Source organism: Methylomonas rapida, from assembly GCF_024360925.2.
GTDB classification, from domain to species: domain Bacteria; phylum Pseudomonadota; class Gammaproteobacteria; order Methylococcales; family Methylomonadaceae; genus Methylomonas; species Methylomonas rapida.
In genome coordinates, this window is sequence record NZ_CP113517.1 from 3,163,913 (window position 1) to 3,279,255 (window position 115,343).

Sequence of the window (115,343 nt, forward strand, 5' to 3'; positions counted from 1 at the left end):
CTGGAGGCATTGTCCAGCCAGTTGGCCGTGCAACAGCCTTTGGCGGCGGAGCAACGCCAGGCAATCGAAGCGCAAAAACAAACGGTGGAACGGGCCTTGGCCGGCGACCAGCAGCGACAAGCGGAGATCGAGCAACATTTGCAATGGCATCGGCAATACCAGGTGCTGCAAACCGCCGAGCAACAGGCGCAGCATAGGGTCGAGCAAGCGCAAGCGGCGCAGGCTCAGGCCGAACCGCGCCGGGCTCATGTTGCCTTGGTCGAGTCCTTGCAGGAAGCGCGGCCGCTGCTGACGGAATGCGATCGATTGCAGGCGGAATGCCAGCGGCAACAGAGTCAGTTCGACGCCGCCCAATCTGGCTTGGCCGATGCTATCAGCCGGCAACAGACCGCCCAGCAAGCCCAGCAAACGGCGCAACAACGCTGGGACCAAGCCGAACGCGACCGCGTGCAAATTTTAGATGACATCGGCAAGGCCAAAACCTTGGATGCGGAAATCGCGCTGTTGTTGCCGCGCCATCGGCAATTGCAACATAACGCCGAGCAAGCCAGACAAGCACTGGCGGCATTGGACGACGAGCTGACGCAAAAACGGCAGAGCCGCGATATAGCAAGCCAAGAATTATCCGACTGCGAAGCCTGGTTGCAAAATCATGCTTCGCTGGAAATGCTGAGCCAGCAATGGCCGCGCTGGGAAGTGTTGTTCAAACAGGCGCAAACCGCTGCGAGTCAACGCGATACGGCTAGTCTGGAATTGACGGGTTTGGAAAAGCGCGTGCTGCAAGCACAGACCGATTTGCAGGCGGCGCAAACGCTGGTCGAAAGCCAACGATGCGAGTTCGAGAGCGCCGAACGGGCTTGTAAACAAGCGGAACTGGCGGCCGGACAATTCGATGCCGCCGCCTTGACCTCTGCCCATGGCCGTCATCAACTTCGGTTGGAACAACTGCGGCAGGCAAAAGGCAGCTGGGAAGCGCTGGGGCAATTGAGCGCCACGGATCATGCTCATGCCGGCAAGCTCGAATCGCTGGCTGAACAGCAGCAAGATCGGCTGGAAAATCTGGCGACCGTTCGGCAAAAGCTGCCAGCCTTGCAGGCCGCGCACGCCCAAGCCGCTAAAATGCTGGATTTGGTCAAGCTAGCCAGCCACGAGAGCGTGGAAAAACTGCGCGCCCAATTACAGGACGGCTGCGAGTGCCCGGTCTGCGGCTCCAAGCAGCATCCGTTTGCCCACGGCCAGCAACCATTGTTGCCGGAGCTAAATGACTTGGAAGCGGAAGTGGCCGAATGCCTGTTGCAATGTAAACAGGCGGAACAACTGGATGGGCGTTTGAGCCTGGAGCTTGAGCAACTGGACAAGCAGATCGGCGAATTGCAAACGGCGCGGCAAACCTTGCAAACGCAGATGACAGAACTGCAAACCCGCTGGCAATCCCACGCGCAGGCGTGTGCATTGCCTGTCATCGAGTCGGCCGAAATCGAAGCCTGGCTGAGTCAGCAGCTAGCCGATGCCGAGGCGGCATTGCTCCAGGTCGGACAAGATCTGAATGCAATGAGCGACGCTCTGGCCCGGCGCGACCTTACTCATAAGGTGTTGGCCGCCATCGAGCAAAAACGGCAATTGGCTCGGCAGCAAGCCGAGTTGGCTCAAGCCGGCCTCAACGAGAGTCAGATGGGAGTCGATCAGGCCGCCGAAAAGTTGCGGGCTTTGCAGAGCCAATTATCTCAATGGCTCGACGAATTGGATGGCGCATTCGAAAACGGAAGCTGGCGGCAGGATTGGCAAGCGGACGGTGAAAGCTTTTTCCAGAGTTGCCGCCGGCAAGCGCGGTTTTACTTGGAACAACAAACATTGCGCGAACAATTGCTCAAGCAAATCGCGATTCTGGATACCGAGTTGGAGGCTTTGGTTAGCCGCCGACTGCAAGCCGAGCGGCAAGCGGCGGCGGCTTTGGCCGATTTTAGCGCGATCGATGTCGAAGTGGCGGGCAAAGGCCGTCAACGCCAAGGTTTTTTGGCAGGCCGTTCAGTAACCGAGGCCGAGGCCGAGTTGGAACGACGCCTGGCCGCGGTCAAGGCAGAGCTGGATCAGGCCGTTGCTGCTGCCCATGCCGGCGCCACCGGGTTGGCGACGGCTCGACAGGCGGAAATGCAAGCGCAAACCTTGCTGAACGAAAACCAGGCGCGCCGGGCGACTGCGGAAGATGCGCTGGCGAAATGGCTGACAACCTTCCGGCAACGGCATAGGGCGATCGAAGAGCTGGATCAGCCCCAATTGCGCGCCCTGCTGCAGCACGACCATCTTTGGTTGAGCCAGGAACGGCAAGCCTTGCAGGCGATCGATAAAGCGCTGGCGCAAGCCTTGGCCGTACTCGATGAGCGGCGCCAGCAATGCGAGCAGCATTGGGCTCGCCGAGCATCTCTGGAATCCTTGGCAGATCTGGAAACAGCGCACAGTGAATTGACAACACGGTTGACCGGATTACGACATCAACATACCGAACTGGTGCTGCAATTGAGAGCGGATGACCAGCGTTTGGCGATCAGCGCGGAACTGCTGGACAAGCGGGCGGCACAAGCGGCAGTTCACGATACTTGGAGCAAATTGAATGCCTTGATCGGCTCGGCCGACGGCAAGAAATTCCGGAACATTGCCCAGCAACTGACGCTGGATGTGTTATTCGGCTATGCCAATCAGCACCTGAAAGATCTGAGTCGACGCTATCGTTTGGAGCGCGTCAAGGATACGTTGGCCTTGCAAGTGGTCGACCAGGACATGGGCGATGAAATACGCTCTGTGCACTCCTTGTCGGGTGGCGAGTCGTTTTTGCTGTCGTTGGCTTTGGCGTTGGGTTTGGCTTCCTTGTCTTCCAACCGGGTGAAGGTGGAGTCGTTGTTCATCGACGAAGGCTTTGGCAGCTTGGATGCCGAAACCCTGCGCGTGGCGATGGATGCCTTGGACAGCCTGCAAGCTTTGGGGCGCAAGGTCGGCGTGATTTCGCACGTGCAGGAGATGACCGAGCGCATAGGCACGCGTATCGAAATCAAGCGCATCGGCAACGGCTTGAGCCGGCTGAATGTGGGTTAGAACTTGGATAGTGACTCTTCGGTGTGGGTTAAATAACCCTCCCGATGTCCAGTCGTCCTAATATGGAATACCATGCAGAGCATGGTAATCAAATCAAAGATCGGATTTTGTGGGAGCGACGCTTCGTCGCGACTTGAAAGCTTTACAGTGCGACGAAGCGTCGCTCCCACACACAATGTCAGATGCCGCCAACATGTAATGATCAAGAGGGTTTACCATGGCGCATGGCGCTTGTTTTCGCGCGCCAAGTGGCCAACAATAGCCGGCAATCACAGAAAACCGATGGAGCTCGCCATGGCACTGGATAAACCATACGAAAACGACTATTTGAGCGAAGAAGAGTATCTGGCCACGGAACCCGCTGCCGATCTGAAACGCGAATATATCGACGGACGGGTTTATGCGATGGCCGGGGCCGGCTACAACCATAATTGCATCGCCGCCAATATGTTGGGTGAATTCAGGAATCATCTGAAAGGCACGCCCTGCGCAACCTTCATGGCCGACATCAAGGTCAAACTGGGCAAGGATTACGTTTACCCGGATGTGCTGGTCGATTGCAGCAAGATGAGCGGCAGCGACGTTTTTTCGACCTCGCCGGTCATCATCGTCGAGGTATTGTCCCGTTCTACCCGTAAAACCGATACCACGACCAAATTGATTCGCTATATCAACCTGCCTTCCCTGCAGGAATATGTATTGATAGAGCCCGACATCGTGTCTGTGCAGGTGCTGCGCCGCAGCAAAAACTGGCTGCCCGACTATTTCTTTTTGGGCGATGAGGTTACCTTTGAGTCGATTGGCCTGACTTTGCCGGTCGAAGACATCTACGACCGGGTGGACAATCCGGACATCAACGAATTCAAGGCCGCAAAGCCGATCTAGGCCATTGCTGATCGAATCGATCACCAATTTGACGGCTGTCTGTGCGATGCGGTCTTCGGGACGGCCCCCATCCCCAGCGGACGACATCGAGTTCGCCCCCGATGCGTCTTAAAATATCGCCATCAGGTACAATGACGCCTTTTGAATCCCTGGGCGTGGCGTCTAAGTATGCATGAGCTATGGTTGGCTAAGGAATATGTGAGCAATAAGCTAGGCAATGGTAGGTGCGAATTCATTCGCACTGTGTGGATAAATCCGCACCTACCCCGAATACTTGCATAGGTTACTTCATGTTCATTCCTAAATATTCCGCATGGTGGCTGCCGGTGTTATCCGGTATTTTGATCGGCACCAGTTATATCCCTTTTCCGCCCTGGGCCTCGCTGTTCTGTTTCGTGCCATTGTGGCTGTTTTGGCAACAACAGCAAAAGCTGAAAGCCGTTTTGCTCGGCGGCCTGCTGACCAGCTTCATCTATACCTTGATCGGCTTCAACTGGGTGACTTACACCTTGCATGAATTCGCCAAGGTGAATTGGTTTCTGGCCGGCATCGGCATGCTGCTGTTTGCCTTGTTTGGGCATTTGTTCGTGCCGGTGGCCGGGATGCTGTGGTTCTGGGGACGCAAACTCTGCGCGACCAAGACTTGGTTGTCGTTTGCGTTGATGGCGATCGTTACTGCCCTGGCCGAACTGTACGTGCCCATGCTGTTCAAATGGAATTTCGGTTATAGCTGGTATGGCGCCGGGCTGCCGATTTACCAATGGGCCGAGATCGTCGGTTTTACCGGCCTGAGCATGTTGTCGATCTTGGCCAACCTGCTGGTTTTGTTGGCCTGGCGTGCCAGAGCGACAAGAGCCGGTCAAGCCGGCTTCGCCGCCATCGTGTTGATATTTTTAGGCCTCAATGCAGGCGGCATCTGGCTGAAAAACCGCTTGCCGGAGCCGGACGCTTCCGTCAATGCCTTGCTGGTGCAAGCCAATATCGGCAATATGGAAAAACAGGCCATGGAGCATGGCAAGGGCTTTCAAGCCGAAATTCTAAAAAAATATCTGCGGATCAGCGCGGAAGGCTTGGCCAAGCATCCGGAGACTGATTTCGTGATGTGGTCGGAAACCGCTTTCCCGGCAATGCTGGGCGGTGATTACAACTATTCTATTTTCGCGCAATCGGTGCAGGATTTTTTACGCTCGCATCAGGTTGGCCTGATTACGGGGGCTTATGGCAAGGACTCGCAATCCGGTCTGATCACCAACTCGCTGTTTGCCATCGACCAACAAGGCACGATCACGGAACCGCATTACAGCAAGACCATTCTGCTGGCCTTGGGCGAATACATTCCCGGTGAAGAAAGCTTTCCGTGGCTCAGAGAGCTGTTGCCGATGGTGAGTCATTTCGGCCGTGGTCCTGGTCCGACCGTCTTGCTGAGGTTCAACGGTTATGCAATGGGGCCGCAAGTTTGCTACGAGAGCCTGTTTCCAACGTTTTCCAAGGGTCTGGCCGATCTGGGCGCGCAATTCATCGTCAACGTGACCAATGATTCCTGGTACGGCACCTGGCAGGAACCTTATCAGCATTTGTATATGACCCTGGCGCGCGGGGTTGAATTCCGGCGCCCGGTATTGCGAGTCACGAACACCGGCATATCCACCGTGTCGCTGGCGAATGGCGAGGTGCTGGCCTTGTCGCCGATGGATACCAGCTGGTCGGGCGCTTACCGGGTTGGCTATAGAACCCAGCCGCAAGCCACCTTTTATCAGCGCCATATCGACCTGATGCCGGGCTTGTTATGGCTTGCGCTGGTTCTGTTGCTTGGTTACGCCGCGATGCATTCGAGAGACAAGCGGGCGTGAAGAAGGTTCAGGCTGCTCCCCTCCCCTCGCGGAAAAGGGCGGGGTGCGGGAAATCAATGCAAACACCTGATTCATCCCCCCTCATCCTGACCTTATCCCGACGGGAGAAGGAAACTATGTCGACTTTTACGACAGCCCTTGGTGAAGGAGAACCCCTCACCAAAGGGCCATTACGTTATTTTTTGGCTTTGAATTTACCGAACAAGCCGGTTATTTTGCCGGTACTTTTAGCGGGCTTTTTGTCGCCTTCGATCGGGTTCGATTCTGCCACAGGCTCAGGTGCGGCCACGGTTTCCTGAGGTTTTTCGACGGCCGCCGCGGACTGCGATTTTTTGAAACCGCCCAATAATCCGCCCATTTTCTTGCCAATGCCGGCGGACTCTTTTTGCTCCTGACTTGGTGCTGTTGCCTGCGGCTGCGGGCTCTCCACTTGCGGAGCTTCTACCTCTTTTGCAGCTTCGACTACGGGCACTTCTTCCGCTTGAGCCTCTGCTTTGGCCTGAAAGCCCAGCTTCTCGTCCATCTTGGCAAATTTTTCGATCGTGCGGCCGAAAAAGCCCTTACCCTTACTTGGCTCGGCCGCTTTTGGCTTTTTGGTGTCGGCCGGTGGCGTGGGTGCTTTCTCGACCGGTTTTTCACTGACGGGCGCTTGGCTGACCACAGGCTCGGGCTTGGCGGGTGCTTCCACGATAAGCGGAGCTCCTTGCACGATTTGTTCCACGATTTCGGGCTGTTTTACCGGCTCTAGCACCGGCTTTTCGACAGGAGGTGGTGGCGGTGTGTGTTTTTCGGCTTGGCGTTGGGTTTCCAGCGCCGCCAATCTCGCAGCTTCGGCTTGCTGTCTTGCCATGGCTTCGGCCAGTTGCCGTTCTTTGTCGGCTTCCAGCTGGCGTTGAGCCGCTTCGTATTGCTCGACCGCCATCTCCAATTTGGCCAATTGTTGGGTCTGGGTATCCAGCCGATTTTGCAGGCTGCTGACCAGCATTTCTTTTTCGGCGACTTTTGCCGCTTCGGTGTGCAAAGTCAGTTGCAATTGGGTTTTAGCCTGTTGCTCGTTTTGAAAACGCTCGCCGATCCGGGCAATGATCGCATCGTATTCGGCCAACAAATTGTCGGCGTTGGCGGCCGGCAGGGTCTGCAAATTGAGTTCGAAACGTTCCACCAGATGGGCCGAGCTATCGGCTAATTTCTGGTTGCTCGCTTGCAGGCGCTGCTCCAGGGTATTTGCACGCTCGGATTCCGACTCGGCCTTTTGCACGGCGGTCTGCATCTGCTCGGTGGTTTCATTCAGCTGTTGCTGCAAAGTCTGCAATTGTTCTTGCGCGGTATTCAGATTGGCCTGAATGGCATTGCCGGCGGCCGTGATGCGCGCGATCTGTCTTTTGGCAAAGCCGAGGCGAATACTGTAAAAAATGGCGGTCAACAGCCAGGCGGAAACGACCAACACGGCGGCATAATCGGCATTGTCCAAGGTAAGCTGATACCAGCGCGGCCACAAGTCTTGGAGTAGAGGCAGGAGTTTTTGCAGGGTTTCCATAACGGGTTCCTTATCAAATTATTATTTTAGTTTGGCCAAATCAGAAAACCTTCAGCCGACATCAAGCTGCTATTGTATAACGCCCGTTTTAGATTTCGTTAAGCAACGATAATTCGGCCGGATGCGGCGTCATATAAAACGACTCGGCGATGAACGCGTCGGGTTGTTTTCTAAAATGATGGCGCAGTAAGGTCAATGGCACGATCAACGGCACCAGGCCCAGACGATAGCTTTCGATGGTCTCGACCAGCTCTTGTTTGTCATCGCTGTTCAGCTTAGTTTTTAAATAGCCTTGAATGTGCTGCAACACGTTGACATGATTGCCGCGAGTGGCGGGGATTTTAAGGCAGGCCATCAACTCGATGATATAGCGTTCGGCGATTTCCTGGATGTTATCGGGTCGCGCTTCGGCCAACAGCCGTCCGAGCTCCCGAGCCCTGTTTTGCTCATGGCTCATCGCGATCAGCTTGTGCCTGCTGTGAAAACGCGTCAAGGCATGCGCGGTCAGTGGCTGTTTGCACAGTTGTTGCCAGCGATGCCTGATGAAGACGCGCTGAATGAAATTCTCGCGCAATACCGGGTCGCCCAAACGGCCCTCTTCCTCGATGGGCAGCGTTGGAAAATGTTCGGCCAAATAGCCTGCAAACACCCCTACTCCATGGCGGACCGGGATGTCGTTTTTATAAATCTTGACCCGTTCCATACCGCAGCTCGGCGAATCTTTTTTCAGGATATAACCGCATAAATCCTGCAACCACGCGTGCTGGCGTTCCCCCACCTGTTCCAGGGATTCGGTAACGTCCAGAGCGTGGTCCTTGACGCCAACCACCCGGATTTGGCCGGCCACATCCCGCAACTGCACCGCCGGTCTTGGAACACCCAAGCCCGCTTCGACTTCCGGACAAAAGGCGCGAAACTGAAAATATTGCCCCAAGGTGCGCTCTATATAACTATGATATTTATGCGCGCCGTCGTAGCGTACCTGATGCCCCAACAAACAACTGCTGATGCCGACTAAGATGCTGTCCATATCAATGCTCGGGTTGTAGATAAATCAAATCCTGGGTCGGAAAGCCCAAGGCTCTGGCTTGTTCGACCAGCCGGGTCAAAACGTTTTGCGGCAACGTCGGCGTGCGCGCCAGTATCCATAAATAATCCTTGCTGTTGCCGGCAATCATCACGTATTGATAGTTTTCCTTGTCCAATTCTATGATGTTGTAAGCGCCATAAAACGGCCCAAAAAAGGATACCTTCAGGCGGCCTATATCCGGTGTCTCGACGAAATAGGCTTTTCCCTCGGCGGATCGGCGCTGTTTTTCCTCGTTGTCGTAACCACTATTGATCACCTTGACGCCGCCATCGTCGCGCAGACTATATTCGGCGGTCACCTCGCTCAAACCGCGCTCGAAGCTGTGATCCAAACGGGCGATTTCATGCCAGGTACCCAAATATCGATCTAGCTCAAAACCACTGATTGGCCGCACGCCTTCCGGTATCCCGGTACATGCCGTCAAACAGGAACAAATGCAAATCAATAAAACTCGCCACATGAATCTCTCCTTTAGGTTGCCGTTGCCTGCTGAAATAATGCCTTGGTTTGCTGGCTACGCAAACCATGCTCGACCATGGGCGCAGGATAATCGCACGCCAGGGGCTGCTTGTGCCAATTATGAATCACCGCCGCGGAATAAGGCCTTAGTTCCGGTATCCATTGCTTGATGTAGAAACAATCGGCATCGAATTTTTTTTGCTGCAACCATGGATTGAAAATCCTGAAATACGGTTGCGCATCGCAACCCGTCGATGCCGCCCACTGCCAGTTGCCGTTGTTGACACTGGGATCGTAATCCAGAAGCTGCCGAGCAAAATAACGTTCACCCCAGCGCCAGCTGATTTGTAAATCCTTGACCAGGAAGGACGCGGCTATCATGCGGACGCGGTTGTGCATAGCGCCGGTTTGGTTCAATTGCCGCATGCCGGCATCGACTATCGGAAAGCCGGTGCGCCCCTCCGCCCAGGCGTTGAATTCATCGGAATCGTTACGCCAGGCGATCGCATCGTAACGGCGGTGAAAAGCATGCCCAAACACATGCGGAAAATGAAAGCCGATATGGGTAAAAAAATCCCGCCAATAAAACTGGCGCAACAAGGGGTGTTCGGCGCCCAGTTTTTCCACCACCGCATAATAAGCCTCCCGTATCGAGCAACAACCAAACTTCAGATAGGCCGACAAATCGCTGGTCGCGGCCATGGCCGGGAAATCGCGTTGCTGGCCGTAGTGTTGACAAGCCCCTAGCGAGTCCAATTTGGCTAAAGCAACCTGCCGACCTCCGGGCAAAGCATGGGTATGTGGTTTCTTGAAGCGCTCGATAAATGGTAAATCATCCGAGCCATCGCTATGAAAACGCCCTTCGGCCAATGCTTCTGGCAAGGCTACGGGTATTTGCCGGGATCGGTTGTAGAAGGCGGTAAAAACCTGATAGGCCGTACCATCGGCTTTTAGCACGTCTTCCGGTTCGTTGAGCAAGGCATCGGCGCAAGCATGAAACGGCATTTGCAGTTGTTCGCACAATTGTTGCAGTGCATGGTCTCGCTGACGGCTGAACGGCGTGTAATCGCGATTGACATAAACCGCCTGGATGGACAGGCGCTGCTGCAATTGACGCACCACCGCTTCGGGCTGGTCGTGGAAAAAATGCAGCCTCGCGCCGCTGGCCTGGAATTGCCGTTGCAAATCTTCCAGGGCTTCCAGCATGAATTGCAGGCCAGGTTGGCTTTGATAGGGATGGGGCTCGATTTGTCTGGGATCGAAAATAAAGCACGCCAGCACCTGTTCGGATTGGCGCAACGCTTCATTCAATGCCGTGTTGTCGAACAGACGTAAATCGCGCCGAAAAATGAACAGCGATGTCGAATAAGGTTTGTTCATCGGTGTCAGATACGATTGAAACAGTCGCCCCAATGAATGACCATCTCCTGACAGTTGAACAGAATGTTCGGATAATCCTGGTAAATCACCCAGCGCAACGCGAAATCGGCATAGGCCGCCACCGTGGTCCAGCGGGCCGCCGTCTGCCAGATTCTGCTGGAGCAATTTTTAGAACAACGCCAAACGGCGCCGGTCCAATAAATCAATGGCATGGCCACGATGACATGCATGGTGACCCAACTGGCCACGGTGAAGGTGCCTTCATCGATGCGGTAATCGATGTACAGCAACACCGCATTGAACAAGATGAAAAAAGGCCAGAAGGCGTCTTTCAACTTCAGATAACCCAGCCAGCTCCATTGCAAATACAGGTAGAGCGACGGCGGCGTGCGTTCTTCTCTTTCCAAGGAGGGCACTGGCGTAAGCAGATAAATCAGCGTGGCAAGCACTACCGAGACGGCAAGCGCTTCATACCAGCTAATGAAGGAGGTAAAGGCAAAGAGCAAAGTCAGGGTATTGATCAACATGGATTAGGGTCGGTTTCGATTCAAAATGTCGCTCAAGGCCACGCCGAGGTCGGTAAATTGAAATTGAAAGTTTCGCGCCTGCAAGCGCTCGGGCACCACCCGCTGACTCCCCAACACCAAAGCCGCCATTTCACCCAACAAGGCTCTGAGCATTGCCGCCGGTAGAGGCAACAACATCGGGCGCCGCAGAACAGAGGCTAAACTGATACTGAAATCCCGATTGGTCACGGGATTTGGCGCGGTGGCATTGTAAGGCCCGCGCATATCTACGTTATCGATCATCGCTTGCACGATGGCCAGCCAGTCTTTTAGATGTATCCAGGACATCCATTGCCGGCCATCGCCCATGCGCCCGCCCAAGCCAAAGCGAAACGGCAGCAGCATGCGCTGCAATATGCCGCCGCCCTGCCCCAAGACCAGGCCTGTTCGTATCAGGCAAACACGCGCGCCAAAAACTTCAGCCTTTAGCGCGGCGGCCTCCCAATCCGCGCATAGCTGTTGGGCGAAATCCGCGTTGGGCGGACTTTGCTCGGTCAAAATCCGCTCGCCTTGATCGCCGTAAACGCCGATCGCCGAACCGCTGATGAACACATCCGGGGCTTGGGCTGAAGCACCAATCCAGTCCACGAGTTGCGTCGTGAGTTTGATGCGACTCTCTCGCAATTCCTGTTTGCGGCTCTCACTCCAACGCCTGTCGAAAATGCCGGCGCCAGCCAGATTGATCAACGCCTTGAAATGACCGGCGTCGGGCAAATCCTCAATACGGGTGACGGCACTCACTTGGCTACCAAAGACACGCGCCACTTTTTCCCGGCTACGGCTCAGCACGGTCACCGCATATCCTTTATGCAATAAAACCTGCGTCAAGGCACTACCTAGAAAGCCGGTACCGCCTGTAATCAAAATGGATTGCTTTGCCATATACACGCTCCGAATTACCGATGAAATACACTGAAAAGCCCTCACAGAGCAAAAAGCCTTGCTGAAAAAAGCTAAAGCTTTTTCACTCCCGTCGAAACTCGGGAGCGCAATAGCTTTAACTGTTGCCGCACGGTGCCAGCACTTTTACCTTTTACGACCGTCTCCTTTTGAAATAAGCTCGACACTGGTAGGTGCTAATTCATTCGCCCTGTGCGGATAAATCCGCACCTGCACCGAATACTTGCATAGGTTATTTCATGTTCATTCCTTAGCTCGCAGCTTAACGATCATTCACGGCGCTTTTTCGCCCCCTTGGAATCATCAATTTATGCAACTGCCGATTCTTGAACCATACCGCGACCCGGAAACCCAGTAGAAAAGCGATGATAGTGAGGTAAAACAAGGGCTGGAACAGATTGCCCTTGAGTTGCCAAAAATAATGAATGATCGCGGCGGCGGCGGCGTAATAGATGAATCGATGCAGTTTCTTCCAGTTTTTGCCTAGCCTTTTTTTCGCGTAAGTCGGCGAAGTGATGGCCAGCAACAACACGATGATATAAGCCACCACCCCGAACCAGACATAGGGGCTTTGCACGATGTCATTGACTATCGCCGCCCAGACGCCGCCATGATCGACGAACACATAACCCAGCACATGCAAAGTGGCATAAAAAAAGGCGTACAGCCCGAACATCTGCCGGTAATCTGTCATGCCGCGCCATTTGGTGACGGTTTGAATCGGCGTGATGGCCAGCGTGATGCATAAAAAACGCAGCGCCCAATCGCCGGTTCGAATATGTATCGCTTCTATGGGATTGGCGCCAAGTTGGTTGTTGACGACTTGAAACAACAACCAAAACAGCGGCAACAGACACGCAATGGAGGCGACTATCCAGGGATTGTCGATTCGAATCAACATCAGAAAAAATGCCTCAGATCCATGTCGCTGTACAACGAAGCGACCTGCTCGCCGTAACCGTTGAACAATTCCGTCTGCCGGCGCGGCGTAAAAAAACCGCTGCCCAATTGCCGCTCGCTGGCTTGACTCCAGCGCGGGTGCGGCACCGATGGATTGACGTTGGCATAAAAACCGTATTCACTGGGCGCAAATGCATTCCAGCTGGTCATCGGCGCCCGTTTCAACAATTCGATTTTGACGATCGCCTTGATACTTTTAAAACCATATTTCCAGGGCACGACCAAACGCAATGGCGCGCCATTTTGTTTGGGCATAACTTCGCCGTACATGCCGACGGCCAATATCGTCAGAGGATGCATGGCCTCGTCGATGCGCAAGGCCTCGACATACGGCCAGTCCAGCATCGCCTTGATCCGCTGTTTCGGCATGGTCTCGGGCTGATACAACGTGGTGAATTTGACGTATTTCGCATTGGACAGAGGCTTTACCGATTTGAGCAGGTCGGCCAGCGGAAAACCGACCCAGGGAACCACCATGGACCAGGCTTCCACACAGCGGAAACGATAAATGTATTCTTGTAGCGTCTGCTGCTTGAGAATGTCTTCCAGATGATATTTTCCGGGCTGTTCAACCTCGCCGGAAATTTCGACGTCCCAATTATCCGTATTAAGCTGCTGCGCCAATTCGGTGGCATCTTCCTTGTTAAAGGAAAATTCATAGTAATTCGTGTAATTTTTAACGACGTTGTCCGGCGTGACAGGGCCTAAGTCGCCGCTAAGCTCACTCTTTTTCAAGGACGGCCAGCGCTGCTGGGCATTTGCCGCTAGAACCGCTGAACCCACCGAAGGCAATAGCAGCGATGCCGCCATGGCCTTGATGATTTTGCGCCGCTGCTGAAAAACCAATGGGTCGGTAATTTCACTAGCCGGAATTGTTTTTTGCGTTTTTATGATCATTTCGTGTCACCCAGGTTTATCGCGTGCGCAATAACAAGATCAAGGTTTTTTCTTGCCTTTAGGAATCAAACCCAGTAACTGTCTGATCTTGCGTTCGGTAATGAATGCCAATGAAAATAACTGAATAAAGTTTTCCGCTTCGATCAAATCCAGGCCTATATTTGCCGGAACCAATTCTTTCCGCGTGCCGAAAATACGATCCCAAAACGCCAGTACAATCCCATAATTACTGTCGTGCTCTATTCTCAGGGTTGAATGATGGGTGCGGTGCAAATAAGGTGTAATGATATATTTCGAAATCGTTTCTTCATGCGGCACGCGGATATTGGCATGGTGAAAGAATATGAAAAATAATTCTATGATTTCGATTGACAATACCAGATAAGCATCCACGCCTATCACGACGACGAAAATACATTTATAGACGATTTCCAATAGCAAATCGAAGACGTGAAAGCGGAAACCCGTCGATACATTGAAGCTTTTATCGCTATGATGAACCTTGTGAAAACGCCACAACCATTCGTATTTATGGCCGGCGACATGCCAGGCATAAATGGCAAAATCAAAAAACGCGAAAGCCAGTATCCATTTCAGCGGGCCATTTTCCAAACCGCTCAATAGCCCGAGATAAGAAAACTGCTGCGCGACCAAAAATAGCGAGGAGGCCCGGAGTATCGCCAAAATGATGTTGTTGATGAGAAAAGCCGTTGTATTGGTAACGACGGATTCCTTGTAGATTTTTGGAGGGAAATTTCGATAAGGTTTGTATTTCTCGATGACCAGCAACAGAATGAACGCAAAAATAGCCAGACCAAAAAAGGTCTGGTTGAACAGCATGCCACTGTGACTACTCGCTTCGTTCGTCCCCATAACCCACTCCAGGAAATTCGCTATTGATTATTTTGGGCTGGCATTCAGCAGCTCGGTCAGCGTTTTGATTTCATTATCCGCATTGACTTGGTTGGTAATATCGTATTGAACGCCCAAATAATAGATAACGCGCTGTTTTTTATCAAACAAAGGTATGATTTTCAGATGATTATGAAATAAGGTACCGTCTTTTTTGTAATTTCTTAATGTCACTTCAACCGCTTCGTGATTCTTCATTGCTTCGGCGATTTGAAAGCGGGCGGGCTGATCCCTATCGTCACCTTGCAGAAAGCGGCAATTATGCCCAATGATATCTTCTTGAGAATAGCCTGTCAGACGTTCGAACGCTTTATTGGCATAAATAATCGGTGCATCGTCCAAATCCGGATCGGCCAAGGTTACGCCGTTGACGCATTCGTCCAGGATAGCGGACAACACTTGCGGAATGATTCCAGAATCTTTTTCGACAATAAAAGCCATGATTAAACTCCAAGCCCTGGTATTGATGTTGTTATGGTTAATTGCATTCTGCGGCAATTAAGTTTTTTATATTTTCGACCGTATTTTCCGCGCCATCTTCGATCGCATAGCGAATCAGCTTTTCGAATGGACGCATGAATACTTCCAGCTCCAGTAATTCAAAACGGAACGTTAGAGAGGTGGGTTTTTTATGCTCGGCGGCTTCCAGCAAGTAACTTTGTCTGTAGGGTTGAGTAACTCCCCTCAAAACCAATTTTTGCTCGGGCTGATAATCGGCAATCTCGAACACCGATTCTATTTCGGTATTATTGTCCTTGCGTACTTGTTTTGCCTTCGCGCCGACGAATACATCCCCACCATCCAGCGGTTCAAATTCGACGATTTCTTCCGCCCATTTCGGGTAGTTTTCAAAGAAGTGTTCGCCTACGAATGAAAAGACTTCTGCTATCGGCTTATCGATTTCTACACGGGCCTCGCCCGAGACGGGCTTGTTTGTATCAAAAGGTAACTTAATCTGCATGCCAATTCCCCGAAGTTGATTCAAATGAACGTGTTGACCTGAGAGTACCGCTTTTATCTGATATTGATAATCCTTGCCAAATCTAGCCGTCGCTTTTTCTTAGAATACACAACCCGCCATACAACAAATGAGATAAACCGGCATATAAAAACAATGCTTGGTAATTCGGATCGATTTCTATCTGATTGACCGAACCATAAAACTCCAGGGACGCAATCAATAGTAGTAAAAAAGCGCCTAAACACACAACCCCGGCGTAGTTGTTCTTGAACTGATAGAAACCATATACCGCCAATTGCATCAAGCATAAATACAGCAAAACAAAGCGCAGATTATTTGCCAGCGGCCCATATAAATCCTCGGAATTTTCGAAAAACAATTCACTACCCGCCATGGAAAACACGCTGACAATCAACACGAACAACACGGATGCATTGAAATTGACTTGCAATAGCAAGCGCAGCAGATATAGGGACAAATTGGATAGCGAGCGGGTATTCATTGTTTATACCTCTTGTTTTGAAAAAGCTGAAGTTTCCCAATTCTTGACCAGCCTACCTTGCATAGTTGGTGTTGGTCAGTCATTTATTGCTGGTTTTGCCGCTTGTATAGCAAACCCCACTTTAATTCGTTTCCCTTTATACGTCGCTGGCAAAAAAACTGGGAAACTTCAATTGAAGAAGGGTTTCCAACTTAAACAGGAACAGTTATTCCAAGGAGCCATTCGTGGTGAACTTGTCGAACCATGAACCACAGGGCTGTCGAAAAATCTCTCCTGCGCAAACCCGAAGGGCTCGGAATGAACGGTTGCCACGCCTAAAATTAAGTAGCCTCAAAAAGATACCCTCCCGAAGTACTGCATTGGGAGGGCACATAGAGGAGGACAATTATGACGTCAGGACAGAGTCCGTTGAAATGGCTTGTCCATCGGCGTCATCGAGCTCTATTTCAGTTGCAACAACTTCAAGCTCAGGTTCGGGTTGCGGCGGATCGATCATGCGTCCTTGCATCAGTTCATCGATTTGGTACTTATCGATCGTTTCCCAATCCAATAGGGCGTCCGCCATGTTGTGCAGAATCTCGATATGGTCTTTCAATATCGTTTCCGCACGTTTGTAATTGCTATCGATCACCGCGCGTATTTCTTCGTCTATGGTTTGAGCCATCTTTTCCGACATCGGTTTGGACTGCGGCCCCATATAACCGCCTTCGCTATCGCCGTAGTCCATCGGACCCAGGCGATCGGACAGGCCCCATTTGGTCACCATGTTTCTCGCCAGTTGGGTGGCACGCATGATGTCGTTCGAGGCTCCCGTGGTGACTTTGTTCTTGCCATAGATGATCTCCTCGGCGACCCGGCCACCGAACAGGCTGGCGATCTGGCTTTCCAGCTTGTCCTTGCTGGCGCTGTATTGGTCGCGTTCAGGCAGGAACATCGTGATGCCCAGCGCGCCGCCGCGCGGCATGATGCTGACCTTGTAAACGGGATCATGCTCGGGTACCAGGCGTCCGACGATGGCGTGACCGGCTTCGTGATAGGCTGTCATCAGCAAATCTTCCTTGCTCATGATCATCGTGCGTTTTTCGGCACCCATGATCATTTTGTCGCGCGCCTTGTCCAGGTCGTTCATCGTCACTTCGCGTTTGTTGTTGCGAGCGGCAAACAAGGCGCCTTCGTTGATCAGATTGGCCAATTCCGCGCCGGAGAACCCCGGCGTACCGCGCGCCAGATCGGTCAAACTGACATCGGCCGCCAAGGGCACCCGGTCGCCATGGACTTTCAGGATCTGTTCGCGGCCTTTGATGTCCGGCAAACTTACTTGAACCTGGCGATCGAAGCGGCCCGGACGCAATAGCGCCTTGTCCAGAATATCGGCACGGTTGGTCGCGGCGATGACGATGATGCCCTCGCTGCCACTGAAACCGTCCATTTCGACCAGCAACTGGTTCAGGGTTTGCTCGCGCTCCTCATTACCGCCGCCCATACCGGCGCCGCCGCGTTGCCTGCCCACGGCATCGATCTCGTCGATGAATATGATGCAGGGCGCGCGTTTTTTGGCTTGTTCGAACATGTCCCTCACCCGCGAGGCGCCGACACCGACGAACATTTCGACGAAATCGGAACCGGAAATCGAGAAGAACGGCACCCCTGCTTCGCCGGCAATCGCCTTTGCCAGCAGGGTCTTTCCTGTGCCGGGAGGCCCCACCATCAATACGCCGCGCGGAATCTTGCCACCCAGGGCTTCGTATTTGCCGGGGTCTTTCAGGAAATCGACCATTTCGACCACGTCTTGCTTGGCTTCTTCACAGCCGGCCACGTCCTTGAAGCGGATTTTGACCTGATCTTCTTCCATCAGTTTGGCGCGGCTTTTACCAAAGCCCATCTGGCCATCGCGGCCGCCCGCCATCATGGCTTGCTTGCGCATGAAATAGACCAGCACGGCGATCAACAACAAGGTCGGCGCCCACGAAATGAAGATATTCATCAAGGTGGAAGGCGGCTGCGGTTTTTCGACCTTGATCTTGACGTCGTACTCCAGCAACTCGTCGATCATGCGCATGTCGTTGGGGTTGTAAGTGGAAAAGCGGGTACCGTTGTTGCGCTTGCCATCGACAAAATTGCCGTCGATCACGACTTCGGTCACCACTCTGTTGCGCACGTCTTCGATGAAATCGGAATAAGAGATTTCGTAATGCGGATCGTATTGCGGCATCGAGCGATTGAATATCGAAGACACCGCGATGACAACCGCCACCAATATCACTGCGAGAAACAAGAATTTCTTCATGACTGTATTCCCCTAACTCACTTTTCGCTGGAGAAATATTTGAAAAAATCGGAATTTGGCTTCAACACCAAGGTATCCTGGGTTTTCTCAAATGAGGCTTGATAGGCCTGCAGGCTGCGGTAGAAGGCATAGAACTCCGGGTTTTTGCCGAAGCTCTTGGCGTAAATCTCCGCGGATTCCGCATCGCCACGGCCGCGAACGTTTTCCGCTTCCCGCTGCGCGTTGGCCACGATCACCTGTTTTTGCTTGTCGGCTTCCGCGCTGATCAATTCAGCGCTTTCGGCGCCTTGCGAACGGAACTCTCTGGCCACCCGCTCCCGTTCGGCGCGCATGCGCTGATACACGGAACTACTGACTTCCTGCGGCAGGTCTATGCGTTTGATGCGGATATCGACCAATTCGATACCGAATTTCTCCGCCGCCGGCGCCAACTTTTCCAGCAAGGTGTTGCGCAATTCGCTGCGATCTTCCGAAATCAGCTGCTTGATGGTGCGGACGCCAAATTCGCTGCGCATCGCGTCCTTCATGATCTGGTCGAGGCGCAGATTGGCCTGGAATTCGTCGCCACCGACCGTGGTGTAAAAAAGACCCACATCACCGATTCGCCACTTGACGAACGAGTCAACAATAACGTTCTTCTTTTCGGAGGTAAGAAAACGCTCGGACTTGGCGTCCAAGGTCAGCACGCGCGCATCAAACGTACTGACGTTATTGATGATGGGGGTCTTAAAATGGAGTCCCGGTTTCAAATCGGTTGTGACGATTTCCCCAAGACGAAACAGAATGGCTCTTTCGTGCTCGTTGACATGAAACACCGACATCGAAGCCAGTACCAGGGCCGTCAAACCGGCGGCCGGGAATAGAATCATGGATTTGTTGTTCATTGTTTGCTCCTGCTAGGACGCAATTCGCTGGTCGAAATTTTGCGCACGTTGTTTTTTTCCACCTGTTGCGGCTCTACACTCACATTCGGCTCGCTGGCTGCCGGGCTTGTTTGTGCTTGTGGAGCCGGCATTTGTTGCAACGGCATGTATATCGCCGGCGGTTGGTCGGTATCCAGGATCACTTTGTTGGTCGAGGCGTAGAGTTTTTCCTTGGCTTCCAGATACAAGCGCTTGCGCGTAATCGCGGGATTTTTTTCGTATTCCACCAACAACTGATCGAAACGTTCGGTTTCACCCTTGGCTTTGGCGACTTTTTCGGCCGAATAAGCTTCGGCTTCTTGCAGAATACGCGAGGCCGCACCGCGCGCTTTCGGAATGACTTCGTTGCTGTAGGCCTCGGCTTCATTGATCAGGCGCTGCTTGTCCTCGCGGGCGCGAATGGCGTCCTCGAAGGCGCCCTGCACTTCCTCGGGTGGCTGCGCATCCTGCAGATTCACGCTGGCCACGCTGATGCCGGCCTGGTAATCGTCCATGGCTTGCTGAATTTCTTCCTTGATTTCGGCGACGATCTGGCTGCGGCCTTCGGTCAGCACGAAGTCCATGTTGTTGCGGCCAATCACGCCGCGCAACACGCTTTCTGTGAGTTGTTTCAGGGTGTTTTCGTTGTTCTTGACGTTGAACAAATAGTCTCTGGCATTGTTGATTTGATACTGCACGGCCAGTCGCACGGCGATGATGTTTTCATCCTTCGTCAGCATCAAGGATTCCTGAGGGGCGGCCGTGGATTTACTCAGGCGTCCACCGTCGCCGTAGCCGACTTCGATGAAGCGTTGTTGCTCGACATTGACCACATTGACCGCTTCGACGGGCAGCGGAATATGCCAGTGCGGCCCCGGCATCGTGGTGTCGACATAGGCGCCAAAGCGGGTCACGACCCCTCTATTGCCCTGGTCTATGATGTAAACACCACTGATCAGCCAACCCAATGCCAGCGCGCCTCCAAAAAAACCGCCCACTTTGGATAACGAAAACAGGTTTTCATGTTCGTGGTAAAAATGCACCGCTTTATGCGAAATATCCTTCCATTGTTTCTCGAATTCCATTTTCCAATCCGGCGGCGGTGTTTGTTTATCGGCGTTGTGGTTTTCTGAAGACATAATCACTCCTCTTGGTTCATAGTTGGCCTGATCGGGACCTTACTTGTTATTTTTGTCAAAAGCCAACGACATTTAGTAGCTTGATAAAAACAGAATACAGATCAATCAAGTATCGTTTGGTTCCAAAAACAGCATCAGATCAAAGCCAAATTGTTGTCTTAATTTTTGTAAAGCCTCATTTTGTATTTGTCTGACTCGCTCCCGAGTCACTTGTAACTGATCAGCCACGGCTTGCAAAGTCATTTCTGTGTGATTTTTGAGACCAAACCGCATCGCCAGGATGGTGGCCTGCTTTTCCGGCAAGCTGGCCACGGCTTTGCTCATGTAGCTTACCAGGTCCGTTTCGATCAACTCCCCCAAAGGTTGCGTGAATTGCCGCTGCTGCATTTTTTCCATCACCGACATGCCGTCGTCCTCCTCATCGTTACTGGCATCTTGCACATAGGTCGCTTGATAGTAACTGCTGATGGTCTTGATCTCTTGTTCCGATAAATCACAGCAGGCCTTCAATTCCGCCAAGGTCGGCCAACGTTCATGTTTCAAGTAACTCAGGCGCATCGCTTCAAACACCGGGGACGACTTTTCCGCCAGCGCCACCGGCAAAGGCACGACCTTGTCCTGCTTGACGATGAGCCTGGAAATCGCTTGCTTGATCCAGAAAATCGCATAGGTGGAAAAACAATTGCCGCGTTCCGGATCGAATCGATCCACCGCCTTGATCAAGCCGACCATGCCTTCCTGCATCAAATCGTCGAACGTCAAGGTGGTGGTCTTGTATTTATGCGCCACAAAGGCCACCAAACCCGTGTTATTGGCGATCATTTCCTGCCGCCAGTGTTTGAGTTCAAAGCGGCCGCATTGCAATTTGGTTTTATAGACGGGATCGAGCGCGCCCGCTTGACCCAATTTGTTCTGTATCCGTTCGCTGACCTCCAACAGATACACCGGCAAAAAATGCAGACCATGCATGAGCTGATGAGCGCGCGCCGAAATCCCGCCGGCTTCTCGGCTTTGTGCATTTTCAACTTGTACAAAATCACGATGTTGTACAACATTGCCGCTACCGGTCGCTGCATAATCCGCGTACAAATCCTGGAAGACTTCCTCGCATTGCTCGAATTCCGCCAGAAAGCCATGCAACGACTGCTTGTAGCCATCGCTATTTTTGACCAGCAAAATGTCGGAATAATCAACGCCCTTGCGCAGGTCCGCCAATAATTGCCTGGCAATATGATTGGCTACATGATTGTTTTGCAACAGTATTTCCGACAACTGCCGGCGCGCTTGCTCCATACGGGACGCCAGCATCACGGGTTCGGACTCACTGGCAAGACTTGCTGATTGTTTCACTGTTTCGCATAGTTCTGACATCAGTATTTACCCGGTTGAATTAATTAAGTTGGCAGCGACAATACAATTCTGTAGAATTTTTGTCAAATAATTTTTTGTACAAAACATAAACAACCATGTACTCAATCAAAGCCATTACGTCATTAACCGGCCTGACCGCGGAAACCCTGAGAGCTTGGGAGCGGCGTTATGACTGCATCAGCCCCAAGCGCAATGACAGCGGGCGCCGTTCTTATTCACAAGCCGATCTGGAGAAATTGAAGCTATTGGTGAAATTGACTCGCGAGGGTCACGCCATCAGCAAAATCGCCCATTTGACTTGCGAGCAGCTACGGGAATTTCAAAATCAATCGGCAGATACAAACGACACGCAGCCGTCGAATTTGTTCAATCAAATCATCGATGCGCTGCGGCAATACCGTATCGAACGCTGCGAGCAATTGTTGAAGCGGGCCTTATTGGTTTACGAGCCCTTGGATTACGCCAGGGATGTTTTGCTGCCGGCCCTGCATTCAGTCGGCCAACTCTGGCATGAGGAGAAAATAAATATCGCGCAGGAGCACATGTTTTCCAGCTGCGTGAAACGCATCGTGCTGACGATGGTGAACAATCTGCATAGACCCTCCAAACACAATCCATCGATGTTGTTTGCCACGCCCAGTGGCGAGCCGCATGAGTTTGGCATTTTGCTGGGTTGCCTGGTTGCCGCGGCGCAGCAATATACCTGCTACTATGTCGGCGCCGACTTACCGAGCAAGGACATCATCGATGCCAGCCGGCATTTGAAGCCGGATGTCATTGTGATTGGCATGGTGAAAAATCCGCCAGAGTTGCAAACCCTGCTGGAACTCGATCGGCTGCTGGATTTTGCCCGAACCAGCGAAACCAAAATCTGGCTGGCCGGCGCCGGTGCCGAACAATGGCATCAAAGCCCCAAAAACAAAGGCACTTGTTGCGAATTGATCAGTGACATCGACCAATTCCACGCCAAAGCCCAACAACAGCATTTGCTTAAATGATGACCGCGGACTTCGCAAACCGCGGTTGCCTGTCAATCGGTAATGCTAGACAGTTTCTTCTCCCGCCGGGAGGAGATTGGCATGGGGGGCAGTCGCTTTCTCTGAAAGCCATTTTTGGCAAAGCACCGGGACACTTGGAAAAAGCTCAAGTTTTTTCGCTCCAAACCACGCGGGGGAGTGCGATTGCTTTGGTGCAAATCTTCCCGGCTTGCGCGCTTTGAGCAGATAGGCGTAACTTCGTTACTGATTCACTCGCTGCAGCCGCGACTCAAGGATGTCGTGATTGTTGCCATAGCGCCAGCATGGCCTCTTCATCCACCGGCCTGCTGAACAAATAACCTTGAATGACATTGCAACCATTGCGTAGCAAAAAGTTGCCCTGCACCGCTGTTTCAACACCCTCGGCGACCAATTTGATGTTCAAGTTTTTCGCCAGATCGATAACGGCCAGTGGTATGGCGGTCAAGCGCGTATCCAGCAGGCTTTTTTCGTCGGTGATTTCCATGATGAAGGAACGATCGATCTTGATTTCGTCGATTGGCAAATGCCGCAGATAGCTCAAGCTGGAATAACCGGTGCCGAAATCGTCGATCGAAATCGACACCCCCAGTTTCTTGATCGACCGTAATAACTCGACGGTGCTTTGCTCCCTGTTCATCACCACGCCTTCGGTCAACTCGATTTGAATCAAGCCCGGATCGATGCGATGGCGCTTGATGGCATGTTTTAACGTTTCATGCAGATTGCCGCGGTGAAATTGAATCGGTGACACGTTGATCGCGACTGGCGCCAAAGGGGCACCCTGGGATTGCCACTTGACCAGGGTCTCGCAAACCCGCTCGATCAACCAGCAACCAATGTCCACGATGAAACCGGTTTCCTCGGCTATCGAAATGAATTCCGCCGGCGACACCGAGCCCAGTTCCGGGCTAAACCAGCGCAGCAAGGCTTCCGCGCCGACGATGCGTTTTTCATCGAGCGCGAACTTGGGCTGGTAATGAATGACCAATTCGCCGCGTTTCAAGGCGTTATGTAAACCGTGCTGTATCAGCATATAACGCTCGGTCTGATTTTCCAGCATTTCGTCAAAAAACTGGAAGTTGTTGCGCCCTTCCTTCTTGGCCAAATACATGGCGCTATCGGCGTGCTTCAACAAGGTGGCGGGATTTTCGCCGTCTCGCGGAAACAGACTGACACCCATGCTCAACGTGATGCGTAATTCGCGATCGGCAATCTGATAGGTTTTACTGCCGGCGTTAAAAATCTTGGCCACCAAGCGGGCCGCCATTTGCGGGCAACCGACATCGGGCAACAAAATCGCGAATTCATCGCCGCCCAAACGACTGACCGTATCGACCTCGCGCACCACGGCTTGCAGGGATTGCGCGACACTGAGGATCAAATCGTCGCCCGCGCCATGACCCAGCGTATCGTTGATATTCTTGAAATGATCGATATCCAGATAAATCACCGCCAGCATGGTGTGATCGCGCTGCGCCTGCAAAATGGCTTGATTCAGCCTGTCGTTCAACAGCAAGCGATTCGGCAGATTGGTCAGGCAATCGTGATGCGCCAAGTGGCGCATTCTTTCTTCGGCAACGATGCGCTGCGTGATGTCGGCAAAAACCGAGGCATAGTTACAGATTTCACCATTTTCATCGCGGATCACGCTGATGTTGATCCATTCCAGGAACAACTCGCCGTTTTTGTGCCGATTCCAAATCTCCCCCGACCAGCGGCCCCGCTCGTTCAGTTCGGCCCACATTTGTCGATAGAACTCGCCATCATGCTTGCCGGAACTCAAAATTCTCGGATTGGCGCCCAGCACCTCGGCGGCGGTATAGCCGGTAATGTGCGTGAAGGCCGGATTGACACTGACGAAGTTGCAATTTTTATCGGTGATCGTAATCGCCAGCGGCGACGTCATGAATACTGACGACGACAATTTCAGTTTGTCCAGATATTCGCTATGCCGGACGCACTGTCGAATCGCGCTCATCAACTTCTCGCCATCCAGCGGCTTGGTCAAAAATTGATTGATTTGCATGTTGACCAAACTTTGGACACGCGGCACCTGGGTCTGCCAGCTGCTGATACCGCTAATCAAAATGACCGGCACTTGCGGGTCGATGGCGCGTATTTTTTCTATCATCCGCAAACCGTCGATGCCCGGCAGGACCATATCGGAAATCACCAGTTGCGGCCGATAGCGTTCAAACAATTGCACGCCTTGCTCGGCAGTGGTCGCCGTATGCAAGGCGCCGATGCGCCGATGCAAATATTTGGCAAGATGCTCCAACGCATCGGCATCATCTTCGACATAAAGCACCGATAACCATTTCAGCGATTCGCCATCCTCCTGATGCGGCGAGGGAGCGCCCGTCAGGGAAAGTTTTTGCCGGTCGGCTTGCGTATCGTCGATCGCCGCGCAGGGTTCGAACAGCAATTCCAGCAAGGTGACATCATCGTGGTGCCACTCATTCGGCACCCGCGCCAGCAGAGCCGCCACGGCTTCCAGCAAATCATTGCCCTGCAGTTGCGTCATCAGATGCAGGCAATGCTCCATGCCGACGGGAGCGGCGCCGCAATCCAGAATTTCCGGCAAGCCATCGCTATACAGATACACACGGGCAGCTTCCTCGCAGCGATAAACCTGCAACTCGGGACAAAATTCGTCGCCGGGGACTATCCCCATGGACAAGTGATTGGAAGGAAATGCATGCAATCGCCGTCCATCGCGCGAATAGACCAGCAACGGCGGGTTTCCGCAATTGATGACTTCCATGCGCTGCTGCCTGGTATCCATGCATAACAACGTCATCGCCACGAAATGCTCGCGCACGCCACGGTGGTAGAGAATTTGGTTCAGCTCATCGGCAATCCTGGGCAGGCTGAATTCGCGCGCCGCCAATTCACGAAAACGCCTGGGCAAATCCAGCGCCGGCAATATCGCCGTCAGTCCATGCCCCATGCCATCGGCCAGCATGACGTACAAACCGTTTTCAGTCTCCTCGATGCAATACAAATCCCCGCTTATATTTTGTTTCGACTTGCTGAATACATGGGCGTGCCTACTCTGATCCACCCCAACCAGCTGGGTCACGTATTGCTGCAGGCGCTGCTGCTCATGCTGATAAACCGAAACCGCTTCTTGCAGATGACTCATCGCGCCGTCGCGCAAGCGCTTGACGTTGAGTTTTTCAAGCGCCAATCCCAGGGCTTGCTTGAGTTTGTCAAAGCTGATCGGTTTGACGATGTACTGGGTCGCCCCCAAACTGATGGCATCCTGCAACAATTCGACTTCCGAGTGCGCGGATAGAAAGATGATCGGGGTGTCGCCATCCTGCATCCTTATGACCTTGGACATGCCAAAACCATCCATGATGGGCATGCGTATGTCGGAAATAATGATATCGGGGTGGTGCTGACGATAAAGCTGCAAGGCTTGTTCGCCATTTTCGGCCTCCAGCACTCTGGCGCCCTGCCTCCGTAAATAAATCGCCAATAGCTGACGGGCTTCCTTGACGTCCTCGGCGCACAATATGGTCAAATCTGCCACCGAGAAATCCGGCGTTACAGACATTTGCGGCATATTCATCGGCAAACGCTCCCGCTTGTGCTCAGTTTCGGAATAAATACGCTGAATTTAGCGCCTTTCTGCCAGTTCTTGACTTCGATATGGCCGTGCATGGTCTGTTGAATGCTGAGATTACTGATGTACAAACCCAGGCCTAGTCCTTCGGGTTTGGTGGTGAAATAAGTATCGAATACCCTGGACAGGTGTTCTTCGGCGATGCCGCCGGCATTGTCACAGATGTCGATGACGGCATAGTCGTCCGTCTGCTCGAGCCGCACCGTGATCTCGCCCTCCCGCACGTCGTTGGCCAGTATTTGCTCCTTGGCGTTGTTGATCAGGCACAGCAAGACTTGCGACAGTTCGCCAGAATGCACCATCGCCCTCGCCGGACAATCTCCATTCAGCAGCGTCAAAGCAATGTGATGGTAAACCATGCTCGCTTCCAGCAAGCGCAAATTGGTCTTGACCAAATCGCCCAGCGCAATATCCATCAGCAGTTTGTTATTGTTGAAAAAACCGCGAAAGTCGTCGATCGTGCGCGACATGTCCGCCAGAATCTGTTGCGAGCGCTGCAAGGCTTGCTGCATGTCGCGGGTATTGATCTCGCCATGCGCCAAGGCGTCTTCCACGTTCAACAGAATGATCGCCAGGGCATTCAAGGGTTGCCGCCATTGATGGGCAATATTGCCTATCATTTCCCCCATTGCCACCAAACGCGATTGTTGCTGTAGCAACATATCGTTTTTCTGATTTTTGGCGAGTTCCTGCCGCACCCGAATATCCAGTTCGGCATTCAAATCGAGCAATCGCGCTTCTTCCTGCTTTTGCAGGCTGATGTCGTGCGAAGACCCCACCACCTGCTGCACGCGGCCGTTCGCATCCCTGACCACCGACATATTCAGCGCCAGCCATTGCCACGCTCCCTGGGCATTCTCGAGCCTAAGCTCGATATTGCGCACCGCGTCTTCACCCTGACGCAAGCGTTCAACACCGGCGACCAGGGCTGTCCTGTCATCCCGATGCACGCGCTCGGACCGAAAAATCTCCAGCAGTTTGTATCCGATGAAGAGTTCGGGGGACAATCCCAGCAAATCCTTGATCTGCGGCGAGACATAATCAACTTCCCACTCGGCATTGGTCGACCAAATGATCACATTGATCACCGATACCAAGGAGCCAAGCCGCGCTTCCAGCTGCTTTCTGTTGCTGATATCGCGGGCAAACGCCACGCTGTATTCAAACTCGCCAATGCGCAAAAAATTGGCCAGCACATTAACCGGAAAAACGCGACCGTCCTTGGCTCGATGCAATGTTTCAAAAAACAGCGATCCCTCCTTTTTGAGCGATGTCCAATAACGCTGCCAGCGCGACATCGGGCAAAGCGGATCGATGTCGTCAACCTTCAACCGCAACAATTCCGCCTGGCTGTAACCGAGCGCCTGGCATGCTTGACGATTGGCATAATAGATGTGGCCATATTGATCCAGCCAATAAACCTCGACAGACACGTTTTCCATCACGAAGCGCGTGAGATGCAATTGATGTTCATGCACCTGATCGGGCGCGACCACATGCTCGACACGCGCATGCACATAGCGATGGCCTTGATCGGAAAATGACTCCAGATGCAGAAAAACCGTGCTAGGCGTCCCATTTTTGCCTTGCTGCAAGTTCTGCTGGCGTAATCCGGAATACGGATCGTTCTGCAGAGCCGCCAGCAAATCCGCCACCCTGGCCTTGGTGAGCGTGGGGAAAACTTCGAAGATGGCGCGCTCTTGCAAGGCATGCCGCGTATGCCCAACGGCACGAGCCGCTTGAGCACTAACCCAGCAAATTTTCAGACTCTCGGCGTTGAACACATAGAGTTCATCGCTGTAAATCATGTCGTCTTCTCAAAAAGGCGCGGCATAGACTGGAACCGACGATACTTGGTTAAAAAACGACCTCAGGACTTCATCAAAAACAACAACCGCATTTTGCCCCCTCGCCCGCGGGACGAGGGTTGGAGCTCGGGAATAAACAGGAAAGTTATTTTTGACCATGGTGTTATCTTAAATTAAAACGCCAGGCATTTGGGTCATTGATTATCGAACCTCGGTCTCAATTTAAAGAAAATACAAGGGCCTGGGGCTTTTCGAAAATGTCGACGGCAGCGATACCGTCATCAACCTAAAAACGCAGTCAAGACTATCAAAAAATCCGCCACCCCTTAGACTGGCTCCGGGCGAACGGGGTTTTGACAGGCTCACCCAATGGATTGACGTGTGGGAACCATGCGTGAAGAGTCTGTCGAACCATATATCAGCGGCTCCCACGCACCTCGACTGATTTTTGGCTCAAGGACGATGAGGCTTTCACGGCGGTCTTCGCCAGGCTGCCCCTATCCTTGACGACACAAAACATGTCAATATGAGAATTACTGGCCGCGACACAAGGCATTAAAATTTGTATGGAATTTCGAATTGCAATACCATCCCGCCGTTTACTCAACCCAAGAGCTCGACAACCAACCATGCTTGGGCTTTATGACTGGATTTATTGTTTCGCTTCAGGCCGGCACCCACTAAAAATTTTAGTCAATGCAATTTGATAACCAACTCGAACAGTTACGGGAAAAATTTGTCGCCGATTTGCCCGAGCGTTTTCAGGAAATACAAACGCTGTATCGGGAGCAACTCGACGGCAAGGGCCAACGCGAGGCACTCCGCGAGGCCTTGCATCGCCTAGCGGGTTTGGCGGGCACCTTCAAGGCACACCGCATCAGCGAACTGGCCCGTAATATCGAAATACAATACAGCCGAAACCAGCAACCAAACAGACAGGAAAACCAAAAAATCATCGCCATCCTGTTTCATCGACTGGAAGAAGCCGTACACGAACACTTGGCCTACCCAAGCCCCGACACCGCGAGCGACAACAAAAGACTGCCGCCGAACACGGAAGCAAAAACGATTTGCTTGATCGAACCCTGCGCCGCCACAGCCAACCCAATCGCGACGGTTTTGGAAGAAAACGGCTATCGTGTCGATATTCGCCATTCCCTGGCCGCCTATGCCGATTTCCTTGAAAAAAGCCAGATCCTGCCCGCGCTGATCATCGTCGACAGCCAATTCATCGAAGCCGGCTGCAATGATGAGCCGCTGTTTTCCCGCCTCAAGCAACATATTGCTGACTTTCCGCCCATCATCTTCACATCCCCCGCGTCGGACACGCTCTCTCGTATCGCGGCCTTGCGCGCCGGCGGCAGCGAATATCTGGTCAAGCCCATCGCGAATAACGAGCTGGTCAACGCGGTGGAAAAATATCTAAAAGTCGCCAAGAGCCACAAGATCATGATCGTCGATGACGACAGCATCTCGGCCGACTATATCGCCCAGGTCATCGAAGGCGCGGGCATGCAGGCCAGGGTGCTCACGGACCCTTTGCGCGTGTTCGAAACCTTATCCAGCTTCAAGCCCGACCTTTTGATTCTGGACATTTACATGCCCGGTTGCAACGGCATCGAACTGGCGCAAATCATCCGGCAATGCTGTTGCTACAACTTGATGCCGATCATGTTTCTGACCACCGGCGCCGATAACGATCAGGAACTGTTCGCCCTCAGCAGCGGCGGCGACGAATTGATCCGCAAGACCGAATCCCATGAACATCTGTTAAAAAAAATTGCCTCCCGGTTGCGACGTCTGAATCAAGTTCGCTCCCTCAACGAGCAACTCCAGCGGGAAAAACAACGTTCGGACCGCTTGCGCCAATCGCAAACCGATTTTCTGACCTATGTGGTGCATGAGCTGAAGTCGCCCTTGCACGTCATACTGGGCTTCAGCGAACTGATGAAAATGGACGAGCGGCTGAATGCCGAACAAATGGATCTCGTCAACGAAATCATCCGCGGCGGCCAAACCTTGCTGAACACCGTGGAAGATTTATCGGAGCAGGTCAAAATCGCCAGCGGGAAACTCCCTCTCAATATCGAAACCTTCGATATCATTCCATTGCTGACGCAAGCCCTAAGCGATGCCGCGATCATCGGCCAGCAAGCCGGCATCCGTGTCCAGGGGGATTTTGCCACCGACGAGGCACGCATGATCAAGGCCGACCGCCGCCGCGTCGGACAAATCCTGAATAACTTGTTATCCAATGCGATCAAATACAACAAGCCCCATGGCCGGGTATGGGTCAATCTGCAATACCGCTGCAACGACATGTTGCGGATCAATGTTTTTGACACCGGCATGGGCATTGCGCCTGAAAACCTGGATTACGCCTTCGAGGCATTCCAACGTTTTAGCGTACATAACAGCACTATCGAGGGAACCGGAGTCGGCCTGTCGATTTGCAGCCAACTGATAGGCTTGATGTCTGGGCATATCGGCGTGTACAGCGAACTGAATGTCGGTTCGCAATTTTGGATAGAATTGCCCATCGCCGCGACGGAACAAACCAAGCCATGAAAACAGAAGACCGTATCCAAGAACTCGAGCATCAAATCAAGGATTGGGAGATTCGCCACCACACCTTATTGAATACCTTGAGCGATGCCTTGATCACGATCGATCGCCAAGGCTACGTCAAGACCTTCAACCAAGCGGCCGAGGCGGTGTTCGGCTATCGCGCGCAAGAAGTGATAGGGCAAAAGATCAACATCCTGATGCCGGAACCGCACAACGTCGAACACGACAAGTACATGACGCGCTACATCAACACCGGCCGCCGCCATATCATCGGCACCGACCGCGAAGTGATGGCGCAACGCAAGGACGGCACCACATTCCCGATCGAATTGGCGGTCAGCGAAATGTGGCAGGACGGCGAACTGCAGTTTACCGGCTTGATCAAGGACATCACCGAACGCAAAAAAATCGAGCGGATGAAAAACGAATTCATCTCGACCGTCAGCCACGAACTGCGCACGCCGTTGACCTCGATTCGCGGCGCCCTGGGCTTGATCAACAGCGGTATTTGCGGCCCCTTGCCCGACAAGATGAGCGGCCTGTTGACGATTGCCACCAACAATACCGAGCGCCTGTTGCTGTTGATCAACGACATCCTCGATATCGAAAAAATCGAATCCGGCAATCTGCGCTTCGATTTCAAGCGACAGGACCTGGCCAACGTAATCGAAAAAGCCATCACCGATTGCAGCAGTTACGCGGTGGAACATCAGATACAGTACAAATTCGTCGGCACGACCGAACCCTTGCAGGTCAATGCCGATCCCGAACGCTTGATCCAGGTCATCAACAATTTGTTGTCCAACGCCGCCAAATTCTCGCCGAAGAACGGCAGCGTGGAAGTCGATTTGTCCAAGCATCATGGTTTTGCCAGAATCAGCGTGCGCGATCATGGCCCCGGCATTCCGGCGCATTTCCTGCCGCGCCTGTTCGAAAAATTTTCCCAAGTCGATGGCAGCGACAAGCGCCATACCGGCGGCACGGGGCTTGGCCTCAGTATCGCCAAGGCCATCGTCGAAAAGCACCATGGCAAGATCAGCGTGGAAACCGCGGAAAACGCCGGCAGCACGTTTCACGTCGATCTGCCGCTACAAGCCATCAATGACCTCGGCAACCAATTGCAATTCGATCTGGAAGCGGGGGCCACGGTACTGATCATCGAAGACGATCCCGACATCGCCCATTTGATCAAACGCATCCTGCAGGATGCCGGCTTCAGCAGCGAGGTCGCCTACGATACGCTGCAAGCCAAGCAATTACTGCAAAAAAACCATTACCACGCGATTACCCTGGACATCATTCTGCCAGGGCAATCGGGGCTGGATTTTTTACAGGAACTGCAAAGCAACGGCGATGACGTGCCGGTGGTGGTCATTTCCGTCACCGAAAACAAGAAACATCCGGATAGCGACAACCTCAATCGCGGCATCGTCGAATGGTTGCAAAAACCGATCGACAGTCAAAAACTGATAGACGCCATCCAGGGCATCGTTCCGGCGGAGAACCGCTCCAAGCGTCCCTTGATTTTACAGGTAGAGGACGAAGCCGATGTACGCAAGATCGTCGAACTGATCCTGACCGATACCGCCGACGTGATCGCGGCCGATTCGCTGGAAGAGGCTCGCCATCAACTCAGCCAGCGACATTTCGATCTGGTGCTGCTGGATGTCGGCCTACCCGACGGCAGCGGCTTGACCTTGTTGCCGGAAATCAAGCATCGCCATCCCAGCACCGAAGTCGTGATATTCTCCGCGCAAGACGTAGGTCAGGACATCGCCAGCCAGGTCAGCGCCGCGCTGATCAAATCCGCCACCAGCAACATCAAGCTGATTCAAACCATCAAAGCGGCAATCAAATGACCTCGCAAAGAAGCCAGCCACGCTACCCGTGCGTGGGTATAGATCTGATGTTTTCGCCGCTGCAGGATGATTACATCGAAGGCATGGGCGCCAAGATCTATCAAGCCGTCTGCCACGACATGAGTTTCTCCGGTTTGTCGTTCGACGTGGTGCAGGCCATGGCGGTGGGCGAACGCATCCTGATCATCGTCGAAAACCAATTCCAGCCCAGCGAGCGCCTGCATGGCGAAGTGCGGTGGTGCAAAGCCATTGGAGAGGACATTTTCAGGATTGGGGTCAAAATCCTGCTCGAGCAAACCCTCGATCAGGCCACTCGGCGTGAGCAACTGGAAGACATCGCGGCCCATCATCTAGCGATGCCGACCGGCGCGGAATTGCGTTGCCCCGCCTGTCTGGAGCGCTCGGTGTTCGAACTGGTGGATAATCAGCATGGTCATTGGACCCAGGGCATCTTGCCGCTTTATAACTGTTCGGTATGCGCGACGACCCGCACGATTCCGCATATTCTGGAATTCAATCGCCGGTATTACCTCAACGAACTGAAAAGCCATCGACTGGTTTTCGATGATGCGGTCCATCCCGAAACGTCCAGTCGTCCCGGCAAGCTCAGCAAAATTTTGTATGTCGAGGACGACGTCGACATTCAAACAATCGCCAAAATGGCGATGGAAATGATCGGCGGCTTTACGCTGGAAGTCTGCGACGACGGTTATCAGGCGCTGGAAAAAGCCCAGCACTTTCGGCCCGATCTATTTCTGCTGGACATGATGATACCGGGCATGACCGGCATACAAACCCTGGAAAAACTGCGCGAACAACCGGGCCTGGAAAACGTGCCGGCCATCTTCATGACCGCGAAGATTCAAAACCACGAAATCCAGGATTACAAACGCCAAGGCGTCTTGGGCGTGATTCCCAAACCCTTCGACCCGATGGCGCTGGCCAACGACATCAACAGCATCTGGCAGACCCTGCCCCAACAAAACCCGCTATAACTCGGGCGGCCGGCCTGGCGGCGATCAGTTGGCCGGACAAGCCGCCAGCTTGACGCCTGCCGCTTGATATTGCGGCAACTTGGCCTTATCCAGCATCACCCTGACGAACCATTGCGGCTTGGTTTTGTCTCTTTGTTTGATTTCGGCCTGAATGCCCTTTTCGCTCAATTGGTTTTTGAAATTGACGGCCCGTTGCTTTTCCCTGAACACGCCCAGCGAATAACCACCTTTCAGTTCGCCGTCGGGAATCATCCAAATATCCTGTAAGCCTTTGTCCAGCAACATGGCTTTATTGGCCTGTGTCTGTTCCGGCTTTTTCGCCGCAGGATAATAAACTTGGTAGTCACTGGCAACGACGCTGTCTTTCTGCGTGATTTGCTTGCTATCCAGAGTGCTTGCCATCAACCATTTCTTCAAGCCGGACTCGTCGGCAAAAGGACCGGCATCGAAACATTTTCTTTCGCCGATTTTGGCCGCTGGCTTCGCCGCCTCGACGGTTCTCACCCGCTCGGCGGATTTACGGGATTTTTTGGCGACACTCAGCGCAACGGCCTTCGTTTGCCAGGTTTCATTGCGCAGGTCGGCCAGTATGCGATCGGTTTCTATCTGACGCCATTCAACGGCTCGATGATCGATAACGGCGGAAATTTGCGCGCCCTGTCGCGCGCGCCGGTATTCGTCGAGCAAGAGTATCGATGAAACTTGCTGAAGTTGCGGTGTTTCCGGATTTAACCCGCCAATGTGGAATTGCCAAAGCAAAAAAATCAGATTCAGAAAACACAGCAGAAAAAACAGTCGTTTCATGCGGTTTGCTCTCCGGTGCAAAATAACGACAGGCCTTTCAGCACCAGCGCATGATCGATAACGGCCGGCATCGCCAATGCCCCGGCAACGGCCTGGGCATCGCCGCCGGTCAGCACCAGCCGGCAATCCGGTGCAAGCCGTGCCATGACCTGCTGTATCATACCGGCCGCCGCCAGCAAAACGCCGTTGGCAATCGCGGCACCGGTTTCGGTCGCCAGATCGGCCCGAGAAACCTGATTATCAAACGCCAATGCGGCGGTATTGGCTGCCAAGGCTTTTTTCATCAGCCTCAGGCCCGGACAAATCAGCCCCCCCGCGTGTTCGCCATCGCCGCGCACGACATCGACGGTAATCGCCGTGCCGCAATCGACCACACAGATCGGCCCGGCGTAAAAACTATGCGCGGCAATCATGGCCAGCCAGCGATCGACGCCCAATTTTTCCGGCTGCGCATAGGCGTTGGTCAGGCCAAACCCATGCCTTGACGACTGCGGCACCACCAGTTCGACATCCGGCCAGAGACTTTGCCCGATAGCGGCGACCTCGGTCAGCACTTGCGGCTTCGAAACGGACGCAATCGCCAGTTTTTCGGGCGGCTCCATGGCTTGCCAATGCGCCAGCAAAGTCTTTGAAAAATCATCCTGCCCATAGTCCAAGGCTTGAATTTCGCCCATGCGGCCATCGTGCTCGACAGCCCACTTCAACAGCGAATTTCCCATATCCAGTAACAGATTCATGACGCCCTGAAACTGACCTCGCCGGACGCGAAAGCGCGGATCTCGCCCTCGCCACTTTCCATCAACAGCAGCCCCTGATCGTCTATGCCCCTGACGACGCCGTCGAAGCGTTGCTGGCCGATAAAAAGCGTCGCTTCCCTGCCCCGCATGCAGTCATACTCGCGCCATTCCTCGACATGATTTCGAAGCATTGCGGGTTCGAAGCCGGCAATGATCGGCAGCATTTCGTTCAACAGCAACGCGACCAGGCGATTGCGCTGCAAAATAATCTCGTCACCCGCGATTTGTTGCAGATCGACCCAAGCCTGCTCTATCGTCTCCGCTTGCCGCCCTGGCAAGTAAACGTTCAAACCCAAACCTATCACGGCATGACAAGGGCCGCCGCTCTCCCCGGACACTTCGATCAGTATCCCCGCCAGTTTGCGCCCGCGCCAATAGATGTCATTCGGCCATTTCAAGTTGACCTCGTCGATACCCAGCTTGCGCAGGGCACGCACGACCGCAATCCCCACCGCCAAGCTCAAGCCGGCTATCGCCGCAGGACCGCCCGGATAGTGCCACACTATGGATAAATAAATATTATGGCCAAAAGGCGACACCCAGGCCCGTCCGCGCCGCCCTTTGCCGGCGGTTTGATATTCGGCCAGACAGACCCGGCCCGAAATCTGGCTGCGGTTAGCAATCTCCATCAAGTAGGCATTGGTCGAGGCTATCACGGCGTGAATATCGATTCCCCGGAGCAAAGGCACGATCCAGGCATCCAGATGCGCCTCGATTTGGCCGGCATCCAGCAATTGCAGCGGTTTTTGCAGCCTGTAACCTTTGCCGTGAACGCCAACCACATCGATGCCCAGTTCGGCCAGGGACTGCAAATGCTTCCAGACCGCCGTGCGACTAACGGCCAGCACGCGGGCCAATTCCGTGCCGGAGTGGAAATGCCCATCCGCCAGCACCTGCAGCAAATGTTTGAGATTGTCCGAAATCAGCATGCCAGTCCAATGGACGCGGTCGCCAGGAAAGAGTCACAATCAATGGGCATGCTTGTCCCGCAACTGCTGCATTTGTTTTTTGATGACGTGCTTGATCAGTAATTCGCGGTCTTCTTCATTCATGTTGATGTATTCCACGCAAATCGCGAACGGGTTGCGGGAATTATCCGCGGAAATATCCTTGCATTGCACGACCCTGGCATAAGCGACGATTACCGCCAAACAGGAACTCAGCAACATTCGCAATTCGAGCAAGGCCCCGACTTCGATGGCGGAATCGTTGGTAAAGGCAACCCCGGCCGCGCTCAAGCTGACTTCTCGCTTGTCGTGTTCGGAAAACTCGTCATCCTGATAGCGCAGGGCTTGCGCTATCAAATTGATTTTGCCATCCAGCACTCTTAGATACTCGACCATTTCGGGGTCGCGCCGCTCCAGTCTGGGCACCAGGGCCGCCGCTTCTTGATTCAGCATGTCCAGCGCGGCGGCCAGGCTACAACTGGCCAATACATCGCTCGAAACATGGCTGCGTTCATCGATCTTACTTTCATCGATGACACGATGAAACAGGTTGATGGTGTCGTTTACCCTGAAATAGCGTCGTTTCTCTGTGATTTCGTCCGTCATAACCCTCGTTACCGACAAGGAGGATGGGTCTTGGTCGCCCATCGTTAACAATTCGCACGTTTGAGCGTGCGGTTCAATCTGGAATCAATACCTGGTGTTGTTTCAATAAATCATTGACTTCGGCGCGCGATACGATTTTCACCGGCAGTATCAAATCGTCGGCGTCCAGACCGCGCGCGGACAGGGATTCCGCTTCAGCATAAATGCGGGTGATGTCATACATTTCCAGCGCCGTGAACATTGCCGCGGTATTTCTCAACACCATTTGCGCCGGCTTTTGTCCCTGTTTCAGCTGAAATACGCCGTCATCAACAAACAAGACCGAAACGCTTTGATCGAATGCGGCCGTCGTCAGCATTTGATCAAGCGTCTCTTGCACATGACTAGTCAGATGCGGCAGGCGACGCATCACGAACAAATAAGTTTTCATGGCATTTACCCAAACACCAGGCAACGGTCCGCTTGCAACGTCGCTTCCAGCCATTGGCCCAAGCCGCCAATCCGAAAACCGGCCGCCAAATCGTCGTCGCTCGCCCCTTGGCGGCGGGCTTCGTCGGCGCACAACAATCCGCGCCGCTGGGCGGCGGAAATGCATACCAATAGATCGATGCCGTGCTGGCCAGCCAATGCCGACCATTTAGACGTTAGATGCCACTCATCATCGGGCGGCGACGCATGACGCAACGCATGGCCAATGCCCTCTTGATAAAAAAACACTTGAATTATCTGGTGCTGGGCCAGCAATGCCGCCTGAATGAATCGATAGGCAACCACACCGGCATCGGATGCGTATGGGCTGGTATTGATCTGAATGGCATATTTCATGAGAGCGTGAAGTAGCAGTGCTAAATAACTTATAATTTTTATATTTTAAATCAGCATATCACGTCGTATCGGTTTTTTTCCGGCTGCCGTCTTAGCCTGAAACCAAATGCCCGCGCCATTGTCGGATTTTGCATGAAACGAAAAACCTTATCCCTTGCCATAGCACTCTGCCTGTTGTCCACATCACCCCGGGCAATCGAAATAGAAAAGCTGCAATTACCGGAGATGGGCGATTCCGCCGGGGCGTTGATATCCCCCATCGAAGAGCAGCAACTGGGCGCGGCTTTTTTCCGCAACTTGCACGCACAAACCGAAATCAGCCAGGACCTGGAAATCCAGGAATACATCCAGACCATCGGTCGCAAACTAGCCGCCAGCAGTGACACGCCGTCGACCCCCTTCCATTTCTTCGTCGTGATGGACCCGAATATCAACGCCTTTGCCGGCCCTGGAGGTTATATCGGGGTCAATTCGGGGTTGATTCTGCTGACCGAAGCCGAGAGCGAACTGGCTTCCGTCATGGCGCACGAGATCGGCCACGTCACGCAACGGCATTTGTATCGGCAAATCGAGGCCGCCAGCAAAATGTCCATCCCGACGGTCGCCGCCACCCTGGCCGCGATCCTGATCGGCACGCAATCACCGCGGATGGGGCAAGCTGCCTTGATGGCGATACAGGCCGGCAGCATACAGTTCCAGATCGACTTTACCCGGGATAACGAAAAAGAAGCCGACCGCGTCGGCATGCAAACCCTGGCGGAATCCAATTTCGACCCGCGCAGCATGCCCACTTTTTTCGAACGCTTGCAGCAATCGACGCGCTATTACGGCAGAGGCGTACCGGAATTTCTGCGCACCCACCCCGTGTCCGAAAACAGGATTGCCGATACCCGTGGGCGCGCCGAAACCTACCCGTATCGCCAATACCCGGACTCGATGGGCTATCTGCTGACCAAAGCCAAATTGTATGTCGTCTCCACGCCGGACAAGAACACGGCCCTGAAACATTTCTCGACCCTAGAGCAACAAGGCACCGCCGAGCAACGAGCCGTGGCCCGTTACGGCACGGGCCTGGTGCATCTGCAAAACTTGCAATATCCGGAGGCGAGCCGGATTTTTGCAACACTGGCCGAGGAATATCCCGAGCAACCCCACTACATAAGCGCGCTAGCACGCACCGCGGTTGAAAGCCATGATTATGCCAAGGCCAACCCGCTGTTCGACAAGGCGATGCAGCGTTTTCCCAGCAACGATGCCATCAAGATCGAATACACCCGCTCCCTGCTAAAGAGCGGCCAGCCCGAACAGGCCAAACAGGTCCTGCTCACGCTATCGGACAGTCAAAAACAGGAACCCTTCTATTTCGAGTTGATGGCGCAAATCTACGCCGAAATGAAACAACCCGCCGAATCACACCGTTATATGGCCGAACATTACTATGCAAGCGGGCAGAACATGGATGCCATCATGCAAATCCGGCTAGCCAAGAAAGAACCCAATCTCAACTATCAACTCCAAGCCATTTTGGATGAACGCTTGAATTTTTATTTGAGCGAAGAGGAAGAGCGCAAAAAAGACAAGTAAAAATAAGAACATCTTGATATTCACAAGCTTATGATTCAAAAACTTATTTTCGACCCAAAACTAATTTCGCCCAAGAATCGGATTTTTTTGATAGACATCGCAAATTTTTTTACATAGACTGTTTCGACCTTATTGAGTGCACACAGTCCGAACCCAATCGGGCCAATGTCTTTGAGGGGAGGGAAGCGGCCTGTAAAAAAGGCGCAATAACAACAATAATAATAGTAACTGCTTAACTAAGCTGCCTTTGCCGGCAGACGTCCGTTACAACAATAATAAATAAGGACGAGCCCGCTTTATGCGGGCTTTTTATTTTGTCCCGCATCCTCAGCAGCCCGCCAGCTTGGCCTGCAAGTGGCTAACCCGGCCATTTTTCAATTATAATAGCCACTTATCATTCAAGGCTGTTAGCCGACATCGCTCAATTCACCCATCCATTCTATTTATTGAAGGTTAAAAAATGGCACGTGTTACCGTCGAAGATTGTTTAGAAAATGTTGAAAACCGTTTCAAACTGGTGTTGCTGGCCAGCAAACGGGCGAGACAACTGGAAAAAGGTGCCGATGAATTCGTGCCTCGCGGTAAGGATAAGGATACCGTGGTAGCGTTGCGCGAAATCGCCGCAGGCTTCGTCTCGGAAGACAATATCGATCGCCTGCATCGCGGCGGCCATGTGTCGGATACACAATTGGAAATCTAAGCTCGCCGATGGCCGAACTAGCCGCTTCCCCTTCCTTTTTTGACGTTGAGCATCCGGAGGAAAAACTCCTGCATCAGCTCTGCGACATCCTCGGCGGCTATCTCGACCAGGAAAACATCAACAACATCGTCCGCGCCTATCATTTCGGCGCGGCAGCACACTCAGGCCAGTTCCGCAAAAGCGGCGAAGCCTACATTTGTCATCCGGTATCGGTCGCCATCACATTGGCCGGCATGCACATGGACGCGCATGGCATCATGGCTGCGATTCTGCATGACGTCATCGAAGACACACCGGTCACGAAAGAAGAGCTCGCCGCGCAATTCGGTCAGGAAGTGGCAGACTTGGTCGACGGCGTCACCAAACTATCCAAAATCGACAGCCGCTCCCGTGCCGAGGCGCAAGCGGAAAACGTCCGAAAAATGTTTTTGGCGATGGCGCAGGACTTGCGCGTCATCGTGGTGAAGCTGGCCGATCGCCTGCACAACATGCAAACCATGGGCAACATGCCCCTGGACAAAAAGCGTCGCATCGCCAAGGAAACCCTGGAAATCTACGCGCCCATCGCCAATCGCCTGGGCATGAACGATGTGCGCCATCAACTGGAATCGCTGGGATTCAAGGCCCTCTACCCCAACCGCTACACGGCCATCTCCAACGCCGTGAAAAAATCGCGCGGCAACCGCAAGGAAATCGTCGACACCATCCAAAATGCCATCCAAAACCGCTTGAAGGAAACCGGCCTGGATTGCGCAGTGGCGGGGCGGGAAAAAAACATCGCCAGCATCTATAACAAGATGCTGACAAAAAAAATCTCCTTTTCCGATGTCTTCGACGTCTACGCCTTCCGCATCTATTGTCATCAGGTGGACGACTGCTATCGCGCCTTGGGTTGCGTGCATAATCTGTTCAAACCCATCCCCGGCCGCTTCAAGGATTACATCGCCCTGCCCAAGGCCAACGGCTATCAATCGCTGCATACGATTTTGATCGGCCCCTACGGCGTGCCGATCGAAATCCAGATCCGCACCCATGAAATGCATCGCCTATCAGAATCCGGCATCGCGGCGCACTGGCTGTATAAATCCGACAACGAAAAAAGCGAAACCATCCAGGCCCGCGCCAACGAATGGCTGCGCGATCTGCTGGAAATTCAGAAATCGGCCGGCGACTCGCTGGAATTCATCGACAACCTCAAAGTCGACCTGTTCCCGCAAGAAGTGTTCGTATTCACACCCAAGGGCAAGATCATCAAACTGCCGCGCGGCGCCACCGTGGTCGATTTTGCTTATCTCGTGCATACCGATGTCGGCAATGCCTGCATCTCGGCACGCATCGACAAAAAACTGGTGCCGCTGCAATCCAAGCTCGAAAACGGCATGACCGTGGAAGTCATCACCGCCAGTTGGGCAAGACCCAATCCACTGTGGTTGAATTATGTGATCACCGCCAAGGCACGCAGCTGCATCCGGGCTTATTTGAAAAACTTCAACCAGCAAGAAGCCATCAATCTGGGCCGGCGTTTACTGGAAAAGGAATTATTCAGCCTGAACATACAACTGGATCAAGTCGAGGATACCCGCATCGTGCAGGTACTGCATGCCTTGAAAAAACATTCGATGAACGATTTGCTGGAAGACATCGGCCTTGGCAACCTGATGCCTTTTTTGGTGGCCAAACGCATCAGCCAGACCGACCTCCATGCGGCGGTCAAACTCGACGATGCCGAGGAACCTCGCCACAAAACGCCGTTGATCATCAAAGGCACCGAAGGCATGGTGGTCAGTCTGGCCAAATGCTGCCGCCCCATCCCGGGCGACCCCATCATCGGCTTCTTCAATCCCGGCAAGGGCATCGTCGTGCATCATCACGAATGCCGCAACAGCAACGAAGTCAGAAAAAGACAAACCACCTGGCTCGACGTGGAATGGAGCCCCGAAGCCAACGGTGAATTCCCGGCCGAAATCCGCATCGAGTTGTTGAACCAGCGCGGCTCGCTGGCAACCATCGCCTCGACGATCTCGTTCATGGACTCCAACATCGAAAACATCACCGTCGTCAGCCAAGACGACCGGGTTTCGGTCGACTTGTTGACTCTGGCCGTGCGCGACCGCGTGCATCTGGCCAACATCATCCGTAAGTTGAAAAAGCTTTCCATTGTCCTGAAAATCACCCGGATCAAAGCATGAGCATCAAAAAAACCGTCATTTCCACCGCCTCGGCGCCACAAGCCATCGGCACCTACTCGCAAGCCGTAAAAGTCGACAACACCGTCTATCTATCCGGTCAAATCCCGCTCGATCCGCAAACGATGGAAGTGGTTGATGGCGACATAGCGCTACAAATCCGCCGCGTATTCGACAATCTGCGCGCGGTTGCGCAAGCAGCCGGCGGCGATTTTGCCGACATCGTCAAGCTGAACGTTTATCTGACCGATCTTGGCAATTTTCCGATCGTCAACGAAATCATGGCCGAATACTTCACCCAGCCCTACCCCGCCCGCGCGGCGGTCGGCGTTGCCGCGTTGCCGAAAGGGGTCGGCGTGGAAATGGACGCCATCATGGTGATGCGACAAGCATATTTCTGACCGAACCGCGCCCTGTAACGGCGCCCTTTCCGCTCAATGTCAAATCAGGAACCACTGCATCGCTTGCCCGTCACCACATTGACGGGCATAGGTTCCCAATCCGCCGTCCGCTTGCAAAAGCTGGGCATCAAAACCGTACAGGACCTGCTGTTCCATCTGCCGCAGCGTTACCAGGATAGAACCCGTGTTCATCCGATCGCCAGCCTGGTACCCGGCACGACCGCGCTGGTGTGCGGTTGCGTCGAATTCACCGACACCGCGCCACGCGGTCGCAGCAGCGTGATTAGTCGCATCAGCGACGCCAGCGGCTTGCTGTCGTTACGTTTTTTTCATTTCTCCGTACAGCAGTTGCAGCAGCTGAAACCCGGCGTGCACCTGAGCTGTTTTGGCGAAGTGCGGCAGGGTTTCAACGGCTTGGAGATGATTCATCCGGAATACAAAGTCATCCACGAAGGCGAAGACCCTACCGAAACCACGCTGACACCGGTTTATCCGTTGACCGAAGGCCTCTCGCAAACCACATTGCGCAAGGCCATCAAACAGGCCCTGACCTCATGCCTGCGGAGCGACTCGCTCAGTGACTGGCTGCCGCACTCGATCTGTCAGACATACCATTTCCCAGCGCTCACAGAAGCCTTGCTGACGTTGCATAGTCCGCCGACCGCGCTTTCGGCGTCCACGTTGGAAAACGGCAATCTGCCGGCTTTAAAGCGTTTGGCGTTCGAAGAATTTTTAGCCCACCATCTGGCCTTGCTGCTGAGCAAGCAGGAATACAAAACCTGGCAAGCACCGGTTTTCAGGGTTGATAGCCTAGCCAAACAAGAATTTATCGGCCAGCTGCCATTCACACTAACCGGAGCCCAGCAACGGGTCGTTGCCGAAATCGAGGCGGATCTCGGCAAACCGCATCCGATGCTCAGACTGGTGCAAGGCGATGTCGGCTGCGGCAAAACCCTGGTCGCCGCCCTCGCCGCCTTGACCGCGGTCTGCTCGGGCTTTCAAGTCGCCTTGATGGCGCCTACCGAGCTCCTGGCCGAACAGCACTTCCGTAATTTCAGCCAGTGGTTCGCCCACACCGGCGTCGGCGTTTTTTACTTGAGCGGCCAACTGAAAGGAAAGGCCCGCGCCAACACCCTGCAAGCCTTGGCCGAGGGTAGCGCAGGCCTGGTGGTGGGCACGCATGCCCTGTTTCAGGACAGCGTCAGTTTCCATAAACTGGGACTGGTAATCATCGATGAACAGCATCGCTTCGGCGTGCAACAGCGCCTAGCCTTGCGGGCCAAAGGCCACGATGAAGGCCGGATACCGCATCAGTTGGTCATGACGGCCACGCCGATTCCGCGCACGCTGGCGATGCTGCAATATTCGGATTTGGATATATCCATCATCGACGAATTGCCACCGGGGCGCAAACCCGTGAAAACCAGCGTGATTCCATCCGAGCGCCGCGATGAAGTCATCGCGCGCTTATGGCATTGGATCGCTCAAGGCCATCAGGCTTATTGGGTCTGCACGCTGATAGAGGAATCGGAACAATTGCAATGCGAAGCGGCCGAAAAAACCGCCCAATACCTACAAAACGTGCTGCCCGACGCCCGTATAGGGTTGGTGCATGGCAGGATGAAGGCCGCGGACAAAGACCTGGTCATGCAAGCCTTCAAAAATGGCGACTGCGATTTACTCGTGGCCACCACGGTCATCGAAGTCGGCGTCGACGTACCGAATGCCGGTTTGATGGTCATCGAAAACCCCGAACGCCTGGGCCTGTCGCAACTCCATCAATTACGCGGCCGGGTCGGCCGCGGCCAGATCGACAGTTATTGTTTGCTGCTGTACCAGTCACCGTTGTCGCAAGCCGGCAAGGAGCGCCTGGGTATTTTGCGGGAAAGCAATGACGGCTTCGTCATCGCCGAAAAGGATTTGCAACTGCGCGGCCCCGGCGAAATCATCGGCACCCGCCAAACCGGGCAGATTCAATTCAAAATCGCCGATCTGGCACGAGACCGGGAATTACTGGATCACGTACAAGGCGCGGCCAGACTGATCCGCCAAGAGCACCCGGAAGCCATTCGTCCGCTGATCGAGCGCTGGAACGGTGAAATCAGGGAAACCGATAGCCTGTTTGCGACGGTTTACAGTCCCTGACGGGAATCCGCGTCATATCCTGATTTCTTGCTGTCAACGGGTTTGCACCTCGCCACCGGTTGATCCTACAAAGATTTGGTCCACGAAACACACGAAAATCACGAAAAGTTGCAAACAGTTATCATCCTAACGCTCATGAAGATGGACATCGCCCCGGCAAATGAAAATAGTCTTCAGGGTAAGGTTGCTTGCTGGACAGGCCGCCGTGAATACATCCATGTAGGCTCGACGGCGGCATCCTTGCCGCCGACGCCTGTCCAACAAGCAACCGCACCCTCACGTTTGCTACTTTCAGAGTTGCACCGGACAGGCAAATCGATAAGCATTCATAACGTAATGATTTCTTTCGTGTATTTCGTAATTTTCGTGGACTACTGATGTTTTTAGGCGAATGCGAAATAAGATAGGCCAGCCAAAAAAAGGGCCCAAGATCAGTGCAACCGGTAAAACGGCCTTGTTATCACCGGGCCCTAATCTTGTGTAGCCCATTCCGGATAACCCGATCATAAGATCGCTCGTTCCGGATCAGCTTGAGGAGGCCAGCGCAATTGAGACTCATGGTCAGATTAGTCTAAGTGTCGTCAGGCCGCCATGACCCATTTGGGTCATTTTATTGCCAAATCCATTCGTTGTGAATTATGCCCCTCCTCGCGGGAGAAGGAACTGTTTTGGCTTTTACGTCACATCATGACGGGTGGGTATATTTTCATGAATCGCCTTATCCCACTAGCGCCCAAGGCGAGTGCATGATCGCCTTGGGCCCAACCGGGGGTTATCAGTAATCCAACGAAGCTTTGACGAAATACGTGCGTTGCGGGAAGGGGTGATTCTCGTAAACGTCGACATTCAGCACATTGTCAATACCGGCGGAAATCGTACTTTTCAGATTGTGGTACTCCGGTAATTGATAACTGGTTTTCAAATCGACGAAGGTATATTCATCGGTGCCACCAAATACGTTGGCTTCGGTATCGCTGTTGTCCAAACGCTGAAATACGTCGCTACGGTAACGCACGGCCGCCGAGAAATCCCAAACCGGCAGAATGTGATAAGTGGCCGAGGTGTTGACTTGCAGTTTGGGAATGCGATCCCATTCGTTTCCGGCCAAATCGCTATTTCGACTATTTTTCACGATTTGTTTGTTCATGAACGTGCCATTGACCATGAAATCGACAGGCAAGCCGAATACCTCATTTTGCTGGAATGTTAAATCGACGCCTATGGTCTCGGTTTGCTCGATGGGCTGGAAGGTCGTAACAGCTACGTTGCCAAAGTTTTGGACTGTATTGGCGATTTCGTCGTTGATCAAATCATAGAAGAAATCGGCCCGCACGAAGCCGCGCGGAATATCGTATTGCACCATGAAATTATGGAAATAGCCGTTTTCGGGCCCCAAACCTGGATAGGAGACAGAACGGCTATTGAATGTCGAATTGCTCAAGAACATTTCCTCGGCAATCGGGAAACGGTAAGCCTTGGAAAACGAATACCGAAAAGTCCAGACATCGGGCGAGTATTCCAACGATGCCTTGGGCGAGATACGGGTCGCATCACGATCGCTGTAATCTTGCTCGCGCAAGGCGGGGGCCAGTGAGTAATTGTAAACATGGCCGTTTATCGTTTGCCAGTTATCCACCCTGGCGCCGGCCATGATTGCCCAATCCGGCAGGAAGCGCCATTCCAATTGAGAAAACACGCTGTTGGTTTGCGTATCCCCACCGCTATCACTGGATAATGAATCCTTCGATCCGCCCAAATAGTTATTGCTGTTGTAAACCTTGTTATTCAATGACGCATGATTGAACTGATAGCCCCCCATGAAAGACAAGTCTTTATTATCGAGGAAATTGTCGGTGGCCAATTTAATGTCGTAATTGGCCCACCAGGCATCGAGATCGGTCACTTGCCCCCTATTCTGATTCATAGGGTGATTGGGATTCAACTCCGACGTTACCGTGGTGTCATTGAAGGCATCGTAATAACTGGCATTGGTATCGATACTCCAGTCATCGGAAATTTTGCCTTTCAAACCCAAGCCTAAATTGATGGCTTGACGCTCGGACTCTGATACGCTGAAGGCCGACGTCGGTACCAAAAAGTATCTACCATTAAGATTATAAGCTGTTGTGGTGCTTGGATTACGACCAATAACAGGTTCACCCCATAATGTATTGCCGTTAGCATCCTTGATCAAACTCAGTGGGTCGTTGGTTTCGCCTGTCCTTTCTTCATAAGCCACGGTAAAGCGACCTTGCAAGTCCGGGGTAAAGTCATAACCCATTTTGACCTTGTATAAATCGGTCACGGTTCGAGCAATGCCATCATCGCCGTAATAGACACCATTTGTTCCGTTTGGCTGCGGTTCAAATTTAGCATCATGAACTGGAATCGTCGCATTAACATCAGTGGTGATAACGCCCCTACTGTCTCTAGTATCTAATGCATTTTGAGATGATCTGGAAGCCGTAGTTCTTGGGGTCATCGGTTGGCCTTGATTATCCAGCCGGTTATAGGAACCAAAGATGCTGAATTTGTCGAAGCGGTCTCCGGCGGAAATATTGGTTTTATAACCTTCCAAGGTTTGTTTGCGTCCCCCTCTATCCATGGTCTGGAACATGCCCATCGCATCCATGTGCGCTTCGAATTTTTCCGGCATGTTGGTATTCAGATTGACCACGCCACCGAAAGAATGCCCGTCATATTGGGCGGAAAATGGGCCATATAACACATCGGCGGTGGCCACTTCGTTCGGCGAAACCATGGACCAGCGCGGCGCGCCGTTAAAGGTGGTGCGCAAGGGATTGTGCAACGGCATGCCATCCGCAAACACCATGGTATGGGCGGTTTGGAAGACATTGGAACCGCGCATTCCGAGAGACCCATTGGGGTCACCGATATAACGCTTGCGGATGTTAATGGACGGCGCGTAGCGCAAATAATCCTCAACCGTGGTCGCGTTAACGAATTTTTCGACTTCCTTGGTCTCGATTTCGTAACTTGGTGTTGCTTTCGCGGTCTGGGGAAATAATCCCGTTTCTTCGGAAACGACTTCCACCGCCTCTAAACTAGCGTTATCCGTAGATTTAGTCTCAAGCGCCTGCGCCGATATTGATAGCCCCATGATGCCGGGCAAGACAACCGTGACCGGATAAATTTTGGCTCTTCCGTATTTTGCGGAGAAACCACTACATGTAGTGCTATAGTCTTTGCCTGCCACAGTGAGTTTTGCTAAGGTCGACAATTTAACGCTGGAGTATCGTGATGACACAGTCGCTACTTCAAATACCGCTGGATATACCTGATGTTTGTATCGAAAAAGTTGAAACCACCGCCAAAGGCGAGTTCATCATCACGGTCAGTAGTACGTTAACCAGTGCAACCTGCCATCAATGCGGCCAGAGGATCGATAAGTTTTATGGCTATGGCAGAGAAATCACCTTGCGTCATTTGTCGATTTTCGATCGGCCGGTTTGGATCAAGCTAACCCCCAAGCGCTATCGATGCCCTGACTGCCCCAAAGGTCCGACGACCACGCAACAATGTGGCTGGTATAACTGGAAAAGCCCCCATACCAAAGCGTATGAGCAGTGGATATTGCGTGAATTGATCAACAGCAGCGTGACCGACATGGACGTGAAGCACGGCATCAGCGCCGAAGCGGCGGAAGGGATTATCAATCGGCACGTGGCCCAACAAGTTGATTGGTCTGCCATCCAAGGCATTCGCTTGCTGGGACTGGATGAAATCGCTTTGAAAAAAGGGCATCAAGATTTTGTGGTCATCGTGTCGGCTATCGATACCGAGGACCATAAGCGGATTCTGGCGGTGCTGCCCGACCGCAAAAAAGAAACGGTTAAAGCCTTTTTGCAGAATATTCCCGAGGCACAGCAACACGCGTTACAACGCGTCTGCGTGGACATGTATGAAGGGTATCGCAACGCCGTCTATGAGACATTGCCCGGCGTCGAGGTGGTGGTTGATCGCTTCCATGTCGCCAAGCATTATCGAGACGGCGCCGACCAGGTCCGCAAGGCGGAAATGAAAAAACTCAAGAATACCCTGTCTGCCGAGGATTATGCCAAGCTGAAAGGCGCGATGTGGGCTTTTCGGAAGCGCTGGATGGAACTCTCTGCCGATCAGCAAACCGTTTTGCTTTTTCTATTCCAGCAAGCCCCCATTTTGCGAGAAGTCTATATCCAACGGGAGCTTTTGACGGGTATTTTTGAGCGCCGACTCAATAAGGCTGAGGCCGAAAAAGCCTTGGATCGCTGGATGGAGCATATCAAAGTCTTGAAGTTGAAGGGCTTTGATGCGTTTGTCAAAACCTATCAAAACTGGCGAAATGAAATCACCAACTATTTCATTCGCCGGGAAACCAGTGGCTTTGTTGAAGGGCTTAACAACAAAATCAAAAGCATCAAACGACGCTGCTTTGGCATTTACAATACCGTCCGCCTGTTTCAGCATATCTGGCTTGATATCGAAGGGAGACGGTTGTTCGGTTATGCATAACCCTATATGTCGGGGCTACTCCGCGAAATACGGAAGAGCCTAAATTTTTTTGAAATACATACGTTAAATACCCCCCCAACAAGACCTACTAAAATTATGGTCTGAAATTAAGGCAATATTAAGTCCAAACGTCGAGGTTTAGTCGTCTTGTTCATACATTTTTCGAGTATTTACCAAAAAACCGATTCATTAAATTACAGCTACAAATATCCATCCGCCGTCCATTTTTTGTGGTTTTATGGCTGATTGTCACCAACAATACGCAGCAGGTATTGCCGTTTAAAAGCGGGCCTGAAACCGCGACTCGATCAGTTGTAATTATTGAGTTCCCTAGAAAAACGGGAGATTAAGCAGAGGAGAATTTATTTGAAAAACAACCGTTTGACCCATCATATCCCAGACATTCTTTCAAAGCAGGAAATTAGATGCAGCTTTTTATGGTTGTTAGGTTTACATTCTTAACTATGTTAAATAACTCATTCATGTCTTTATTATTGCGCTATATCACATATAATAGAAAAATATTTTATTAATATATTTTGGTTCTCTAATAATAAAACCGTGAATAACCCGGCAAAAACAAGCTTGCGCAATAATGGCCAAGCATGCAGTAACAAGCTTGTTTTTAGCGCATCGGGCAACCAGAATTTTGGCTCTTCCGTATTTTGCGGAGAAACCACTACATGTAGTGCTATAGTCTTTGCCTGCCACAGTGAGTTTTGCTAAGGTCGACAATTTAACGCTGGAGTATCGTGATGACACAGTCGCTACTTCAAATACCGCTGGATATACCTGATGTTTGTATCGAAAAAGTTGAAACCACCGCCAAAGGCGAGTTCATCATCACGGTCAGTAGTACGTTAACCAGTGCAACCTGCCATCAATGCGGCCAGAGGATCGATAAGTTTTATGGCTATGGCAGAGAAATCACCTTGCGTCATTTGTCGATTTTCGATCGGCCGGTTTGGATCAAGCTAACCCCCAAGCGCTATCGATGCCCTGACTGCCCCAAAGGTCCGACGACCACGCAACAATGTGGCTGGTATAACTGGAAAAGCCCCCATACCAAAGCGTATGAGCAGTGGATATTGCGTGAATTGATCAACAGCAGCGTGACCGACATGGACGTGAAGCACGGCATCAGCGCCGAAGCGGCGGAAGGGATTATCAATCGGCACGTGGCCCAACAAGTTGATTGGTCTGCCATCCAAGGCATTCGCTTGCTGGGACTGGATGAAATCGCTTTGAAAAAAGGGCATCAAGATTTTGTGGTCATCGTGTCGGCTATCGATACCGAGGACCATAAGCGGATTCTGGCGGTGCTGCCCGACCGCAAAAAAGAAACGGTTAAAGCCTTTTTGCAGAATATTCCCGAGGCACAGCAACACGCGTTACAACGCGTCTGCGTGGACATGTATGAAGGGTATCGCAACGCCGTCTATGAGACATTGCCCGGCGTCGAGGTGGTGGTTGATCGCTTCCATGTCGCCAAGCATTATCGAGACGGCGCCGACCAGGTCCGCAAGGCGGAAATGAAAAAACTCAAGAATACCCTGTCTGCCGAGGATTATGCCAAGCTGAAAGGCGCGATGTGGGCTTTTCGGAAGCGCTGGATGGAACTCTCTGCCGATCAGCAAACCGTTTTGCTTTTTCTATTCCAGCAAGCCCCCATTTTGCGAGAAGTCTATATCCAACGGGAGCTTTTGACGGGTATTTTTGAGCGCCGACTCAATAAGGCTGAGGCCGAAAAAGCCTTGGATCGCTGGATGGAGCATATCAAAGTCTTGAAGTTGAAGGGCTTTGATGCGTTTGTCAAAACCTATCAAAACTGGCGAAATGAAATCACCAACTATTTCATTCGCCGGGAAACCAGTGGCTTTGTTGAAGGGCTTAACAACAAAATCAAAAGCATCAAACGACGCTGCTTTGGCATTTACAATACCGTCCGCCTGTTTCAGCATATCTGGCTTGATATCGAAGGGAGACGGTTGTTCGGTTATGCATAACCCTATATGTCGGGGCTACTCCGCGAAATACGGAAGAGCCAATTTTTATTGCCCTGCGTGGAGCAGTATTACCCATGTCTGCCGGGGAAATGCCGAATAAACCAGCAATTCCCTGCAAAACAACTTTTAACTCACATACATCAGCACTGCCATTACTCTGAAAGTCACGCGGCAACCCCAAAAACAGACTAACGACATAACAAAGTTGACTTTCATTTGCCGGGGCGATGCCAAGCCTTCATGAGCGTTACCCTGAAAGTCATGGTGGACGAAACCCCGAAACACTTGGAAAAAGCTAAAGCTTTTTCACTCCAAAATCACGCGAGGGAGTGCGATAGCTTTAGCTATCGCACTGAGTGCAACTCTTCCCGGCTTGCTGGTTTTGCCCCGGTAGAGCATTCAGAGTAAACGTAAAGCAGCCAAATCACATGCAACGCACTATCGAGTTGCAGAACATGATGATTTGGCGTCGAAATTAATTGATGACTTGAAAATGAGAGCCTTGAGAGCTTTGCCAGGACAGATAGAGATGGCTCTCATCGCTCACTACAAACGCATAGTCCGATGTTCCGGAGGCAAGCGCTAACTGCTCGGGTTCTAGCCAGTTCTCGCCGCCATCCAATGAGCGCATGGATTTGATTATCGTGTTGGAACCATCAAACTCCATCCAGACGATCACGACCCGCTGGCCCAATGCTGCGACATGTGGATGCTTCGCCCCAAGACCGCCAAATTGCTTTTGCGCAACAAAGGTTTTGCCTTGATCTTCCGAGCGTGCATAAAACAATCCCTGATGGGATTCCGCTCCACTGAACCAAGCGGCATGATAGGTTGCGTCCTCGGCAATCGCCAGACTGGGCCCGTGATGAGGACATGCATCGATTTGCCAATTGTCTTGACTAGCCCGCTGGAGCGTGCCGGGCGTGTGCCAGTCGCTGAATTTCAGTACCGCATGATCGCGAATGTTGCCGGGGAACACATGGCGCCACATCACCACCGGCAAATTATCCACATCGAGCGCGATTGCCAGGCGACAGCATTCGCAGGTATGCGGGGCTGCTTGCTTATTCGGATAAAACGATTTTCCCCCGTCACTAGACCATGTGTAATATAAGGATGTGCCTAAAAACTCCTGTCGCGAGGCTTTGGCTTGTTCCTTGTCGCGAGCGTCCAACCAGGCAATGAAAATTTCACCGTTTTTCCCGACCAGTAAGCCATCGAAACGATGACTGATGATGTCCAGGTTGTCGTTGACCGTGACTGGTTCGGAAAACGTGTTGCCGCCATCACTGGAACGGCTAAAGCGAATATTTCCGGTGTGGCGCTTTTCCAAGCTGCGCGTCCAGGTCAAATAGATATTACCGTTCGAATCCAGCTGGATTTTGGGGCGATATTCGTCATGGGCAATAATCGGCTCGGGAACTTTGTTTACCTGCACTGGCTGGGAAAAACTTTTACCCTTGTCAGTCGAGCTCTGCACGTAGACATGATCTTGCTTAACCCAGGCCAGCCAAAGTTTGCCATCCTGAGCAAAAGTGGCAGTTACCGTGTCTGCGCATGCCACTGAAAGCCCGCTTTTATCCTGACAGGCCGTAATGTTAGCCTGCGCTCTCTCTTTTTCGATCATGGCGTCGGTCGCGCACCCAGCGATAAACAAGGACATCAGCCCAAAGAGTAGAACTTTTCTCATCATGTAATTCTCGAAATTGTTATGTGATTCCGGCGTTGCGCCGCTTTGCCCCATAGAAGATAGCCCAAGCCGACCCGCTTTTACAATAAAGATTTTCACCCGCGGCGCCGCTTCGTTTATGATGTTTTTTCCGTTTCTGCTCTTCGATAATGTATCCAGATGACAAAAAACCTACTTCTAGCGGGCTTATTATTCCCGGTTGCCGCCGGCATGAATCTTCACGCCGAAGAAAAAAGCGTGCAAACCTTCAATTCAGGCAGTTACCAACAAATCCTGCGGGAAAATGCCGGCCAGTCTTTCATATTGTCAGTTTGGTCCGTTGATTGTCCGTCATGCTTGAAGGATATGGAAACCATCAAGCAGGTCCAGCAAAACCATCCTCGCCTGAAGATTGTCATGCTTTCCACCGACGAGCCCGAAGCCGCTACGGAAGTCAAATCCATTCTGGCGCGCTACCAATTGGCCGGTCTTGAAAACTGGATGTTCGGTAACGAGGACCCGCAAAAGTTACGCTATGAGATTGATCCTGGCTGGTACGGCGAATTACCCAGAACCTATTTTTTTACCTCGTCCCATGCGCGCGTTGGCAAAAGCGGAGCCTTGAGCATGAACGAATTTGAAACACAGATTGACAAGCTGAAACCTTAGACAGCATAGCCGCTCTATGGCATGCAATGTAGCGCGCCAAGGATATTGAGCTTAGCACTCTGATTTTGTTGGGTTAGGCCAACCCTTCGGTTTTGCTTTTAGTTTACGACGCCCCCTCTGTGAGAGAGCCTCTGATGTTGATGAAATCATTAATAATAAAAATAAAGGTGGCATTCAATGGATCAGATTTCCGACGGCGCCTATTTGCACGCCATCCTGGCCAACGCGCCAGGACATCCCCAGCTCTGGAATCGATTCCTGGCGGCTCTGATAAAACAGCTTGCTTGCGATTCCTGCGCCTTACTGATCAATAATCTGCTTGGCAACAGCTCATCACGTTTTCTATATTGCGCCAATATTCCGATCAAATATCGGGAACAGTATGAAAACCAGCTCAATAAATTAGATCACTTCAATCGTCTGATTTGCCGTAACCCTCTGCGGGTCTTTTACAACCAGACACCCGCCGAAACGTATCAGGAAAACGTCAACGATCCAGCCTTCAGTTGCGACGGCCAAAACCACCGTTTTGGCGTGGCCATTCCTTGCAACCAAAACCATGCACTCAGCCTGCTGTTGAATTACAGGTCGATAACCGGTCATCAGCAATGCCAACGCATCATCGCCACGTTAAAAAACACGCTTCCCGCCCTGGAAGAAGCCATACATAAAGACCACCGCCATAAGATCAACAGTCAATTACGCCATCACCTGGGAACACCTTTCGACGGCTATGTCATTGTCGACAAAAATCTGAACATACTGTTTTCGGACCCGGTTTATACCGCGATCATCAGCCAATTCGATTGCGTAAACATCACGGAAAACCGGTTCGGCTTAACCTCACCCATCATGGATCAACGATTGCGCGCGCTGATGCAAAACAAACAAGAAGCGGCATCCATCCATAATCAATGCCATTCTTGTCGGCTAGCATTGATTCCGATCAATCGCTTGAAAAACCTGTATCAGTGGGAATGTTTCCAGGAAGGCTTCATCATTGCCTTTACCCACGACGGCGAAAAAGACCCCACGCTGGCTAGATTGATGGATATTTATCGGCTATCCCGCTGCGAGGCGATTTGCGCGCTACATTTCATGAAGACGCCAGCGATTGCCGACATTGCAGCCAGCACCTATCGCTCGCAAGAAACCGTTCGCAATCACCTCAAGCATGTCATGCGAAAAATGCATGTTCACAGCCAGGCCGAGCTAATGAAAACCTTGATATCCCTGGCGATATTGTGAATGGGCATAGGCTATGATCACCAAGGATTTGGCTGCGAATAGCGCCCCTATACTAACCTTCTTCCGGCAGCCGAAGGAACTGTTTTGACTTTTAAGGTGATCTACCAGGCTAGGGGGTAAACCTTTGGGAAGTTATTTTGGCGGGAATCCTTACCGGCCAAAAATCTGCTCACCGAATGCTGGATTCAAACCGGCATTCGCTCGAGAACGGTCCGGTTTTTTATGCCGAATCCCGAACGAGTCGGTAAAATAACTGCCATCGGGTGGTAAATTACCACCAATTTACAAGTTTTAATCACGAGATTATTAATGGTTTTACCCGCTTACAGAACATTTCTGCTCGTCACGGCACTGCTACTGAAAACAACCGCCTGCACGACCTTGCCTTCCGCCTCAAAAGAATATGACAGCTTTGCCGCCTATGCCGAAGCCGTTTTCAGACATCAAAACGATTTGACCAGCCGTTTGATGGCCTTGTCCGACTCTGAACAACTCGAGGACGACGAAGCCGTGGAGGAAGCCGAGCAAGCCATGATAGACGCCTGCCATTTGTTGAACGAATACGCCGAAATGGAAAACTCCGGCGAATCGCCAGGCTTGTTCTTCAAGCGCGAGGTACAAGCCAGCATAGAAACCTGCGATCAAAAAATCGAGCAACTGGAAGCATTGTTGGCCTCGGTAAAAAAGCAACCGCTGTGATTTGTTATCCCAACGATCATGAAACGCCGGTATCGCCCCGGAACATGAAGGCTCTCACACCATGGCTGGCGCGGTAATTCGCTGATGTCCACCAACGCCCGGACACTATTGGATAACGGCATAGCCGTGATCCATTCGAATCATCTGGAAACACTGCGGGACGTGGTGGAATACTGGCTACGTCAGCATCCGCTCGCGCCGCTGGAAAACGAAGTGTTTCTGGTGCAAAGCAACGGCATGGGCCAATGGTTGAAACAAAGTCTGGCGCAAAACGACGCGCTCGGCATTGCCGCCGCAATGCAAGTCCAGTTGCCGTCGCTGTTCATCTGGAGCGTTTATCGGGCGGTATTGGGCCAACAAATCCCGAAAGAACAGCCTTTGGCCAAAGCCCCGCTCAGTTGGCGCCTGTACCGCTTGCTGCCGATACTGACCGGTGAAAAGGGCTTCGAATCACTCGCCCATTTCCTGCAACAGGACCTTGATGATCGCAAGCGTCACCAACTGGCCGAACAATTGGCCGACTTGTTCGACCAATATCAGGTTTATCGTTCGGACTGGATCAGCGACTGGGCAGCCGGTCACGATCATTTACGCAATGCGCATGGCGAGACTTTCCCCTTGCCCGAACAACAACGCTGGCAAGCCATTTTGTGGCGCGCGATACTGGCAGACCTGGGCGAGAACTTCAATCCCTTTGCCAGCCGCGCTTCGGTCCATGCGCAATTCATGGCGCATATCGACACCCTGCAACAACGTCCAGTCGGCCTTCCGCGCCGCATCATGCTGTTCGGCCTGTCGTCCCTGCCGCAACAATCGCTGGAGGTATTGGCCAAGCTGGGTAAATTTTGTCAGATCGTGCTGTTCGTGCATAACCCCTGTCAGCATTACTGGGCCGACATCATCGAAGACAAGGAACTGCTCAAGGCCCAGCGCCGCCGGCAAAGCTACAAGGCCGGCATGAGCTCCAGCCTGAGCGCTGAGGAACTGCATCTGCATGCCAATCCGCTACTCGCCGCCTGGGGCAAGCAAGGCCGCGATTACATCCGATTGCTGGATCATTTTGACGAAACCACGGCCTACGCCAACTGGCATTGGCCCGAGCAAAAAATCGATTTGTTCAAGGATTACGGTGCGGACGGTCAGCGCTGCTTGTTGCAACGCCTACAGCAATCGATTCTGGATCTGGAACCTGTCCCGCCAGAACCGCAATTGCTGGACCATGCCGACTCTTCACTGGCCTTTCATGTCGCGCATAGCCCGCAACGGGAAGTGGAAATCCTGCACGATCAGCTGCTGGCGCGCTTCAACGCCGCCGCGCAGGCGGGCGAACCACTGACTCCGCGCGACGTCATCGTGATGGTGCCGGACATCAACCAATACGCGCCGCACATTCGCGCGGTATTCGGCCAGGTGCAAGCCGACGACCCCAGATACATCCCGTTCAGCCTGGCCGATCAACAACAACGCGGCGAAAATCCTCTGCTGGTTGCGGTGGAAGCACTTTTGCACCTGCCCGAGTCTCGTTTCAGCGTCAGTGAATTTCTCGCCTTGCTCGAAGTACCGGCTTTACGGCTGCGTTTCGACATCGGCGAAAACGCCATCCCCAAACTGCACCAATGGCTGGAACAAGCCGGCATCCGTTGGGGCCTGAATGCCGACCATCGTGCCCGCAGCGCCGACATGCCAGCCAATTTTGTCGCCAACACCTGGCAATTTGGCTTGCGCCGCATGTTGCTGGGTTATGCCGTCGGCAACGGCGAAGCCTTCAACGGCATAGAACCTTACGCAGAAATCGGCGGCCTCGAAGCGCAATGGCTGGGACATTTATGTCATCTGCTGGACACATTGGCGCGTTACACCGACACGCTACGAACGCAAAGAAATCCGGATGATTGGCTACTTATCCTCGACCAGCTGCTAGCAGAGTTTTTCCTTGCCGACAACGAGCGCGACCGCAAAACCCTCGATAGCTTAAACCGCGCGTTGACCACCTGGCATCAGGCTTGCACGCAAGGAGGCTGCACGGCAGCCGACAAACTGCCCTTGAACGTGGTGCGCGAAGCCTGGCTGGCCACGGTGGACGAACCCAATCTACAGCAACGCTTCCTGAGCGGCCGGGTCAATTTCTGCACCTTGATGCCGATGCGGGCGATTCCATTTCGCTTGATATGCCTGCTGGGCATGAACGACGGCGATTATCCTCGCAGCCACTATCCGCACGGTTTCGATTTGATGAATCAGCGCGGACAGTACCGCCCCGGCGACCGCTCGCGCCGGCAGGACGATCAATTTCTGTTTCTGGAAGCCCTGCTTTCGGCCAGAGAGCAGCTTTACCTCAGCTGGGTGGGCCGCAGCATTCGCGACAACAGCGAACGGCCGCCGTCGGTCCTGATCGCGCAATTACGCGATTTCATCAGCCAAAGCTGGCGCCTGCAGGAACCGCAAGACTTGCTCGATGCCTTGACGCTGGAGCATCCCTTGCAGCCCTTCAGCCCCGATTACGTCAAGAAAAACCGGAATGCGCGTTTGTTCACCTATGCCAAGGAATGGTTTCAAACGGTTCCCGAAGCGATCATCGACGATGTCCCCCCTGCCCCCGGCGAAGAAAACGCTTACAGCCTAACGCTGGAAGCGCTGGCGCGATTTTTACGCGCGCCGGTCAAGAGCTACTGTCAACAAACCTTGAAGTTCAGCTTCGATAGCGACGATGTGACCAGCGAAGACAACGAACCCTTCGGCTTCGATCGCTTACAAGCCCAGGCATACAGCACATCTCTGCTGGATGGTTTACAGCGGCAGGAACCCATCGATGTGGCCGAATTTCTGCACGGACAAATGACGACCTTACGCGGACAAGGCAAACTGCCGCTCGGCGGCTTTGCCGAAACCACCTTCGCCGGTATCGCTCAACCCGCTCAGCAAGCCTGGCAACACTACCAAACCGTTCTGAAAGCCTGGCCCGATACGTTGAAAGCCCGGCAAATCGAGTTGACCTTCGAGGTCTCGGACACGGTCAACATTCGACTGGAGGCCGGACTCGGCCATCTGCGCCAAGCCGGCGACACGCAAGCCATGGCGCTCATCACGCTGACCGCGCGGACTTTGCGCAAAGACAAGCGCATCCAATATCAGCATCTGCTGCTGCCCTGGCTGCAGCATCTCGCCGCTTGCGCGGACGGCACGGCGGTCGATAGCCTTGTGGTGGGCGCCGACGGCGTGATCGAGATGCCCGCTTTGCCGCGCGACGACGCCAGGGCCTGTTTACAAATTTTGCTCGAAGGCTGGCATCGCGGTTTGCATGCCCCATTGCCGGTAGCCTGCCTGACGGCTTTTGTCTGGTTGCATGAGCCGGATAACGCTCAAGCACGCTACGAAGGCGACGAATGGAACGACGGCGAGCTTGATTACGACGCCTATCTGGCGCGTTTTTTCCCGACTTTCGCCAGTCTGTGCCAGAGTGAAACAGACGGCTTCGCGTTCTGGGCCGAAAAACTCTACCGACCCATGACTTTAAATCTGCAAGCAAAGGATTTACTAGCATGACCAGCGCCACCGCCATCGATCCGCTGGTATTGCCGCTGTCTGGCACGCGCCTGATCGAAGCAAGCGCCGGCACCGGTAAAACCTATACCATCGCCGCGCTCTATGTACGCTTGATCCTCGGCCACGGCATGCAAGGCAGCGAGCTATTGCCGCCGGACATCCTGGTGGTGACATTCACCGACGCGGCCACCAAGGAACTGCGCGAACGCATACGCGCCCGTTTGACCCAGGCAGCGCGCTATTTCCGCGACAGTTCGATGGAAAGCGACGACTTTCTGCAGCGGCTGCGCGCTGACTATGCCGCAGAACAATGGCCGAACTGCGCTCGCCGCTTGGAGCTGGCCGCCAACTGGATGGACGAAGCCGCCGTTTATACGATACACAGCTGGTGCAATCGCATGCTGCAACAGCACGCCTTCGACAGCGGCAGCCTGTTCAAGCAAGAAGTCGATAGCGACGACCAGGAATTATTGCACCAGGTAGTCAGGGACTATTGGCGGCAATTTTTTTACCCCTTATCCGCCACCGCCTGTCTGGCCGTGAACAAACTGGCAGCGTCACCCGAGCAACTGGCCGCCATCTTGAAACCGCTGCTGTTCGAAACCGAAGCCGCCGGATTGAATTGCGAAACAGACGACATCCGGCCGGTTTTCGAAGCGTGGGAACAGTGGCAACGCCAGTGCGACGTCCTGGAAAATCAAGCCCGCCAACATTGGCTGAGTCAGCAGACAGCGCTCGAAGCGCTTTTGCAACTAGCCTCGAACGACGGCTGGCTCAACGGCAATCAATATCGAAAAAATACCTTTGCCGACAAACTCAAGCACATGGCCGCCTGGGCGCAGGGCGCCACGCTAGGCTTGGATGACTTGGCCAAATTTGGCCGGCAAAAGCTGCAAGCGGGCTTGACCAAAGCCCATCAAAACAAAATCGACCAGTTTCAGCAAACGACCTTTCAGGCCATCGACGATTTCATCGCGCATTGCGAACAGGAAATCGATATCGCCGATTCGATTACCCGCCACGCCATTCAATGGCTGCGGGCACGCTACGACGCCGAAAAACAGCGTATCGCCCGCATGACTTTCGACGACATGCTGAATCGGCTGGATTCGGCCTTGCGAAGCCAGAACGGCGAACGGCTGGCCGCTACGATCATCAAACAATATCCAATTGCACTGATCGATGAATTTCAAGATACCGATCCGGTGCAATACCGCATTTTCGCGCGCTTGTACCCGGCCGATGCCGAGGAAGAATTCGGTTGTTTCATGATAGGCGACCCGAAACAGGCGATTTATTCCTTCCGCGGCGGCGATATTTTTACTTATCTCAAAGCCCATCAAGCCACATTGGGCAAGCACTACACCCTGGGCACCAATTACCGCTCGACCGAAAGCCTGGTAGCCGCCGTCAACCGCATGTTTGCCCATGCCGACCAGCAACAAGCCGAAGGCGCCTTTTACTTCAAGCATGATGAGTTCGATCCTTTGCCGTTCATCCCGGTAGCGGCCAAGGGCCGCAACGAGGTTTTCGTCATCGAGCAAGAATCCGCCCCCGCGCTAACCTTTTGGCGGCTGGATGGCGAGCAAGCCATCGGCATGCCGGACTATCGCGTGCAAATGGCAGCCGCGACGGCCAGCGAAATCGTGCGCCTGTTGACCGGCGGCCAAAAAGGACACACCGGCTTTCGCGACGCGCAGGGCCAGATGGCCCCGTTACAACCGGCTGACATTGCGATTCTGGTGCGCAGCGGCAGCGAAGCCAGAATCATGCGTCAGGCCCTGGCGGAACGGCGACTGCGTAGCGTTTACCTGTCCGAGCGCGAATCGATATACGCCAGCCCGGAAGCAAAAGACATATTGATCTGGCTGCGCGCATTGGCGGAGCCGCGCGATGAGCGTAAGGTTCGCGCGGCCCTGAGCACCGCGACCATAGGCTGGCCCTATCAGACCTTGCGGCGACTGACGCTGGACGAACCTCTCTGGGAGTCGCAACTGGAACGTTTTATAGGCTATCAACAACGCTGGCAACAGGATGGCATTTTGCCAACCCTGCGGCAATTACTGAGCGATTACGCCCTGTCCGCCCGTTTTGCCGCTCTCGCCGACGGCGAACGCCGCTTGACCAATCTGTTGCATTTGGCCGAACTGTTGCAGCATGCCGGGAGCCATCTGGACGGCGAGCAAGCCTTGATCCGGCATTTGGCGGAAACCATAGCCAGCAGTGAACAAGCCGCCGAGGAAAACGTGATCCGGCTGGAAAGCGACGCCAATCTGATCAAAATCGTGACGATCCACAAATCCAAGGGCCTGGAATATCCGTTGGTATTTTTGCCGTTCATCTGTAGTTTCCGGGAAGTAGGCGGCCGCAACACCCGTTATTACCGTTATCACGACCCCGACTTCAACCTGAGTATCGACTTGAGTAAAAGCGATGAGTGCAAAGCCATCAGCGACAAGGAACGCCTGCAGGAAGATTTGCGCCTGTTGTATGTGGCGGTCACCCGCGCCCGTTACGCCTGTTGGCTGGGCGTGGCGGCCATCAAGTCCGGTAACAGCAAGAACAGCCTGTTGCATAAAAGCGCGCTGGGCTATGTGCTAGGCTGGCAGCCCGACATGGCGGCCAGCGAACTGCAAAGCCGCTTGAGCGAGCTCAAGGGCGATTGCGCCGCCATCGCCATCGAAAATCCGCCAGCGGCCACTGCCATGCCCTACCAGCCGCCGCACGCGGAAACCGAAATCGATGCCGCTCGCGACTCAACCATCAAGGTCGGCGACAATTGGTGGATAGCCAGCTACACAGCCCTGCAAACCGAGCAAATAACGGCTGGCAAACCAGCAAGCGCCCCAAGCGAAGCGGAAAATTATCGCGAAGACAAACAGGGCGACGAGGCGGAACCCTTGCCCAACCCTCCCATGCAGGCGGCATCAGGCCTGCATGGCCTGCCGCGCGGAGCCGAACCCGGCGTCTTGGTACACGAACTGCTGGAACAATGCGCGCTGCTCGGTTTTGGCGCGGTGCTGGCTCAGCCAGAACTAGCGCTGCCATTGATAGACAAATTATTCAAGGGACATAACTGGGAAAACAAACAAAACATCCTGGCGCAGGCTCTGCAACAATGGCTGAAGTTACCGCTATTGGCCGACACCGGCATCAGCCTGTCGGATTTGGCAAGCCACCGCTATCAAGCCGAGATGGAGTTTTTGTTGGGTGCAGAGGCAGCCGACGTTCGGCTCATCGATACGCTAGTCACGCGGCACACCTTTGCCGGCCTTGCCAGACCGCGCCTACAAGCCAACCAAATCCATGGGCTTTTAAAAGGCTTCATCGATTTGGTGTTCGTGCATGAAGATCGCTATTACGTGCTGGATTACAAATTCAATGCCCTGGGCACCAACAGCGACGCCTATGGCGACGCCGCATTGCAAAATGCCATGCTGAACAAACGCTACGATCTGCAATCGATGCTTTATTTGTTGGCCTTGCATCGGCTACTGAAAACCCGGCTGGGCGAACGTTACGATTACGATAGCCATATCGGCGGCAGTATCTATTTGTTTCTACGCGGCGTGGACAATGCGAGTGCCGGCCGGGTGTTTTACAAGCCCGACAAAACACTGATCGAAGCCCTCGATGCGCTGTTCCGCGGCGAAACGATGCCGGGGCTGGTAGCATGAGCGCGGCAAGGGTTTTACCCCAGATCGATCAATGGATAGCTTATGGCTGGCTCAGCCCGCTCGACCGGGCCTTTGCCGGCTTTTTACTGGACCAGGACGCCCATGCCAGCGAGGCGGTGCTGTGGGCCGGCGCTTTGCTCAGCCATCAATTGGAACGGGGAGAAGTCTATCTGGACCTGGAAAAGCTCTGCCTCGATCCAGGCCTGACCCTGGCCTTACCGAACGACGAAGCCTGGCAGAGCGGCCAGCAAGATAGCGCGGCGGAATTGAACACCTTCCGAGCCTACACCTTGCAGGACTGGCAGGACAAACTCGGCCAGTCGTGTCTGGTCGCCATCGGCAGCGGCAATACACCACTGGTATTGCAAGGCAATCGCCTGTATCTGCGCCGCTACTGGCACTATCAGCAAATCGTCGATAATGAAATCGCCCGCCGCTTGCAGCCCATACGCACGGCGTTGCCAGCCTCGATACAGGCCAGTCTGCGAGCGCAATTCGCCGGCGACCAGCCACAACCAGACTGGCAAAAAATCGCCTGCATCCTGGCCTTGCGCGCTCGTTTTGCGATCATCACCGGCGGCCCGGGCACCGGCAAAACCACCACATTGACCAAGCTGTTGAGCTTGTTGATAGAACTGGCGGAGGCCGAAAGTCAACGCAAACCGACGATACTATTGGCGGCACCCACTGGCAAAGCCGCGGCGCGGGTCAGCGAATCGATCGCCAACGCCCTGGCAAACCTGCCCCTGCCGGATGCGATCAAAGCGCAGATACCGCAAAAAGCCAGCACCTTGCACCGCTTGCTAGGCAGCCGTCCCGATAGCCGCCGCTACCGCCATCACCGGCATAATCCCTTGCTGGCCGATATCGTCATCGTCGATGAAGCCTCGATGATCGATCTGGAAATGATGGCTGCGCTACTCGATGCCTTGCCGGATACGGCGCAACTGATCTTACTCGGCGACAAGGATCAGTTGGCTTCGGTCGAGGCCGGTTCGGTGATGGGGGATTTATGTCGCGGCGCCGCCCAAGCGGCTTATGATGAAGCCACCCGCGACTGGATCCAGCATTATGCGGATATAACCTTGGAGGCCTCGATAAGGCCCGGTTCGGCAATCAATCAGCAAACCGTCATGCTCCGGCATAGCCACCGCTTCGGCGCGCAAAGCGGCATTGGTCAATTGGCCAGAGCCGTCAATGCCGGCGATGCCGTAAGGACGGATGCCATCCTGGCCGATACCAAGACTTATCCCGATCTCGAACGTTTGGCCTTGGTCGATGCCAATGACATCAAATTCAGACGCTTGATCGTTGCCGCGGACGCCGCCCAAGGCAAATTCGGCTACGGCCATTATCTTAAAATCATCGCCCAGCGCCCAGCCGGCGCCGATGCTTACGAGCAATGGGCTTTAGCCGTGCTGCAGGCTTTCGATCGTTTTCAAATCCTGTGTGCGCTGCGCCGTGGCGATTGGGGCGTGGAACGCATCAATCAGCGCATCGAACAATGGCTGTTTACCGGCCAAAAAGCGGCCCTGTGGTACGAAGGCCGACCCGTGATGATCACGCGCAACGACTATAATCTGGGCCTGATGAATGGGGATATCGGCATCGCCCTAAGAGATGCCGGTGGCCGATTGCGGGTGGTTTTTCCGGGCGATGAAAGCCAGGGCCACGGTAAATTGCGTTGGTTGTCGCCGATGCGGTTGCCGGACGTGGAAACCGCCTTTGCGATGACGGTGCATAAATCGCAAGGCTCGGAATTCGCTCATGTCGCGCTGATGTTGCCGCCGGTTCGCAGCCCGGTCATCACGCGAGAATTGATCTACACCGGCATCACGCGCGCCAAACAGCGTTTTACCTTGCTGGAAAGTCGTAGCGAGGTGCTAGCTCAAGCGATCATGGTCACGTGTTAGCAAAGGATCATGAATACATGACCATCGTAGGAGCGATGCATAGTCGCGATGAATCCCTTCAATTCGCGACTAGGCGTCGCTCCTACAATGAAACTTACGCGTTTCCGCCGGAGACTTCCAATGACCCACGCCATCCCGCTTGAGGATTCAATGATACAGATGGACCGCCCCGTTCCGTTGGCCGTCTGGCTGACCAGTGCCGACCAGAATTTCCTGCTTGAACGGCAACCTGCGGCACCTTGTTTTGGCCGCTCCATGCCTGATTTACCGTCGATAAGCGTCGACGCCACTCGGCGCTACCAAGTCATGGAAGGTTTCGGTTTTTCGTTGACGGGCGGCAGCGCGATGCTGATCAGCCGCCTGCCTGCCGACACCCGGCAAGCCTTGCTAGGGGAATTGTTCCTGCCCGACGGCGACGGCATCGGCGTCAGTTTTTTGCGCTTGAGCATAGGCGCGTCGGATTTGAGCGAACGCAGCTTTTCCTACGACGACATGCCCGATGGAGACAGCGACTTTGATTTGGCCTATTTTGATATCGAGGCCGGCGATATCGAGATCATTCCGTTGTTACAGGACATTCTGCAACTCAACCCCGACCTCAAGATCATCGCCACGCCCTGGTCGGCGCCGCGCTGGATGAAAACCAACCGGGCTTTCGTCGGCGGCCGGCTCAAAGCCGAATGCTATCCCGTTTATGCGGCCTATCTGGTCAAGTACCTGCTGGCGATGCGCGAACGCGGCATCGTGATTCATGCCATCACGCCGCAAAACGAACCACAAAATTTCAAAAACGATCCCAGCATGGTGATGGAAGCCCTCGAACAGGCCGACTTCATCAAAAACCATCTGGGACCGGCGCTAACCGAAGCCGGCTTGAACGACGTGGAAGTGTTCTGCTGGGACCACAATTGCGATGCACCGGAATACCCGCTGGCGGTGTTCGCCGATGCCGAGGCGCGCCGTTACCTGAGCGGCTCGGCCTGGCATCTTTACGGCGGCGACATTTCGGTACTGTCCGAAATACATAAAGCCTATCCGGACCTCAAGCTGTATTTCACCGAGCAATGGGTGGGCTCGGACGGCCAATTCGGCGGCGATTTGATCTGGCACAGCAAAAACGTGCTGATCGGCGCAGCGCGCAACTGGAGCCAGGTAGTACTGGAATGGAACCTGGCCTCCGATCCCTTCTGCCAGCCACACACGCTCGGCGGCGAATCGCGTTGCGTCGGCGCGTTGACCCTGGACGGCGACCAAGTCACCCGCAACGTGGCCTACTACATCATCGCCCACGCCGCGAAATGGGTGCGCCCAGGCTCGGTACGCATTCATTCCGACGCTGCCGTATTGCCGAATGTGGCTTTTCTGACCCCGGAGGGTTTAGCCGTTTTGATCGTGCTGAACGACGGCGCGGAAGCGCAAAGTTTTAACATCCGTTTTGCAGACCAAAGTGCGATTACGACGCTGCCCGCGAATACCGTGGCCACCTATGTCTGGCCCGCCACCCAACGCGTAGGCGAAGACCGCTGGCAAGCGCTAATGCAATGATGACTACCCTTTCCCGCTTCCTACGCGCTGGTGCCGTTTTTCTGCTGACACTTCAAACGCAGATCGCCTTTGCGGACCATCACGGCGGCATTCCAGTGTTAAATTACCATCGGTTCGGTCCCGTGGTGGCTGTCAGCATGACCGTAACCACTACCCTCTTCGAAATGCAATTGAACTGGCTGCAGGACAATGGCTACAGCGTAATACCGCTCTCGACGCTGGTAGACTATTTGCTCGGCAAGCGTCCGCCACCCCCTGAGAAATCCGTGGTCATCACGGTCGATGACGGGCATCGCTCGGTGTACGACCAAATGCTGCCCATCGTCCGCCGCCATCAAATTCCGATTACCTTGTTCATATATCCTTCGGCCATCTCCAATGCCAACTATGCCTTAACCTGGAGCCAACTGGCGGAATTGCAACAAACCGGGCTGTTCGACATTCAATCGCACACGCTTTGGAGTCCGAATTTCAAGAAAGAGCGTAAAAAACTCCCCCCTGAAACCTATCGGAAATTTGTCAAGGATCAGCTGGAAAAATCCAAGGCCATACTGGAGAAAAAATTGCAAAAAACCGTGGATATTCTGGCCTGGCCTTTCGGTATTTACGACGATTATCTGGCTCAGGCCGCCAAAGAAGCGGGCTATGTTGCCGCCTTCAGCATCGATAGGCGTCACGCCGATATCAGCGAAAACATCATGTCACAGCCCCGTTATCTGATGCTAAACCGCGACGGCACGACGGGCTTCGCAGCTATTATGGAAGGCCGCGCCACCGCGAAGAAAACGGCGAAAACTCAGTGACCCGCCTGTCCGGTGTGGCAATGTCTTAAATCATGGAGAAACGTTATGCATGCTCGCAAATGGGGTTTTGTGCTGTTCCTTGGCATCTTGTGCCATTCGGCACAGCTATTGGCTTATGCAGGACGGGTGACCGATGCGGTCACTGGCTCACCGATCGAGGCCGCAGTAGTCACGCTGGGTGAACAATGGGTACGCACCGACAAAGACGGCCTGTATCATTTGGAAGGCAGCGGGGATGTTTTGAAACTCAGGGCGGCGGGTTATGCAAAGCGCGAAATCGCCAGCGCCGAATTAGACAATTCAACGGCTGACATAACCTTATCGCCTTTCAAAGTCAAAGGCTTATATCTGACCGTCTATGGCATGGCGAGTGCCAAGCTGAGAAACGATGCGCTGAAAACCATCGAACAAAACCATCTCAATGCCTTGGTCATAGACGTCAAGGGTGATCGTGGCTTCATTCCCTTCCCGGTCGATCTGACGCTGGCTGATCGTATCGGTGCGCAAAATACCATTCTAGTCAAAGACATGCAGGCGCTATTGACGAGTCTTAAAGAAAAAAATCTGTATCTGATCGCCCGCATCGTGGTTTTCAAAGACGATTTACTCGCGAAGGCCAAACCGGAACTGGCCGTTAGAAAAAAGGGCGGCGGCATTTATACCGATAGGGAAAAACTGCGTTGGGTGGACCCATTCCGGCGAGAAGTCTGGGACTATAATATCGCCATCGCGCAAAAAGTGGCCGAAATGGGCTTTGATGAAATCCAGTTCGACTACGTTCGCTTTCCCGATACCCGAGGCGGCAACTATTCTGAACCATCGACCGAAGATAGCCGCACCCAAGCGATCACCGGCTTTTTGGAAACGGCTTACCAAGCCCTCTCGCCCTATAACGTGATGGTGGCCGCCGATGTGTTCGGCTATGTTGTTTGGAACACCAACGATACCGACATCGGCCAGAAAATTGGGCCGATCACCAACGCGGTGGATGTCGTTTCGCCGATGCTATACCCTTCGGGTTATCATTTGGGCATTCCCAAATACCGCAATCCGGTCAAAAACACTTACCCCATCGTTTATCAGTCTTTAAAGCGCGCCCAAGAACGCACCGGCGCCTCACCCTTGCGTTTCCGCCCCTGGCTGCAAGCCTTTCGCGACTACGCTTTCCGCGGCGGTGATTTCAAGGAAGAGAGAATGCGCTTGCAAATCAAGGCAGCAGACGATTTTGGGGCTAGCGGCTGGATGTTTTGGAATCCACGCAATGTTTACCCGACGGGGATTTTTTCAGATACAGTCAACGGAGAATGACATCCGGGAAACGATGCCCAAGCAATATTGGAACGATCCATGCCCAATCGATTTTTGTTATTAACGATCAAACGCCCCCGCCATGCCAGGCATCGATTCTACGCAATGGCTGCCATCGCAGCCCTTTCATTTGCCCTCCTCAGCGCATGTGAATCACATGCGCCCCGGCCAGATAGCGTCAAAACCGCAGCAACCATGACGCCTATACCCGCAAACCAGGCAATGACAGCCTCTCACGATATTGAGCGCGCGCGCTTTGCTCAACTAAACGAGATCGCCAACCAGGAGATCGCCGCCGGCCATATCGCCGGGGCCGTGGTTCTAGTGGGCCATAAAGGCAAAATCGTCTACCGAGAGGCTTTTGGGCAAAAGAGCACGCGGCCGCATCCGGAAGCGATGACGACGGACACGCTTTTCGACCTGGCCTCGGTCACCAAAGTAGTCGCCACCAGCACGGCCATCATGCAGCTGGTCGAGCGCGGTCAATTGAAACTGGACGATGCCGCCGCCAGGTATTGGCCGGCATTTGGTCAAAACGGCAAGGAAGCCATCACCTTGCGCCAATTGATGACCCACACCTCCGGCTTGCGCGCCGAAGTCAACGGCAAAGGGCGCTGGTCCGATTACCAAGGCGCCATGCAAGCCATCTTGGCCGACAAGCCCCTAAGCACGGCAGGCACGACTTTTCGTTATAGCGACGTCAACTTCATCGTATTGGGTGAAATCGTGCGGCGCGTGTCAGGGCTGCCGCTGGAAGACTATTGCGCCAAAAACATTTTTACCCCGCTGGGCCTAAAGGACACGACTTTCAAACCCGAGCCCCGGCTCCGGCCGCGTGTAGCCCCTTCCGATCTACGTTGGGGCGAAGTGCAGGACCCGACCGCTTACCGCATGGGCGGCGTGGCGGGTAATGCCGGCTTGTTTTCCACGGCCGACGATCTGGCTGTGTTTGCACAAATGCTGCTTAACGGTGGTCTTCAAAACGGCCGGCGCATTCTCTCCGCCGATTCCGTAACCGCCCTGTCCAACCCGCACGGCATCTCTGGCCAATCCACGTTACGCGGCTTGGGCTGGGACATCCGTTCACCGTACAGCAAAGACCATACAAGCTCATTTCCGTTGGGCTCGTTCGGCCATACCGGATACACCGGTACATCCTTGTGGATAGAGCCAAAATCCCAAACCTTTTTGATCATCCTTACCAGCCGTTTGCATCCGGATGGCAAGGGTAATGCGAGGCCATTACGAGCCAAAGCCGCAGCCATGGTCGCCAGTGCGCTGCCCATGGGACCTGCCGCCGATTCCATCACCCAAACCGGCGCTGATGCGGCCCCCATCATGCCCGGATCGGGACAAGCGGATAATGTGGATTCGGTACGGACCGGCATGGAAACCCTCAAAACCGCCGGCTTTGCGCCCTTGCAGGGCAAGAATGTCGGGGTCATCACCAATCACACGGGTATCGGCGCGGATGGCCGTTCGACGATCGACCTATTGCGCCAGGCGCCCGGCCTGAAATTGCGGGCGATTTTCAGCCCCGAGCATGGCCTTGGCGGCAAATTGGATGAAAAAATCGCCTCCGGGCAAGATCCCGTTACCGGTTTGCCGATTTACAGTTTGTATGGCAACGACAAAAAACCCACCACCACAATGCTGGCAGGCCTGGATGCGCTGGTTTACGATATTCAAGACATCGGCGCGCGCTTTTATACCTACATCACGACGATGGCTTATGCGATGGAGGCCGCCGCCGCGGCCGGGCTTGATTTTTACGTGCTGGACAGACCAAACCCGATCAATGCGACTATCGTGCAAGGGCCTGTCATGGATGAATCTCTAAAATCCTTCACCGGCTACTTTCCACTACCCGTCCGCTACGGCATGACGGTTGGAGAACTGGCTCAGTTATTCAACCATGAATATCGGATTGGCGCCAAACTGCAGGTAATGCCCATGCAAGGTTATCGCCGCGACAGCTGGCTGGACGAAACGGGCTTAGCGTGGATCGATCCTTCGCCCAACATTCGCTCCCTGACTGAAGCGATACTGTATCCAGGTGTAGCCCTCGTCGAAGCCGCCAATCTCAGTGTTGGACGCGGCACCGACACGCCGTTCGAAATCGTGGGTGCGCCTTGGATTTCCGGCTACCGGCTCGCCGACTATCTGAATCAACGCCAGATCCCTGGCGTCAGCTTCACTCCGACGACATTCCAGCCCCAATCCGATCGCTATCGCAGGCAACGCTGCGAGGGCGTGCGCTTGCAATTGACAGATAGAGACACATTCGACGCGCCACGTCTAGGCCTTGAATTGACCATAGCTTTGCAGCATTTATATCCGGATAGTTTCGAGCTAGACCGGACACGGTCGATGTTTGGTTCACGTGCCGTGCTTGAATCGATCAAACAGGGTAAATCCCCCGAAGAAATCCAGCGCGGCTGGCAATCCCGCTTGGATGAATTTCTAAAAATACGGGCAAAATACCTGATCTACTAGACTCAGCGAGCCGTTTGATCCGCGCACTTGATCCCGAACCCGGATCATTTGAACGCCGTCGCCGTGACGCTGTTGCCTATGCCTAAATATTCAAGCCGATCGAAGCCCTGGCCTTGATCCTAGAAAAATCCTTGGGTCCACGAAACACGCGAAAATCACGAAAAGTTGCAAACAGTTATCATCCTAAAGATCTGCACCGGGCAGGTGAATCGATAAGCGTTCATAACATAATGATTTATTTCGTGTATTTCGTGCTTTTCGTGGACTACGATGTTTTTGGGTTGATCGGTTATCGTGACGATGACACTGGCATCGTTGTTCTACTCCAGTTCCACATCCACGCGCCGGATCTGTCCTTGACGCAAGGCCTCCACGACCGGTCCCGTCAGATAACCGGCTTCCACGCTCAGGGAGTCGCCGTCGCTAGCGTACAAGCGATAACGCCTTGGTTGCACTGCGTCCGCACCGAACGTATCTTTGCGTGCTGGGTTGATGTAAACCAACAACGTCGAACCGAATAAGGTAAAAGTCGCACTGTTGGCGGGCAATGTTTCTTCCCGGCAAAAGGGTTTGACGGTTTGCGGCTGTGTCGAGAAAAATGTCTTCGCCAGCACCGGCTTGAGCTGAAATCGTAAATTGCCCTCCGGGCAGACAAACGGCGCGGCGCCGAGGAAAAGCTGTAGCCATAGATGAAGAAATTCCACCGTCGAGCCGGATAAACGAGCGACGCAACCTCTGCCGTGCTGACGCGGATCGATCGTAAATCCACTACTGACCAGAAAACTGGAGTTTTCTATCGGACTGCGGCCGTATCGTTGGGGCTCATGAAACGCTACCAGCAATTTTTCCATGTCGGCGTAAAATTCATCGACCAAGCCGGCGCGTACCATCTCCAACACGAATTTGTAGTGCATGTGCAGGAAAATCGAGCCGTTTTCCAGCCAGCCGTAATTGAACACGCCGATACGGCCAAGCTCCAACGCATGATCCCCTAATGGCGCGTTCAAGCGGTACATGCCCAGCTTTTCATCGAACAATTCCGAGTTTCGGGCCGCGGCGTAAAGCCGACGCGCCTCGCCCTGGCCGGCAATGCGCAAAGCGTGCACGAAACCTTCCAGAAACAGCGGCAGCGGTTTTTGTTTGAAACGCATGACCTCCGCCCTTCCCTCGCCGATGTCCGTGTATTGCTCGGCCTCATAGACAAAATAAGTCACGATGCCCTGCGGCGTGCGGGCTTTGCAGATCGCCGCGTCGAGATGCCTGGATACGGAAACCAGAAAACTTTTCACCTTCGCCAAACTCAGCGCGCGTTCCGTGCCGGCAAAGCCCATGAATACCTTTTGCCGATAAGCTTCTTTCAAGGCGCCGCTTTGTCGCCAAAATGCTTCGGCAGACAAGTCCGAACTTTGCAACAGCGCGTCCAGCCCAGCTAAAAAGTCCGCTAATTCAAGCGGCAACGAGCATGCACCCTCGACACCCTCCAAGGCTTGCAAGGAAAAATCGACCAAGCGTTTCAGTTCGATAGTTTCATTGACCGCAGAACCCAAAATACCCGGCAAGCCGTTCAAGGCGTCGCACCAGCCGGGACGGTCCGCTTCCATTTCAACGCCCACACCGGCCGGGTCCAGGCTCGCTAATTTGTTCACGACCAAGGTCAAGATTTTACCGAGCAGCGTGGTGTAAACGATCTCACCCTTGCCAGCCTCGGAACGCACCTGATAACGGCGGCCGCTACGCGATTCGATCAGGGCTTTTTTATCGGCGCAAAACTGCACCGCGCCGTATTGGCGCACCCCGTTCGGCGTAATCTGGTATTTTTGCGCGCGCGGGACCACGAAATGGGTAGGATCGAAGAAGGTATAAGTCTTGTCCCGAAACAACTCGGCCAGGCGGTCTGGAAAGATAGCCGCGTAATTGATCAGCAAATCGACCAGATAAGTCCAATGATCCGACCAATAACCGCGATCGAATTCGGCATCTTCGACTTCCTGAGCTATAGCCAGAATCTCGCCAATGACCGTTTCCGGCTCGACGCCGGCCGTTTCCAGCAATTGCCAGAGCTCGGCGTATTTGAATTCCTGTGCCAACAGTGCTTCCAGGCCGGGAATCCTGGCACAAATCTGCGCCAAGTCCTGCGACGCTGCCACGACAAACCGCGAATTACGCAGCGAACACGGGTTATAGCCGTCCGGCTGAATCAAATTAAAAAAGTAACGGATGTTTTTGTCGGCCAAACCCGGTTCGAAAAAAAGATCGACCCGGCGGTTTTGCAGCACGTCGCGAAAATCGCCGTTGCCTTCCGAATAAGGCGTATCCTGCAGCAGAAAGTCGTTGTAATCGCGCTCCAGATCGCCGTGCTTGCGGCCGAACAAATACAACTGCACGCCGCCCGGCACCGCCAGCGGAAAGCCGCCGCGCAAACCATTATCCAGATAACATTGCCGGGCATGGGCATCGAAAAGAGGTTTGGCGGTGACGGTAAAGGCCCGCCGACTGATGTCGTCCACCCAGCGACGATTGGCCTCGCGCTTGGCGTCCAAATAATCGGCATTGCCGGCTTCGGCGACGAATTGCCGAAAGATTTCCTTTGAGGCCGCATGACCATAAACACCGTAGAACACCTGGCTTTCACCCGGCGCCAATTCGATGGTCAGGACTTGAAACGCCGATGGGGTCTGATTGGCGCTGACTTGCCGGGCCAAATCCAGGCCCTGACCGGCAAAAAACCGTTCCGCTGTGGCAAAGTCGCCGGCCAAGCCAAACACCCGCTCCGGATCGACGATGACCGGGTTACGAACACCCTGCAAAAAACCGACGAAAAAGTTGCCGGCAATCACCGGCTCGACTTGCGGCGTGTCGGTCGGCCAGACTTTCAAGCGGTAAAACGGCAGATTGTCTTCCACATCCTCCACGCGCATGAACGCCTCCGAAGTGCGGCTCATGAACTTGAGTATCCATTGATTCATGGCAAAGGGCAGCACCAGCGGCAGGCCGTCGACAATTTCGATGCGTTTGGAACTAGCCGAACTATTGACGATTTCGACCCGTCTGACCAAGCCCGCCACCGAGGCTTCCGGCAACGTGAACATGTCGGCGCGCAGGATTAGCCCCAGATCAGGATTGACTTCCTCGACACCGACTTCGTGCGGCGACACAGACAAGCGCTGTTGGGTTTCGGCTCCCGCACCACGCTGAAACGGTTCATGAGTAGACACGTTGTCGCCATCGTGGATTTTCAAAAAGGTGCGGAACCCGCGCGACGTTGTGAGTTGATAAGCCTTGTCCGCCGGGAAAAACTCCAAAAAGGCGCCATCCTTGTTACGCACGCCAAAACTGGCCACGGCCTGACCGCGATTGACATAAAACGCCCAGGCCGGTCGTCCTCTGACACCGGCAATACCGGGCAAAAAACTGGCGAATGGCGCTTGTTCATTATACTGATCGATGATGAAACGATGGTCACTGTCGAAGGCGTAGGCAGATTGAGTCACTGAATGGCTCCCTATCAGTTGGAGTTTGCGGTCGCGGCTTGGATCATACCCGAAGGCGGCAAGCGCTTCCATTCACGCCGTTAAGAAACTGATCCCTATTACGTAATCATCAGAATGGAAAGGATGCTGAGTGAATCAAGCAAAAACGGGCTTTTTGTCGGATAGGACCCCTTCGCTGAGGAGATTGCCGTAAAAAGCGACTACTCTCGAGAGGATACGATGAAGGACACAATTTTGTGAATGCCCCTGTATTTCGCTGAGCAATAAAAAACCCGCTAAGCCTTACAGCTTAGCGGGTTTTCGTACTTCTTTGCACGTCTCCGTACACTTAAATGGTACGAGGGTCGGAATCGAAATTTTTAATATGTCTTTGTTTTTATTATTATTTTAAAAATACATTCTTCTAAGAGGACACACTCGAGGACACGCCATAAAGATCTGTAAGCTGATTTTTCCAAGATTTGCATGCATTTGAAGACGAAAATCTATTGACGGCTCATTGGCGTATATGACCGCAACAAACCGCCATTTTTTTGCTCATGAATTACGCAAGATATTGATATTAATTGGGTTATTTTGTTGTGTATTAGTGCGCGCCTTTTTATAAAAATATTGGAAACAAATATAACAAATTGATTTAAAAGGATTTTATTTTTTGCTCGGTTTTTTGTTGGTTTCTTTGTTGCTTATCAGCTTCAAAAACCGCCGTTTTGCTTCAATTAACGAAAAATCCCATTCAAATCAAAATCAAGAATTTATCCACAAATACCCAAAAGATTTAGTTTTTTAACGTGTTTTTCTATGCTTTTCTTCGATTTTCATCTAACAACAAGAGTGAAGTCTTATTACAACGCACAAAATTTTTGCAAAAACCCCGCGGGCGAGGAGGAGTGATTTTGGGCTTGGTTGCTGACCTAGCGCTGAAAGGTCAACAGCGGTCATGCTGCCGCCGCCAAGGGGTTCAGCTTAACCGCATCCTTTAAATGATCCGGCGCCAAGTGGGCGTAGCGCATCGTCATGCTGATGTCGGCATGGCCAAGAATCTTTTGCAGGCTCAGAATGTTGCCGCCGTTCATCACGAAGTGACTGGCGAACGAATGCCGCAAGATGTGCGTGGATTGGCCTCGAGGGAATTTTATATCGGTGTGCTTTGCTGCCCGCCGAAATGCTCCGATGCAATTCTTGAATAGACGGTCGTCCGGGTTCATATGGCCGGCGAACTGATCAAGCGCGTGGAAGAATGCGGGATCTAGCGGAACCGTTCTGGTTTTCTTGGACTTGGTGAACTCGAAAGTAATCCGGCCATCGCGCAACTGCTTGCGCGTCAACTTCTCGGCCTCGCTCCACCTGGCGCCGGTCCGCAAACAGATTTGAGTCACCCACCACGTGCTGAGGTTTTGCGAGTGTATCTTGATCGAATCCAGCAACTCATCGATCTGTGACCGGCTCAAATAGCTAAGCTGGCGTTCCTGAATCTTGAAGAAATCAATATCACAGATGGGCGAATGGTAGGTAATGACCTTAAGCTTCTTCAGCTTGTTGAACACCGCCACCAAATACCCCTGCAGATTGTTGAAGGTTTTAAAGCAGACGGCATCGCCTTCAAAGGTTTTTACATAGCGATATTTCAAGAACTGCTCGGCGGTCAACTGACTGGCCACGGGGTTTTTCAAATCGGTAGCCATTTGTAGCAATGCGCGGCGCCGGCGCTCGCCGTCCGCCAAGTTGATGCCGTGATAAATAAACCAGCTTTCGATCAGCTCTTTCAATGATCGATCATCCATGGCCTGCTCATAGGTCGTTCGATGCTGGGCCAAGTAATCACGCTCGAACAGCTCGGCCTCTTCCTTGGTGGCAAACCCGCCGCGCCTGGTTCGGGGTATGCCCTTTCTATCGACCTGCACGCGCCAAGTGTCGTCCTTATCCCGTTTCACCGCCATGACTTCAAACCCCGCTCTTAAAATAACCGCGCCTTGTTAAATGAATCGGCAGACCCTCTCAAGCCTGCCTATCATTGATCGTTACGCTGCTTTTTCGATCAAATCATCTACAAACTGATTGCATTCCGGCAAATCTGGAAGCTCCTTGGTATCGGCAAAAACCGCCGGAATGATTTCCTCGCAAATGATCCGATACGTTTCAGACGTGAAGGCGGCCTTTTGTCCGTGATTAAAGCCTTTGCCTCGGCCCTCGACCGCGATAACCGCCATCACCAGCTTTTTAAAGGATTCGCCCGCGGCGGTGGCAAACTCGCTTAACGACTGTTCCGCCAAGTCAACCAACAGCAAATCCCGCGCATCCGTCACGGCGCGGCGCTTTTCCTGCAACTCAGCATCCAATATTGCTAGCTCTCGATTAGTGTCTGTAATACTCTGTTCGATCGCGGGCAACTCGGCTTTCAATGCTTCCAGCGTATTTTTCTGATCGTTGTATTGATCAATCGTCAACGTCGGTTGATGCAGACGCGAACCGCTGGCTATCGCCCGGTCCTCTTTTTCCAGCGTGGCGGCAATGGTTTGGATTTGTACCGTTCGCTCGGTGATCTGGCTTTTGTAATTCTCGATGCGCTGATTAATTTCGAGTCTATTCGAGAGTAACCCTTTTATTTCGGTTTTGAGTTTTAAATACTCGGCTTTTTTTTCTTGATTCATAAATTAAAAATCCTTTGGTTTTGGGAGGCTGCGCGCCAATTTAGCGCGCAACAAATTCCATTAAAGATAAGTGGTCGAATCGTCCGCCGCGTTCACGGCTTTTTCGATTAAATCAGCCGTTTTCAGCAATACGCTAAATTCGCCGGTATCTGGCTCGAAGTCTGAAAGAATTGCGATGCTATTGCGCGCATCGGCAACCATGTCGCGAATGCTTTCAGCATCCTCAGGCGTCAAGCTGCTGAATTCGAGCTTATCCATCGCGGCGCCCAATTTTGCCGTGGCGTTTTGTAAAATTTGCTTGTCCATGTTTTCTCCTATTGATTAAAAAATACCGCTATCAGCTACGCGCCCAATGGCCGGCCATGCGCCTTGTTGATAGGCTCCCGCCATGATGCTTCTTGGTAACCCATCGCCTCGCGCATATTTTCTGGAATGTACCAGCTCACATAATTGTTCGCGGCCACTTCTGTAACATAGTAAACCCCGTAGCCGCACAGATTGGTATTACCCGCCGCTGTCGCTTCGGCGTTCAGATCGGCAATGATTTCGCCGACGTTCAGCGAAACATAATCGTATTGCTCTTTGGTCATCATCGACCAGGGTGAAACAATCAGCATGGCGTTGTACATTCGAGCCGTTAAGCCCTGCGCCCTGATGTTCTGCAATGGTGTTGGTGGTGTTTCGGCCATCTTTAAATCTCCGTTGATGTTGTTGGTAAAAGCCGGTTTACAGCCGGAACTGCTCCTCAACGCCTGGCGTGCAATCTATTCTTGTTTTTCTCCTTGCCTAAAGGGTTACGTGCTCTGTCAATAAAACTCTCCATTGAGGTGGTACGGGATTTTCTCGACCATATCCACTTCGAACCCGAAGAGATCCACGCCGATCTTTGGCGGCAATTCCCATAAAAAGGCATCGTCCTTAGCCTTTTCTTTTTGTTCGGCCACTATCCCATCCACAATCGCGGGTAGGTTTGCCGTTACGTATTGGCATAGTGCTTTATTCATCCGGCTGCGCGGATACACGCGCAAACGGGCTTGATACAGATCGGCTTCAAAGCCTTGGCGGCGCAATTCCGCCAGTGGGTGAATGTTCTTTGTCATTTTCAAGTTCCTGAATAGAGTTTGATAAATGACCGTTTACAGTTGGCCTTCTGCTCCTCAACGCCCGGCCCGCAAACTTCTTTTTTTCTGAATTCACCTCGTTTTTTTTTATTTTTTTTCTAAAAACTATTTATTAGGCGTCAAACCCAGCATAGTCAGCACTACCAAGGCTTTCAGAACCTATAACCCAGCATTAACCCAGCACCAAACCCAGCACTAAACCCAGCACTAAAAATAAATTAATCATTTTCTACAGCCCTTCCGCCAAACGGGTTCCGGATTTTCCCAATCCTGGCGCAAGCGAAGTCCGCGAATAAATCGCCCGGCCGCAACTCGCCGCTCAGCAGCTTCAAAGCCCAAGGTTTGAACCGTATCAATCACAAGGTTCTTGAATCGCGTAGACGAAACGGCGCTCTTGCCGTTGCGGCTAGACCACTGCAAATAGCTGGGGTAAAGTTCGATTTCGAAATCCTTGTACTTGGTTTCTGATCCGGGTTCTGGGATTTTTTTACCGTTACCGATTTTGGTTTCGGCATCCTTATCCGGCATGCAGCATTCAACCAGCCAGCCGGCCACAGAGTTGGTATCTGTCATGGCTTCAAAGTTGGCGTCAAGGGTGCGTTCTGGCGGGTTTCGAATAATGCGTGATATGTCGTCCTGCGATAACTCCAGCAACCAATTGACCAAGCCGGGTAGTTCGCTATGCAAAACAGCCGCTTCGCCGCCGCGCGCTTGCCAGTCAAGCTTTTGTTCCTCGGATACCCTCCGCTTGAAATAGACCGTGATCGGCCTGCGCGCAATGCCTGAAGAATTGTCAGTGTTCTGGATGTTTTCGTTACTGATTACTATGAACAAGCCTTTGTATATAAAACTGCCCGTTGATTGTTGGTGTTTAACTTCATAGCGCAATGGATCGCCCCCAGTGGCCGCCTTGAAGTTCTGCAAAGAGCCGCCGTTACGTTCAGAGTCGGCAATAATCGCCAGCATTTTTTGATGAAGCCTGGCCAGCTCAAACTTATCGGTTTCAATACCATTGAAGGACGTGGCGACATAATTGACCGCCCCAACCAACGCGATAACCAAATTAACGAAAGTACTTTTCCCCGTGCCGCCCGGGCCAAGCAGATGCAAAAACTTTTGCAGGTCATAGCGCCGATGCAGAATCGCCGCCATAAAGGCCCGCAATAACTCCACGGTTTCCATATCATCGTCCACCGCCCACTTCAACCAGGCTTTTATCCGCGGGCAATCCGCCTTCGGTGTGTAGGGGTACGGCAAGCACCAAGTCAATGCCGTTTCGTGGGTAATGGGCGACAAAACGCGCGTTTCGATGTTCAGCAAGCCATTTTCAAACGGCAAATAGCCCACTGAATCACGGGGCGCCTCCAGTAAATAGCCAGATTCCAGAATGGCGCGAATGCCGTTCAGGTAAGCGTTGCGGTAGCCGATTACATGGCAGCCCATATAGAGCATTTTCACCAACACCCGCGAAATAATCCGCTTGGCGTCCTGTTCGTCCCAGTACAAACCGTTGAACACGTACCAGACCCCAAGCTCTTGATCAAAGCGGGCAAAACCTTTCAGCGCAACGGCAATGATCACGGCCGCTTCGGACTCGATTCGACGTTTGACCCGGCCATCTTCAGCGGGTAACACCAAGGCGCCGTTCTCTAGCGTGGGTTCGCGGTCGCTCGATGCTTGAATGCTATCCAGAATCGCCGCCACAGGATTCAATGCAGGTGCCAAGGTTCGCAACTGTGCGGCGACAGCCTTATCGACATCCGTGGCGATTTTCCACTGCTTGAGTGCCAACTTGATGCGTGTGTAAGTTTGCTCTTCGTGGCGCTTGATCGTGGCCAGCGCGCCGATGATCTCCGGCGTATGCCAAGCGGCCTGATTCATCTGAAGCGCGTTTGACGTTGCCTTGCCCGTGTTGGCATCGAACTGGATAAAGTCATCGATAACCTTTTTGGCGTCGGCTAGTGCTTGCTCGGCATCGTCTTGGTTGGCGTTTTCTATCAACAATGCGGTTGACTCATCTCGTTCTAACGGAATTTGCTCAGGCAGAAACACGGCTGCCCCCTATGCTATTTCGATAGATGCGAATGGTTTCACGGCATTGAACCCAGCGGTCCCCTGGTTGTCGAGTGTCGTCGTAAGCAACTATTGGTGACCGATAATCAACAAATCGAGGCCAAACCACTACTAAATCGGCGCCGGCCAATAACAGGCACCGAACAAGGTTGATGATAAGGGCTGAATCCGGTCCGGCATTCCACTCGATCACGCATGTACAGCGAGTAACCGGCCATGTGAATCGCTCCGGATTCTCGCCTGAAGGCAGAACAAGCCCGCAATTGTCGCCCCTAGAATTCCAACGCTTGGCGCTATTCCATGAATCTTGTCCGACGCAAACAACGACCAGAAAGGGAAGATTAAGAAATTTTTGCCGTTCAGCAAGCGCTGAACCGTGAGGTGGTAATTTTTTGATATTTTTCATAAGTTTAGGCTTGAAAATGTTATCGGATAGCCGTAAACTGTTATCGGTTTTTAAATAACAGTGATTTGAAAGGCCGTCTGCTCCTCAATTCAGACGGCCTTTTTTTTGCGCGTTACTTTTAGGCCTTCAGCGCCGCCTCGATTTCTTGGTTCAAAATCTCGCCAATCGCATTTAAATCCTCATCAGTAATCCCGAGAAAACTCCGCGGCGGTATCTTGGTAATTCCGGTTGATTGCGTCGGCTGCAAGATTCGCAAAATGAGCCCCGCCCGCCCCATTGTCATGTTTTCCGTGATCCACTTGATCGATGGGGTTCTATACGCTTTGCCATTTTTCCGCACCTTATAACCAGCATCTATCAATGACTTGGCTTGCTTCCGTGTTGCCGGCGCGTTGGATGCCACGACCTTCTTCCGCGTGTTTTTGGTCGGCTCGCTATGGCCGTATTGCTGCTGATATGCTATGCGGGACAGCAAACCGTTTTGCCAGCCCACCGTAACCGAATCCTCGCTGGCCTCAATCACCTTCAACAGCCGGCGCAATCCGTCCTTTTTAGGACGACCCACCAACAGCTTACGGCCACTGCCATCTGCCGCCGGGGCAAAGGGCGCGCCTGATAAATCACGTTGGGCAACAATGCGCGCTTTCGCGGACTTGACCACCTGGCGCCCGGCCTTGCGAAGAATCGATTTGCGCGTGCTGTTTGATTTAATCTTTGCCAGCTTGGCAAAAGCTTCTTCCGCGCCTTCTATACGTACCGTAATCATGATGCGTCCCTGCTATTGGCTGTGTTCCGGTGAAAAGCCTCGACAACGGCACCCACGTCCAATAATTCATGCTGGACCGCTTGCAGCGCGTAGAAAACCGCATCATCACTTGGCCGGGCTTCGTCGTCATCGATCGCGAAGCTGTTTGACAGCATCGTCACCACGGCCACGGCTTTGTTAATCGACATGTTCACCGTGTCTAATAACGCCAAGGTGCCATGCTCAAAGCCGACGGGCGAAAGCCTGTGGCTAAAATCAACCTGGCCAGCTTTGGCGCGGAATGGCATGTTTTCAGCGGCAAAACAGTTATGATTTTTTGAATTACACATGGTCGGCCTCCGGTTTGACTGTGGTGGTAATTGCGAGCCCTTTCGTTCTCGAAAACTCCATAATTTCTTCCTGCAGCGCGGCTAGGTTGGCGGCGATTGGCTCGACTAGCCATGCCAATTCGCTGACTTCGTGGTTCGTGCTATTGGTCAACAGGTAGTCCAGTGCCTTTAAACGCTGAATTTCATCTTGAAGGCGCTCCAAGCGGCCCCTAACATGGCTAATAATTCGGTTCGAGTCGGGGCTGACAATCACTTGATTTTTGGTTTTTTCAGTCATGGCTCAACCCTCCACAATGGCTTTGATTTGTTGCTCGACGTCACAAAGTGCGTTGTCGTCCCAGCCGGAAACGTGGCGGATATGCAGGATTTCATGAAACAGGCGAAACGCTTCGGCATCGAGGTTGATCAGTTCGAACAGCGAATGCTTGAAGTTGATGCCTTTGCGGTAGGCGCTCAGGAAGGCATCGGCCAAAAACTGGCCGGAATCACCGCCTTGGCGGATTCTGGACAGAAGCAAGTCGGCTTCCAGCGGTATCGGTTGCAAGCCCAATTCTTCGGCCTGGCGTTTGACAAAGCCACCGAATGTCATGGTTTTTGGGCGGAATTCAGCGCCGGCGGCGCTGGGTATCAGGCGCATCGTGGTGGGTGTGTCTTGAACAGGTTTGACGGCGGCGGCCTTGGCTTGATCGCGCGCTGTTTGGCAGGCGTCGGCAATTTCTTCACAGATAGATTGCACACAAATCAACGAAGATCCGCGCAGATGATCGATGTTGATTTCGTACAGCACCATTTCGATAGACATATCGAGATCGATGCGCTTGCGCTTGATGGTTTCAGCCAAGGCTTGGCGGCGTGCAATTGCTTGAGTTTTGGTGGTTGTGGCTTCAGGGTCGTTTAACCCATTATTCGCGGCTTCCTGTATGACGGATTCGTATAGATCGACGTGGCCACAAGCGTTTATCCAACCATCGCATTCGACCGACAAACTGCCATCGAAGCTCTTGGTTCGATAGACTTCACCGCGCGGACCTCCGCATATCGGACAAAAGTCGCTGATTATGACAGTTTTGGTTAACAGGCCTGAATGATTGGTGCAGGCTGGAATGGTGACTAAACGAGTGGCGTGTTGTGTGGATTCTGGGCGGATTTTTTCCGCAGTTTGGGTAGGGGTTGTCATATCGACGGCTCCATTGCTTGAATGTATGAACCGCCGCCAACATCTGCTAATTGTTGGGCGGCGACGCGTAACAGGTTAGCAGTACCGGGCAATGGATCCCCAAAGGGACTTGTCGAAACCGGCCAGCCTTGCGGCTGCCCATTACGCGCCACCATGACAAAAGCACGGATTTTGACCGTGACTATTTTCTTGAGGCAATAAAAAACGCCTTGTATCGGCGTCTTGACGCCATTGCTTCTCGGGCTGCTAACCCCGACTTTCGTTTTTTGCGAAAGCGTATTCAGGATAGCGCTGCTGATTCGGCGTGTCAACAACATCATGCCACCCCGCCAATCTGATCAATCAAAGCCCGAATGTCTTCAACCCGCCAAGCGGTCGTCCGTTCGGTGATTTTTATAGGCTGCGGGTAAATGCCTTCTCTGACTCGATTTAAAAAAGTTGTGCGGCCAATCGGGATTATTGCCGGCTTCTTTTTCTTCTTATCCCCGACTATGTCCCAAATCCGAAGGAATCCGGTTTCTGGTAGTTTGTGATTTGCTGTCGCCATGTAAATGCACTCCTCTGTGGCATGTGGTACATGGCTGCATGATGGCTGTTAAAAATCGGAAAAAATAGCGAAAGGGTTTCGCTATTAATGGCGATGTAGTTGCTGAAACCCACGCCTGGTATGGACTGGATAGGTGTCGCTATTTTCCTGATCTGCGGCCTGGCGGAGCCCATTCCGGACGAATAATCGTAGCGCCTGCTTTGGCTTGACGTTGTGAAAAACCCTGTTTTTTAAGCCATTCCTCAACTTCATCGTTATACGGACAAGTGGTGATGTCGTCACGATCTGCGTTCGCCCAAAATTTTTCGCTGGCCATGATTAAGTTTCTTAAACCGTCTGATCGGTTTAAATGCATTGCAGCAGATTCCCGAACCACTTTATTGGCTTGAGACGAAACTGTATGTTCATAGATACCTGAATCCGTGACTCCACATATTGCCAGACCTTTTATTCGTCATACTCTTCCAAAATTCGCTGAATTTAAAAGTGTGGTCCGGGCAATCGAGTTTAACGGCTAGAAATGCAGCGTATTATCTGGAATATTTTCCCTGCATGATTCAATTTGATGGACTTTAGGCGCAGGATTCCCAAGCCACTGTGAATTTGCGGCGTTGTGCTATCGATGGCAGAGCGATCAGTCGCTAGCCGGCGGCGAGTTTGGCGTAGGTGGATTCAAAAGCGATGAAACCGGGACAGCTCTGTGAAAAGCGCAGCTTCAGCCGGTGCCCGCTACGGATGAGTCGCGCGGCCAGATACATCAGTTCCTGGATCACGGTTTTGATACGCCGCCGCTTGGCAGGATGCCTGACCGGGCTTTGTTCGCCCAGCAAGCCGATCAGGCCTATCCAGCGCAGGATGTTGTAGCTATAGGCGCTGAGGCTCATGATCAGGTCGTTGGTGGCAAACTTGCCGGATGGCAGGCGCTCGATATCCAGATCGGTCTTGAATTCGCTGTGGAATTGTTCAGCGGTGGCATGGTCGCGATAGAGGGCAATAACCATGGCATCGTCGTAATCGGCCACCGGCAGACTGGTCCACCAGCCTTCGATTTCGATATCCGGTAGCACGAGGGCTTGGCCTTGAGCCGTGATGGTGCGCTCGGTGATTTGCATGACCCTGCGACAGGTATAGGTTTTACCGTTGCGAGTGTGTTGCTCCATGACACTGAACAAGGCCACGCGTTTGCCTTCGCGCGGTGTGGTCCACTGGCCGTGTTGTTCGGCGTAGGCCAGCCAGGCGTCGGCATCTTGTTTACGCGGGTTCCATTTGATGATGAAATCGACCTGATCGGCTTCGTGTAAGTCGATGCGATTGTCGAGCGCGTCGTGACCGCCATCCAGCCGGACCAACAAAGGCAAAGTCGTCAAACGTTTCGCGGCGGCGAGTCCGCGCTCCAGCGCATAGCGGAATTCGTATTGGCAATGCTGCTTGCCTTCGCGCAGTTCATTACCAATACACCAGCCCTCTTTACCCAGATAGAGGGCAATCGGGGCGTAGCCGTCAAAACCTTTGTAGGTTCGGGAGACGCCTTCTTTGCAGGTTTTTTCGTTGTTCATGGGGTAAACATCGATATCCAACGCGACATGGCCTGTGGCTAACGGCGTTACCGGCACCTGGGCGTGAGCCAGAAAATCGAGGTTGCTTTGATAAATGATCGGTAATAAGGCGTCGGCGTGTTCATCCAGTCGCTGTCTGAGGCGGGCGCTGGAGGGTACTTGATGAATGGCGAGCGCGGCTTTGAAATAGTCGTCGTCGCGATGGTTTTCGATGGCTTCGAAGTCGCTTTTGCCCAGGCTAAGGGTGCCTATATAGCTTTTGATAATATCGGCGTGAGCAATACCGTGCCGTAGCGGAATACCTTTTTCCAGCGCCTGATTGAGCTGGCCATATTGATTCAAACATAAACCGACCAAGGCTAATCCAGAATGGCTGGTATAAAATTCAGTTTCAGATTGCTCCAGGATAAACCGCTTCATGAATCACTCGCCGGGTGAATGGAAGAATAGCGGTATTATCCCAGAATAAGCGTTTTAAATCATTGCGTTGCGGCCGTGGATGGCCTTTTAAGTCACGGATTCAGGAGATAGTTAAGTCGTACTGAATTTTATCTAAATAGCTTACTTCATCATTCTTGTATTTCTTGATTTTGAAAACATACTGAAAACCTTCTTCTATCGCCACATCCGGAGGTTTTATTTTATCAATAACCTGAATATCGTCTGGTATTAAGTAAAGGTATGAAACAAATCCAGTATTAACCGGTCCTGATTGTTTGTTTTCTTCAAAAACTGTTAGCTTTTTTACATATTTTTCAGTATCGCTTTTATTAATTTTAAAGCTGCCAACTACATTAAAAATCGGTGAACTTTGGCTCTTCCGTATTTTGCGGAGAAACCACTACATGTAGTGCTATAGTCTTTGCCTGCCACAGTGAGTTTTGCTAAGGTCGACAATTTAACGCTGGAGTATCGTGATGACACAGTCGCTACTTCAAATACCGCTGGATATACCTGATGTTTGTATCGAAAAAGTTGAAACCACCGCCAAAGGCGAGTTCATCATCACGGTCAGTAGTACGTTAACCAGTGCAACCTGCCATCAATGCGGCCAGAGGATCGATAAGTTTTATGGCTATGGCAGAGAAATCACCTTGCGTCATTTGTCGATTTTCGATCGGCCGGTTTGGATCAAGCTAACCCCCAAGCGCTATCGATGCCCTGACTGCCCCAAAGGTCCGACGACCACGCAACAATGTGGCTGGTATAACTGGAAAAGCCCCCATACCAAAGCGTATGAGCAGTGGATATTGCGTGAATTGATCAACAGCAGCGTGACCGACATGGACGTGAAGCACGGCATCAGCGCCGAAGCGGCGGAAGGGATTATCAATCGGCACGTGGCCCAACAAGTTGATTGGTCTGCCATCCAAGGCATTCGCTTGCTGGGACTGGATGAAATCGCTTTGAAAAAAGGGCATCAAGATTTTGTGGTCATCGTGTCGGCTATCGATACCGAGGACCATAAGCGGATTCTGGCGGTGCTGCCCGACCGCAAAAAAGAAACGGTTAAAGCCTTTTTGCAGAATATTCCCGAGGCACAGCAACACGCGTTACAACGCGTCTGCGTGGACATGTATGAAGGGTATCGCAACGCCGTCTATGAGACATTGCCCGGCGTCGAGGTGGTGGTTGATCGCTTCCATGTCGCCAAGCATTATCGAGACGGCGCCGACCAGGTCCGCAAGGCGGAAATGAAAAAACTCAAGAATACCCTGTCTGCCGAGGATTATGCCAAGCTGAAAGGCGCGATGTGGGCTTTTCGGAAGCGCTGGATGGAACTCTCTGCCGATCAGCAAACCGTTTTGCTTTTTCTATTCCAGCAAGCCCCCATTTTGCGAGAAGTCTATATCCAACGGGAGCTTTTGACGGGTATTTTTGAGCGCCGACTCAATAAGGCTGAGGCCGAAAAAGCCTTGGATCGCTGGATGGAGCATATCAAAGTCTTGAAGTTGAAGGGCTTTGATGCGTTTGTCAAAACCTATCAAAACTGGCGAAATGAAATCACCAACTATTTCATTCGCCGGGAAACCAGTGGCTTTGTTGAAGGGCTTAACAACAAAATCAAAAGCATCAAACGACGCTGCTTTGGCATTTACAATACCGTCCGCCTGTTTCAGCATATCTGGCTTGATATCGAAGGGAGACGGTTGTTCGGTTATGCATAACCCTATATGTCGGGGCTACTCCGCGAAATACGGAAGAGCCTGAACTTTTAGCCCAGTATTCGAATTGTCCATCACCGTTATAATGATGTGGATAAATAAAACTTACTAAATCGGTAAGTGGGAAAATATTTCCTTCCTTGTCTTCTATAAACCATTCACCACAACCATTAAAAAAGGCCAAAATCATATTCACTCCGTCCAAGTGAAGGTCGTCAAGAAGGGTTAACCGGAAACAGGTTGACGAAACCCGCTTATCGCCCCGTCGGGCTATCCGGTTGATTGAATTATAGCGAGTTTATGGATTCGGCCCCACCGCAATTTCATGCTGGCCAGACATTGCCGGGACAGATAAGCCATTCCACCGCTGCCGATCCATAAACCGCGCAATCTGATGACATAATGCGCCTTTGATTCAGGATCAGGAAGCCATGAGCGTTTATTGCCCCAACTGCCAGCAAAAAGCCCGTATCACCTCGCGCAATAATTTGAACGAAGGTAAAACCGTAGCGGATTTATATTGCCAGTGTCTCAACACCAAGGCCTGCGGCGCCACCTTTGTCTCGACCTTGGGTTTTAAGCACTACCTCAACCCGCCGGCAAACTCAACCGCGCAACTGGCGGCCAATTTGCTGAACAAACTCACCAAGGAAGAGCGCGCGGCTTTGCTTTCCGGTGTTAGTGATTAAGCTGAAAAACATACATTAGGCGCTATGCTACTAAGCTAGCGCGGTGTATTATGGTTCGCTAAGGTTCAATTAGATACGATAAGAGGCGATAACAATCGCCCGCTACTGGAGCACACACATGGCAAGCAAGGTAAAAGACACGCCTGTATTGCGTGGAAAAGATGCCGAGCGCTTTAATAAAAAAATGCGCGAGTCTGAGCAAAAAATTATTTCAAAACAAGAATATAACCGCATGATGGCGGTTTTCAAAAGTGTTCGTATCGTCGAAAACTAAAACATGGATGGACTTGAATTTGTCCGGCTCGGTGTCGATAACCATCCGACAACCTCAGCCGCACAACTGGCCGCCAATTTGTTGAACAAACTCACCAAGGAAGAGCGCGCGGCTTTGCTTTCCGGTATTGGCAGCATGAGCTAAGGCAAAGCCCTTGTTCGATATTGAAGTGGGGTTAATACCTGGTTATTGAATTTAGCATGCCGCCCGGCCTTTTCTGCGTTGTGATTTCTTCGCGGACAACGGTGCGAATAAATGCTTCGGCAACCCGGCGCCCGGTTTCTTCCGGATTATTCCCGCCCTGAACATTGATTGATACAGAATAGTTGTAAGTATCGCCGCCACTGTCGCCGCCCGTCATGGTGACGGGTATCGACCGCCCGTCTGGCAGCGGTACGTAGGCTTCATTCATGCTGCCTTCGCCGAATAGCGCCAGTTGCGGGCTGCTGGCAATACCGCCGTTGGCGTATTTATTCAGCGGCAATGCCCCTGCGCTGGTCATGATGCCGCCATTGGCGAAAAGGTTGGAGTTGGCAACCAGGCCGTTGATGTCGGCATTCAATCCGCCGCCGATCGCGCCGGTCAGACCAGAAAAGGCCGCCCCCAGCAAACCGCTGGCCCAGTCGTGGCCGCCGTCCTTGGTGGTTTTTCCGAACAGCGCATCCATGAGTTGTGCCGAGGCGGCTTCGGCGGCCATGCGTCTTACCGTATTGCCAAAACCTTCAAGCATGCCGTCCATGCCGGCGTCGAATGGATCGAACAGGAAGTCCGCGAACGCGCTTTGCATGTTGCGCGCGGCTTGGATGCCGTATTCGCTCAGTTCGTTGGTGCTGTTTGTTGCCGGTTCGATAAACCCGGCATTGAAGGCCTGGCCTAATTCGTCAAACTTCTGCTTGGCTTGTTCGGCGCTGATGATGTCGGCGTTAAGATCGTCATTGATGCGCGCAAGCAGGCCATTGAAACCGGATTGCGACACGTCGCCGGCGGCAAAATCTTGAATGGCTTTGGTGACATCTACAAACTCATTGGCGTCATCGATGAGTTGTTGCCACATGGCAGACTGGCGGGCGGCGCTTTGTTCGATGAAGTCTTTTTCTGCTGCCAGATTCAGCAAGCGCACTTTTTGTGCGTCGTTGAGTTTTGACAGTCCGCCAAACTGCACTTCGAATTCCATTTCTGCCGCGGCGCTGTTGTCGCCATGCAACTGGATTTGTTTTTCAAGATTCAACTCGGCGTTTGCATAGAGGCTGTTCAATGCGTCGGCTTCGGCCTTTAACTGCTTTATGTGTGCATCTGATGCCGCCGCTTGCTCATCGATGCGTTTGCGGTTCTGCGTCCATAGCCTTTCTTGGGCGTCGGCTTGGCCTTTATTGATCAGTGATTGGTATTCGGCTAGTTTTTGCCCTTCTGCAATGATTTGATCATATTCGTCATAGGTGGCTTTCATCGGCGCACCAAAACGGGGATTGAATTTGTCTGCCGCTGCCAGCTTGCGGTCCATGGTATCCAGTTCCTTGTTGATGCCTTCCAGCTCGCGCTTATAGTCTGCCGCCTCAACACCAAAGTTTTCCCGTCGACCGATCATGCTGTTCAACTGGTTACGCCGTTCGACCAAATCCGTATACCGGTTGCTGGCTTCCGGCGTCACGATGTCCGCAAAGGTTTTTAATACGACGTCCAGTTTTATCGCCTGGCCACTGGCAGACAATAACCGATCCCAGGCATTGCCGATGCGGGTAAGGCTAGACTCGATGCCGTCAAATTTGGCGCCGCTATAGGCTTTATCCAGTTCTTTGGCGAATCTGGGTAGCACGTCGATACCGACTTTTCCTTGCTCCAGCAGTTTACTCAGTTCTGCGGTGGACACGTCCAACGCTTGCGCCATCAAATTGAACGCCCCTGGCAAGCGTTCGCCTAATTGCCCGCGCAATTCTTCGGCGCTTACGGTGCCTTTGCTCATCATCTGCCCGATAGCCAGCAACGCGCCTTCGGTTTCCGCCGATGACTTACCCAATGCCGCCATGGCTTGGGATACGGCGGCAAAAATTGTGCGGGTGTTTTCGCCTTCCATCGCGGTGCCGTTGGCGGCCGCCTGCAAATCCGAAAACGCTTTGGCGCTAACTGCCATATCAGTGCCCAATCGTTGGGATGTGTTGCGAATGAAGTCCATCGCTTGCGCCGCTTTTTCGGCGCTGCCCGATGTCACTTCCAGCGTTTTGTTGATGCCGTCAAACTTTCGCGTGGCGTCAAACACGGCGTCAGCAACGCCAGCAATTGATAATCCAACGCCTAACTTGGCCAGCATGCCATTCAATTTGTTACTGGATGACTCCAGGCCTAGCAGCGCGGAATTGATTCGATTGACGCTGTCTTCTGCCGATTTGCTTTCGCCTTGAATGCGTATTTTTAAGTTCATGTCTGACATGCTGAGTCCTTTATCGTTAAGTCTATGTTTTAACGACTTTTTAACATGATTCTTTTGTTTTATGTAACAGAATGGGCGTTTGATCGATAGTTTAGGTATCTGATCTATCTATCGCTTTTACTGTTGATTATGGCTTTGACGATGCCAAGAATGGGAACACCCACTAAGGCTATGGATACTGAAGGATGTGCGCCAAAATAGGCTGTTACTGAGGTTGCGGCCACAGCTGATATTGCAATGATAAAGCCCAGCCATTGACCTCGGCGATTGTCTTGTCGTATGGCTTCAAATTTAGTGAATTCGTAGCGGATTGCTCAGCTTCTGCCATTTTGAAAATACGCTCAGCCCCGTTTTCTATGATGGTGTCGAATTGTTCAAGCGCCGCCGGTGGTGGTAATGGTCCACTCCAACCTACTGATACTTTGGTATCAGTGCGGGTGTTATGAGTGACGGGCTTTTTCTTGCGCGGATTTTTCACGTTGAATTGCCGTTTTGAAGTCGCCACCGATTTTCAACCAGTCACCACGCATATTATCGAGATCCTGGTTCTTATCTGACCTGGCCGGGGTGAACTCAGGATATTTAAAATTTGAGTAGAGCAAACTTGTGGCACTCAGTCCGCTAATCAATCCATTAAAAGTATGTTTATTCATGGTTTGCTGTTTATCCGGTAACTTACAACAAGATTCAACGACGTTCATTCTATAGCATAATACCTGACATTCCCAAACAGTGACTTATCAATAAAAGCTCGCAAATTCCCACCCCCTTCGATTGCTGCCTTCTTCCTGCTGGGTATTGCTCATTTTTCATGTAGTTTTTTCTTTTGTGCTGGGTTTGGTGCTGGGTTTGGTGCTGGGTTAGTGCTGGGTTATAGGCTCTGAAAGCTTTGGTAGTGCTGACTGTGCTGGGTATGCTGGGTTATTTCACTATTCCAAGAAATTTTAGAAAAAAAGGGTTACCCCCTGTTTGATTACGCCTGGCGCGGAAACTGGATAACTTGCGCGCCGGTTTTCAAGGCGTCCAGGTAATCGGCCCAAGTTTGCATCATTCGCCGGCGCTCCTCTAGATATTGCGCCCGGTTGTAGGCGGCTCTGACTTGATCCTTTGGCATGTGACAGAGTTGGCGCTCTATAGCATCTGGCGACCAACCTTGTTCATTGAGTAACGTTGATGCGGTGGTTCTGAAGCCATGAGCGCTCATTTCATCGCTTTGGTAACCCAGTGTTTTTAATGCGGTGCGTATCGTACCGTCTGACATGGGCCTGCCGTCACCTCGGCTTGATGGAAAAACATACTGGCCGGCGCCTGTTAAGGGCTTGATCAATTCCAAAATTTCAACCGCTTGGCGTGATAACGGGACGATGTGCTTGGTTTCGGTTTTCGTCACGAGGTAACGCCATTCTTTGGCCACCAAATCAACATCTTTCCATTCCATTTGGCGTATCTCACCCGGGCGTTGGAACAGGTATGGCGATAACCTGAATGCGCATTGAACAATGAATGTGCCCTGGTAATTGGCGATGTCTCTAAGCAGGCGCCCGACTTCCTTTGGCTCGGTTATGGCCGCGTTATGTTTGACTTTTTGCGCCGGTATTTGGGCGCCTACCGCTTGTGCGGGATCGTAATCGGTGAAGCCATGGGCAATCGCATACGCGTAGACGGCGCTTATATCCGACCGCACTCTGTGAGCTGTTTCCAGTTTTTTTTGAATGATCAAGGGTCTGATGACCGCAAAAATATCGGGAGACTTTACGTCATCAATTGATTTTTGACCGATTTGAGGAAATACGTAGAGTTCGAAGCGGCGGATTTTTTTTTGGTTTGTTACATCGCGCACGGTATGCGCTTCGGATTCAATCCATTGCCTGGCGATGTCTTCGAAGCTGTTTCTGATGGGAAGGCCTGCGTCAAGCCTGTTTTGGTTTTCGACGGCTTGCGTTATTTCCGCCTGCGCTTGTTTTCTGATGTCACTGGGATCGATACCGCTCGCCAAGTTGTTTCTGGCTTCTTCGGCTCTGCGCCTGGCATTCTCCAATGTCGTATCCGGATACACGCCAAAGGATAGCTTTTTACGCTTTCTTTCGAAGGTGTAAATGAACTTCCAAATTTTGGTTCCGTTTTTGCCGACAACTAGATAAAGACCTCCTCCATCGTTGATGAAGTACTCTTTATCTCGAGGCTTTGCCCCCTTGTAGACCGTGTCTTTATTGAGATGGAGCGCCATAGTGTGTCCTCAAGTGTGTCCTCGGTTGTGTCTTCTGAGGGCAATTATAGGAAAGGACACGATGAAGGACACACTTTGTTGTGAATGTCGCTGTATTTCGTTGAACTTCGCTGAACAATAAAAAACCCGCTAAGCCTTACAGCTTGCGGGTTTTCGTACTTCTTTGCACGTCTCCGTACACTTAAATGGTACCGAGGGTCGGAATCGAACCGACACTCCCTCGCGGGAACCGGATTTTGAATCCGGCGCGTCTACCAGTTTCACCACCCCGGCAAAGAATATGTGCATTATAGGGACTTACCAAATGCTTGGCAAGCACTTTTTCAAATAATTTTAGGCCGCCAGCACTACCGCTGCTTTGAGTTTTTTCATCGCATTCTGTTCCAGCTGACGAATACGTTCCGCAGAAACCTGGTAACGATCCGCCAATTCATGCAAGGTGGCTTTTTCTTCCACCAGCCAGCGACTGGTCAGAATGTCCCTGCTACGGTCATCTAGCTCGGCCATAGCATCCATCAGCATGTCTTCCTTGCGATCCTGCCAATCGCTGTTTTCCAGCAACAAAGCAGGATCGGCATTTTGCTGCTCCAGATAAGCGATAGGCGCGACACTGCCGTCTTCGCTGTCGTCATCGACCGGTTCGAGACTAATGTCGCGGCCGTCCAGCCTGCGCTCCATTTCATAGACGGTTTTGACATCGACATCCAGACTTTCCGCGATCACCTCAGCGTCATCGGGTGACAAATAGCTCAGGTCTTTTTTTAACTTACGCAAATTGAAGAATAGTTTGCGTTGCGCCTTGGTGGTAGCCACCTTGACGATACGCCAGTTCTTGATGACGTATTCGTGGATTTCGGCCTTGATCCAATGCACAGCGAAAGACACCAAACGCACGCCCATGTCGGGATCGAATCGTTTGACTGCCTTCATCAACCCGATATTGCCTTCCTGCACGATATCAGCCAACGGTAGACCGTAACCAGCATAGCCACGCGCGATATGCGCCACGAAACGAAGATTGGACATGACCAGCTCGCGCGCGGCAGTAAGATCGCCTTCATCGCGATAACGCACGGCCAAATCGTATTCCTGCTCGGCGGACAGTTTTGGCATTTGCGACACGACGCTCAAATAATTATCGAAAGTCCCAACCGATAAATTGACCGGCAACGCCAACATGTTGTTCATAGTCACCTCTATATTCGATGTAACAATTACGTTGACCGGATTCTAGCACTCGTTAATCAAGAGTGCTAATAATTTGACAAAAAATTTTGTGATCCGCGTCAAGACTGATTTATCGGGATGCCGACACACCTATCGAACCGACAGCTATCTTTCGAAAACAAGCCAAACTCGTTAAAATGCGGAGCATGCGCTAACTCATCACCCTTCTATTTTCCATATTCAACACTTAACCATCATGTCCACTAGCGAAAGCCTCGTTCCAGCCAATTTCATCCGCCACATCATCGCCGAAGACAAGGCCAACAACAAAAACGACGGCAAAGTTGCAACACGCTTCCCGCCGGAACCGAACGGTTATCTGCATATTGGCCATGCCAAATCCATCTGCCTGAATTTCACGCTGGCCGAAGAAAACAACGGCACCTGTAATCTGCGTTTCGACGACACCAACCCGGAAAAAGAAAGCGTCGAATACATGGAATCGATAGAGCGCGATGTCGCATGGCTGGGTTTCAAATGGGTCGGCAAATACCACGCGTCGGATTATTTCGAAACCTTATATGACTATGCGGTGCAGTTGATCAAACAAGGCGACGCCTACGTCGACGGTTCCACCGCCGAACAAATGCGTCTCGACCGCGGCACCTTGACTGAGCCCGGCAAGGAAAGCCCGGACAGAAGCCGCAGCATCGAAGAAAACCTGGATCTGTTCCAACGCATGCGCGCCGGCGAGTTCGCCGACGGCCAATACGTATTGCGCGCCAAGATCGACATGGCCTCGCCCAACATCAACATGCGCGACCCGGTGATCTACCGCATCCGCCGCGCGCACCACCACCGTACCGGCGACGCCTGGTGCATCTATCCGATGTACGACTACACCCACTGCCTGTCTGACATGCTGGAGGGCATCACCCACTCGATTTGCACGCTGGAATTCGAGGACCATCGCCCGCTGTACGACTGGGTGCTGGACACACTAAAAACCCCTTGTCATCCGCAGCAAATCGAATTCGCCCGTTTACAGCTGGAATACACCATCGTCAGCAAACGCAAGCTATTGCAACTCGTCACCGAAAAACACGTGTCCGGCTGGGACGACCCGCGCATGCCGACCATCTCCGGCCTGCGCCGCGCCGGGGTCACGCCAGAAGCGATCCGCGATTTTTGCGAGCGCATCGGCGTCACCAAGAAAAACTCCTGGATCGAAATGAGCTTCCTGGAAACCTGCATCCGCGACGACCTCAACGAGCGCGCGTTGCGGGCGATGGCGGTGCTGCGGCCGTTGCGCGTCATCATAACCAATTGGGAAGACGGCAAAACCGAAACCTACCAAATCGCCAACCATCCGCAAAAACCGGAGATGGGCACGCGCGCAGTGCCATTCGGCAAAGTGCTGTTGATCGAGCAGGACGATTTCATGGAAAACCCGCCGAAAGACTTCAAGCGCTTGGTGCCTGGCGGCGAGGTACGCTTGCGCGGTTCCTACGTGATCAAATGCGAGGAAGTCATCAAAGACGACGCCGGCAATGTCATCGAGTTGCGCTGCACTTACGATCCCGCCACGCTGGGCAAGAATCCGGAAGGCCGCAAGGTCAAGGGCGTGATTCATTGGGTATCGGAGCAACACGCACTACCGGCGGAAATCCGCCTGTACGACCGCCTGTTCAGCCACCCCAACCCGGATACGCTGGATAATTTCCTGGATGGCATCAACCCCGACTCACTGGAAGTTGTAACCTCCGCCCGCGTCGAAGCCAGCCTGACCGATGCGTCGCCGGATGTACGTTACCAGTTCGAGCGGACGGGTTATTTCTGCGCGGATAGTGTCGACAGTAAACCAGGGAAACTAGTGTTCAACCGGACGGTGACATTGCGGGATAGTTGGGCGAAGTGATCAGTGATGATACGCAGAAACTTAATTACTTATTAGGTGCTACGCAGACAATGAAGCCATTAGAAATTTTTGATGAATCCGATATCCTTGCTGAGGAGTTCCAAGAAATAATTGATTTGCCGCTCTTCGACAATTCATCAAGAATTCGAATAAGTGATGTTGCCTGCTCCCTTTCACTGGAACATTGGCACTCTGCAAGAGCATTGCTTCGAGTAAGTCTTTTGCCATCAGCGTTAGTGGTTCACCGCGCACAGTTTGAAGCGCTAACCCGCTGCATTTGGCTGACGTACGCTGCTTCTGATGAGCAAATTTCCAAATTGACCGCCGACCTATCATTAGAATCGGAACAAGTAGCAAAGAATATGCCGCAGATTGCCCAGATGATGCAGGCACTGGAAAGAAGTGGACCGCAACCAGCCTATGACGCTCTTACCCGTTTCAAGGACAACAACTGGAAAGCACTCAATTCATACGCACATGCGGGTATTCATCCAATCCGAAGGCATCATGATGGGTATCCAATCAAGCTGATTCATGATGTATTACGCAACACAAATGGGCTAGCGGTTATGTCCTGCATGCAAGCCGTCGTACTTTCAGCCTGAATCCGTGACTCCACATATTGCCAGACCTTTTATTCGTCATACTCTTCCAAAATTCGCTGAATTTAAAAGTGTGGTCCGGGCAATCGAGTTTAACGGCTAGAAATGCAGCGTATTATCTGGAATATTTTCCCTGCATGATTCAATTTGATGGACTTTAGGCGCAGGATTCCCAAGCCACTGTGAATTTGCGGCGTTGTGCTATCGATGGCAGAGCGATCAGTCGCTAGCCGGCGGCGAGTTTGGCGTAGGTGGATTCAAAAGCGATGAAACCGGGACAGCTCTGTGAAAAGCGCAGCTTCAGCCGGTGCCCGCTACGGATGAGTCGCGCGGCCAGATACATCAGTTCCTGGATCACGGTTTTGATACGCCGCCGCTTGGCAGGATGCCTGACCGGGCTTTGTTCGCCCAGCAAGCCGATCAGGCCTATCCAGCGCAGGATGTTGTAGCTATAGGCGCTGAGGCTCATGATCAGGTCGTTGGTGGCAAACTTGCCGGATGGCAGGCGCTCGATATCCAGATCGGTCTTGAATTCGCTGTGGAATTGTTCAGCGGTGGCATGGTCGCGATAGAGGGCAATAACCATGGCATCGTCGTAATCGGCCACCGGCAGACTGGTCCACCAGCCTTCGATTTCGATATCCGGTAGCACGAGGGCTTGGCCTTGAGCCGTGATGGTGCGCTCGGTGATTTGCATGACCCTGCGACAGGTATAGGTTTTACCGTTGCGAGTGTGTTGCTCCATGACACTGAACAAGGCCACGCGTTTGCCTTCGCGCGGTGTGGTCCACTGGCCGTGTTGTTCGGCGTAGGCCAGCCAGGCGTCGGCATCTTGTTTACGCGGGTTCCATTTGATGATGAAATCGACCTGATCGGCTTCGTGTAAGTCGATGCGATTGTCGAGCGCGTCGTGACCGCCATCCAGCCGGACCAACAAAGGCAAAGTCGTCAAACGTTTCGCGGCGGCGAGTCCGCGCTCCAGCGCATAGCGGAATTCGTATTGGCAATGCTGCTTGCCTTCGCGCAGTTCATTACCAATACACCAGCCCTCTTTACCCAGATAGAGGGCAATCGGGGCGTAGCCGTCAAAACCTTTGTAGGTTCGGGAGACGCCTTCTTTGCAGGTTTTTTCGTTGTTCATGGGGTAAACATCGATATCCAACGCGACATGGCCTGTGGCTAACGGCGTTACCGGCACCTGGGCGTGAGCCAGAAAATCGAGGTTGCTTTGATAAATGATCGGTAATAAGGCGTCGGCGTGTTCATCCAGTCGCTGTCTGAGGCGGGCGCTGGAGGGTACTTGATGAATGGCGAGCGCGGCTTTGAAATAGTCGTCGTCGCGATGGTTTTCGATGGCTTCGAAGTCGCTTTTGCCCAGGCTAAGGGTGCCTATATAGCTTTTGATAATATCGGCGTGAGCAATACCGTGCCGTAGCGGAATACCTTTTTCCAGCGCCTGATTGAGCTGGCCATATTGATTCAAACATAAACCGACCAAGGCTAATCCAGAATGGCTGGTATAAAATTCAGTTTCAGATTGCTCCAGGATAAACCGCTTCATGAATCACTCGCCGGGTGAATGGAAGAATAGCGGTATTATCCCAGAATAAGCGTTTTAAATCATTGCGTTGCGGCCGTGGATGGCCTTTTAAGTCACGGATTCAGGTTCAGGTCAACAACCGCTACAACGAACTCTACTAGAGCTTGCTGGGAAGCGTTCGGCGTGTATGCCACCATCGCTTTGAAAACCAACCCGCGTAAGGCGGAAGCCAGGTAGGGTACGCATCGCGTACCTTTTTGATTTAATCCATCGAAACTATCGTTTCAGGAGTTTCCATGTCTGCCCTCCTTCCCCAATCGAACCACCTCAGCCCCGCAGAATACCTGGACATGGAGCTTTCCAGCCCTATCAAGCATGAATATATGGCCGGCGAAATTTTCGCGATGACCGGCACCAGCGACAGCCATAACATCATTTCCTTGAACCTTGCCTTTATTTTACGGGAACATCTGCGCGGCACGCCTTGCCGGGTGTTCATGTCCGATCTGAAATTGAAGGTCGCCGCGGCGGACGCCTATTTTTACCCCGATCTGATGGTCACCTGCGAAACCGCGCCAGACAGCCATTACCGGGAACAGCCTAAGCTAGTCGTCGAAGTGTTGTCCGATTCCACCGCCAAATTCGACCGCGAAGACAAGCGCCGCATATACCAAGCGCTGGAAAGCCTGCAGGAATACGTGCTGGTCGCGCAAAGCTGCATGGACGTGCGCGTGTACCGGCGTACTGCCGACGGCTGGGACATGGCGATCTACACAGACGGCGCCGTGATTCCCCTGCACTCGGTGGAATTGGAAATAGGCATCGAACGGATTTACGAGTCGGCTTGGGATTAAACCAATCGCCATCCAACTATCAAATTACGCCACTTCGGGTACCTCACATGACGCTCTGTTCCGACCTGCTGCAACATGTACAAAAAGCCACCGGCCAAAGGCTGCGTAACCCGCGCGTTTCCAGCGTCGGCGGCGGCGACATCAACGCGGCCTATCGCGTGCAAAGCGACGATGTGGATTGGTTCGTCAAAACCAACCGCGCCTCGCTGGCTGCGATGTTCGCCGCCGAAGCCGCCGGCCTGCGGGAACTAGGGGCTTTAAACGAAGTGCGCGTACCCAAGGTCATCTACCACGGCCAATGCTGCGGCCAGGCTTATCTGGTGTTGGAATACATAGCCTTGAGCGGTTTGAGCGGCGACAGCGCCGGATTGTTCGGCGCACAATTGGCCCGCCTGCATCGCAAGGCGCAGCCTTATTTCGGCTGGCCCATCGACAACACGATAGGCTCCACCCCGCAACACAACCAGCGCCACGACGATTGGGTTAGTTTTTGGCAACAACAGCGTTTGGGCAAGCAACTGGAATTTGCCGCCGACAACGGCTACAGCGGCAATTTGCAGCGCAAAGGCGAAAAGTTAATGGAAAAAATCCCGGCCTTTTTCAGTGGTTACCGCCCTCACTCATCGCTGCTGCATGGCGATTTATGGGGCGGCAACGCCTCGGCCGACCGCGAAGGCAACCCGGTGATGTACGACCCGGCCTGCTATTACGGCGACCGCGAAGCCGATATCGCGATGACCGAGTTGTTCGGCGGCTTCGGCGCGGATTTTTATGCCGCTTACCACGCAGAATATGCGCTGGATGCCGGCTACAAGACCCGCAAAACCCTCTACAACCTGTATCACATCCTGAACCATCTGAATTTGTTTGGCGGCGGCTATCGGCATCAAGCCGAAAACATGATGGATCGGTTGTTGGCCGAATAAATGGGCAGCGCTCCCACAGACTTTCAGGGTAACAAAGCCATTCAATTGGCCAGCTTGAAAAAACCGACCACCTGCTGCAATTGTTCGGCTTGTCCGTTCAGCTCTTCCGCGGTGGCCGCCATTTCCTCCGAGGCGGCGGCATTTTGTTGCGTCACCTTATCCAGCTGGCGCATCGCTTCGCCGATTTGGTTGATACCGCCGGCTTGCTCGGTGGATGCCGCGCTGATTTCCTGCACCAAATCGGAAGTTTTGACGATGTTGGGCACGACATTGGCAATCAAGGTCCCGGCTTTTTCCGCGATGGCGACGCTGTTCGAGGCCAGCTCGTTGATTTCCTCCGCCGTCACGCGACTGCTTTCCGCCAATTTGCGCACTTCAGCGGCGACCACCGCAAACCCTTTGCCGTGTTCGCCGGCCGAGGCTGCCTCGATGGCGGCATTCAGCGACAGCAGATTGGTCTTGTAGGCTATGTCTTCGATCAAGCCGATTTTCTTGGCGATATGTTTCATCGCATTAACCGTTTCGACGACGGCGTCACCGCCCTGCTTGGCTTCGTCGGCCGATTTTCGCGCTATTTGTTCGGTCACCCGCGCATTGTCGGTGTTCTGCTGCACCGAAGCATTGAGTTGTTCGATGGAGCTACTGGTTTCATCGACACTGGCCGCTTGTTCGGTAGTGGCCTGACTGATGGATTGAGCCGTGGCGCTGACTTCTTTCGAGGCATGGGTCAAGGCCTCCGCATTGCTTGTTACCTGTTCCACGACCTGGCTCAATTGATCGCGCATCATTTTCAGGTCATATAACAAACTGGATTGGTCGCCCTGGTTCAGCGCCATGTCAACAGAGAGGTCCCCGCCGGCGATCTTTTTCATGACCTCGGCCGCATAGCCCGGCTCGCCGCCGAGTTGTTTCATCAAGGTTCGAGTGATCAGATAGGCCGCCACGCAGCCGATTACCAGGGATACTAACGCCAGCACATTGATGATGCTGCGGCTATCGTTCACCATAGCCTCTGCTTGCTGTCCCGATTTCTCCATGAGTTGGGTTTGATAATCGATGAGCCTGGTAACGGCATCGAAGTAAGCAGTCTGCAATTTTCTGACATCGGTCAACAGATATTGTGCCGCCTCTTCTTGCCTATCTGCTTTAGCCAATTTTATGAATTGATCCTGTGCGGCAATATAGGACCCTCGCGCATCCAATATGGCTTGAAATAAAGTCTTGCCTTCCGTAGTTTTGATACGTTCATCCAGCTTGTCGAGATTTTCCTTGATATTTTTCCGGGCTTCCTGGATGCGAGCCAATTCTTTATCGATAATATCCTTATCCTTTATAATCAATGTATTGCGCATGGATCGGGCAATCACATTGATATTGTTGATTACGTTATTGGCCCATACCGTTTTGGGAAACTTATCGTTGCCCATGTCCTGTATGCTGAATAAAAGTTCATTCATGCGATACATACTTAGCCCCGCAATCATTGTCATCAGCAACAACACGCCGGCAAATCCCAAACCCAACCGAGTACCTACTTTCATCGCGCTCATTCTTATCTGCTCAAAAATTGTCAGTGCCTTAAAGCAAAAAGGCGTGTTTGATTTACAATCGTTAGCATCATAGCCGCGTATTCCGATAACGGCAAAAATAGACTGCAAAATGCTTGTTGGTGCTCACTGCGAGGGGGAGTTATGCCAAAACATACGGAATACGATATTTGTGTCATCGGCGGCGGCGCGGCCGGCCTGGTCGTGGCCGCCGGGGCCGCGACCTTGGGCGCGAAGGTCGTATTGGTCGAAAAACACAAACTTGGCGGCGATTGCCTGCATTACGGTTGCGTCCCCAGCAAAACCTTGATCCACAGCGCCAAGGTCGCCCACACCATGGCCGATGCCCAGCGCTTCGGCATCCCAGCGCAGGAGCCGGCCATTCATTTGCCCGATGTGATGCGACGGGTGCAAGAAGTGATCCGGCAAATCGAACCCAACGACAGCCCGGAACGCTTCGAATCGCTGGGCGTGCAGGTGATCTTCGGCGCTGGCCGCTTCGATTCGCCGGAAAGTTTTCTGGTCGACGATCGATCGATAAGTGCAAAACGTTTCGTGCTCGCCACCGGCAGCCGGCCGGCGATTCCGCCGTTACCGGGCCTGGAGCACACGCCCTATCTGACCAACGAAACCTTGTTTTCGGTAACAGAACCACTCCCGCATTTGTTAATCTTGGGCGCTGGACCGATAGGCTGCGAAATGACGCAGGCTTTGCACCGGCTGGGCAGCCGGGTGGATTTGTTCGACCTGGCCCCGCGTCTGCTACCGCGCGAAGACGAGGATGTCACTGAAGTCTTGGCCCGGCGCTTCTCGCAGGAAGGCATGGCGCTGCATCTCGGGATAAAGGTGCTCAAGATCGAACGACTCGAAGGCGAAATCCGGGTTCTACTGGAGCATCCGCAACGGGGCCAATACCCATTGAGCGGCAGCCATTTGCTGATCGCCGCCGGCCGCAAACCCAATCTGGAGAATCTGGGCCTGGAACACGCCGGTGTCGAAGTGAAAGACGGCAGGCTGGTCCTGGACGCCCGGCTTCGCACTCGCAACCCACATATCTACGCTTGCGGCGACGTCGCCGGTCCCTATCTATTCACGCACATGGCCGAACATCAAGCCGGCGTGGTGTTGCGCAACGCCCTATTTCATTGGCCGGCCAAAGTGAAAACCGACAATATTCCCTGGTGTACCTACACCGACCCGGAAGTAGCCAGAGTCGGATTTTCCGAAACCGAAGCCAGGCAGCAAGGCATCGCGCATCGAATCTACCGCTTCCCGTTCGCGGATATCGACCGGGCGGTGACGGACGGTGAAACCGACGGTTTCGCCAAAATCATCACGACGCCGCGCGGCAAATTGCTGGGCGCCTGCATCGTCGGGCCGCGCGCCGGCGAACTGATCGCCGAATACGGTTTGGCAATCACGAAAGGCATGCAAGCCGCCGATTTGAGTAATACGATACATATTTACCCAACACTCGCACAGATCAACCGCCGCGTCGCCGACCAGCGCCTGAAAGAAGGGCTGACGCCGTCCCGAAAACGCTGGCTGCGGCGTTTGTTTGGCTGGCGGGGTTGAGCAATCCTCTGGGAAAATTTATTTTCCAACAAGCAATCCGCATGCGTTTTTAGTCACTCGCCATTGGGGATACGGCCATGAAAATCCATCACCTCACCGCCGCAGAAGCCCTGGAAAGTCTGGATTCCGGCCCGGACGGCCTCAGTGACGCGATCATCGAAGAGCGGCTGCATGAATATGGCTTCAACCGCATCGAAGAAACCCGCAAGCAATCGATCTTATTGGCGTTCGCCCAGGAATTCCTGCATTTTTTCGCGCTGATCTTATGGCTGGCGGCAGGCCTGGCCTTCTTCGCCGAAACCCAGCAACCCGGCGAAGGCATGCAAACCTTGGGTTATGCGATTTTGGGCGTCATCGCGATCAACGGTTGTTTCTCATTCTGGCAGCGTTATCAGGCCGAGCAGGCGATTGCCGCGTTGAAAAAATTGCTCCCGCAACAAGTCAAAGTCATACGCGACGGCGAACTAAGCTTGGTGTTTGCCGACGAACTGGTGCCGGGCGATTTGCTGGTGTTACAGGAAGGCGACAACATTCCCGCCGACTGCCGCTTAATCGAAGCTTTCGCGCTACGGGTCAACAATGCCACGATTACCGGCGAATCCTTGCCCAAAGGCCGCGATGCCTCGCCGTCCGAGGTCGAGGACATGACGCAAAGCCGCAACATCCTGCTGGCCGGCACTTCGGTGGTGGCCGGCGAAGGCAAGGCCGTGGTGTTTGCCACCGGCATGCATACCGAATTCGGCAAAATCGCCCATACCCTGAAAACCACGGTCAAAAACCAATCGCCGCTGCAATTGCAAATCAGGCGATTGAGCCGTTTCGTCGCCGCGTTGGCGCTGCTACTGGGCGTGGTATTTTTTTTCGTCGGCCAGGCGATAGGCCTGCATTTTTGGCAAAACTTCATTTTCGCCATCGGCCTGATCGTCGCCAACGTGCCGGAAGGCTTGCTGCCGACCGTGACGCTGTCGCTGGCGATGGCAACCCAGCGCATGGCCAAACGCAATGCGCTGATCCGCAATCTGCCGTCGGTGGAAACTTTGGGTTCGACCACGGTAATCTGTACCGACAAGACCGGCACGCTAACGCAAAACCGCATGGCGGTAAAACAGCTGTTTGTGGAAAACCGTGTTTTACAGCCGGAACAATTGGGCGGCGACAGCCTGGAACACCACGCCGCTTTGCTGGCCGGCGCCGCGCTATGCCATAACCTGAAACACGTCGAGGGCGAGGCGCTGCTGGGTGATCCGATGGAGGTCGCACTGGTGGCGATGGCGCATCGGCAAGGCATGCGGGTGGATTATCCGAAAATCGGCGAAGTGCCGTTCGATACCGACCGCAAGCGCATGTCCACGCTGCACCGCACGCCGCAGGGCCAGGTCTTGTACTGCAAAGGCGCCCTGGAAACGGTATTGCCTCGCTGCACGCAAACCGTGCGCGATGGCGCAACGGTCCCGCTCGACGAAAGCGGCCGGCAGTCGATACTGGCCGCGCAACAGGCCATGGCCGACCAAGGCTTGCGCGTGCTGGCATTTGCCTACCGCCCGCTGCCGCCCACGCCGGAAGACGATGCCGAGCGCGCGCTGATCTTCACCGGTTTGGTTGGTTTGGAAGACCCGCCTCGCCCCGAGGTCGCCGACGCCATCGCCCAATGCCATGCCGCCGGCATCAAGGTCATCATGATCACTGGCGACCATCCGCACACCGCCGTGGCGATTGCTCGGCAAATCGGCTTGGTACGCTCGGCAAATCCCAGAGTCGTCAACGGCGAACGCTTGAAAAAAATGACCCGCAGCCAGTTGCAAGTGGCGCTGAATGCCCCGGAAATCGTCTTCGCCCGCATCGGCGCCGACCAAAAAATGCACATCGTCGAAGCCTTGCAGCGCAAGAAACACATCGTCGCGGTGACCGGCGACGGCGTCAACGACGCGCCAGCCTTGAAAAAAGCCGACATCGGCATCGCGATGGGCAAAGCCGGCACCGACGTCGCCAAGGAAGCGGCCGACATGATTTTGCTGGACGACAATTTCGCCAGCATCGTAGCCGCCATCGAGGAAGGACGGGCCGTATTCGACAACATTCGTAAATTCTTGACCTACATTCTGACCTCCAACATCCCGGAGGTGATTCCCTATTTGGCCTTCGTGCTGTTCAGGATTCCGCTGCCGTTGACCATCATCCAAATTTTGGCGGTGGATTTGGGCACCGACATGCTGCCGGCCTTGGGGCTAGGCGTGGAAAAACCCGATGCCGCCGCCATGACGCAACCGCCGCGCTCCCAGAAGGAAGCCTTGATCGATTGGCGCTTGCTGGCCAGGGCCTACGGTTTCTTGGGACTGATAGAAGCCGCGGCCGCGATGGCGGCGTTTTTCTTCGTGCTGGAGCGCGGCGGCTGGCATTACGGGCAAGGCTTGCACGGCCAGCACACCTTATATCTGCAAGCCACCACCGCCTGCCTGAGCGCGATCATCATGATGCAGATCGCCAATGTGTTCATCTGCAAGCAGCGCCAGCGCGGGCTGCTGGCGACGCCGATTTTCGACAACAAACTCATCCTGTCCGGCATCGTGCTGGAAATCTTGCTGATCCTGGCAATTGTCTATACGCCGTGGGGCAACGCCATTTTCGGCACCGCGCCCATTGATCAAGAAGTGTGGCTGTTCGCTCTGCCTTTCGTGGCCGGCATGCTGGTGTTGGAAGAAATCCGCAAATGGCTGGTTCGGCGGTTTCAATTGTTCCCGTTCCGGCATAAGCCACCGCGCATGCGTAAAAGGCACGCACAGCGCCGCTGAGCGCCTGCTCGGCATCGCCCCGGCAAATGTAAGTTACCTCTATCGGGTCAAAACCGCGCTAGAACCGGATCAGTACGATAGCTAAAGCGCACTCTCCAGCGTGGTTTGGAGTGAAAAAGCTTTAGCTTTCTCCAGGCATTTCGGTGCTTCTGCCACCATGACTTTCAGAGCGACACAAGCTGAATCCTTCCATGGGTTCCGAGCTCGTTAAGACGCCCCGGTTTCCGGCGGCTTGGCTTTTTGATGGACCATGGCCGGCAATACCAATAAGCTGCAGATCAGCATCAGCGAAATACCGATGGACAGCAGTAGCCCCATGCTGGCCGTGCCGGCGTGACTATTGAACGCCAAACTGGAAAAACTGCACAGCGTCGTCAAGGCGCTATAAAACACGCCGCGCGCCGAGCTGCTTTGCAACAAGGCGTCTTCCTCGTCGTGCAGATGCAGCAAGCGATACACGATATGAATCCCGCTATCGACCCCTACTCCCAGCAATAACGGCAGTACGATGATATTTGCGAAATTGAACGGATTTTTCAGCAGCACGTTGGTCGCCGCGGTCAGCAAGGCCGCCAACAGCAATGGGGTGATGATCAGCAGCGTGGTTTTGAGGCTGCGCGTTTGCAGCAATAACAGCAAGATGATCGCCAACAATGCGCTGGAGAAGGCTTCGATAAAAGCCTCGACCACTGCTTCGCCGGACTTGACGTCGCCGATAGGCAAGCCGAATACCTCGGGATAGGTGTTCAGCATGTCATTGACAAAAGTCTTGAGATGTTCGGGATTGTTCAAGTCCTGTTCCGGGGCTACCAATACCCGGTAAACGCCCTGTGGGCTCACCCACTGTTTGCGCACATAGTCCGGCAGATCGTCGATGCCGAAAGGCTTCGCGGACAAGCCATCGCGAATTTGCAGCATGGTATGCGGCATCAGCTCAAACAGGCTTTGTTGCAAGCGCGCGTAAATTTCAAGCGAATTGGGCTGTTGGTCGGCATACTCGATAAACGCGCGGGTATCGTTGTGTAATTGGTTCAACAACGCGCTGGCCGCGACCGGCGACGGCTGGCCGGCCGTTGTTTGCAAGGTGTCGGCCAATTTCAGCAAAGCGGCTCGCACATCGGAGGGTTCCAGCAGCTGTTCGAAACGGTCCAGTTGCGCCGGCATGATCAAGTTCAAATTGTCGATGATTTCCAGTTTTTCCTCTTGTTGCTCAGCCACCAGACTGCTGAGGGTGATGGTTTCGTGGACACTGGGCAATTTGGCGAATTCGGCGGCCAACTGATCGGCGTGGCTCAGGCTATCGGTCAAGGCCGAGGTCGAAAAAGGCGAATCGATTTTGCTCTGCAACAATTTCTTGAACGCAATCACCGACTGCGTACTTTGGTCGCGCAAATTGATCGGGTTGGAATCAAAGGTTAGCTGCGTCAACGTAAAGCACGCACCTATCGCCAGCAACACCGCGCCGATACGAATCGCGCCGGCATAGCGAAACGGCAAGGCATAAGCCCAGGCCGGAAACAGCGGGCGCTCGTTGTTGCGCAACCGCCGCAAGGGCAACAACTTCAGTAAGGCCGGCAGCAACGTCAACGACACGATCAAGCCGATGAAGATACCGACGCCGCCGATCAAGCCCAATTCCGAAACCCCTTTGAAATCGGTCGGAATAAAGGCGAAAAAGCCGATCGCCGTGGTGAAGGCACACAAGAACAGCGGCATACCTATGGTTTGAAGGGTGCTGAGCAAGGCTTGATCCTCCGGCATATCGTGGCGGCGGCATTCCTTGTATCGCAAACAAAAATGCGTGGCGTAATCCACCCCCAGCCCGATGTAAAGGGTCGCGAACGCCACCGAAATCAGATTCAAATGGCCGACCGCGACGGTCGCAAACGCCGTGGTCAAGATCAGACCGATGATCAGCACGATAAAGGTCACGCTCAACAAGCGCCACGAGCGATAACCCAGCCACAAGGCGCCCAGCACCAACAGCAACGACACCACGCTGGAGATCACCATGCCCTGCATGACGGTCTCGAGCTCCTCATGCTCCAGCGGCACTTCGCCGGTAAAACTCAGCTTGACGCCGGGATAGCGGGCCGCCACCTCATCGCTCAAACCACGCAGATGGGCCATGGCCGCTTGCGCCGGCATCAGTTGATTGAAATTGAGATGCGGCTTGGCAATCACCAGACGCCGGGTCTGATCGCGGCCGAAATTCGCTTCCGCCAATAAGCTTTGCCAGGAAACATAATGGGTTTGACCGGCCTTGACCGCGACCATCGCTTCATCGATTGCTTTCAGCAACGGATCGAGAGACATCGTCAATTCCTGTTCCTGCCCCTCCAGCGCCAGCGTGATGATCTCGATCAGGCCGGCAAAATGGTAATGTTTGGACAGATAGCCGATGAAGGGTTGCGCATCAATCAGTTTATTGGATAGTTGCTCCAGATCATCGAGGCTGAGATACAAAAAACCCTGCTGGCGGAAAAACGGATTATCGTCCGGCATATAGCTGGACTCGAACAAATCGGTTTGCGCCTGCAAGCGCTGATTGATGTAATCCGCCGCCCTGGCGGTTTGCTCCGGCACAGCCGACTCGACCACCACCAATATCGCCGCGGCATCGAACGGAAATTCCTTGTCCAGTTTCAGTCGAACCTGCTGGAACGGCAAATCCTGCGATAACAATTCAGCGGTATTGTTGTTGATGCCCAAATGTTGGCTGATATACTGCACGCTGACACCGCTGACGACGAGGAACAACAGTAGGATCTGCCACGGAAAACGCAGCGGTAGCACGAATAAAAAATGCAAACCGCGTTGGCTTATCGACGTTATGATTTTTGACATGGGTTTTCTAGAGGTATTAGCCAATGTCTGTAGTCTAGTATCGACTTGACCATCCGGTAAAAAATAATGCCGGATTCCAGAACTAATTGCAGCTATGCGGCTTGACCAGGCGCGCCAAAAATTTATCTGCCCTCTTTATGCGCATCGGCGGAAGCATCTTCGCAAGCCAGCCTGTAACCGACGCCGACCTCGGTCAACAGATAGCGCGGCCGAGCCGGGTTGGTCTCCAACTTGTGGCGAAGCTGCCCCATGTAGATGCGCAGATAGTGCTGGTCGTGGATATGCTCGGCGCCCCAGACTTCCTGCAACAATTGTCTATGGGTCACGACGACGCCGGCGTGGCGAATCAAGATACTCAACAAACGATATTCGATCGGCGTGATGTGGACTTCATGGCCGGCGACATAGACCTTGCGACTGGTGAGGTCGACGCGCAATTCGCCGGTTTCGAAGAACGCCTGCTGGCTGCGGCTGCGCACGATCCGGCGCATCAAGGCTTGCAACCTGGCATGCAATTCGCCGCTGCCGAACGGTTTGGTCAGATAATCATCGGCGCCGGCGTCCAGCGCCATGATTTTGTTTTGCTCCTGGCTGCGCGCCGACAACACCAATATCGGCAGATCGGACAACTGCCTCAGGCGGCGGGTAACCGTGATGCCATCCATGTCCGGCAATCCCAGATCGAGAATGACCAGGTCGGGTTGCTCGCTGTTCAGCATCGACAAGCCGGTCTTGCCGCAATCGGCCTCCAGCGTGCGCCAGCCGCGATGCCCCAGACTGGCTTTCAAAAAACGCCGGGTATGCACATCGTCTTCGATCAACAAAACCAAGGCATCGGTATCGCTCATGTCAACCCTCGCCGGTTTCGGCTTCGACGGGCGCCGGAGGCGCATGTGGAAACGGCAATTCGATGACGAATTCGGCACCCTTGCCCGGCCGGTTGCCTGCCGTGATACAGCCACCGTGCGCCTCGACGATGACTTTGCACAAGGCAAGCCCCAACCCCACGCCGCCTTGTTCCGATTCCGGGTGGCACCGATAGAACTTTTGGAACACTTTATCCACCTGATCCTTGGCGATACCGGCACCGTAATCGACTATCGTCAGACGAAAAGACGCCGCCAACGAAGAAGCCTCTATGTCGATGGGACTGCCTGGTGGGGAATATTTGATGGCGTTTTCGATCAGGTTCACCAACACCTGTTCCATCAATACCGCATCAATCCAAAGCAACGGCAAACTGTCCGGCAGCCGCGTGCGTACCGGCCGGTCATGCAGACTCTTGTTCAGCCGATTCAGGGCGCTGCCGACAATTTCCTCTATCATGTTCCAGTCGCAGTGCAGCACGATCTGTTCGCTGCTCATTCTCGCCATGTCCAATAGCTTGTCGGTCAGCTCGGCCATGCGCTGAGCCTCGTCCAGGACGATTTGCAAATCCTGCCGTTCGCTCGTTGCCAATTCGCCGTGACGCTCGATCACGGTCGCCGCCGCGCCGATGATGCGCGTCAGCGGTGTGCGCAAATCATGCGAAATGGAACTCAACAAGGCGTTACGCAAGGCTTCGGCATCCGCTTGTATCGCGGCCTCGCGCGCTTGGGCCGCCAACCGCAGACGCTCCAGGGTTTGGGCTATCAGGTGGCAAAAAGTATCGATGAAGGTACTGAGTTCCGGCGTCCGTTCCGCCAGCATGCCCGAAGCCTTGATGGCCAAAACGCCCTGCCCGCTCTTGGCGCCCTTCAACGGATGAAAAATCAGGTCGCCGACAGGGACGATTTCTTCCCGTTCGAACGCCTGTCGAGCACCAGCGATTTCCAACCCTTGCAAGGAAATTGGCGGTGTCGCGACCATGTCGACTGCCAGGCCCTGCTCGGCATCGGCCAGCAACAACACGGCTGAGGTCGAGAAATTGTCCAGGACATGCTTTACGGCAATATCGGCAACCCCCGACTGATCCCGCGCGGTCGCCAAATCCAGATTCAGTCGGTACAGGGCATCGGCGCGGCTAGCGCGTTGCCGGGCCAGTTCCGTTTGCAATTGAAATTTTTCCAGCAAACTGCCGGTGACGTTGGAAACGACGATCATCACCACCAGACCGACAATGTTTTCCAAGTCATGAATGGCAAAGGAAAATATCGGTCTGGCGAAATAGAAGGCGAAGGCCGGCGCGCTAAGCAGCGAGGCGGCGATGGAAGCGCCTCGGCCGAAGCGGCTAGCGACCAGAAACACGCCAAGCAGATAGGTCATCAGGATACTGGCCGGCCCCAACCAGTGCTGGAGCGGCCAATCGATCAAGGTACAAAGAAAAGGGGTGGCAATTCCCCAGGCATAGCCCAAGGCCTTTTTTCGCTTAGCGGACAGACCTGCCGATGCCGGCCTCGAGGCCACGGCAGCGCTACCGTATCCTTGCAAAACCGCCACCATCACATCACACTAGAAATAACCCGCGTTGATCAAGAAATGTACGCCTATGCTGCCGAAAAAGCCCAGCAGAATCACCGGCATCCATTTCAGATGCGTGCTGAAGGTGTAATAGCCTTTCATCTGTCCCATCAATCCGACACCCGCGGCAGAACCGATCGCCAGTAAACTGCCGCCGACGCCGGCGGTCAACGTCACCAGCAGCCATTGACCTTGCGAAATATCGGGATGCATGGTGAGTACCGCGAACATGATGGTACCGTTGTCGATGAAGGCCGACAGAATGCCGACCACGATATTGGCTATGGTCGGGTCCATGCCGACATACAACACATCGGAAGCCAGAGTCAGATAGCCGATGAAACTGAGTCCGCCGACGCTGACCATGACGCCATAGAAGAACAACAAGGTGTCCCACTCCAGGTCCGCAACATGCTTGAATACATCGAATTTTTGACTTCTATTGTTGGCCGGCTGTTCGACTTGAAACAAGCGGTAAACATGCGCGAAATCGCTGACCGTCTGTTTTTCCGTTTTTTGCATGTAGAAACTCAAAAATTTCAGATAGGTCAGGCCTGCCAACATGCCCGCCGCCGGTGGCAATTCCAGGAAATTCTCGAAAGAAACCGCCGTAATGATGGTCAACAAAAACAACACCATCATCGCCAAGGCGCCGCGCTTCATGGTCGGAGCCTTACCCACCGCGGCGGGTTGCTCCTTGGGAATCCAGAAATGCATGATGGAGGCTGGTAAAGCGAAATTCACCACCGCCGGCAGGAATAGCGAGAAGAAATCCTTGAACGGCACCACCCCACTTTGCCAGACCAATAATGTCGTGATGTCGCCGAACGGACTGAAGGAACCGCCGGCATTGGTGGCAACCACGACATTGACAGCCGCCACCGTGACGAACTGACGATTGCCTTTGCCCATCGCCATGATCACCGCCCCCATCAACAAGGCGGTAGTCAGGTTGTTGCAAACCGCGGACATGAAAAACGACATGCCGCCCGTGATCCAAAATAATTTGCGATAACTGAAGCCCTTGCTCAACAACCAAACCCGCAAATTATCGAATACGCCACGTTCTTCCAGGGCATTCAGATAAGCCATGGACACCATGATGAACAAGAATAATTCGGCATAGCCTTCCAGACTGGCGCGGAAAGCGCGACCGGCTTGCTCCCCCATGCCGCCCGACACGTAAACCGATGCGATGAACATCCAAATCAAACTGGCAGCCAAAACCATGGGCTTGGATTTATTCAATTCGGTGACTTCCTCGACCATAGCCAGCATATAAGCCAGCGCAAAAATAGCGATGGCCAGATACCCCACCCAACTCTGGGTCAAATTCAACGCTTGCACGGGCGCTTCGGCATCAGCCAGTGCCAATCCTGGCAGGCCTGTAATCATTAAGGCCAGTAAAATACTTTTTAACATGACAAATCTTTGGTTTTTAAAGGAAATCGGGGCGACCGACGTGCAATCAGGAATAGACCCATCTTGCTGGTGAAGCTGTTCGTTATGATGACGGCGTTACCGTCCCTGACATTTCATGGCGCCATGGAGACCATGATAAACGAAATCGGTCTTGCAAGGTTGACGAGGCTGAGTCGGAAAATGCAAACAGCTGGTTTGCCCATAATGGCCGTAACATTCGCCAGTAAATAGCCGGCTTGGCCCGAAAGTATCATCAAATATTGAATGTTGCCGCGCGGTGCCGGCGGACAATTGCGCGCTGTCAACGAGTTGTCCAATCCGCGGGCCTCCAGGCTCGATGGCGACGGCGGCCGGCCTGACGGATTGCCCCAGGACCACACAGGTCAGGGCAAGCAGAAAATAACCGGACCACGAAACCAGAGCGCTTCTATGCATAACACCACCGTTGATTAATCGATAAGCTATCGCCTCCGGACTCGGAGCGTTTGGCGGCTACGGTCATTTTCCGGCTGCTCCGCATAACGCAATCCTCTCATTGGCTAGCAGTGCGTCCTTTGACCTCTAAACCACGCTACTGGTTGACAGATGCGAACGGTGGGAAATTTTAAATTTGACGATGTAAAGATTGCGTAAAGATGCGCTCCAAAGCCCGTAATTCGCCACGGGTGTGTCGGCCAGAAGATGCCCGGAACCTCCCGCCAAACACACCACGGCCCGCCAATGCGCAACGTTTACCGGGCGAAGTGATAAATCAAACCACCTACCACTACCAGCACGGTCAAGCCCCACCCCAAACGGTCCATGTAGTCGCGCAATTTGCCTTCGAGTTTTTCACCCCCCGCGGCCAGCAGCATTGCCACCAGAAAAAAACGGCCGCCGCGCCCAATCACCGACGCCAACACGAAGGGGACAAAAACCATGTTCAAGGTGCCGGCGGCTATCGTAAAAACCTTATACGGAATGGGCGAGAAGCCGGCGACGAAAACCGCCCAGAATCCCCATTGTTCAAACCAGACATTCGCGGTTTGATAGGCTTCCCAATAGTTTGAAGTTCGCAACCAGGGCTCGATGCTATCGAACAAAAAATAACCTATGCCATAACCAAACATGCCACCCGCCACCGACGCCAGCGTCGTCCACAACGCAAAACGAAATGCTCTAGCCGGTTGAGCCAGTGCCATGGGGGCCAGCATCACATCCGGCGGAATCGGAAAAAACGAGGATTCGGCAAAACTGATGGCGACGAGATATTTCAGGGCATGGCGATGTTTTGACCAATGGATGACCTGATCGTAAAGTTTTTTGAACATGTTCAGCGATTCTGTTGATAGGTTTAAGTTGGTAAGGATATGGTCAAAATCAACTTCACTGTGCCCCTTATCTCTCACAGCGAGGGTGCTTTTCCTACACATTTCAAAAGGCAAGGAAGCAAAATGCGGACGTTAGTTTTGACGCAATCCAGAATTAAGGCAATGCTGGATGATTTTATCGGTAATGCTGTAAAAACGGCGTAAACAATTAGTGGCCACCCATGATTTTTTACGCCTCATTGCCGGCGTTGCCCTGCCGAAACATCACACTTTGGCTGGGAATCGTAAAACGCCATTTGCTTATTGGAATTGAGCTGCCCACATGCAGCTAATACGTCATCGCCTTTGGCGCCTCTTATTAAAGTCGGAATTTTAAATGCATCTAAAACTTCTTTGAATTGCTCAACCTTATCCAATCCTGGACTCCTGTATTGCGATCCTGGGTATGAATTAAATGGAATCAAGTTGATATAAGCGCTTTTACCCGCCAGCATTGTCCCCAGTTTTTCGGCATCATCCGTCGAATCGTTGAAATCCTTGATCAGAATATATTCATAGGTAATGAATTGCTTTTTATTTAAGGGTATATCGTCAATATAGGTCAACACCTCATCGAGCGGATATTTTTTATTGATGGGAATAAGCTGATTTCTCTTTTCTTCAACAGGTGAATGAAGCGATAAGGCAAGGTTAACACCAGGAATTTCCCGACTCCACCGTTTGAGTCCGGGAATATAACCAGCCGTTGAGATCGTGATTTTTTGAGTGCCGATCGAAGTTCCATGTTGGGATAAGAAAATTTCACAGGCTTTTTTGACGGCATCGAAGTTATGCAAAGGCTCGCCTTGTCCCATGAAAACGATATTCAAAATCCGCTCTTCTCCAGGCCTGTTTGTTGCCAGCCAACGCCAGGCCTGGAGAAATTGGCCAACAATTTCACTGGTGGTCAAATTTCTTTTCAGCCCTTGTTGTCCGGTAAAACAAAACGAACAATTCATGGCGCATCCAACCTGCGATGACAAGCAAATTGAATATTTATTGTGAAACGGGATAAGGACGGTTTCAACCTTATGATTGTCTCCAAGACTAAACAGAAATTTTACTGCTTTATCCTTTTTTGACTCATAAACCGTATCGATTTCGGGCAGGGAAAAATCGAAATTATTTTCAATAAAGATCAATGCGGATTTCGAGATGTTACTAAGGCATTGAGTAGTTTCTTTCTTCTTATAATGCCAATTGAAAAGAATCGGCGCTACCGATGGGTTTAATTTATTCTGCTTTACAACCTCCTCTAAATCGGAATAATTCAGGTCATAAAAAGACTGCCTCAAAATTTTCTCCTGATAATATCAATGCTCAGAGATATGAATAAGTTCGACAAAAACGAAACTTCAGCCAAGGATTCTTTATCGAGCGCTCATGCAACATCTTTCGGGAGCAGCGAAAAAGAGATCCTGAGTCATCGATCTATTGAAATCAAAGAGGAAAATAGCGTTGACCCAAATAATAGGCCGCGGCCAACAAAAACAGCTGTAGAAAAGTCAGCACCCAGAAATAGCCGATGAACATCATGATTTTGACCGGTTTTTCTTCGGCTTTGCGGCTGGTTAGCCAATACCCTGCCAGCGCGGAAACCAGCAACACCAAAAGCAGCACCAAAATTACCGTATTCATGGCGATCAACGCGGCGGCGGCGCCAGCACTTCGCGCGAACCATTGGTTTCGGCGGGACTGACCACGCCGGCGTTTTCCATGTCCTCGATGATGCGAGCCGCGCGGTTATAGCCGATTTTGAAGCGTCTTTGCACGCTCGAAATGGACGCCTTTCTGGATTCGGTGACAAAAGCCACCGCTTCGTC

At 53.0% G+C, this 115,343-nt stretch carries 91 protein-coding genes and 1 tRNA gene (2 of these 92 running past the window's edge); 34 read left to right on the forward strand and 58 right to left on the reverse strand.

The window, feature by feature from the left end; genetic code table 11:
- The 3 genes from NM686_RS14955 to lnt form a co-directional block, all read left to right on the forward strand.
- On the forward strand, window positions 1–3,087 hold the 3' portion of the coding sequence (locus NM686_RS14955; protein WP_255188655.1) for an AAA family ATPase. 648 nt of this gene lie to the left of the window's left edge; the window shows 3,087 of its 3,735 coding nt (coding positions 649–3,735); its start codon lies off the left edge, out of view; the stop codon is at window positions 3,085–3,087.
- Window positions 3,088–3,381: 294 nt separating this feature from the next.
- On the forward strand, window positions 3,382–3,972 hold the full coding sequence (locus NM686_RS14960) for a Uma2 family endonuclease (protein WP_255188656.1): 591 nt from the start codon (window positions 3,382–3,384) through the stop codon (window positions 3,970–3,972).
- 290 nt (window positions 3,973–4,262) lie between these two features.
- On the forward strand, window positions 4,263–5,822 hold the full coding sequence (gene lnt, locus NM686_RS14965; RefSeq protein WP_255188657.1) for an apolipoprotein N-acyltransferase: 1,560 nt from the start codon (window positions 4,263–4,265) through the stop codon (window positions 5,820–5,822).
- A gap of 175 nt (window positions 5,823–5,997) precedes the next feature.
- On the opposite strand, the gene NM686_RS14970 is transcribed toward lnt, so the two are convergent.
- The 16 genes from NM686_RS14970 to NM686_RS15045 all read right to left on the reverse strand — a co-directional run bounded on the left by NM686_RS14970 (window position 5,998) and on the right by NM686_RS15045 (window position 21,664).
- Entirely contained in the window at window positions 5,998–7,359 is a 1,362-nt protein-coding gene (locus NM686_RS14970; protein ID WP_255188658.1) for a coiled-coil domain-containing protein, read from the reverse strand.
- Between the two features lie 88 nt (window positions 7,360–7,447).
- The gene (locus NM686_RS14975) at window positions 7,448–8,389 is read right to left on the reverse strand and encodes a YbgA family protein (protein ID WP_255188659.1); all 942 of its coding nucleotides are present in this window, start codon (window positions 8,387–8,389) and stop codon (window positions 7,448–7,450) included.
- 1 nt (window position 8,390) lies between these two features.
- Window positions 8,391–8,909, reverse strand: coding sequence for a lipocalin family protein (locus tag NM686_RS14980; RefSeq protein ID WP_255188660.1), 519 nt, complete (start codon window positions 8,907–8,909; stop codon window positions 8,391–8,393).
- A gap of 11 nt (window positions 8,910–8,920) precedes the next feature.
- Window positions 8,921–10,288, reverse strand: coding sequence for a cryptochrome/photolyase family protein (locus tag NM686_RS14985; RefSeq protein ID WP_255188661.1), 1,368 nt, complete (start codon window positions 10,286–10,288; stop codon window positions 8,921–8,923).
- A gap of 5 nt (window positions 10,289–10,293) precedes the next feature.
- Window positions 10,294–10,815, reverse strand: a complete 522-nt coding sequence (locus NM686_RS14990; protein WP_255188662.1) for a hypothetical protein — start codon at window positions 10,813–10,815, stop codon at window positions 10,294–10,296.
- A 3-nt stretch (window positions 10,816–10,818) separates the two neighbouring features.
- A complete protein-coding gene (locus tag NM686_RS14995) occupies window positions 10,819–11,736 on the reverse strand; it encodes a TIGR01777 family oxidoreductase (RefSeq protein ID WP_255188663.1) in 918 nt (305 codons plus the stop codon).
- A gap of 280 nt (window positions 11,737–12,016) precedes the next feature.
- Entirely contained in the window at window positions 12,017–12,655 is a 639-nt protein-coding gene (locus tag NM686_RS15000; RefSeq protein ID WP_255188664.1) for a protein-methionine-sulfoxide reductase heme-binding subunit MsrQ, read from the reverse strand.
- The gene (gene msrP / locus NM686_RS15005; RefSeq protein WP_255188665.1) at window positions 12,655–13,611 is read right to left on the reverse strand and encodes a protein-methionine-sulfoxide reductase catalytic subunit MsrP; all 957 of its coding nucleotides are present in this window, start codon (window positions 13,609–13,611) and stop codon (window positions 12,655–12,657) included. The genes NM686_RS15000 and msrP overlap by 1 nt, the downstream gene beginning before the upstream one ends.
- A 39-nt stretch (window positions 13,612–13,650) precedes the next feature.
- Window positions 13,651–14,484: a sterol desaturase family protein gene (locus NM686_RS15010; protein WP_255188666.1), complete on the reverse strand. Its 834-nt coding sequence runs from the start codon at window positions 14,482–14,484 to the stop codon at window positions 13,651–13,653.
- Window positions 14,485–14,511: 27 nt separating this feature from the next.
- The gene (locus NM686_RS15015; RefSeq protein WP_255188667.1) at window positions 14,512–14,964 is read right to left on the reverse strand and encodes a PAS domain-containing protein; all 453 of its coding nucleotides are present in this window, start codon (window positions 14,962–14,964) and stop codon (window positions 14,512–14,514) included.
- Window positions 14,965–15,001: 37 nt separating this feature from the next.
- Entirely contained in the window at window positions 15,002–15,484 is a 483-nt protein-coding gene (locus NM686_RS15020) for an SRPBCC family protein (protein ID WP_269021852.1), read from the reverse strand.
- 82 nt (window positions 15,485–15,566) lie between these two features.
- Window positions 15,567–15,986: a hypothetical protein gene (locus NM686_RS15025; protein WP_269021853.1), complete on the reverse strand. Its 420-nt coding sequence runs from the start codon at window positions 15,984–15,986 to the stop codon at window positions 15,567–15,569.
- Window positions 15,987–16,371: 385 nt separating this feature from the next.
- Window positions 16,372–18,273, reverse strand: a complete 1,902-nt coding sequence (gene ftsH / locus NM686_RS15030; protein ID WP_255188671.1) for an ATP-dependent zinc metalloprotease FtsH — start codon at window positions 18,271–18,273, stop codon at window positions 16,372–16,374.
- Window positions 18,274–18,290: 17 nt separating this feature from the next.
- Complete coding sequence (gene hflC, locus NM686_RS15035) at window positions 18,291–19,157, reverse strand: protease modulator HflC (protein WP_255188672.1); 867 nt, start codon at window positions 19,155–19,157, stop codon at window positions 18,291–18,293.
- Complete coding sequence (hflK, locus tag NM686_RS15040) at window positions 19,154–20,314, reverse strand: FtsH protease activity modulator HflK (protein WP_255188673.1); 1,161 nt, start codon at window positions 20,312–20,314, stop codon at window positions 19,154–19,156. The genes hflC and hflK overlap by 4 nt, the downstream gene beginning before the upstream one ends.
- Before the next feature lie 105 nt (window positions 20,315–20,419).
- Window positions 20,420–21,664, reverse strand: a complete 1,245-nt coding sequence (locus tag NM686_RS15045) for a sigma-70 family RNA polymerase sigma factor (protein WP_269021854.1) — start codon at window positions 21,662–21,664, stop codon at window positions 20,420–20,422.
- Window positions 21,665–21,780: 116 nt separating this feature from the next.
- Between NM686_RS15045 and NM686_RS15050 the strand changes: the two genes are divergently transcribed.
- Window positions 21,781–22,683, forward strand: coding sequence for a MerR family transcriptional regulator (locus NM686_RS15050; protein WP_255188675.1), 903 nt, complete (start codon window positions 21,781–21,783; stop codon window positions 22,681–22,683).
- Between the two features lie 268 nt (window positions 22,684–22,951).
- On the opposite strand, the gene NM686_RS15055 is transcribed toward NM686_RS15050, so the two are convergent.
- Window positions 22,952–26,281 (reverse strand): EAL domain-containing protein, encoded by a 3,330-nt coding sequence (locus NM686_RS15055; RefSeq protein WP_255188676.1) that lies wholly within the window; start codon window positions 26,279–26,281, stop codon window positions 22,952–22,954.
- Entirely contained in the window at window positions 26,278–28,143 is a 1,866-nt protein-coding gene (locus tag NM686_RS15060; RefSeq protein WP_255188677.1) for a PAS domain-containing sensor histidine kinase, read from the reverse strand. Before NM686_RS15060 ends, NM686_RS15055 begins: the two co-directional genes overlap by 4 nt.
- A 696-nt stretch (window positions 28,144–28,839) precedes the next feature.
- Here NM686_RS15060 and NM686_RS15065 point away from each other — a divergent pair.
- The 3 genes from NM686_RS15065 to NM686_RS15075 are packed head-to-tail and all read left to right on the forward strand — an operon-like array spanning window position 28,840 to window position 33,565.
- Window positions 28,840–30,711, forward strand: a complete 1,872-nt coding sequence (locus tag NM686_RS15065; RefSeq protein WP_255188678.1) for a response regulator — start codon at window positions 28,840–28,842, stop codon at window positions 30,709–30,711.
- On the forward strand, window positions 30,708–32,570 hold the full coding sequence (locus NM686_RS15070) for a response regulator (protein WP_255188679.1): 1,863 nt from the start codon (window positions 30,708–30,710) through the stop codon (window positions 32,568–32,570). The genes NM686_RS15065 and NM686_RS15070 overlap by 4 nt, the downstream gene beginning before the upstream one ends.
- Window positions 32,567–33,565, forward strand: a complete 999-nt coding sequence (locus NM686_RS15075; RefSeq protein ID WP_255188680.1) for a response regulator — start codon at window positions 32,567–32,569, stop codon at window positions 33,563–33,565. The genes NM686_RS15070 and NM686_RS15075 overlap by 4 nt, the downstream gene beginning before the upstream one ends.
- A 24-nt stretch (window positions 33,566–33,589) precedes the next feature.
- Here NM686_RS15075 and NM686_RS15080 read toward each other — a convergent pair whose 3' ends face one another.
- The 6 genes from NM686_RS15080 to tusD form a co-directional block, all read right to left on the reverse strand.
- Window positions 33,590–34,369, reverse strand: coding sequence for a hypothetical protein (locus NM686_RS15080; protein ID WP_255188681.1), 780 nt, complete (start codon window positions 34,367–34,369; stop codon window positions 33,590–33,592).
- Window positions 34,366–35,106, reverse strand: coding sequence for a type III pantothenate kinase (locus tag NM686_RS15085; RefSeq protein WP_255188682.1), 741 nt, complete (start codon window positions 35,104–35,106; stop codon window positions 34,366–34,368). The genes NM686_RS15080 and NM686_RS15085 overlap by 4 nt, the downstream gene beginning before the upstream one ends.
- On the reverse strand, window positions 35,103–36,095 hold the full coding sequence (birA, locus tag NM686_RS15090; protein ID WP_255188683.1) for a bifunctional biotin--[acetyl-CoA-carboxylase] ligase/biotin operon repressor BirA: 993 nt from the start codon (window positions 36,093–36,095) through the stop codon (window positions 35,103–35,105). The genes NM686_RS15085 and birA overlap by 4 nt, the downstream gene beginning before the upstream one ends.
- A gap of 39 nt (window positions 36,096–36,134) precedes the next feature.
- Window positions 36,135–36,719 carry a PilZ domain-containing protein gene (locus tag NM686_RS15095; RefSeq protein WP_255188684.1) on the reverse strand — a complete coding sequence of 195 codons (585 nt, stop codon included), beginning with the start codon at window positions 36,717–36,719 and terminating at the stop codon, window positions 36,135–36,137.
- A 73-nt stretch (window positions 36,720–36,792) separates the two neighbouring features.
- Window positions 36,793–37,149, reverse strand: a complete 357-nt coding sequence (gene tusC, locus NM686_RS15100) for a sulfurtransferase complex subunit TusC (protein WP_255188685.1) — start codon at window positions 37,147–37,149, stop codon at window positions 36,793–36,795.
- A gap of 5 nt (window positions 37,150–37,154) precedes the next feature.
- On the reverse strand, window positions 37,155–37,544 hold the full coding sequence (gene tusD / locus NM686_RS15105; protein ID WP_255188686.1) for a sulfurtransferase complex subunit TusD: 390 nt from the start codon (window positions 37,542–37,544) through the stop codon (window positions 37,155–37,157).
- A 132-nt stretch (window positions 37,545–37,676) separates the two neighbouring features.
- Here tusD and NM686_RS15110 point away from each other — a divergent pair, with 132 nt between their 5' ends.
- From NM686_RS15110 to recG, 5 genes are all read left to right on the forward strand, one after another.
- Window positions 37,677–39,128, forward strand: a complete 1,452-nt coding sequence (locus NM686_RS15110; protein ID WP_255188687.1) for a beta-barrel assembly-enhancing protease — start codon at window positions 37,677–37,679, stop codon at window positions 39,126–39,128.
- Between the two features lie 460 nt (window positions 39,129–39,588).
- Window positions 39,589–39,828 (forward strand): DNA-directed RNA polymerase subunit omega, encoded by a 240-nt coding sequence (rpoZ, locus tag NM686_RS15115; RefSeq protein ID WP_255188688.1) that lies wholly within the window; start codon window positions 39,589–39,591, stop codon window positions 39,826–39,828.
- Window positions 39,829–39,836: 8 nt separating this feature from the next.
- Entirely contained in the window at window positions 39,837–42,017 is a 2,181-nt protein-coding gene (locus NM686_RS15120) for a RelA/SpoT family protein (RefSeq protein WP_255188689.1), read from the forward strand.
- The gene (locus NM686_RS15125) at window positions 42,014–42,415 is read left to right on the forward strand and encodes a RidA family protein (RefSeq protein WP_456238238.1); all 402 of its coding nucleotides are present in this window, start codon (window positions 42,014–42,016) and stop codon (window positions 42,413–42,415) included. Before NM686_RS15120 ends, NM686_RS15125 begins: the two co-directional genes overlap by 4 nt.
- 36 nt (window positions 42,416–42,451) lie before the next feature.
- The gene (gene recG / locus NM686_RS15130) at window positions 42,452–44,560 is read left to right on the forward strand and encodes an ATP-dependent DNA helicase RecG (RefSeq protein WP_255188690.1); all 2,109 of its coding nucleotides are present in this window, start codon (window positions 42,452–42,454) and stop codon (window positions 44,558–44,560) included.
- 775 nt (window positions 44,561–45,335) lie between these two features.
- On the opposite strand, the gene NM686_RS15135 is transcribed toward recG, so the two are convergent.
- Window positions 45,336–47,777, reverse strand: a complete 2,442-nt coding sequence (locus NM686_RS15135) for a TonB-dependent receptor (protein ID WP_269021855.1) — start codon at window positions 47,775–47,777, stop codon at window positions 45,336–45,338.
- A gap of 44 nt (window positions 47,778–47,821) precedes the next feature.
- Here NM686_RS15135 and NM686_RS15140 point away from each other — a divergent pair, with 44 nt between their 5' ends.
- A complete protein-coding gene (locus NM686_RS15140) occupies window positions 47,822–49,072 on the forward strand; it encodes an ISL3 family transposase (RefSeq protein ID WP_255187011.1) in 1,251 nt (416 codons plus the stop codon).
- A gap of 755 nt (window positions 49,073–49,827) precedes the next feature.
- A complete protein-coding gene (locus tag NM686_RS15145) occupies window positions 49,828–51,078 on the forward strand; it encodes an ISL3 family transposase (protein ID WP_255187011.1) in 1,251 nt (416 codons plus the stop codon).
- Between the two features lie 475 nt (window positions 51,079–51,553).
- Here NM686_RS15145 and NM686_RS15150 read toward each other — a convergent pair whose 3' ends face one another.
- Window positions 51,554–52,771, reverse strand: a complete 1,218-nt coding sequence (locus NM686_RS15150; RefSeq protein ID WP_255188694.1) for a sialidase family protein — start codon at window positions 52,769–52,771, stop codon at window positions 51,554–51,556.
- A gap of 156 nt (window positions 52,772–52,927) precedes the next feature.
- Here NM686_RS15150 and NM686_RS15155 point away from each other — a divergent pair, with 156 nt between their 5' ends.
- The 10 genes from NM686_RS15155 (at window position 52,928) to NM686_RS15200 (ending at window position 70,648) form a co-directional block, all read left to right on the forward strand.
- Window positions 52,928–53,416, forward strand: coding sequence for a TlpA family protein disulfide reductase (locus NM686_RS15155; RefSeq protein WP_255188695.1), 489 nt, complete (start codon window positions 52,928–52,930; stop codon window positions 53,414–53,416).
- Window positions 53,417–53,593: 177 nt separating this feature from the next.
- Window positions 53,594–54,664, forward strand: a complete 1,071-nt coding sequence (locus NM686_RS15160; protein WP_255188696.1) for a helix-turn-helix transcriptional regulator — start codon at window positions 53,594–53,596, stop codon at window positions 54,662–54,664.
- A 309-nt stretch (window positions 54,665–54,973) separates the two neighbouring features.
- Window positions 54,974–55,363 carry a hypothetical protein gene (locus tag NM686_RS15165; protein ID WP_255188697.1) on the forward strand — a complete coding sequence of 130 codons (390 nt, stop codon included), beginning with the start codon at window positions 54,974–54,976 and terminating at the stop codon, window positions 55,361–55,363.
- Window positions 55,364–55,447: 84 nt separating this feature from the next.
- Window positions 55,448–58,906: an exodeoxyribonuclease V subunit gamma gene (recC, locus tag NM686_RS15170; RefSeq protein ID WP_255188698.1), complete on the forward strand. Its 3,459-nt coding sequence runs from the start codon at window positions 55,448–55,450 to the stop codon at window positions 58,904–58,906.
- Window positions 58,903–62,583, forward strand: coding sequence for an exodeoxyribonuclease V subunit beta (recB, locus tag NM686_RS15175; RefSeq protein WP_255188699.1), 3,681 nt, complete (start codon window positions 58,903–58,905; stop codon window positions 62,581–62,583). The genes recC and recB overlap by 4 nt, the downstream gene beginning before the upstream one ends.
- Window positions 62,580–64,496: an exodeoxyribonuclease V subunit alpha gene (recD, locus tag NM686_RS15180; protein ID WP_255188700.1), complete on the forward strand. Its 1,917-nt coding sequence runs from the start codon at window positions 62,580–62,582 to the stop codon at window positions 64,494–64,496. The genes recB and recD overlap by 4 nt, the downstream gene beginning before the upstream one ends.
- 120 nt (window positions 64,497–64,616) lie before the next feature.
- Window positions 64,617–66,041 (forward strand): glycoside hydrolase family 30 protein, encoded by a 1,425-nt coding sequence (locus NM686_RS15185; protein WP_255188701.1) that lies wholly within the window; start codon window positions 64,617–64,619, stop codon window positions 66,039–66,041.
- Window positions 66,038–66,844 (forward strand): polysaccharide deacetylase family protein, encoded by an 807-nt coding sequence (locus NM686_RS15190; RefSeq protein ID WP_269021856.1) that lies wholly within the window; start codon window positions 66,038–66,040, stop codon window positions 66,842–66,844. Before NM686_RS15185 ends, NM686_RS15190 begins: the two co-directional genes overlap by 4 nt.
- 45 nt (window positions 66,845–66,889) lie before the next feature.
- The gene (locus NM686_RS15195) at window positions 66,890–68,152 is read left to right on the forward strand and encodes a putative glycoside hydrolase (RefSeq protein ID WP_255188703.1); all 1,263 of its coding nucleotides are present in this window, start codon (window positions 66,890–66,892) and stop codon (window positions 68,150–68,152) included.
- Window positions 68,153–68,374: 222 nt separating this feature from the next.
- Window positions 68,375–70,648, forward strand: coding sequence for an exo-beta-N-acetylmuramidase NamZ domain-containing protein (locus NM686_RS15200; RefSeq protein ID WP_255188704.1), 2,274 nt, complete (start codon window positions 68,375–68,377; stop codon window positions 70,646–70,648).
- Window positions 70,649–70,968: 320 nt separating this feature from the next.
- Here NM686_RS15200 and NM686_RS15205 read toward each other — a convergent pair whose 3' ends face one another.
- The 16 genes from NM686_RS15205 to NM686_RS15280 all read right to left on the reverse strand — a co-directional run bounded on the left by NM686_RS15205 (window position 70,969) and on the right by NM686_RS15280 (window position 85,185).
- Complete coding sequence (locus tag NM686_RS15205; protein ID WP_255188705.1) at window positions 70,969–74,139, reverse strand: hypothetical protein; 3,171 nt, start codon at window positions 74,137–74,139, stop codon at window positions 70,969–70,971.
- A gap of 938 nt (window positions 74,140–75,077) precedes the next feature.
- Window positions 75,078–76,079, reverse strand: a complete 1,002-nt coding sequence (locus NM686_RS15210; protein ID WP_255188706.1) for a phage integrase — start codon at window positions 76,077–76,079, stop codon at window positions 75,078–75,080.
- An 81-nt stretch (window positions 76,080–76,160) separates the two neighbouring features.
- Window positions 76,161–76,790 carry a hypothetical protein gene (locus tag NM686_RS15215; RefSeq protein ID WP_255188707.1) on the reverse strand — a complete coding sequence of 210 codons (630 nt, stop codon included), beginning with the start codon at window positions 76,788–76,790 and terminating at the stop codon, window positions 76,161–76,163.
- A 60-nt stretch (window positions 76,791–76,850) separates the two neighbouring features.
- Window positions 76,851–77,096 (reverse strand): hypothetical protein, encoded by a 246-nt coding sequence (locus tag NM686_RS15220; protein WP_255188708.1) that lies wholly within the window; start codon window positions 77,094–77,096, stop codon window positions 76,851–76,853.
- 35 nt (window positions 77,097–77,131) lie between these two features.
- On the reverse strand, window positions 77,132–77,479 hold the full coding sequence (locus NM686_RS15225) for a hypothetical protein (RefSeq protein ID WP_255188709.1): 348 nt from the start codon (window positions 77,477–77,479) through the stop codon (window positions 77,132–77,134).
- Between the two features lie 117 nt (window positions 77,480–77,596).
- Entirely contained in the window at window positions 77,597–77,890 is a 294-nt protein-coding gene (locus tag NM686_RS15230; RefSeq protein ID WP_255188710.1) for a hypothetical protein, read from the reverse strand.
- Between the two features lie 243 nt (window positions 77,891–78,133).
- A complete protein-coding gene (locus NM686_RS15235) occupies window positions 78,134–79,963 on the reverse strand; it encodes a DNA primase family protein (protein ID WP_255188711.1) in 1,830 nt (609 codons plus the stop codon).
- A complete protein-coding gene (locus NM686_RS15240) occupies window positions 79,950–80,390 on the reverse strand; it encodes a hypothetical protein (RefSeq protein WP_255188712.1) in 441 nt (146 codons plus the stop codon). Before NM686_RS15240 ends, NM686_RS15235 begins: the two co-directional genes overlap by 14 nt.
- 118 nt (window positions 80,391–80,508) lie before the next feature.
- A complete protein-coding gene (locus tag NM686_RS15245) occupies window positions 80,509–81,156 on the reverse strand; it encodes a phage virion morphogenesis protein (protein ID WP_255188713.1) in 648 nt (215 codons plus the stop codon).
- A complete protein-coding gene (locus NM686_RS15250; protein ID WP_255188714.1) occupies window positions 81,153–81,485 on the reverse strand; it encodes a hypothetical protein in 333 nt (110 codons plus the stop codon). The genes NM686_RS15245 and NM686_RS15250 overlap by 4 nt, the downstream gene beginning before the upstream one ends.
- Entirely contained in the window at window positions 81,478–81,762 is a 285-nt protein-coding gene (locus NM686_RS15255; RefSeq protein WP_255188715.1) for a hypothetical protein, read from the reverse strand. The genes NM686_RS15250 and NM686_RS15255 overlap by 8 nt, the downstream gene beginning before the upstream one ends.
- Before the next feature lie 3 nt (window positions 81,763–81,765).
- Window positions 81,766–82,662 (reverse strand): hypothetical protein, encoded by an 897-nt coding sequence (locus tag NM686_RS15260; protein WP_255188716.1) that lies wholly within the window; start codon window positions 82,660–82,662, stop codon window positions 81,766–81,768.
- Window positions 82,659–82,982: an ash family protein gene (locus NM686_RS15265; RefSeq protein WP_255188717.1), complete on the reverse strand. Its 324-nt coding sequence runs from the start codon at window positions 82,980–82,982 to the stop codon at window positions 82,659–82,661. Before NM686_RS15265 ends, NM686_RS15260 begins: the two co-directional genes overlap by 4 nt.
- Entirely contained in the window at window positions 82,979–83,209 is a 231-nt protein-coding gene (locus NM686_RS15270; protein WP_255188718.1) for a helix-turn-helix transcriptional regulator, read from the reverse strand. Before NM686_RS15270 ends, NM686_RS15265 begins: the two co-directional genes overlap by 4 nt.
- A 139-nt stretch (window positions 83,210–83,348) precedes the next feature.
- Entirely contained in the window at window positions 83,349–83,525 is a 177-nt protein-coding gene (locus NM686_RS15275; RefSeq protein ID WP_255188719.1) for a hypothetical protein, read from the reverse strand.
- A gap of 325 nt (window positions 83,526–83,850) precedes the next feature.
- Entirely contained in the window at window positions 83,851–85,185 is a 1,335-nt protein-coding gene (locus NM686_RS15280; RefSeq protein ID WP_255188233.1) for an IS1380 family transposase, read from the reverse strand.
- A gap of 497 nt (window positions 85,186–85,682) precedes the next feature.
- Here NM686_RS15280 and NM686_RS15285 point away from each other — a divergent pair, with 497 nt between their 5' ends.
- The 4 genes from NM686_RS15285 (at window position 85,683) to NM686_RS15300 (ending at window position 88,037) form a co-directional block, all read left to right on the forward strand.
- Window positions 85,683–86,933, forward strand: coding sequence for an ISL3 family transposase (locus tag NM686_RS15285; protein WP_255187011.1), 1,251 nt, complete (start codon window positions 85,683–85,685; stop codon window positions 86,931–86,933).
- A gap of 428 nt (window positions 86,934–87,361) precedes the next feature.
- Window positions 87,362–87,619 (forward strand): ogr/Delta-like zinc finger family protein, encoded by a 258-nt coding sequence (locus NM686_RS15290; protein ID WP_255188722.1) that lies wholly within the window; start codon window positions 87,362–87,364, stop codon window positions 87,617–87,619.
- A 118-nt stretch (window positions 87,620–87,737) separates the two neighbouring features.
- Entirely contained in the window at window positions 87,738–87,893 is a 156-nt protein-coding gene (locus NM686_RS15295) for a hypothetical protein (protein WP_255188723.1), read from the forward strand.
- Window positions 87,894–87,896: 3 nt separating this feature from the next.
- Window positions 87,897–88,037: a hypothetical protein gene (locus tag NM686_RS15300; RefSeq protein ID WP_255188724.1), complete on the forward strand. Its 141-nt coding sequence runs from the start codon at window positions 87,897–87,899 to the stop codon at window positions 88,035–88,037.
- 31 nt (window positions 88,038–88,068) lie between these two features.
- On the opposite strand, the gene NM686_RS15305 is transcribed toward NM686_RS15300, so the two are convergent.
- The 6 genes from NM686_RS15305 to rpoH form a co-directional block, all read right to left on the reverse strand.
- The gene (locus NM686_RS15305; protein ID WP_255188725.1) at window positions 88,069–90,318 is read right to left on the reverse strand and encodes a tape measure protein; all 2,250 of its coding nucleotides are present in this window, start codon (window positions 90,316–90,318) and stop codon (window positions 88,069–88,071) included.
- A gap of 205 nt (window positions 90,319–90,523) precedes the next feature.
- A complete protein-coding gene (locus tag NM686_RS15310) occupies window positions 90,524–90,796 on the reverse strand; it encodes a DUF2335 domain-containing protein (RefSeq protein ID WP_255188726.1) in 273 nt (90 codons plus the stop codon).
- Window positions 90,759–90,971 carry a hypothetical protein gene (locus NM686_RS15315; protein WP_255188727.1) on the reverse strand — a complete coding sequence of 71 codons (213 nt, stop codon included), beginning with the start codon at window positions 90,969–90,971 and terminating at the stop codon, window positions 90,759–90,761. The genes NM686_RS15310 and NM686_RS15315 overlap by 38 nt, the downstream gene beginning before the upstream one ends.
- 320 nt (window positions 90,972–91,291) lie before the next feature.
- Window positions 91,292–92,545: a tyrosine-type recombinase/integrase gene (locus tag NM686_RS15320; RefSeq protein WP_255188728.1), complete on the reverse strand. Its 1,254-nt coding sequence runs from the start codon at window positions 92,543–92,545 to the stop codon at window positions 91,292–91,294.
- A gap of 186 nt (window positions 92,546–92,731) precedes the next feature.
- A tRNA-Leu gene (locus NM686_RS15325) sits at window positions 92,732–92,818 on the reverse strand.
- 60 nt (window positions 92,819–92,878) lie between these two features.
- Window positions 92,879–93,733 (reverse strand): RNA polymerase sigma factor RpoH, encoded by an 855-nt coding sequence (gene rpoH / locus NM686_RS15330; RefSeq protein ID WP_255188729.1) that lies wholly within the window; start codon window positions 93,731–93,733, stop codon window positions 92,879–92,881.
- 235 nt (window positions 93,734–93,968) lie between these two features.
- Between rpoH and NM686_RS15335 the strand changes: the two genes are divergently transcribed.
- Window positions 93,969–95,630: a glutamine--tRNA ligase/YqeY domain fusion protein gene (locus NM686_RS15335; protein ID WP_255188730.1), complete on the forward strand. Its 1,662-nt coding sequence runs from the start codon at window positions 93,969–93,971 to the stop codon at window positions 95,628–95,630.
- Between the two features lie 50 nt (window positions 95,631–95,680).
- A complete protein-coding gene (locus tag NM686_RS15340; protein ID WP_269021857.1) occupies window positions 95,681–96,235 on the forward strand; it encodes a DUF6988 family protein in 555 nt (184 codons plus the stop codon).
- 223 nt (window positions 96,236–96,458) lie between these two features.
- Here NM686_RS15340 and NM686_RS15345 read toward each other — a convergent pair whose 3' ends face one another.
- On the reverse strand, window positions 96,459–97,793 hold the full coding sequence (locus NM686_RS15345; RefSeq protein WP_255188233.1) for an IS1380 family transposase: 1,335 nt from the start codon (window positions 97,791–97,793) through the stop codon (window positions 96,459–96,461).
- Between the two features lie 275 nt (window positions 97,794–98,068).
- Between NM686_RS15345 and NM686_RS15350 the strand changes: the two genes are divergently transcribed.
- Both NM686_RS15350 and NM686_RS15355 read left to right on the forward strand, forming a co-directional pair.
- Window positions 98,069–98,626, forward strand: coding sequence for a Uma2 family endonuclease (locus NM686_RS15350; RefSeq protein WP_255188732.1), 558 nt, complete (start codon window positions 98,069–98,071; stop codon window positions 98,624–98,626).
- 47 nt (window positions 98,627–98,673) lie between these two features.
- Complete coding sequence (locus tag NM686_RS15355; RefSeq protein WP_255188733.1) at window positions 98,674–99,552, forward strand: fructosamine kinase family protein; 879 nt, start codon at window positions 98,674–98,676, stop codon at window positions 99,550–99,552.
- A 41-nt stretch (window positions 99,553–99,593) separates the two neighbouring features.
- Here the strand turns inward: NM686_RS15355 and NM686_RS15360 are convergent, their stop codons facing one another.
- Entirely contained in the window at window positions 99,594–101,102 is a 1,509-nt protein-coding gene (locus NM686_RS15360; RefSeq protein WP_255188734.1) for a methyl-accepting chemotaxis protein, read from the reverse strand.
- 141 nt (window positions 101,103–101,243) lie between these two features.
- On the opposite strand from NM686_RS15360, the gene NM686_RS15365 reads away from it, so the two are divergent.
- Both NM686_RS15365 and NM686_RS15370 read left to right on the forward strand, forming a co-directional pair.
- A complete protein-coding gene (locus NM686_RS15365; RefSeq protein ID WP_255188735.1) occupies window positions 101,244–102,674 on the forward strand; it encodes a dihydrolipoyl dehydrogenase family protein in 1,431 nt (476 codons plus the stop codon).
- Window positions 102,675–102,751: 77 nt separating this feature from the next.
- Window positions 102,752–105,463, forward strand: a complete 2,712-nt coding sequence (locus NM686_RS15370) for a cation-translocating P-type ATPase (protein WP_255188736.1) — start codon at window positions 102,752–102,754, stop codon at window positions 105,461–105,463.
- 207 nt (window positions 105,464–105,670) lie between these two features.
- Here NM686_RS15370 and NM686_RS15375 read toward each other — a convergent pair whose 3' ends face one another.
- The 8 genes from NM686_RS15375 to NM686_RS15410 all read right to left on the reverse strand — a co-directional run.
- Complete coding sequence (locus tag NM686_RS15375) at window positions 105,671–108,310, reverse strand: MMPL family transporter (RefSeq protein ID WP_255188737.1); 2,640 nt, start codon at window positions 108,308–108,310, stop codon at window positions 105,671–105,673.
- A 122-nt stretch (window positions 108,311–108,432) separates the two neighbouring features.
- Complete coding sequence (locus NM686_RS15380) at window positions 108,433–109,158, reverse strand: response regulator (protein WP_255188738.1); 726 nt, start codon at window positions 109,156–109,158, stop codon at window positions 108,433–108,435.
- A gap of 1 nt (window position 109,159) precedes the next feature.
- Window positions 109,160–110,731, reverse strand: a complete 1,572-nt coding sequence (locus NM686_RS15385; protein WP_255188739.1) for a DUF4118 domain-containing protein — start codon at window positions 110,729–110,731, stop codon at window positions 109,160–109,162.
- 9 nt (window positions 110,732–110,740) lie between these two features.
- The gene (nhaD, locus tag NM686_RS15390; RefSeq protein WP_255188740.1) at window positions 110,741–112,171 is read right to left on the reverse strand and encodes a sodium:proton antiporter NhaD; all 1,431 of its coding nucleotides are present in this window, start codon (window positions 112,169–112,171) and stop codon (window positions 110,741–110,743) included.
- A 731-nt stretch (window positions 112,172–112,902) separates the two neighbouring features.
- Window positions 112,903–113,481, reverse strand: coding sequence for a YqaA family protein (locus NM686_RS15395; RefSeq protein ID WP_255188741.1), 579 nt, complete (start codon window positions 113,479–113,481; stop codon window positions 112,903–112,905).
- A 236-nt stretch (window positions 113,482–113,717) separates the two neighbouring features.
- On the reverse strand, window positions 113,718–114,815 hold the full coding sequence (gene rlmN, locus NM686_RS15400) for a 23S rRNA (adenine(2503)-C(2))-methyltransferase RlmN (protein ID WP_255188742.1): 1,098 nt from the start codon (window positions 114,813–114,815) through the stop codon (window positions 113,718–113,720).
- A gap of 145 nt (window positions 114,816–114,960) precedes the next feature.
- On the reverse strand, window positions 114,961–115,158 hold the full coding sequence (locus tag NM686_RS15405; RefSeq protein WP_255188743.1) for a hypothetical protein: 198 nt from the start codon (window positions 115,156–115,158) through the stop codon (window positions 114,961–114,963).
- A 5-nt stretch (window positions 115,159–115,163) separates the two neighbouring features.
- Window positions 115,164–115,343: the 3' end of a DNA translocase FtsK gene (locus NM686_RS15410; protein ID WP_329959147.1), read on the reverse strand. 2,124 nt of this gene lie beyond the right edge of the window; the window shows 180 of its 2,304 coding nt (coding positions 2,125–2,304); the start codon falls outside the window, past its right edge; it ends in the stop codon at window positions 115,164–115,166.

Coding starts and splice junctions, on each gene's coding strand:
- NM686_RS15275 (WP_255188719.1), bottom strand. CDS start 83,525: ATGGCCAGCGAAAAATTTTGGGCGAACGCAGATCGTGACGACATCACC.
- NM686_RS15185 (WP_255188701.1), top strand. CDS start 64,617: ATGACCCACGCCATCCCGCTTGAGGATTCAATGATACAGATGGACCGC.
- NM686_RS15195 (WP_255188703.1), top strand. CDS start 66,890: ATGCATGCTCGCAAATGGGGTTTTGTGCTGTTCCTTGGCATCTTGTGC.
- tusD (WP_255188686.1), bottom strand. CDS start 37,544: ATGAAATATGCCATTCAGATCAATACCAGCCCATACGCATCCGATGCC.
- NM686_RS15015 (WP_255188667.1), bottom strand. CDS start 14,964: ATGGCTTTTATTGTCGAAAAAGATTCTGGAATCATTCCGCAAGTGTTG.
- recC (WP_255188698.1), top strand. CDS start 55,448: ATGTCCACCAACGCCCGGACACTATTGGATAACGGCATAGCCGTGATC.
- NM686_RS15360 (WP_255188734.1), bottom strand. CDS start 101,102: ATGAGCGCGATGAAAGTAGGTACTCGGTTGGGTTTGGGATTTGCCGGC.
- NM686_RS15340 (WP_269021857.1), top strand. CDS start 95,681: ATGAAGCCATTAGAAATTTTTGATGAATCCGATATCCTTGCTGAGGAG.
- recB (WP_255188699.1), top strand. CDS start 58,903: ATGACCAGCGCCACCGCCATCGATCCGCTGGTATTGCCGCTGTCTGGC.
- NM686_RS15270 (WP_255188718.1), bottom strand. CDS start 83,209: ATGGCGACAGCAAATCACAAACTACCAGAAACCGGATTCCTTCGGATT.
- NM686_RS15255 (WP_255188715.1), bottom strand. CDS start 81,762: ATGACTGAAAAAACCAAAAATCAAGTGATTGTCAGCCCCGACTCGAAC.
- NM686_RS15240 (WP_255188712.1), bottom strand. CDS start 80,390: ATGAAAAATATCAAAAAATTACCACCTCACGGTTCAGCGCTTGCTGAA.
- NM686_RS15025 (WP_269021853.1), bottom strand. CDS start 15,986: ATGAATACCCGCTCGCTATCCAATTTGTCCCTATATCTGCTGCGCTTG.
- NM686_RS15125 (WP_456238238.1), top strand. CDS start 42,014: ATGAGCATCAAAAAAACCGTCATTTCCACCGCCTCGGCGCCACAAGCC.
- NM686_RS15075 (WP_255188680.1), top strand. CDS start 32,567: ATGACCTCGCAAAGAAGCCAGCCACGCTACCCGTGCGTGGGTATAGAT.
- NM686_RS15370 (WP_255188736.1), top strand. CDS start 102,752: ATGAAAATCCATCACCTCACCGCCGCAGAAGCCCTGGAAAGTCTGGAT.
- NM686_RS15320 (WP_255188728.1), bottom strand. CDS start 92,545: ATGGCGCTCCATCTCAATAAAGACACGGTCTACAAGGGGGCAAAGCCT.
- NM686_RS15300 (WP_255188724.1), top strand. CDS start 87,897: ATGGATGGACTTGAATTTGTCCGGCTCGGTGTCGATAACCATCCGACA.
- NM686_RS15355 (WP_255188733.1), top strand. CDS start 98,674: ATGACGCTCTGTTCCGACCTGCTGCAACATGTACAAAAAGCCACCGGC.
- NM686_RS15010 (WP_255188666.1), bottom strand. CDS start 14,484: ATGGGGACGAACGAAGCGAGTAGTCACAGTGGCATGCTGTTCAACCAG.
- NM686_RS15220 (WP_255188708.1), bottom strand. CDS start 77,096: ATGGACAAGCAAATTTTACAAAACGCCACGGCAAAATTGGGCGCCGCG.
- NM686_RS15365 (WP_255188735.1), top strand. CDS start 101,244: ATGCCAAAACATACGGAATACGATATTTGTGTCATCGGCGGCGGCGCG.
- rpoH (WP_255188729.1), bottom strand. CDS start 93,733: ATGAACAACATGTTGGCGTTGCCGGTCAATTTATCGGTTGGGACTTTC.
- NM686_RS15070 (WP_255188679.1), top strand. CDS start 30,708: ATGAAAACAGAAGACCGTATCCAAGAACTCGAGCATCAAATCAAGGAT.
- NM686_RS15345 (WP_255188233.1), bottom strand. CDS start 97,793: ATGAAGCGGTTTATCCTGGAGCAATCTGAAACTGAATTTTATACCAGC.
- NM686_RS14990 (WP_255188662.1), bottom strand. CDS start 10,815: ATGTTGATCAATACCCTGACTTTGCTCTTTGCCTTTACCTCCTTCATT.
- NM686_RS14985 (WP_255188661.1), bottom strand. CDS start 10,288: ATGAACAAACCTTATTCGACATCGCTGTTCATTTTTCGGCGCGATTTA.
- NM686_RS15140 (WP_255187011.1), top strand. CDS start 47,822: ATGACACAGTCGCTACTTCAAATACCGCTGGATATACCTGATGTTTGT.
- NM686_RS15315 (WP_255188727.1), bottom strand. CDS start 90,971: ATGAATAAACATACTTTTAATGGATTGATTAGCGGACTGAGTGCCACA.
- birA (WP_255188683.1), bottom strand. CDS start 36,095: ATGCTGATTTCGGACAATCTCAAACATTTGCTGCAGGTGCTGGCGGAT.
- NM686_RS15120 (WP_255188689.1), top strand. CDS start 39,837: ATGGCCGAACTAGCCGCTTCCCCTTCCTTTTTTGACGTTGAGCATCCG.
- NM686_RS15165 (WP_255188697.1), top strand. CDS start 54,974: ATGGTTTTACCCGCTTACAGAACATTTCTGCTCGTCACGGCACTGCTA.
- NM686_RS15020 (WP_269021852.1), bottom strand. CDS start 15,484: ATGCAGATTAAGTTACCTTTTGATACAAACAAGCCCGTCTCGGGCGAG.
- hflC (WP_255188672.1), bottom strand. CDS start 19,157: ATGAACAACAAATCCATGATTCTATTCCCGGCCGCCGGTTTGACGGCC.
- NM686_RS15065 (WP_255188678.1), top strand. CDS start 28,840: ATGCAATTTGATAACCAACTCGAACAGTTACGGGAAAAATTTGTCGCC.
- ftsH (WP_255188671.1), bottom strand. CDS start 18,273: ATGAAGAAATTCTTGTTTCTCGCAGTGATATTGGTGGCGGTTGTCATC.
- NM686_RS15285 (WP_255187011.1), top strand. CDS start 85,683: ATGACACAGTCGCTACTTCAAATACCGCTGGATATACCTGATGTTTGT.
- NM686_RS15190 (WP_269021856.1), top strand. CDS start 66,038: ATGATGACTACCCTTTCCCGCTTCCTACGCGCTGGTGCCGTTTTTCTG.
- NM686_RS15350 (WP_255188732.1), top strand. CDS start 98,069: ATGTCTGCCCTCCTTCCCCAATCGAACCACCTCAGCCCCGCAGAATAC.
- NM686_RS15405 (WP_255188743.1), bottom strand. CDS start 115,158: ATGAATACGGTAATTTTGGTGCTGCTTTTGGTGTTGCTGGTTTCCGCG.
- NM686_RS15230 (WP_255188710.1), bottom strand. CDS start 77,890: ATGACAAAGAACATTCACCCACTGGCGGAATTGCGCCGCCAAGGCTTT.
- NM686_RS15055 (WP_255188676.1), bottom strand. CDS start 26,281: ATGAATATGCCGCAAATGTCTGTAACGCCGGATTTCTCGGTGGCAGAT.
- NM686_RS15265 (WP_255188717.1), bottom strand. CDS start 82,982: ATGATGTTGTTGACACGCCGAATCAGCAGCGCTATCCTGAATACGCTT.
- NM686_RS15050 (WP_255188675.1), top strand. CDS start 21,781: ATGTACTCAATCAAAGCCATTACGTCATTAACCGGCCTGACCGCGGAA.
- NM686_RS15145 (WP_255187011.1), top strand. CDS start 49,828: ATGACACAGTCGCTACTTCAAATACCGCTGGATATACCTGATGTTTGT.
- NM686_RS15250 (WP_255188714.1), bottom strand. CDS start 81,485: ATGTGTAATTCAAAAAATCATAACTGTTTTGCCGCTGAAAACATGCCA.
- NM686_RS15295 (WP_255188723.1), top strand. CDS start 87,738: ATGGCAAGCAAGGTAAAAGACACGCCTGTATTGCGTGGAAAAGATGCC.
- NM686_RS15215 (WP_255188707.1), bottom strand. CDS start 76,790: ATGAATCAAGAAAAAAAAGCCGAGTATTTAAAACTCAAAACCGAAATA.
- NM686_RS15110 (WP_255188687.1), top strand. CDS start 37,677: ATGAAACGAAAAACCTTATCCCTTGCCATAGCACTCTGCCTGTTGTCC.
- NM686_RS15395 (WP_255188741.1), bottom strand. CDS start 113,481: ATGTTCAAAAAACTTTACGATCAGGTCATCCATTGGTCAAAACATCGC.
- msrP (WP_255188665.1), bottom strand. CDS start 13,611: ATGATCATAAAAACGCAAAAAACAATTCCGGCTAGTGAAATTACCGAC.
- NM686_RS15260 (WP_255188716.1), bottom strand. CDS start 82,662: ATGACAACCCCTACCCAAACTGCGGAAAAAATCCGCCCAGAATCCACA.
- NM686_RS15210 (WP_255188706.1), bottom strand. CDS start 76,079: ATGGCGGTGAAACGGGATAAGGACGACACTTGGCGCGTGCAGGTCGAT.
- NM686_RS15150 (WP_255188694.1), bottom strand. CDS start 52,771: ATGATGAGAAAAGTTCTACTCTTTGGGCTGATGTCCTTGTTTATCGCT.
- NM686_RS14995 (WP_255188663.1), bottom strand. CDS start 11,736: ATGGCAAAGCAATCCATTTTGATTACAGGCGGTACCGGCTTTCTAGGT.
- nhaD (WP_255188740.1), bottom strand. CDS start 112,171: ATGTTAAAAAGTATTTTACTGGCCTTAATGATTACAGGCCTGCCAGGA.
- NM686_RS15280 (WP_255188233.1), bottom strand. CDS start 85,185: ATGAAGCGGTTTATCCTGGAGCAATCTGAAACTGAATTTTATACCAGC.
- NM686_RS15080 (WP_255188681.1), bottom strand. CDS start 34,369: ATGAAACGACTGTTTTTTCTGCTGTGTTTTCTGAATCTGATTTTTTTG.
- NM686_RS15060 (WP_255188677.1), bottom strand. CDS start 28,143: ATGATTTACAGCGATGAACTCTATGTGTTCAACGCCGAGAGTCTGAAA.
- NM686_RS15245 (WP_255188713.1), bottom strand. CDS start 81,156: ATGATTACGGTACGTATAGAAGGCGCGGAAGAAGCTTTTGCCAAGCTG.
- NM686_RS15200 (WP_255188704.1), top strand. CDS start 68,375: ATGACAGCCTCTCACGATATTGAGCGCGCGCGCTTTGCTCAACTAAAC.
- NM686_RS14970 (WP_255188658.1), bottom strand. CDS start 7,359: ATGGAAACCCTGCAAAAACTCCTGCCTCTACTCCAAGACTTGTGGCCG.
- NM686_RS15225 (WP_255188709.1), bottom strand. CDS start 77,479: ATGGCCGAAACACCACCAACACCATTGCAGAACATCAGGGCGCAGGGC.
- NM686_RS15375 (WP_255188737.1), bottom strand. CDS start 108,310: ATGTCAAAAATCATAACGTCGATAAGCCAACGCGGTTTGCATTTTTTA.
- NM686_RS15085 (WP_255188682.1), bottom strand. CDS start 35,106: ATGAATCTGTTACTGGATATGGGAAATTCGCTGTTGAAGTGGGCTGTC.
- NM686_RS15380 (WP_255188738.1), bottom strand. CDS start 109,158: ATGAGCGATACCGATGCCTTGGTTTTGTTGATCGAAGACGATGTGCAT.
- NM686_RS15155 (WP_255188695.1), top strand. CDS start 52,928: ATGACAAAAAACCTACTTCTAGCGGGCTTATTATTCCCGGTTGCCGCC.
- NM686_RS15095 (WP_255188684.1), bottom strand. CDS start 36,719: ATGACGGACGAAATCACAGAGAAACGACGCTATTTCAGGGTAAACGAC.
- NM686_RS15305 (WP_255188725.1), bottom strand. CDS start 90,318: ATGTCAGACATGAACTTAAAAATACGCATTCAAGGCGAAAGCAAATCG.
- tusC (WP_255188685.1), bottom strand. CDS start 37,149: ATGAAAACTTATTTGTTCGTGATGCGTCGCCTGCCGCATCTGACTAGT.
- NM686_RS14960 (WP_255188656.1), top strand. CDS start 3,382: ATGGCACTGGATAAACCATACGAAAACGACTATTTGAGCGAAGAAGAG.
- NM686_RS14980 (WP_255188660.1), bottom strand. CDS start 8,909: ATGTGGCGAGTTTTATTGATTTGCATTTGTTCCTGTTTGACGGCATGT.
- NM686_RS14975 (WP_255188659.1), bottom strand. CDS start 8,389: ATGGACAGCATCTTAGTCGGCATCAGCAGTTGTTTGTTGGGGCATCAG.
- rpoZ (WP_255188688.1), top strand. CDS start 39,589: ATGGCACGTGTTACCGTCGAAGATTGTTTAGAAAATGTTGAAAACCGT.
- recD (WP_255188700.1), top strand. CDS start 62,580: ATGAGCGCGGCAAGGGTTTTACCCCAGATCGATCAATGGATAGCTTAT.
- recG (WP_255188690.1), top strand. CDS start 42,452: ATGTCAAATCAGGAACCACTGCATCGCTTGCCCGTCACCACATTGACG.
- NM686_RS15290 (WP_255188722.1), top strand. CDS start 87,362: ATGAGCGTTTATTGCCCCAACTGCCAGCAAAAAGCCCGTATCACCTCG.
- NM686_RS15335 (WP_255188730.1), top strand. CDS start 93,969: ATGTCCACTAGCGAAAGCCTCGTTCCAGCCAATTTCATCCGCCACATC.
- hflK (WP_255188673.1), bottom strand. CDS start 20,314: ATGTCTTCAGAAAACCACAACGCCGATAAACAAACACCGCCGCCGGAT.
- NM686_RS15385 (WP_255188739.1), bottom strand. CDS start 110,731: ATGGTGGCGGTTTTGCAAGGATACGGTAGCGCTGCCGTGGCCTCGAGG.
- lnt (WP_255188657.1), top strand. CDS start 4,263: ATGTTCATTCCTAAATATTCCGCATGGTGGCTGCCGGTGTTATCCGGT.
- NM686_RS15160 (WP_255188696.1), top strand. CDS start 53,594: ATGGATCAGATTTCCGACGGCGCCTATTTGCACGCCATCCTGGCCAAC.
- NM686_RS15000 (WP_255188664.1), bottom strand. CDS start 12,655: ATGTTGATTCGAATCGACAATCCCTGGATAGTCGCCTCCATTGCGTGT.